Annotated in this window: 103 protein-coding genes and 1 tRNA gene (2 of these 104 running past the window's edge); 44 read left to right on the top strand and 60 right to left on the bottom strand. The window is 69.3% G+C overall.

Going from position 1 to position 114,945, the window contains the following annotated elements; translation table 11 throughout:
• A protein-coding gene (locus BM249_RS06435) for an efflux RND transporter periplasmic adaptor subunit (protein WP_091970079.1) crosses the window boundary here: on the bottom strand, positions 1-388 show its beginning. The gene continues 839 nt to the left of window position 1, outside the view; 388 of the gene's 1,227 nt are visible here — the first part of the coding sequence; it begins with the start codon at positions 386-388; its stop codon lies beyond the left edge, outside the window.
• A 346-nt stretch (positions 389-734) separates the two neighbouring features.
• The gene (locus tag BM249_RS06430; RefSeq protein ID WP_091970077.1) at positions 735-1,052 is read right to left on the bottom strand and encodes a hypothetical protein; all 318 of its coding nucleotides are present in this window, start codon (positions 1,050-1,052) and stop codon (positions 735-737) included.
• A gap of 321 nt (positions 1,053-1,373) precedes the next feature.
• Here BM249_RS06430 and BM249_RS06425 point away from each other — a divergent pair, with 321 nt between their 5' ends.
• Entirely contained in the window at positions 1,374-1,949 is a 576-nt protein-coding gene (locus BM249_RS06425) for a L,D-transpeptidase (RefSeq protein ID WP_091970075.1), read from the top strand.
• A gap of 99 nt (positions 1,950-2,048) precedes the next feature.
• Positions 2,049-2,852, top strand: coding sequence for a TSUP family transporter (locus BM249_RS06420; protein ID WP_091970073.1), 804 nt, complete (start codon positions 2,049-2,051; stop codon positions 2,850-2,852).
• Here BM249_RS06420 and BM249_RS06415 read toward each other — a convergent pair whose 3' ends face one another.
• Positions 2,853-3,899, bottom strand: a complete 1,047-nt coding sequence (locus BM249_RS06415; protein ID WP_091970071.1) for a MaoC family dehydratase — start codon at positions 3,897-3,899, stop codon at positions 2,853-2,855. It lies immediately after the preceding gene.
• A 113-nt stretch (positions 3,900-4,012) separates the two neighbouring features.
• Complete coding sequence (locus BM249_RS06410) at positions 4,013-4,315, bottom strand: YggT family protein (RefSeq protein WP_091970069.1); 303 nt, start codon at positions 4,313-4,315, stop codon at positions 4,013-4,015.
• 122 nt (positions 4,316-4,437) lie between these two features.
• On the opposite strand from BM249_RS06410, the gene BM249_RS06405 reads away from it, so the two are divergent.
• Positions 4,438-4,513: transfer RNA gene (locus tag BM249_RS06405), tRNA-Ala, on the top strand.
• A gap of 125 nt (positions 4,514-4,638) precedes the next feature.
• Here the strand turns inward: BM249_RS06405 and BM249_RS06400 are convergent.
• Complete coding sequence (locus BM249_RS06400) at positions 4,639-6,009, bottom strand: RsmB/NOP family class I SAM-dependent RNA methyltransferase (protein ID WP_091970136.1); 1,371 nt, start codon at positions 6,007-6,009, stop codon at positions 4,639-4,641.
• Positions 6,010-6,094: 85 nt separating this feature from the next.
• On the opposite strand from BM249_RS06400, the gene BM249_RS06395 reads away from it, so the two are divergent.
• A complete protein-coding gene (locus BM249_RS06395; protein ID WP_091970067.1) occupies positions 6,095-6,319 on the top strand; it encodes a DUF1674 domain-containing protein in 225 nt (74 codons plus the stop codon).
• Positions 6,320-6,325: 6 nt separating this feature from the next.
• On the opposite strand, the gene BM249_RS06390 is transcribed toward BM249_RS06395, so the two are convergent.
• Together BM249_RS06390 and bluB are read right to left on the bottom strand one after the other, a co-directional pair.
• A complete protein-coding gene (locus tag BM249_RS06390) occupies positions 6,326-6,826 on the bottom strand; it encodes a L,D-transpeptidase (protein WP_244528621.1) in 501 nt (166 codons plus the stop codon).
• Positions 6,827-7,017: 191 nt separating this feature from the next.
• The gene (gene bluB, locus BM249_RS06385; RefSeq protein WP_091970064.1) at positions 7,018-7,707 is read right to left on the bottom strand and encodes a 5,6-dimethylbenzimidazole synthase; all 690 of its coding nucleotides are present in this window, start codon (positions 7,705-7,707) and stop codon (positions 7,018-7,020) included.
• Between the two features lie 394 nt (positions 7,708-8,101).
• Here bluB and BM249_RS06380 point away from each other — a divergent pair, with 394 nt between their 5' ends.
• The gene (locus BM249_RS06380) at positions 8,102-8,476 is read left to right on the top strand and encodes a DUF2794 domain-containing protein (protein WP_091970062.1); all 375 of its coding nucleotides are present in this window, start codon (positions 8,102-8,104) and stop codon (positions 8,474-8,476) included.
• Between the two features lie 75 nt (positions 8,477-8,551).
• Here the strand turns inward: BM249_RS06380 and BM249_RS06375 are convergent, their stop codons facing one another.
• The 3 genes from BM249_RS06375 to BM249_RS06365 form a co-directional block, all read right to left on the bottom strand.
• On the bottom strand, positions 8,552-9,319 hold the full coding sequence (locus BM249_RS06375; RefSeq protein WP_091970060.1) for a Bax inhibitor-1/YccA family protein: 768 nt from the start codon (positions 9,317-9,319) through the stop codon (positions 8,552-8,554).
• Positions 9,320-9,533: 214 nt separating this feature from the next.
• Positions 9,534-12,113 carry an ABC transporter permease gene (locus BM249_RS06370; RefSeq protein WP_091970058.1) on the bottom strand — a complete coding sequence of 860 codons (2,580 nt, stop codon included), beginning with the start codon at positions 12,111-12,113 and terminating at the stop codon, positions 9,534-9,536.
• Between the two features lie 2 nt (positions 12,114-12,115).
• Entirely contained in the window at positions 12,116-12,823 is a 708-nt protein-coding gene (locus BM249_RS06365; RefSeq protein WP_091970057.1) for an ABC transporter ATP-binding protein, read from the bottom strand.
• Between the two features lie 148 nt (positions 12,824-12,971).
• Between BM249_RS06365 and BM249_RS06360 the strand changes: the two genes are divergently transcribed.
• Together BM249_RS06360 and thpR are read left to right on the top strand one after the other, a co-directional pair.
• The gene (locus BM249_RS06360; RefSeq protein WP_244528620.1) at positions 12,972-13,601 is read left to right on the top strand and encodes an arylesterase; all 630 of its coding nucleotides are present in this window, start codon (positions 12,972-12,974) and stop codon (positions 13,599-13,601) included.
• Positions 13,601-14,143 carry an RNA 2',3'-cyclic phosphodiesterase gene (gene thpR, locus BM249_RS06355; RefSeq protein ID WP_091970055.1) on the top strand — a complete coding sequence of 181 codons (543 nt, stop codon included), beginning with the start codon at positions 13,601-13,603 and terminating at the stop codon, positions 14,141-14,143. The genes BM249_RS06360 and thpR overlap by 1 nt, the downstream gene beginning before the upstream one ends.
• Before the next feature lie 46 nt (positions 14,144-14,189).
• On the opposite strand, the gene BM249_RS06350 is transcribed toward thpR, so the two are convergent.
• The 13 genes from BM249_RS06350 to mgtE form a co-directional block, all read right to left on the bottom strand.
• The gene (locus tag BM249_RS06350; RefSeq protein ID WP_091970133.1) at positions 14,190-15,503 is read right to left on the bottom strand and encodes a hemolysin family protein; all 1,314 of its coding nucleotides are present in this window, start codon (positions 15,501-15,503) and stop codon (positions 14,190-14,192) included.
• A gap of 112 nt (positions 15,504-15,615) precedes the next feature.
• On the bottom strand, positions 15,616-16,587 hold the full coding sequence (gene coaA / locus BM249_RS06345) for a type I pantothenate kinase (protein WP_091970131.1): 972 nt from the start codon (positions 16,585-16,587) through the stop codon (positions 15,616-15,618).
• Positions 16,588-16,634: 47 nt separating this feature from the next.
• On the bottom strand, positions 16,635-16,958 hold the full coding sequence (locus BM249_RS06340) for a phosphoribosyl-ATP diphosphatase (protein ID WP_091970053.1): 324 nt from the start codon (positions 16,956-16,958) through the stop codon (positions 16,635-16,637).
• Positions 16,959-17,070: 112 nt separating this feature from the next.
• Complete coding sequence (gene hisF, locus BM249_RS06335) at positions 17,071-17,847, bottom strand: imidazole glycerol phosphate synthase subunit HisF (protein WP_091970051.1); 777 nt, start codon at positions 17,845-17,847, stop codon at positions 17,071-17,073.
• A gap of 21 nt (positions 17,848-17,868) precedes the next feature.
• Entirely contained in the window at positions 17,869-18,630 is a 762-nt protein-coding gene (gene hisA / locus BM249_RS06330) for a 1-(5-phosphoribosyl)-5-[(5-phosphoribosylamino)methylideneamino]imidazole-4-carboxamide isomerase (RefSeq protein ID WP_091970050.1), read from the bottom strand.
• A gap of 43 nt (positions 18,631-18,673) precedes the next feature.
• Positions 18,674-19,336: an imidazole glycerol phosphate synthase subunit HisH gene (gene hisH, locus BM249_RS06325; RefSeq protein WP_091970048.1), complete on the bottom strand. Its 663-nt coding sequence runs from the start codon at positions 19,334-19,336 to the stop codon at positions 18,674-18,676.
• Positions 19,333-19,818, bottom strand: coding sequence for a DUF2628 domain-containing protein (locus BM249_RS06320; RefSeq protein WP_091970047.1), 486 nt, complete (start codon positions 19,816-19,818; stop codon positions 19,333-19,335). The genes hisH and BM249_RS06320 overlap by 4 nt, the downstream gene beginning before the upstream one ends.
• A gap of 28 nt (positions 19,819-19,846) precedes the next feature.
• Positions 19,847-20,434 (bottom strand): imidazoleglycerol-phosphate dehydratase HisB, encoded by a 588-nt coding sequence (gene hisB, locus BM249_RS06315; protein WP_091970045.1) that lies wholly within the window; start codon positions 20,432-20,434, stop codon positions 19,847-19,849.
• Positions 20,435-20,560: 126 nt separating this feature from the next.
• Positions 20,561-21,436: an S-methyl-5'-thioadenosine phosphorylase gene (locus tag BM249_RS06310; RefSeq protein ID WP_091970043.1), complete on the bottom strand. Its 876-nt coding sequence runs from the start codon at positions 21,434-21,436 to the stop codon at positions 20,561-20,563.
• Positions 21,437-21,536: 100 nt separating this feature from the next.
• A complete protein-coding gene (locus BM249_RS06305; RefSeq protein ID WP_091970041.1) occupies positions 21,537-22,433 on the bottom strand; it encodes a cytochrome c1 in 897 nt (298 codons plus the stop codon).
• 22 nt (positions 22,434-22,455) lie between these two features.
• Complete coding sequence (locus tag BM249_RS06300) at positions 22,456-23,742, bottom strand: cytochrome b (protein WP_091970039.1); 1,287 nt, start codon at positions 23,740-23,742, stop codon at positions 22,456-22,458.
• Positions 23,743-23,796: 54 nt separating this feature from the next.
• The gene (gene petA, locus BM249_RS06295; RefSeq protein WP_091970129.1) at positions 23,797-24,330 is read right to left on the bottom strand and encodes a ubiquinol-cytochrome c reductase iron-sulfur subunit; all 534 of its coding nucleotides are present in this window, start codon (positions 24,328-24,330) and stop codon (positions 23,797-23,799) included.
• 239 nt (positions 24,331-24,569) lie between these two features.
• Entirely contained in the window at positions 24,570-25,940 is a 1,371-nt protein-coding gene (mgtE, locus tag BM249_RS06290) for a magnesium transporter (protein WP_091970036.1), read from the bottom strand.
• 417 nt (positions 25,941-26,357) lie between these two features.
• Between mgtE and pqqA (BM249_RS06285) the strand changes: the two genes are divergently transcribed.
• The 3 genes from pqqA (BM249_RS06285) (at position 26,358) to BM249_RS06275 (ending at position 28,178) form a co-directional block, all read left to right on the top strand.
• Entirely contained in the window at positions 26,358-26,447 is a 90-nt protein-coding gene (gene pqqA / locus BM249_RS06285; protein ID WP_091970034.1) for a pyrroloquinoline quinone precursor peptide PqqA, read from the top strand.
• Between the two features lie 61 nt (positions 26,448-26,508).
• Positions 26,509-26,598, top strand: a complete 90-nt coding sequence (pqqA, locus tag BM249_RS06280) for a pyrroloquinoline quinone precursor peptide PqqA (protein WP_056092902.1) — start codon at positions 26,509-26,511, stop codon at positions 26,596-26,598.
• A 395-nt stretch (positions 26,599-26,993) separates the two neighbouring features.
• Complete coding sequence (locus BM249_RS06275; protein WP_091970030.1) at positions 26,994-28,178, top strand: FAD-dependent oxidoreductase; 1,185 nt, start codon at positions 26,994-26,996, stop codon at positions 28,176-28,178.
• A gap of 40 nt (positions 28,179-28,218) precedes the next feature.
• On the opposite strand, the gene BM249_RS06270 is transcribed toward BM249_RS06275, so the two are convergent.
• Positions 28,219-29,742, bottom strand: a complete 1,524-nt coding sequence (locus BM249_RS06270) for a glucosamine inositolphosphorylceramide transferase family protein (RefSeq protein ID WP_091970028.1) — start codon at positions 29,740-29,742, stop codon at positions 28,219-28,221.
• A 335-nt stretch (positions 29,743-30,077) separates the two neighbouring features.
• Here BM249_RS06270 and BM249_RS06265 point away from each other — a divergent pair, with 335 nt between their 5' ends.
• Both BM249_RS06265 and BM249_RS06260 read left to right on the top strand, forming a co-directional pair.
• Complete coding sequence (locus BM249_RS06265; protein ID WP_091970026.1) at positions 30,078-32,192, top strand: GumC family protein; 2,115 nt, start codon at positions 30,078-30,080, stop codon at positions 32,190-32,192.
• Positions 32,189-33,529: a VpsF family polysaccharide biosynthesis protein gene (locus BM249_RS06260; protein ID WP_244528612.1), complete on the top strand. Its 1,341-nt coding sequence runs from the start codon at positions 32,189-32,191 to the stop codon at positions 33,527-33,529. Before BM249_RS06265 ends, BM249_RS06260 begins: the two co-directional genes overlap by 4 nt.
• On the opposite strand, the gene BM249_RS06255 is transcribed toward BM249_RS06260, so the two are convergent.
• Positions 33,444-34,706 (bottom strand): glycoside hydrolase family 5 protein, encoded by a 1,263-nt coding sequence (locus BM249_RS06255; protein ID WP_425284796.1) that lies wholly within the window; start codon positions 34,704-34,706, stop codon positions 33,444-33,446. The two genes, BM249_RS06260 and BM249_RS06255, sit on opposite strands and share 86 nt — an antisense overlap.
• Positions 34,703-35,866, bottom strand: coding sequence for a DUF1972 domain-containing protein (locus BM249_RS06250; RefSeq protein ID WP_091970024.1), 1,164 nt, complete (start codon positions 35,864-35,866; stop codon positions 34,703-34,705). The genes BM249_RS06255 and BM249_RS06250 overlap by 4 nt, the downstream gene beginning before the upstream one ends.
• A gap of 156 nt (positions 35,867-36,022) precedes the next feature.
• Here BM249_RS06250 and BM249_RS06245 point away from each other — a divergent pair, with 156 nt between their 5' ends.
• Genes BM249_RS06245 through BM249_RS06235 form a run of 3 tightly spaced genes read left to right on the top strand, consistent with a single transcriptional unit; the run spans position 36,023 to position 39,759 of the window.
• Positions 36,023-37,183, top strand: a complete 1,161-nt coding sequence (locus tag BM249_RS06245; protein ID WP_091970022.1) for a glycosyltransferase — start codon at positions 36,023-36,025, stop codon at positions 37,181-37,183.
• The gene (locus tag BM249_RS06240; RefSeq protein WP_177232335.1) at positions 37,183-38,475 is read left to right on the top strand and encodes a lipopolysaccharide biosynthesis protein; all 1,293 of its coding nucleotides are present in this window, start codon (positions 37,183-37,185) and stop codon (positions 38,473-38,475) included. The genes BM249_RS06245 and BM249_RS06240 overlap by 1 nt, the downstream gene beginning before the upstream one ends.
• 60 nt (positions 38,476-38,535) lie before the next feature.
• A complete protein-coding gene (locus BM249_RS06235) occupies positions 38,536-39,759 on the top strand; it encodes a GNAT family N-acetyltransferase (RefSeq protein WP_244528611.1) in 1,224 nt (407 codons plus the stop codon).
• 114 nt (positions 39,760-39,873) lie between these two features.
• Here BM249_RS06235 and BM249_RS06230 read toward each other — a convergent pair whose 3' ends face one another.
• Complete coding sequence (locus BM249_RS06230; protein WP_091970125.1) at positions 39,874-42,468, bottom strand: histidine kinase dimerization/phosphoacceptor domain -containing protein; 2,595 nt, start codon at positions 42,466-42,468, stop codon at positions 39,874-39,876.
• 117 nt (positions 42,469-42,585) lie between these two features.
• Positions 42,586-44,796, bottom strand: coding sequence for a PAS domain-containing protein (locus tag BM249_RS06225; protein ID WP_425284800.1), 2,211 nt, complete (start codon positions 44,794-44,796; stop codon positions 42,586-42,588).
• Positions 44,797-45,427: 631 nt separating this feature from the next.
• On the opposite strand from BM249_RS06225, the gene BM249_RS06220 reads away from it, so the two are divergent.
• Positions 45,428-46,102 (top strand): L,D-transpeptidase, encoded by a 675-nt coding sequence (locus BM249_RS06220; protein ID WP_091970015.1) that lies wholly within the window; start codon positions 45,428-45,430, stop codon positions 46,100-46,102.
• Between the two features lie 81 nt (positions 46,103-46,183).
• On the opposite strand, the gene BM249_RS06215 is transcribed toward BM249_RS06220, so the two are convergent.
• The 10 genes from BM249_RS06215 to BM249_RS06175 form a co-directional block, all read right to left on the bottom strand.
• Entirely contained in the window at positions 46,184-46,669 is a 486-nt protein-coding gene (locus BM249_RS06215; RefSeq protein ID WP_244528610.1) for a YeeE/YedE family protein, read from the bottom strand.
• On the bottom strand, positions 46,666-47,079 hold the full coding sequence (locus BM249_RS06210) for a YeeE/YedE family protein (protein ID WP_091970013.1): 414 nt from the start codon (positions 47,077-47,079) through the stop codon (positions 46,666-46,668). The genes BM249_RS06215 and BM249_RS06210 overlap by 4 nt, the downstream gene beginning before the upstream one ends.
• Positions 47,080-47,179: 100 nt before the next feature.
• Positions 47,180-47,383, bottom strand: a complete 204-nt coding sequence (locus tag BM249_RS21145) for a hypothetical protein (protein WP_143103694.1) — start codon at positions 47,381-47,383, stop codon at positions 47,180-47,182.
• Positions 47,380-47,598, bottom strand: a complete 219-nt coding sequence (locus BM249_RS06205; protein WP_143103693.1) for a hypothetical protein — start codon at positions 47,596-47,598, stop codon at positions 47,380-47,382. Before BM249_RS06205 ends, BM249_RS21145 begins: the two co-directional genes overlap by 4 nt.
• 122 nt (positions 47,599-47,720) lie before the next feature.
• Positions 47,721-47,993 (bottom strand): hypothetical protein, encoded by a 273-nt coding sequence (locus BM249_RS06200; RefSeq protein ID WP_143103692.1) that lies wholly within the window; start codon positions 47,991-47,993, stop codon positions 47,721-47,723.
• A 204-nt stretch (positions 47,994-48,197) separates the two neighbouring features.
• Entirely contained in the window at positions 48,198-49,277 is a 1,080-nt protein-coding gene (locus BM249_RS06195) for a glycosyltransferase (protein ID WP_091970008.1), read from the bottom strand.
• The gene (locus tag BM249_RS06190) at positions 49,274-50,191 is read right to left on the bottom strand and encodes a galactosyltransferase-related protein (RefSeq protein ID WP_091970007.1); all 918 of its coding nucleotides are present in this window, start codon (positions 50,189-50,191) and stop codon (positions 49,274-49,276) included. Before BM249_RS06190 ends, BM249_RS06195 begins: the two co-directional genes overlap by 4 nt.
• 28 nt (positions 50,192-50,219) lie before the next feature.
• On the bottom strand, positions 50,220-51,326 hold the full coding sequence (locus BM249_RS06185) for a glycosyltransferase (protein WP_091970006.1): 1,107 nt from the start codon (positions 51,324-51,326) through the stop codon (positions 50,220-50,222).
• 16 nt (positions 51,327-51,342) lie between these two features.
• The gene (locus BM249_RS06180) at positions 51,343-52,209 is read right to left on the bottom strand and encodes a glycosyltransferase family 2 protein (RefSeq protein WP_091970005.1); all 867 of its coding nucleotides are present in this window, start codon (positions 52,207-52,209) and stop codon (positions 51,343-51,345) included.
• On the bottom strand, positions 52,199-54,253 hold the full coding sequence (locus tag BM249_RS06175; RefSeq protein ID WP_091970004.1) for an HAD-IIB family hydrolase: 2,055 nt from the start codon (positions 54,251-54,253) through the stop codon (positions 52,199-52,201). The genes BM249_RS06180 and BM249_RS06175 overlap by 11 nt, the downstream gene beginning before the upstream one ends.
• On the opposite strand from BM249_RS06175, the gene BM249_RS06170 reads away from it, so the two are divergent.
• Together BM249_RS06170 and BM249_RS06165 are read left to right on the top strand one after the other, a co-directional pair.
• Positions 54,239-55,366, top strand: coding sequence for a glycosyltransferase family 4 protein (locus BM249_RS06170; RefSeq protein ID WP_342029847.1), 1,128 nt, complete (start codon positions 54,239-54,241; stop codon positions 55,364-55,366). The two genes, BM249_RS06175 and BM249_RS06170, sit on opposite strands and share 15 nt — an antisense overlap.
• A 5-nt stretch (positions 55,367-55,371) precedes the next feature.
• Positions 55,372-56,553 (top strand): glycosyltransferase family 4 protein, encoded by a 1,182-nt coding sequence (locus BM249_RS06165; protein WP_091970123.1) that lies wholly within the window; start codon positions 55,372-55,374, stop codon positions 56,551-56,553.
• Here BM249_RS06165 and BM249_RS06160 read toward each other — a convergent pair.
• Positions 56,541-57,524 (bottom strand): glycosyltransferase family 2 protein, encoded by a 984-nt coding sequence (locus BM249_RS06160; RefSeq protein ID WP_091970003.1) that lies wholly within the window; start codon positions 57,522-57,524, stop codon positions 56,541-56,543. The genes BM249_RS06165 and BM249_RS06160 overlap by 13 nt on opposite strands.
• 147 nt (positions 57,525-57,671) lie before the next feature.
• Here BM249_RS06160 and BM249_RS06155 point away from each other — a divergent pair, with 147 nt between their 5' ends.
• Entirely contained in the window at positions 57,672-58,295 is a 624-nt protein-coding gene (locus BM249_RS06155) for a glycosyltransferase family 29 protein (RefSeq protein ID WP_091970002.1), read from the top strand.
• Between the two features lie 24 nt (positions 58,296-58,319).
• On the top strand, positions 58,320-58,991 hold the full coding sequence (locus tag BM249_RS06150) for a hypothetical protein (protein ID WP_091970001.1): 672 nt from the start codon (positions 58,320-58,322) through the stop codon (positions 58,989-58,991).
• A gap of 153 nt (positions 58,992-59,144) precedes the next feature.
• Here the strand turns inward: BM249_RS06150 and BM249_RS06145 are convergent, their stop codons facing one another.
• From BM249_RS06145 to BM249_RS06135, 3 genes are all read right to left on the bottom strand, one after another.
• Positions 59,145-59,522 carry a helix-turn-helix domain-containing protein gene (locus BM249_RS06145; RefSeq protein ID WP_177232334.1) on the bottom strand — a complete coding sequence of 126 codons (378 nt, stop codon included), beginning with the start codon at positions 59,520-59,522 and terminating at the stop codon, positions 59,145-59,147.
• Between the two features lie 893 nt (positions 59,523-60,415).
• Positions 60,416-60,904: a cyanase gene (gene cynS, locus BM249_RS06140; protein WP_091969999.1), complete on the bottom strand. Its 489-nt coding sequence runs from the start codon at positions 60,902-60,904 to the stop codon at positions 60,416-60,418.
• Positions 60,905-61,023: 119 nt separating this feature from the next.
• Positions 61,024-61,293, bottom strand: coding sequence for a hypothetical protein (locus tag BM249_RS06135; RefSeq protein ID WP_091969997.1), 270 nt, complete (start codon positions 61,291-61,293; stop codon positions 61,024-61,026).
• 646 nt (positions 61,294-61,939) lie between these two features.
• Here BM249_RS06135 and BM249_RS06130 point away from each other — a divergent pair.
• Both BM249_RS06130 and BM249_RS06125 read left to right on the top strand, forming a co-directional pair.
• Positions 61,940-64,237, top strand: coding sequence for a TonB-dependent siderophore receptor (locus BM249_RS06130; RefSeq protein ID WP_425284799.1), 2,298 nt, complete (start codon positions 61,940-61,942; stop codon positions 64,235-64,237).
• Positions 64,238-64,251: 14 nt separating this feature from the next.
• Positions 64,252-65,847: a PepSY-associated TM helix domain-containing protein gene (locus BM249_RS06125; RefSeq protein ID WP_091969993.1), complete on the top strand. Its 1,596-nt coding sequence runs from the start codon at positions 64,252-64,254 to the stop codon at positions 65,845-65,847.
• A 15-nt stretch (positions 65,848-65,862) separates the two neighbouring features.
• Here the strand turns inward: BM249_RS06125 and BM249_RS06120 are convergent, their stop codons facing one another.
• From BM249_RS06120 to BM249_RS06100, 5 genes are all read right to left on the bottom strand, one after another.
• Positions 65,863-68,262: a bifunctional diguanylate cyclase/phosphodiesterase gene (locus BM249_RS06120; RefSeq protein ID WP_091970119.1), complete on the bottom strand. Its 2,400-nt coding sequence runs from the start codon at positions 68,260-68,262 to the stop codon at positions 65,863-65,865.
• A gap of 443 nt (positions 68,263-68,705) precedes the next feature.
• Positions 68,706-69,065, bottom strand: coding sequence for a hypothetical protein (locus BM249_RS06115; RefSeq protein WP_091969991.1), 360 nt, complete (start codon positions 69,063-69,065; stop codon positions 68,706-68,708).
• A gap of 2 nt (positions 69,066-69,067) precedes the next feature.
• Positions 69,068-70,186, bottom strand: coding sequence for an NADH:flavin oxidoreductase/NADH oxidase (locus BM249_RS06110; RefSeq protein ID WP_091969989.1), 1,119 nt, complete (start codon positions 70,184-70,186; stop codon positions 69,068-69,070).
• A 133-nt stretch (positions 70,187-70,319) separates the two neighbouring features.
• Positions 70,320-72,263: an AMP-binding protein gene (locus BM249_RS06105; RefSeq protein WP_091969987.1), complete on the bottom strand. Its 1,944-nt coding sequence runs from the start codon at positions 72,261-72,263 to the stop codon at positions 70,320-70,322.
• 174 nt (positions 72,264-72,437) lie between these two features.
• On the bottom strand, positions 72,438-72,620 hold the full coding sequence (locus BM249_RS06100) for a YdcH family protein (protein ID WP_091969985.1): 183 nt from the start codon (positions 72,618-72,620) through the stop codon (positions 72,438-72,440).
• Between the two features lie 266 nt (positions 72,621-72,886).
• On the opposite strand from BM249_RS06100, the gene BM249_RS06095 reads away from it, so the two are divergent.
• The 8 genes from BM249_RS06095 (at position 72,887) to BM249_RS06060 (ending at position 80,462) form a co-directional block, all read left to right on the top strand.
• Positions 72,887-73,105 carry a YdcH family protein gene (locus tag BM249_RS06095; protein ID WP_091969983.1) on the top strand — a complete coding sequence of 73 codons (219 nt, stop codon included), beginning with the start codon at positions 72,887-72,889 and terminating at the stop codon, positions 73,103-73,105.
• 121 nt (positions 73,106-73,226) lie between these two features.
• Positions 73,227-73,724 carry a 5-(carboxyamino)imidazole ribonucleotide mutase gene (purE, locus tag BM249_RS06090; protein ID WP_091969981.1) on the top strand — a complete coding sequence of 166 codons (498 nt, stop codon included), beginning with the start codon at positions 73,227-73,229 and terminating at the stop codon, positions 73,722-73,724.
• A 2-nt stretch (positions 73,725-73,726) separates the two neighbouring features.
• On the top strand, positions 73,727-74,848 hold the full coding sequence (locus tag BM249_RS06085) for a 5-(carboxyamino)imidazole ribonucleotide synthase (RefSeq protein ID WP_244528609.1): 1,122 nt from the start codon (positions 73,727-73,729) through the stop codon (positions 74,846-74,848).
• 20 nt (positions 74,849-74,868) lie between these two features.
• The gene (locus BM249_RS06080) at positions 74,869-75,303 is read left to right on the top strand and encodes a GlcG/HbpS family heme-binding protein (protein ID WP_091969978.1); all 435 of its coding nucleotides are present in this window, start codon (positions 74,869-74,871) and stop codon (positions 75,301-75,303) included.
• An 11-nt stretch (positions 75,304-75,314) separates the two neighbouring features.
• Positions 75,315-76,916, top strand: coding sequence for a peptide ABC transporter substrate-binding protein (locus BM249_RS06075; protein WP_091969976.1), 1,602 nt, complete (start codon positions 75,315-75,317; stop codon positions 76,914-76,916).
• Complete coding sequence (locus BM249_RS06070) at positions 76,913-77,836, top strand: ABC transporter permease (protein ID WP_091969974.1); 924 nt, start codon at positions 76,913-76,915, stop codon at positions 77,834-77,836. Before BM249_RS06075 ends, BM249_RS06070 begins: the two co-directional genes overlap by 4 nt.
• Positions 77,833-78,912 (top strand): ABC transporter permease, encoded by a 1,080-nt coding sequence (locus tag BM249_RS06065; RefSeq protein ID WP_091969972.1) that lies wholly within the window; start codon positions 77,833-77,835, stop codon positions 78,910-78,912. Before BM249_RS06070 ends, BM249_RS06065 begins: the two co-directional genes overlap by 4 nt.
• Positions 78,913-78,986: 74 nt before the next feature.
• Entirely contained in the window at positions 78,987-80,462 is a 1,476-nt protein-coding gene (locus BM249_RS06060; RefSeq protein WP_091969970.1) for an MFS transporter, read from the top strand.
• A gap of 6 nt (positions 80,463-80,468) precedes the next feature.
• Here the strand turns inward: BM249_RS06060 and BM249_RS06055 are convergent, their stop codons facing one another.
• Positions 80,469-80,939 (bottom strand): nucleoside deaminase, encoded by a 471-nt coding sequence (locus BM249_RS06055; RefSeq protein WP_091969968.1) that lies wholly within the window; start codon positions 80,937-80,939, stop codon positions 80,469-80,471.
• Between the two features lie 158 nt (positions 80,940-81,097).
• Here BM249_RS06055 and BM249_RS06050 point away from each other — a divergent pair, with 158 nt between their 5' ends.
• The 3 genes from BM249_RS06050 (at position 81,098) to rsmD (ending at position 84,033) form a co-directional block, all read left to right on the top strand.
• On the top strand, positions 81,098-81,301 hold the full coding sequence (locus tag BM249_RS06050; RefSeq protein WP_091969967.1) for a CsbD family protein: 204 nt from the start codon (positions 81,098-81,100) through the stop codon (positions 81,299-81,301).
• Positions 81,302-81,454: 153 nt separating this feature from the next.
• Positions 81,455-83,479, top strand: a complete 2,025-nt coding sequence (locus tag BM249_RS06045; protein ID WP_177232333.1) for a pseudouridine synthase — start codon at positions 81,455-81,457, stop codon at positions 83,477-83,479.
• On the top strand, positions 83,476-84,033 hold the full coding sequence (rsmD, locus tag BM249_RS06040) for a 16S rRNA (guanine(966)-N(2))-methyltransferase RsmD (protein WP_091969965.1): 558 nt from the start codon (positions 83,476-83,478) through the stop codon (positions 84,031-84,033). The genes BM249_RS06045 and rsmD overlap by 4 nt, the downstream gene beginning before the upstream one ends.
• Before the next feature lies 1 nt (position 84,034).
• Here rsmD and mutL read toward each other — a convergent pair whose 3' ends face one another.
• Positions 84,035-85,996, bottom strand: a complete 1,962-nt coding sequence (mutL, locus tag BM249_RS06035; RefSeq protein ID WP_091969963.1) for a DNA mismatch repair endonuclease MutL — start codon at positions 85,994-85,996, stop codon at positions 84,035-84,037.
• 108 nt (positions 85,997-86,104) lie between these two features.
• On the opposite strand from mutL, the gene BM249_RS06030 reads away from it, so the two are divergent.
• Entirely contained in the window at positions 86,105-87,139 is a 1,035-nt protein-coding gene (locus BM249_RS06030; RefSeq protein ID WP_244528618.1) for a glycosyltransferase family 61 protein, read from the top strand.
• A 4-nt stretch (positions 87,140-87,143) separates the two neighbouring features.
• On the opposite strand, the gene BM249_RS06025 is transcribed toward BM249_RS06030, so the two are convergent.
• A complete protein-coding gene (locus BM249_RS06025; RefSeq protein ID WP_091969959.1) occupies positions 87,144-88,172 on the bottom strand; it encodes a KpsF/GutQ family sugar-phosphate isomerase in 1,029 nt (342 codons plus the stop codon).
• Positions 88,173-88,428: 256 nt separating this feature from the next.
• Here BM249_RS06025 and BM249_RS06020 point away from each other — a divergent pair, with 256 nt between their 5' ends.
• Positions 88,429-90,117 (top strand): outer membrane beta-barrel protein, encoded by a 1,689-nt coding sequence (locus BM249_RS06020; protein ID WP_244528608.1) that lies wholly within the window; start codon positions 88,429-88,431, stop codon positions 90,115-90,117.
• Positions 90,118-90,150: 33 nt separating this feature from the next.
• Here BM249_RS06020 and BM249_RS06015 read toward each other — a convergent pair whose 3' ends face one another.
• From BM249_RS06015 to BM249_RS05995, 5 genes are all read right to left on the bottom strand, one after another.
• Complete coding sequence (locus BM249_RS06015) at positions 90,151-90,753, bottom strand: AprI/Inh family metalloprotease inhibitor (RefSeq protein ID WP_091969955.1); 603 nt, start codon at positions 90,751-90,753, stop codon at positions 90,151-90,153.
• A gap of 262 nt (positions 90,754-91,015) precedes the next feature.
• Positions 91,016-92,263, bottom strand: coding sequence for a cytochrome P450 (locus BM249_RS06010; RefSeq protein WP_091969953.1), 1,248 nt, complete (start codon positions 92,261-92,263; stop codon positions 91,016-91,018).
• Positions 92,263-93,537: an NAD(P)/FAD-dependent oxidoreductase gene (locus tag BM249_RS06005; protein WP_091969951.1), complete on the bottom strand. Its 1,275-nt coding sequence runs from the start codon at positions 93,535-93,537 to the stop codon at positions 92,263-92,265. The genes BM249_RS06010 and BM249_RS06005 overlap by 1 nt, the downstream gene beginning before the upstream one ends.
• On the bottom strand, positions 93,534-93,740 hold the full coding sequence (locus tag BM249_RS06000) for a ferredoxin (RefSeq protein WP_244528617.1): 207 nt from the start codon (positions 93,738-93,740) through the stop codon (positions 93,534-93,536). The genes BM249_RS06005 and BM249_RS06000 overlap by 4 nt, the downstream gene beginning before the upstream one ends.
• A gap of 153 nt (positions 93,741-93,893) precedes the next feature.
• The gene (locus BM249_RS05995; RefSeq protein WP_177232338.1) at positions 93,894-94,376 is read right to left on the bottom strand and encodes a GNAT family N-acetyltransferase; all 483 of its coding nucleotides are present in this window, start codon (positions 94,374-94,376) and stop codon (positions 93,894-93,896) included.
• A gap of 205 nt (positions 94,377-94,581) precedes the next feature.
• Here BM249_RS05995 and BM249_RS05990 point away from each other — a divergent pair, with 205 nt between their 5' ends.
• Positions 94,582-96,720 (top strand): TonB-dependent receptor, encoded by a 2,139-nt coding sequence (locus tag BM249_RS05990; protein WP_091969947.1) that lies wholly within the window; start codon positions 94,582-94,584, stop codon positions 96,718-96,720.
• A 126-nt stretch (positions 96,721-96,846) separates the two neighbouring features.
• On the opposite strand, the gene BM249_RS05985 is transcribed toward BM249_RS05990, so the two are convergent.
• A complete protein-coding gene (locus BM249_RS05985; protein ID WP_091969944.1) occupies positions 96,847-97,251 on the bottom strand; it encodes a hypothetical protein in 405 nt (134 codons plus the stop codon).
• 197 nt (positions 97,252-97,448) lie between these two features.
• On the opposite strand from BM249_RS05985, the gene BM249_RS05980 reads away from it, so the two are divergent.
• Positions 97,449-98,624, top strand: a complete 1,176-nt coding sequence (locus tag BM249_RS05980; protein WP_091969941.1) for a vWA domain-containing protein — start codon at positions 97,449-97,451, stop codon at positions 98,622-98,624.
• On the top strand, positions 98,621-99,085 hold the full coding sequence (locus BM249_RS05975; protein ID WP_091969938.1) for a bleomycin resistance protein: 465 nt from the start codon (positions 98,621-98,623) through the stop codon (positions 99,083-99,085). The genes BM249_RS05980 and BM249_RS05975 overlap by 4 nt, the downstream gene beginning before the upstream one ends.
• Here BM249_RS05975 and BM249_RS05970 read toward each other — a convergent pair.
• Positions 99,054-99,374 carry a 2Fe-2S iron-sulfur cluster-binding protein gene (locus BM249_RS05970; protein WP_091969936.1) on the bottom strand — a complete coding sequence of 107 codons (321 nt, stop codon included), beginning with the start codon at positions 99,372-99,374 and terminating at the stop codon, positions 99,054-99,056. The genes BM249_RS05975 and BM249_RS05970 overlap by 32 nt on opposite strands.
• A 175-nt stretch (positions 99,375-99,549) precedes the next feature.
• Positions 99,550-99,861, bottom strand: a complete 312-nt coding sequence (locus BM249_RS05965) for an Hpt domain-containing protein (protein WP_091969934.1) — start codon at positions 99,859-99,861, stop codon at positions 99,550-99,552.
• A gap of 274 nt (positions 99,862-100,135) precedes the next feature.
• On the opposite strand from BM249_RS05965, the gene BM249_RS05960 reads away from it, so the two are divergent.
• Positions 100,136-108,505 (top strand): apolipoprotein A-IV repeat region-like domain-containing protein, encoded by an 8,370-nt coding sequence (locus BM249_RS05960; RefSeq protein WP_091969932.1) that lies wholly within the window; start codon positions 100,136-100,138, stop codon positions 108,503-108,505.
• A gap of 81 nt (positions 108,506-108,586) precedes the next feature.
• Here the strand turns inward: BM249_RS05960 and BM249_RS05955 are convergent, their stop codons facing one another.
• Both BM249_RS05955 and BM249_RS05950 read right to left on the bottom strand, forming a co-directional pair.
• Positions 108,587-109,027, bottom strand: a complete 441-nt coding sequence (locus tag BM249_RS05955; RefSeq protein ID WP_091969930.1) for a DUF1489 family protein — start codon at positions 109,025-109,027, stop codon at positions 108,587-108,589.
• A gap of 77 nt (positions 109,028-109,104) precedes the next feature.
• Positions 109,105-110,061 carry a hypothetical protein gene (locus tag BM249_RS05950; protein WP_091969929.1) on the bottom strand — a complete coding sequence of 319 codons (957 nt, stop codon included), beginning with the start codon at positions 110,059-110,061 and terminating at the stop codon, positions 109,105-109,107.
• A gap of 142 nt (positions 110,062-110,203) precedes the next feature.
• Here BM249_RS05950 and BM249_RS05945 point away from each other — a divergent pair, with 142 nt between their 5' ends.
• The 5 genes from BM249_RS05945 to BM249_RS05925 all read left to right on the top strand — a co-directional run.
• Positions 110,204-111,430, top strand: a complete 1,227-nt coding sequence (locus BM249_RS05945) for an MFS transporter (RefSeq protein WP_244528607.1) — start codon at positions 110,204-110,206, stop codon at positions 111,428-111,430.
• Positions 111,431-111,478: 48 nt separating this feature from the next.
• Positions 111,479-112,621 (top strand): ABC transporter permease, encoded by a 1,143-nt coding sequence (locus BM249_RS05940; RefSeq protein WP_091969925.1) that lies wholly within the window; start codon positions 111,479-111,481, stop codon positions 112,619-112,621.
• Positions 112,622-112,703: 82 nt separating this feature from the next.
• On the top strand, positions 112,704-113,465 hold the full coding sequence (locus tag BM249_RS05935) for an ABC transporter ATP-binding protein (RefSeq protein WP_425284798.1): 762 nt from the start codon (positions 112,704-112,706) through the stop codon (positions 113,463-113,465).
• Between the two features lie 62 nt (positions 113,466-113,527).
• Entirely contained in the window at positions 113,528-114,610 is a 1,083-nt protein-coding gene (locus tag BM249_RS05930; RefSeq protein WP_091969923.1) for an MlaD family protein, read from the top strand.
• A gap of 103 nt (positions 114,611-114,713) precedes the next feature.
• Positions 114,714-114,945: the start of an ABC-type transport auxiliary lipoprotein family protein gene (locus BM249_RS05925; RefSeq protein ID WP_091969921.1), read on the top strand. 353 nt of this gene lie beyond the right edge of the window; the window shows 232 of its 585 coding nt (coding positions 1-232); it begins with the start codon at positions 114,714-114,716; its stop codon lies beyond the right edge, outside the window.

Below are 114,945 nucleotides of genomic sequence, written 5' to 3'. Positions count from 1 at the left end.
GCTGTTCCAGGCGGTCGGCCTGCTGGCGGGCGAGAACCAGGGCGGCTTCCGTCTTGGCGAGCACCGCTTCCGCGCTCTGGAGCTCGACCTCGAAGGGCGCCGGATCGATCTTGTAGAGGACGTCGCCCTCCTTGACCAAGCTGCCTTGCTCGAAGGTCCGCTTGATGACGAGGCCGGAGACCCGCGAGCGAACCTCGGCGATCCGCATGGGGGCGACGCGGCCGGGCAAATCGCGCACGTACGGAATCGGCTGCTCGCGCACCGTCACGATGCTCACTTCCGGCGGCGGGGGCGGGACCGGGGCGGCGGCCTGCTGCTTCTGGTTACAGGCCGACAGGGTGACGAGGACGATGCCGGCGGCGACGGCGGTCGACCGGACCCGGAGCATGCGTGTGGAGGGGGACGTCACGATCGATTCGCTCCTGCGAAATTCGGTCGCGGCGCAGCCCGTATCGTCGGGACGGCACCACGGCATTCAAAGGTCCACGCAAGGCCGCCTCCGCATCGGGAGGGGATCGCGCAGCGAGCGTCGGGCCATAGGGAGCCAGCCCGGACGAGAGGATGCGTTCGGCATCGACGGGACGGCAGCATCGCTGCCCGGTATCGTATGATGGACGAATCTGGCGAACCGACGACAGCGCCCCGATCCGGAACCGATCTGTACCCCTGCGTGAGTTTCAGGTGGACACCACAACGTTCCGTTAAGAGATCCGGGCACGCCGCTGCGTGCTCGATCAGCCGATCGGGCGCGGCGGCCTGTCCGGCGGAGGTTCGCGGCGGGCCTCAAGCCAGTTGGTATGCCGTGGCGCGAAGGCCGCGAGCATCTGGCTGACGACACCGAACCTTGGGGTCGGCCCGGGAAGGGCCTCACGGAGGTCGTCGATCTCGTTGCCGAGGCGGGTCAGCTGAGGCGTCTCGTCGGAGAGGGACGTTGCCCCGATTCCCAGGAGGGCACGATGCTGCACCGGCGGGGGCGTGTCGAACACAGCCGTCGCCATCACGACGGGGCAAGCGACCAAGAGCAGGATCAGCAGCCGGAAGACGCGCAGCAATAGCCTGCTTCGGCCCAAGGCCGAACGTGAAGAGAGCCTGCCAATGGCCGGCGCCTGAGGGGAGACTGGACCGCTCACCCTCCGACTGTGGGGACGAATGCCCGGCTCAACAAGTTCCTGCGGCATTCTGTCATGGTTGCTTGCCGCCGAGTGCGAGAACCGAGGTAGCTGGCGTTGCCGGGATCACACAGGTTCGGGCCAACGCCCCCGGCGCGGTTGACCGTGCAGACAGCGGCGGCCAAGTCTGCACGCCCCGACCATCTGCCAGTTGGGTCTGGCGCCGTCGGGGCGCCGGCCCCGCTTCGGCTGGAGGACAAGATCATGCAGACCCGTCGCGGCTTCGCCGCATCGGCCCTGGCGGCCGCCCTCACCCTCGCGGCGGCTCCGAACGCGCGAGCCGGCAACCTGTTCGACAGCGGCCCCATCGCCGACTTCATGAACATCTTTCGCGAGCAGGCCATCCCGCGCGAGACCGTGGCCTGGAAGGGCAGTGAGAAGCCCGGCACCGTCGTGGTCTCGACTAGTCAGCGCCGGCTCTATTACGTGCTCGGTGGCGGTCAGGCCGTGCGCTACGGCGTCGGTGTCGGCCGCCAAGGCTTCTCGTGGACCGGTCAGAAGACCGTGACCATGAAGAAGGAATGGCCGGATTGGCGTCCGCCGGCTCAGATGCTGGCGCGTCGCCCCGACCTGCCGCGCTTCATGGCCGGCGGCCAGGACAATCCGCTGGGCGCCCGCGCCCTTTATCTCGGTTCCTCGCTCTACCGCATTCACGGCTCGAACGAGCCCGAGACCATGGGGGCGGCGGTCTCGTCGGGCTGCATCCGGATGACCAACAAGGATGTCGTCGATCTCTACAACCGGGTGAAGGTCGGCACGAAGGTCGTCGTCCGCAACTGATCGTTTCGCGCTTCAGGACGCTTGAAGCCCGATGCGTCCTGAAGCGCGATGTTCCGCCTGCCTCCGGTCGGCTCTTTCTGAACCATTGCCAGAGGCGTCATGATTTTCGGTCTCGATCCCAGCCTGCTCGCGGGCCTGTTCGCCGTGGCGGTCGCGGCAGGGTGTGTCGACGCCATCGCGGGCGGCGGCGGTCTCCTCACCCTGCCGACCCTGCTGCTCGCCGGCCTCGATCCCGTGAGCGCCATCGCGACGAACAAGCTGCAGGGATCGGCCGGGGCGGTCTCCTCCACCTATGCCTTCGCCCGGCGCGGCCTGATCCACTGGCCGGCGGCCTGGAAGATCGCCGTCGCGGCGGGGCTGGCATCCATTGTCGGCGCCCTGTGCGTCAGCCTGCTGCCGCGACCAGTCCTCGATGCCGGCGTGCCGATCCTGCTCATCGGAATCGCTCTCTACTTTGCCACGGCCCGTCGCATGAGCGCCGAGGACGCCACGGCGCGGATCAGTCCAGCCCTGTTCGCCCTCACCTGGGCGCCCATGGTGGGGTTCTACGACGGGGTGTTCGGGCCGGGGGCCGGGGCCTTCTACATGATCGGGTTCGTGACCCTGCTGGGCCTCGGCGTCGTGCGGGCCACCGCCCACACCAAGCTCGCCAACGCGTCGAGCAACCTCGGCAGCCTCGCCCTGTTCGCGTTCGGCGGTCACGTGGCCTGGGTGATCGGCCTGACTATGGCGGTGGGGGCGATCCTTGGCGCGCAAATCGGCGCCCGCCTCGCCATCCGCCTCGGCGCCCGCCTGATCCGGCCGCTCCTCGTCACCATTGCCTGCATCATGGCGCTTCGGTTGTTGTCCGACCCGGCGAACCCGCTGAGGCACGCCGTGGCCGGTCTCTGGGGCGCGCCCTGATCAGCGGGGCATGAACGCCCAGTAGTCGAGGTCGAGGATCACCGACGGATCGTACCCGTCGCCCTGTTTATCCGGATGGGCGCCGCAGGGCTGGTTCTTCGTCGCTACCGTGCGCAGGCGCAACAGACCGACATCGGACCGGCCTGGAAGTTCGGCCGTTTCCAGCACCTCGCTCCAGGCATAGACCGTGTCCCCAGCGAACAGCGGCGCCACGTGACGGCCGGCATTGATGCCCGCGATGGCGAAGGCGTTGGCGAGACCGTTGAAGCTGAGGGCGCGGGCGAGCGAGATCACGTGGCCGCCGTAGATCAGCCGCCGGCCGAACCGCGTGTCCTTCGTGGCGAAGGCATCGAAGTGAACCTTGGCGGTGTTCTGGAACAGGCGCGTGGCGATCTGGTGCTCGGCTTCCTCGACGGTCATGCCGTCGACGTGGTCGATCTTCTCGCCGACCACGTAGTCGGCGAAGCGGTGCGGACTGCCGGCGAGGTCGAAATCGTAAGAGCCGGTCGCGAGGGTCGGCAGCGCGGTGGCGAGGTCGGCGGGCGACACGACCTTGGCGAAGGTCGGCACGTGCTCCTGGGTGATCTTCGCTTCCGGATCACGCTTCTTCACCAGCACCCAGCGGCAATAGCTCAGCACCGTTTCGCCATTCGCGTCCGATCCCGTGGAGCGCACGTAGACAACACCCGTCTGGCGGTTCGAGCTCTCCTTCAGGCCGATGACCTCGGAGACCGTGGACAGGGTCTCACCCGGATAGACCGGCCGGCGGAACCCACCTTCGGCATAGCCGAGATTGGCCAGGGCATTGAGCGAGATGTCCGGCACGGTCTTGCCGAACACCACGTGGAAGGTGAGCAGATCGTCGAGGGGGCTCTGCGGGTAGCCGATGGACTTGGCGAAGGCGTCCGACGACTGCACGGCGAAGCGGGGGCCGTAGAGCGCGGTGTAGAGGGCGACATCGCCCGTCGTCACCGTGCGCGGCGTGGCATGGCGAATGGTCTCGCCGAGGCGGTAATCCTCGAAGAAGCGGCCGGGATTGGTCTTCATGGAAGCGGATCGTCCTGTTGGCGGATTTCGCGAGGGCGGATGCCGGTTCCGCGTCGCCCTCGACGCTGTTCGGAGGCTGCGGCGGGTCGAGACCGGCCCACCGGGATCAGGGTTCAGCGCATATAGACGGTGGTCTGCACCGGCAGAAATTCGTGGAGCAGGCGGCTCGCGAACAGGAGCAGCAGCACCAGCACGATGGGCGACAGATCGACGCCGCCGAGGTTCGGCAGAACGTTGCGGATCGGCCGCAGCACCGGCTCGGTGAGCCGGTAGAGCACTTCGCCGATCTGCGACACGATGGGATTGCGGACGTTCACGACGTTAAACGCCACCAGCCAGCTCAGGACGGCGCTGGCGATGAGCACGTAGATGAAGAGTTGGACGACGGTGTCGAAGAGCCAGAGGAAGGCGTTCATGCGGGGGATCGAGGTCCTCGTGGTCCAACGCCCCGGGCGCGGGTCACGCGCACGCAAAGCGAATGGATTTCCGGAATTGACAGGCCGGCGTGTGCGAGCCTAAAAGGCCCGCACCCCGGAACGGGGCTGTAGCTCAGATGGGAGAGCGCCGCAATCGCACTGCGGAGGTCAGCGGTTCGATCCCGCTCAGCTCCACCAGGTTTCTTTCTTGACGAAAGACTCGGTGGTTTAACGGCTTGAGCCCGCAGGGTTCGCCGGTCGGTTTTCTCGAAGAATCAGGAAATGTCGGCGACCGCCCTGGCGGTCGCCTCTTCGTGTTTGGCTCATGCGGCTCGGCGCAGGCGGCTCGCGAAGAAGCCGTCGAGGCCGCCCATCTGTCCGGGCGTCGTGCGGCCGAGGTGCGAAGGCAAGGTGCGCAGATCGCCCTGCGCGTCGATGCATTCGGAGAGTCCGCCGAGTTCGTCGACCGTTACCGGCACACGCTCGAAGCCGTCGTTACGCTTGAGGAAATCCCGCACCTGCTTCTCGCCCTCCTCCGGCTCAAGGGAGCAGGTGCAGTAGACGAGGAGGCCGCCGGATTTCACCAGGATCGCCGCCCGGTCGAACAGCCGGCGCTGGAGGGCGGCCAAGCGAAGGATGTCGTTGCCCTCCTTGGTCCAGGCCACGTCAGGGTGTCGCCGCAGGGTGCCGGTGGCCGAGCACGGCGCATCGAGCAGGACGGCATCGAACTGGCCGGGCTCCTCGACGTCGAGGGCGTTGCCGACGCGGATCTCGGCCGTGAGGCCGAGGCGCCCGAGATTCTCCCGCAGGCGCTCCAGGCGGGGCGCCGAGCGGTCGACGGCGACCACCGTCGCGCCGGCGGAGGCAAGCTGCGCCGTCTTGCCCCCCGGCGCCGCGCAGAGGTCGGCCACCCGCTGGCCGGGCGTGACGCTCAGCAGCCGCGCCGGGATCGCGGCGGCGGCGTCCTGCACCCACCAGGCACCTTCGGCATAGCCCGGAAGATCGGCCACGGCCGAACTGACCTCATGCAGGCGCACGCTTCCCGTCGGCAGGACGGTACCACCGAGGCGCTCGGCCCACTCGGCCGCCGAATTCTTGACCGTGATGTCGAGGGCCGCCCCGGCGAGATGCGCTCGTGCGATGGCCCCAGCCGTCGCCTCGCCGTAGGCGGCGCGCCAGCGTCCAGCGAGCCAGTCTGGAGTGTTGTCGGTGAGGGGATCGATCATGGCGGCGAGGATGTCGGCGCGCTCGCGCACGATCCGACGCAGGACCGCGTTGACGAGGCCCGACAGGTGCTGAAGCTGCGGATCGCCTTTGGCGATGCGGACGCCGAGATCGACGGCGGCATGGTCGGGCACGTTGAGATCGAGGATCTGTGCCGCACTCGTGGCCAGCAGGGCGACGAGGCGAGGTTGGCCCTCAGGTAGCCCCTGTGACAGCCGGGCGGCCAGAATCTGCTTCAGGAAGCCGAGGCGCCGGAACGTCGCCGTCGCGATGGCCCGGGCCAGGGCGGCATCGGCCGGGTCGAGCCCGGCATGGCGCCCGGCTTGCGCGAGGGCGTCTTCGAGGGCGAAAGCATGGGCACCGCCGAGGAGATCGGCCACCGCGCCGTGGGCGACCTGACGTGCGGCGAGGCCCGCGACGGTGCGGTCGATGACCGTCGTCGGTCCCTCCGCGTTACGGTGTGTCGCCATGAGGGCCATCTCTCCGTTAGGATCGGCCCGAACCGGGCCTTCTCGTTCCAAAGCCCTTTCACCCCTCGCCGCCGAGATGCAACCCATGCCCATCGAGGACGACACGGAAAACGCCGGACCGGACAGCCCGCCGCGGCCGCCTCTTTCGCCAGCCGCCATGCGGGCGCTGGCCGAGGCCGAAGCACGCCGGCAGGCCATCGACGCGCGGGCCGCCGAGATCGCCGCCGCCCGTGAACGTCAGGGGCGCGGCGGCCTGGAGCCGGTCCGCTACGACGATTGGGAGATCAAGGGCATCGCGGTTGATTTCTGAAGTCGATCAGCGAACCACGTAGACCGGTGTGCCGACGGAGACCCGGCTGTAGAGATCGACCACATCCTGATTGTACATGCGGATGCAGCCATACGAGGCGTAGGAGCCGATGGAGCTCGGACGGTTAGTGCCGTGGATGGCGTACTCGCCCCCCGAAAGGGTGAGGGCCGCCGAGCCCATGGGATTGTTGGGCGCGCCGCCCGCGATGATGTTGGGCAGGCGCGGATTGTCGCGCTTCACCTCGCGCGGCGGTGACCAGGCCGGTTGAACGTATTTGCCATCGATCTCGCGGGCGCCGGTCCATTGCTTGCCGGGCTTGCCCACCGCCACGGGGTAACGGATGGCCGTGCCGTCACCATTCACAAAATAGAGCTGTCGCGCCGCCGTGTGCACCACCACGGTGCCGGGGCCGACATCCTCCTGAAACGCCACTACCTCGCGGGCGGCGACGGGCGCCGTCGCGAGCCAGCAAGCCGCCGCAGCGACGGCGCATTCCCTCACACCCATCATCGTCCCGTCTCCGTCAAGCATCACGATCCTGACGACGACAATTCACGGCCAAGGTTGCCGTTCCGATTAAGTCGTATCGGTCCTTGGGGAAAACCACGTCGAACTTACCGGGAGGGTAAAGATCGAGCTTTCCCCGCGTCTTCGATTGCGAGCCTGCGTCTTCGTGGCCGCGTAACCTTGATGGCGCCTCAACGCTCGACGAGGTCCGCCGCGGCGGCGATCCGGTCCTGCCAACCGTGGCGGACGAGTTCGGGGTCGGCGTGTTCCTCCAGGGGGAAGCCGACGCATAGATAGGCGACGAGGTGCCAGGTGCGGGGCACGTCGAGGGCCGTGCTGACGGTTTCCGGCTCGATGATCGACACCCAGCCGACTCCGAGCCCATGCGCGCGGGCCGCGAGCCAGAAGGTCTGCACGGCGCCGACCACGGAGTAGCGCAGCATTTCCGGCATGGTGACGCGGCCGAGGCCGTATCCCGTCTCCGCGCCCTCGTCGCAGAACACCGCGAGGTGGACCGGTGCATCCCGCAGGCCCGAGAGCTTGAGGCGGAGGTAGGCTTCCCGTCGCTCTGCGGCGTAGCCAGCGGCGGCGGCGGCGTTGCAGCGCTCAAAACTCCGTACCACCGCCGCGCGCCGGGCGGCATCCCCCACCCGAACGAAGCGCCAGGGCTGGCTGTTGCCCACCGAGGGGCTCAGACAGGCGAGGTCGAGGCAATGGCGCAGGAGCGCGTCGTCGACGGGATCGGCCCGGAAGCGGCGCACGTCACGGCGCCACGCGAACAGGTCCGCGAGGGTCTGACGGAAGCCGGTGTCGAACTGGACCAAGACTGATCGTCCCGAAGGTGGAACCCATCGTCCCACGCGAAGCGCCACGACCCTCATAGACCCTGGCGCCGGGAGAGGCCCGAAAAAAAGGCCGCACTCTGAAAAGAGGCGGCCCTGAAGTCCTTGGGTCTCGAAACCTCTGGAGTGTCGGTTCGTGGGGGCCGGTCCCTGCCCGAGCGCTGGGGAGCGTGAGGTTCGGGCAGAAAGCCGGCCGACGAGACCGACGAGGTTCGGCAACACGTATGCCGTGTCATCGCGGCGGCGGCACGGCTTTATCGGGGCGAAATCGTGGTGGTGTGCCACCGCACGAAGCGGCACCCTCCGGGGCGCAAGTCGTGGATGTCGTACACGCAGGCGCGGCCCGCCGGTGTCCGATCCGCCCGCCGCCCTTGCGGGGCCTGGAGTGCGGGACCATCATCACAGCTTCATGACACTGCGATCAGGAGTGACGATGAGCGAGCGGACCAGCGTCGACCCAAGTCTGTCCGATCCGGTGGCCCGGATCATTCCCTTCCCCTCGGCGCCCGTCACTCCGCAGATCGCCTTCGACCGGGCTGAGTTGCGTGTCCTGTTCAACCTCTACGGACGCATGGTGGCGGCGGGAGAGTGGCGCGACTACGCCCTCGACTTCCGGCGCGACAAGGCGGTGTTCTCGATCTACCGGCGCACCTCCGAGATGCCGCTCTATCGCGTGGAGAAGGACCCCAAGCTTGCTCGCCGCCAGGGTGCCTACGCTGTCGTGGCAGCCTCCGGCCTCGTGATGAAGCGCGGACAGGATCTCGCCCGCGTGCTCGGCGTCCTCGAGCCACCCCTGCGCAGTGTCTGATCGGGTGACTTAAAATGAGAAAGGCCCCGGCGGTCACCCGCCGGGGCCTTTCTCATTCTGTGACTGCGGGGCGCCTTAGCGGCGGTCACCCAGGAGCGAGAGCAGCATCTGGAACATGTTGATGAAGTCCAGATAGAGCGTCAGGGCGCCGTTCACCGACATCTTGGCCGCACCCTCGGCATCGGCGCCGCTGTAGAGATACATTTCCTTCAGCTTCTGCGTGTCGTAGGCGGTGAGGCCCGCGAAGATGAGCACGCCGATGACCGAGATGGCGAACTGCAGGGCCGACGAGGCCATGAAGATGTTCACCAGCGAGGCGATGATGAGGCCGATGAGGCCCATCATCAGGAACGAGCCCATTCCCGACAGGCTGCGCTTGGTTGTGTAGCCGTAGAGGCTGAGGCCGCCGAAGGTCGCCGCCGTGATGAAGAACACCCGCACGACGCTGGCACCCGTGAACACGAGGAGCAGCGAGGACATGGACGCGCCCATCACCGCCGCGAAGGCGAAGAAGGTCATGCGGGCCGAGGCCGCCGACATGCGATCCATCCGCATGGAGAAGATGAAGATGAAGGCCAGCGGCGCCAGCATGATCACCCACTTGAGCGGGCTGGTGTAGAGGAGCTGGCCGAACGGCGTCAGCGCCATGCGGCCGGTCGCCGTCTGGGCAACGGCGGCCATGTTGAGGCCGAGGGCCACGAGACCCGAGATCCCGAGGCCAATGACCATGTTGTTGTAGACGCCGAGCATGAAGGCGCGCAGGCCCTGGTCGATGTCGACCTGGCTGCCGGCGTATCCCGTCGGCTGGGCGCCGACCCGGAAGGGGCTGTTGTCGAATGCCATGGGAGATTCCTTTGGAAACTCTCTCAGCGTGTGATTTGACGAACCGAGGCTCACGCACAGGACCTCTGGCATCCTGGGATGCCTCAGTCATAAATATGTTCCGTCGCCCCCGGCCGCACAAGGGGCCGGCTGAGCTTCGGATGGTGAATCTCCAGGGATCGGGGCCTGATTTTATTGGTTTAATCCGGGATTAAAACAGGCTTTGCATCTTTAATCAGAGCTGTCGCAGGTAGGAAGCCGGCTTGCGACCGAGGATGCGCCAAGTGCCCGCGAGGCCCAGACCGATGGCGAACACCACCGCCGAGGCCGCGACCAGCAGGGCGCCGGAAACATCGGGCGTGAATTCGAGCTTCATCACCCGGGTGACGATGACCCAGCCGGCCAGGGTGCCGGCCAGCACGCCGAAGATCGCCGTGGCTAGGCCCAGGGCGCCGTATTCCAGGGTATAGGCGGTCAGAAGCCGTCGCCGCGTCGCGCCGAGCACCTTCAGCACCACGGCGTCATAGAGGCGGGCGCGGTGGCCCGCCGCCAGGGCGCCGGCGAGGACGAACAGGCTCGCCACCACGGCGATGCCGCTGGCCCCCCGGATCGCCAGGACGAGCTTTCCCACCACTTCGTTGACGGCCTCCAGGGCCTCCTTGACCCGGATGCTGGTGACGGACGGATAGGCACGGGCGACGTCGCGCAGGATTACGGCCTCAGCCTTGGCATCGGGGCCGTTCGGGAGGGTCAAGGTCGCGAGGTCGGAGTGCGGCGCCCCCCGGAAGGTGCCGGGGGAGAACACCATCACGAAATTGATGCCCAGCGACCGCCACTCGACCTTGCGCAGGTTGGCGATTTTCGCCTCCAGCGTCCGCCCGAGGACGTTCACCGTCACGGTGCTGCCCACCGATAGGTTCAGGCTGCGGGCCAGTTCGGCGTCGAACGAGACGAGGGGCGTGCGCGCCTGTTCGGCGTTCCACCACGAGCCGGCGACGATCCGGGATCCTTCGGGGACATCCTCCGCGTAGGTGATGCCCCGATCGCCATCGAGGACCCAGGCGGCGTCCTCCGGGGGCTTGATCGCCGCGACGGGTACGCCGTCGAGGGCGGTGATGCGCCCGCGCATCATCGGCACGCGCTCGATCTTGGCGCCGGGTGCCTCCGTGCCGAGGAAAGCGTGGAAGCCGTCGGCCTCTGCAGCCGGGATGTCGAGGAAGAACAGGTTCGGCGCCCGGGCCGGCAGGGACCGGCTGAGGGTGTTGCGCACGTTGGCGTCGATGAGGCTGAGCGCCACGAGGAGGGTCACGCCGAGCCCCAGGGACAGCACGATGGCGGGGGTGAGCGCGCCGGGCCGGTGAAGGTTGGCCAGCGCCAGCCGGGGGGCTGCCGAGCGCGGGCGCGGCAGGCGGCGGGCGAGCGCCATGAGGCCAAGGGCGACGAGGCGCAGCAGGCCGAAGGCGATCGCGGCGGCGGCGATGAAGATGAGGGCGAGGCGCCGGTCGAAGGCCGTGGCGACGGCGAGCCCCACCAGCCCGGCGAGGGCCGCCGCCAGAATGAACCGGTAGCGCAGGCGCGTCTTCACGGAGCCCGGATCGACCACATCGCGGAACAGGCCCGAGACGGGAATGTCGTGGGCGCGTCCCAGGGGCAGGATCGCGAAGGCCAGGGCCGTCAGCAGGCCATAGGCGGCGGCGAGCGCCAGTTCGCCGGGGGCGATGGTCGGATTGAGGGGCAGCGGCAGGGCATCGTGGAACAGGGCGTCGACGGCGAAGGGCAGGCCCGCGCCGAGGGCGAGGCCGATGGTGGTCGCGAGTCCGGCGATGAGCATCACCTGGGTGAGATAGAGGGCGACCACCTGTCCGCCGGGGGCGCCGACGCTCTTGAGGGTGGCAATGGAGCCGCGCTTGCGTTCGACGAAGGCCGCCACCGCGTTGCCGACGCCGACGCCGCCGACGATGAGGGCGGTGAGGCCCACGAGGGTGAGAAACTGGGTGAAGCGCTCGATGCTTTTTGCAAAGCGCGGATCGGCATTGGAGCGAGCGCGCATCTCCCAACCAGCGTCGGGCGAGGCGGCCGCGATGGCGGCGGCGCGGCGCTCGATCTCGGCGTCGCTCGCGTCGGGCAATTGTAGACGGTAGCTCCAGCGGTTGAGGCTGCCCGGCTGAACGAGGCCAGTGGCGTCGAGGGCGGCGCGGGAGACGATGACCCGTGGGCCGAAGCCGATACCGGCGGCGATGCGGTCCGGCTCCGAAATCAAGGTCGCGCGGACCACGATGGGTGTGCCCGCCACGGTGATGCGGTCCCCGAGCTTGAGGTCGAGGCGGGTGAGCAGCACGGGATCGACCACGGCGCCATAGGCCCCGTCCGATTCCGCGAGCAGGCTCGCCAAGGGCCCGACCGGTTCGGTGACGAGGTCGCCCGTTGCCGGGTAGCCTTCCCCCACGGCCTTGAGTTCGACGAGGGCCGCGCCCTTGTCGCCGCCGGCGAGCGCCATGGCCCGCAGGGTCGTCACCACGGTGACGCGCCCCTGGGCTTCGAGCACGGCCCGCTCGTCCGGCGTCGCCTCGCGATTGATGAGGCTGTAGGTGAGGTCGCCGCCGAGGATGCGGGCGCCCTCGCGGCCGAGGCCGTCCGTCAGCGACCGGGCGATGGAGGCGACGCCCGCGATGGCCGCGACTCCTAGGGCGATGCAGGCGAGGAACACGGCAAAGCCCGCGAGGCCGCCGCGCAGCTCGCGCAGGGCGAGGCGAAAGGTCAGGGGCACCCCAAGGCGACGCGGGCGGGGCCTGAGGGCGGGAGCGGGTCCGTGCATGGTCAGGCCGCCAGGGCCGCTTCGACCCGGCCGGAGCGCAGGCTCACGGTCCGGTCGCAGAGCCGGGCGAGGCCGGGATCGTGGGTGACGAGGACGAGGGTGGCCCCCCGGTCGCGCTTAAGGGCGAAGAGCAGATCCACGATCTGCCGCCCCGTGGCCTCGTCCAGGTTGCCCGTGGGTTCGTCGGCGACGAGGATCGCCGGATCGGGCGCGATGGCCCGCGCGATGGCGACGCGCTGCTGTTCACCGCCCGACAGCTGAGCCGGATAGTGATGCAGGCGGTGGCCGAGGCCGACGGCTTCGAGTTCCGCCTTCGCCCGCGCATGCGCGTCGGGCTTGTCGGCGAGTTCGAGGGGCAGGGCCACGTTCTCCAGGGCCGTCATGGTCGGCACGAGGTGGAAGGCCTGGAACACGATCCCGATCCGCCGGCCACGAAACCGGGCCAGGGCATCCTCGTCGAGGCGGCCGAGATCGGTGCCCTCCACGGTGATCGCGCCCGCATCCGGCCGCTCCAGACCGGCCATGACCATCAATAAGGTCGACTTGCCCGATCCCGAGGGGCCGACGAGTCCGACCGCCTCGCCCGCAGCCACGTCAAGGGAGATGCCCCGCAGGACGTGAACGCGAGCCGCGCCGCGCCCGAGGCTGAGATCGACCCCGGCGAGGGAGATGGCGGGGGGAGCATGAGCGGGGTCGGCCTTGCCGGACATCGTTGGGAAACCGATCTGTGTGGAGACGGGGTATCGCTGAAGTCAGGGGCGGGGTTTTGCCGGAATGCGTCGGTGTTGGAAATCACATGGTGCCGATATGGCCCGCCGCGCCGCACGGCGCCACGGCCGCTTTGTCATGGTCGGCCTGATGGCGCTGTTTGCCGCACTCGGTCTCGCCGCCTCTCCTGCCCGGACGGCGTCGGGCGAACGACCCGTCTCGCTGGTGGCGTTCGGCGACAGCCTCACGGCCGGCTACCGGCTGCCGGCTTCCGCCGCCTTCCCGGCGGTGCTCGAACGGGCGCTGCGCGACAAGGGCCGAGCGGTCACCATCGCCAATGCGGGTGTCTCGGGCGACACCAGCACGGGCGGCCTCGACCGCCTCGACTGGTCGGTGCCGGACGGGACCGATGGGGTGATCCTCGAACTCGGCGCCAACGACATGCTGCGCGGCACCGATCCGGCCGTGACCCGCAAGGCCCTCGACACCATCATCACCCGCCTCAAGGCGCGTCACATCCCGGTGATGCTCGCCGGTATGAAGGCGGCGCCGAATCTCGGCCCGGATTACGTCGCCCGGTTCGACGCGATCTATCCGGATCTCGCGAAGGAGCATGGCCTCATCCTGTACCCGTTCTTCCTCGACGGGATCGCGGGCGACAAGGCCTACAACCTCGATGACCGGCTCCATCCCAACGTGAAGGGCGTCGAGACCATCGTGGCGGGCATCCTGCCGAGCGTCGAGACTTTCCTCGACCGTCTCCAGGCCGTGAGCCGCTGATGCCGCGCTTGTTCACCGGGATCGCCCTGCCGTCCGAAGTCGCCGAGCACCTCGCCCGGGCGCGGGGCGCCCTGGAGGGCGCCCGCTGGATCGAACCGTCCGACTATCACATCACCCTGCGTTTTCTCGGGGATGTCGACGAGACCGTGGCGGAAGCCTTGCACGAGGGGCTCGTCGCCGCACGCATCCGCCCTCCCCTGGATCTGGTCCTCGATGGCCTCGGGGTGTTCGGGAATGACAAGCCACGCTCGCTCCTGGCGACGGTCGCGGCCAATCTGGACCTGTCGGACTTACAGGCGGAGCACGAACGGATCTCCCGCGATGCCGGAGCGGAGCCCGATACGCGCCGGTTCACACCGCACGTCACCCTCGCCCGCTTCAATCGGCAGGTTCGCGCGCCTCAAGTGGCGCACTACCTCGCGGAGGCTGGGTTCTTCCCGCCCCGGCCGTTCACCGCGACGCACGTCACCCTGTTCTCGGCCCGCGCCTCCACGGGCGGCGGTCCCTACCTCGTCGAGGCTGTCTACCCGTTGGGCGGCTGATTCGAAGGGATCGCTCCTTCGGCGGGTGTCGGCCAGCGCCCGACCGTCATGCCCGCAGGGGCGTCGCCAGCACCTTGTCGACGCGGCGCCCGTCCATATCCACCACCTCGAAGCGCCAGCCATGGGTCTCGAAGGCGTCGCCCGCCGCTGGAATCCGTCCGAGTTGGAAGATCACGAAACCAGCCAGCGTCGCGAAATCCTCGGTGTCCGGATGCTCGGTGAAGGCGAGGCGTTCGAAGGCCTGCCCCGCCGGCATCATGCCGTCGATGAGGAGCGAGCCGTCCTCGCGCTCGACCACCGCCGGTTCGTCGCCGATCTCCGGAATGTCGCCCGCGATGGCTTCGAGCAGATCGGTCTGGGTGACGATGCCCTCCAGGCTCCCGTACTCGTCGACCACGATGGCCATCCGCACGGGCTGGGCCTGGAAGATCTCAAGCACGGCCAGGATCGATAGGCTCTCGTGCACGACGATGGGCTGCTGGGTCGCGGCGAGGACGTCGATGGCGTTGCCGTCGAGGACCTGATTGAGGAGGTCCTGCTTGCGCACCACACCGACGACTTCGTCCACCTGCGAGCGGCTGACCACGATCTGAGCATGGTCACATGCGCGCACGGCCTTCAGGATGGCCGCGCGGTCATCGTCGGCATCGATCCAGGCGACCTCGTGCCGAGGAGTGATGATGTCGCGGACCTTGCGTTCGCCGATGGAGAAAATGCGCTCCACGGCCTCCTGCTGCGCCTCGCGGATGAGGCCCGCTTCCTGGCTCGCCTGGATCAGAAGGTTCAATTCCGCCGTCGAATGCAGGGCGCCTTCGCCGTGACCGGCCTTGAGACCGCACAGGCGCACGACGCCGTTGCCGAGGCCGTTGAGGAACAGGATCGCCGGCCGGAACACGAAGAGGAACAGGCTGAGCGGCCGCACCACCGTGAGCGCCGTCTGCTCGCTACGCTGGAGAGCGAGGCTTTTGGGGGCGAGTTCACCGAGCACGATGTGCAGGGCGGTGATGATGACGAAGGAGATCGCCACCGCGATGGTATGGGCGGCGACGAAGCCCGCCGTGGACGGAAGCCAGGCCACGGCCGGTTCGATGAGGTGGGCGAGCGCCGGTTCACCGACCCAACCGAGCGCCAGGGACGAGATGGTGATGCCGAGCTGGGTCGCGGCCAGATGCGCGTCGAGCTGGTCGGTGGCGCGCTGGAGGGCCTTGGCGTTGGTTCGCCGGTCGGTGACGAGCTCTGCCACCCGGCTGCGCCGTACGGACACGAGAGCGAACTCGGCGGCCACGAAGAACCCGTTGGCCAGCACGAGGACGAGGACCGCAACGAGGCCGAGGCCGGTTGCCCACGCTTGATCGGAAATCGTCGTCTCCACCGCTCGGGTCGCGGCGCGAGATCTAACAGTTGTGCCTCACGGGGCCAATCGCCCCAGCCGATTCACCCGCAGCAATCTGCGGCAGGCTCGGCGGTGGACTTTACAGCCGGCGCAAGGCGACGCTCTCGATACGATGGCTCGCGCCCTTGGCGAGAATGAGGCTCGCGCGCTGGCGCGTCGGCAGGATGTTGTCGCGCAGGTTGGGCAGGTTGATCGTCGTCCAAAGGGTGTCGGCGATCTTGAGGGCTTCGGCTTCTGTCACCTCGGCGTAGCGCCGGAAGTAGGAAAGCGGATCGCGAAACGCCGTCTGGCGCAGGCGCAGGAAGCGGTTGACGTACCAGCGGTGCAGATCGTCCTCGTGGCCGTCGAGGTAGATGGAGAAGTCGAAGAAGTCGGAGACGAACGGAATCGCCGTGCCGTCGCGGGGCAGGCGCGCGGGCTGGAGCACGTTCAGACCCTCGACGATGAGAATGTCGGGGGATTCGACCACCCGTTCCTCGCCCGGCACGACGTCGTAGACGAGGTGCGAGTAGAGGGGAGCAGCGACCCGCTTCTTGCCGGCCTTGATGTCCGTGAGGAAGCGCAGGAGGGCGGCTGTGTCGTAGCTCTCCGGAAAGCCCTTTCGGTCCATGGCGTCCATGGCCTTGAGCTCGGCATTGGGCAGCAGGAACCCGTCCGTGGTGACGAGATCGACCTTCGGCGTGTTGGGCCAGCGCGCCATGAGGGCGGTCAACACCCGCGCGGTGGTGGACTTGCCCACCGCCACCGAGCCGGCCACACCGATGATGTACGGCACCTTGGCCTCACCCTCGGCCATGAGAAAGCGCTGGGTCGCCTTGAAGAGTCCCTGTGTCGCCGCGACGTAAAGGGAGAGCAGGCGCGATAGGGGCAAATAGATCGCCTCGACCTCTTCCACGGAGATCGGGTCATTGAGGGATTGCAGGCGCGTCACATCGTCCGCGGTGAGGGTCAAGGGGGTGTCGGCGCGTAGCTGCGCCCATTCCTCGCGGGTGAACAGACGGTAGGGGGAGAGCCGTTCGGGGCCGAGGCCGGTGACGGGGTCCTGCCCCACGGCGGGATCGCGCTCGGAATGCGGCGTCACGCCGAGGGCCGTCTTCGTCACGTCTGCCTCCGGGCGGCCTTCTCGGCGATGCCGCTCTGAGCCGTGCGCCGTTCGAGCTCCGCCATGACCTCGTCGAGGCCGACGCCACCGGCCCGAAGCAAAACCACGAGGTGGTAGAGCACGTCCGCCGCCTCGCTCACGAGACCGCCCCGGTCGCCTTGCACCGCTGCTATGGCGGCTTCCACGGCTTCCTCGCCAAGCTTCTTCGCCGGCTTCGCCGGACCGCCGGCCAGGAGTTTCGCGGTGTAGGATTGGTCGGCCGGGGCCTGGGCGCGCTCGGCCACGAGGGCATCCAGATCGGCGAGGGTGAAGGCGGTCATACGGTCTCGAATCCCGGGATCCCGGAGTTATCGTGCCACTCCATGAAGAAAGTTGCACTGGCGATCATGGAGGACGACTCAGCCCCGGGGTAAGGCGAGGCACCGGGTTCCGTCAGGGGTCGCGCCGCATGGAGAGGCCCGCCGCCGCCATGTGAGCCTTGGCCTCGGCCACACTGTGCTGCCCGAAATGGAAGATCGAGGCGGCGAGTACGGCGCTCGCGTGCCCGTCCCGTACCCCGGCCACGAGGTCGTCGAGGCCGCCGACGCCGCCCGACGCGATCACCGGCACGCTCACGGCATCGGCGATGGCCCGCGTCAGGGCGAGGTCGTAGCCCGAGCGCATACCGTCGCGGTCCATGGAGGTGACGAGGAGTTCGCCGGCTCCGAGAGCGGTCACCGTGCGGGCGAACGCGATGGCGTCGAGGCCCGTGGCCTTGCGTCCGCCATGGGTGAAGATCTGCCACGCCTCCGCCTCGCCGGGCGCCGAGGTCCGCTTGGCGTCGATGGCTACGACGATGCACTGGCTGCCGAATTTCTCCGCGCCCCGCGCGACGAACTCGGGATCGTTGACCGCGGCGGTGTTGATCGAGACCTTGTCGGCCCCGGCCAGGAGGAGCGTGCGGATATCCGCCACCGTGCGGATGCCGCCGCCTACGGTGAGGGGCATGAAGCAGGCTTCCGCTGTCCGGCTCACCACGTCGAGGAGCGTACCCCGGTCCTCGTGGCTCGCCGTGATGTCGAGAAAGCAGAGTTCGTCGGCACCGGCGGCGTCATAGGCCTTGGCCGCCTCGACGGGATCGCCGGCGTCGCGCAATTCGAGGAACTGGACGCCCTTGACCACGCGACCGTCCTTGACGTCGAGGCAGGGGATGATGCGGGTCTTGAGCAATGGAGTTCTCCGGCGGCGCCCTCAAGCAGCCGCGCCGCCTTTCGTCTTGCCGGCCTTGGCCTTCGCGATGGCGGCCAGGGCCTCGCGCGGGTCGATGCGGCCGTCGTAGAGGGCCCGGCCCGTGATGGCGCCGGCGAGGAGCGCGCAATCGGGCTCGAGGATGCGGTGCACGTCGTCGATGGAGGCGAGGCCCCCCGAGGCGATGACCGGGATCGTCACGGCCTTGGCGAGGCCCAGGGTCATCTCGATATTGAGCCCCTTGAGGATGCCGTCGCGGGCGATGTCGGTGTAGATGATCGCCGCCACCCCGGCATCCTCGAAGCGGCGTCCGAGCTCCTCGGCCGTCATGCTCGAGGTGGTGGCCCAGCCCTCCACGGCGACGCGGCCGTCCTTGGCGTCGATGCCCACCGCGATCTTGCCGGGATAGAGGCGCGCCGCTTCGTGGACGAAGGCCGGATCGCGCACGGCGGCAGTGCCGATGATGACGCGGCTGACGCCCTTGGCGAGCCAGGCCTCCAGGGTCTTCATCTCGCGGATGCCGCCGCCGAGCTGCACCGGGAGCTTGGTCCGGGCCAGGATCGCATCGACGGCCGCCGCGTTCATGGGAGCGCCCGCGAAGGCGCCGTCGAGGTCGACCACGTGCAGCCAGGAAAAGCCCTGCTCCTCGAACACGGCGGCCTGGGCGGCCGGATCGTCGCTGAAGACGATGGCCTGGGCCATGTCGCCCTGCACGAGGCGAACGCAGCGCCCTTCCTTGAGATCGATGGCCGGGAACAGGATCACGCGTCGGTTCGCTTTCGGGTATGCGTGGCGAAAGGCGCCCCGCTCAGGGGCGCCATTGCAGGAAGTTGGCGAGGAGGGCGAGGCCGAGGCGCTGGCTCTTCTCGGGGTGGAATTGGGTGCCGGCGATGTTGTCCCGCGCCACCATGGCGGTGACGGGACCGCCGTAATCGCTATGAGCGACGACATCGGACGCGTGCGTCGGACGGAGCGCGAAGCTGTGGACGAAATAGGCGTGTAGGCCGGTCTCGCCCGTGGGGATACCTGCGAGCAGGGCGTGCTCTCGGTTCGCCGCGAGGGTGTTCCAGCCCATATGCGGCACCTTCAGCACCGGATCGGACGGGCGGATCGGGGCGACGTCGCCGGGAATCCAGTCGAGGCCGGGCGTCGTCGCATATTCGAGGCCCCGGCTCGCGAGCAACTGCATCCCAACGCAGATGCCGAGGAACGGCCGTGTCCGGGTTTTCGCCGCGTGCGTCATGGCCTCGACCATGCCCGACACGGCATCGAGGCCTGCCCGGCAATCGGCATAGGCGCCGACCCCCGGCAGCACGACCCGATCGGCGGCCGCGACCGTCTCGGCCTCGGAGGTCAGGAGGATCCGGGTCCCGTCGAGGCCGGCCTCGCGGGCGGCGCGTTCGAACGCCTTCACCGCCGAATGGAGGTTGCCCGAGCCGTAATCGATGATCGCGACAGTCTCTTGGGTCACCGCCGACCCTCGCTGAAGGGAAACATGCCGATGGCCGGCTCGCTCGGACCGGCAGGGCCGCTGCCATAGGTGGCGTGGACGGGGCGGAGCGGTGCTGCGCCGTCGAACCAACGGGTCGCAGCCTTCATCTCGGCTTCCTCCAGGCTTCCCGCCAGCACGGCGTCGCGCACGGGACGGCCGCGGCGGGCATAGGTCCAGCGCCGCAGGGACGACGCTTCGAGGCCGATGAGCAGGAGCATCAAGAACGTGATGACGGCGCCCGCCCAAGGGGTCAGCCCGGCCAGGCGGCCGATGACGGCCGTGGCCGCCAGCAGCGTGACCACACCGAGGGCGGCGAGCCAGAGGCGGTGATACAGGAACCACAGGGGGCCGAACGCGAAAGCCGTCCAGGACAGGCCGTCCGGCACGAGCTGCGCCCGTTCGAGGCCGTGCGCTTCCCCGGCCTGGGCGTCCCGGTCGAGGTGCAGCGTATAGGTGCGCATGGCGTCTCCTCTCGTCGGACGGGCCGGATCAGAGCGAACCCTTGGTTGAGGGAACGCGGCCGCCCTCGCGCGGATCGACGGTCACCGCTTGCCGCAAGGCGCGGGCCAATCCCTTGAAGCAGCTTTCGGCGATGTGGTGGGCGTTGTCGCCGTACAGGGTTTCCACATGCAGGGTGATGCCGGCATTCATGGCGAAGGCCTGGAACCACTCGCGCACGAGTTCGGTGTCGAACTGTCCGATCTTCTCGACCCGGAAGGCCGTGCGGAACACGAGGAAGGGACGGCCCGAGATATCGACGGCGACGCGCGTCAGCGCCTCATCCATGGGCAGGTGGATATCGGCATAGCGACCGATGCCGCGCTTGTCGGCCAGAGCCTTCGCGAAGGCCTGTCCGAGGGCGATGCCGGCATCCTCCGTGGTGTGATGCTGGTCCACGTGCAGGTCGCCGGTCACGGAGACTTCGATGTCGAACAAGGCGTGGCGCGCGAGGAGTTCGAGCATATGGTCGAGGAAGCCGACGCCCGTCGCAATGGTGGCCCGACCCGTTCCGTCGAGGTTGACCGTCACTTTGACGTCGGTTTCCGCCGTACGGCGGTCGATGCTGGCGGCGCGCATGCCTAACTTCTACTCGTGTCGAACCGAAATGCCGGGATTCAAGGCGTCTTCTAGGGCCAACACCGCCCGGCTGTGAAGGGCGGCGCGCGGCGATTCACCGGAATGGCGGCCGCCCGCCAGGATGGGTCAGCCCTGGAGGACGCGCCCGGCCACGGCATCGAGCTTGGCGAGGAGCGCGGGGTCGCGGTGACTTTCGGCCGTCATGATGGCGCCGTCGAGGGCATGCTTCGATCCCACCGGGCACGCTTCGCTCTCCCGCGGGAAGTCGCGGGCGAGGCGGGCGACCAACCGCGCGGCCTTGCTCGCATTGGCGCGGGCGACGGCCACCACGGCGGCGACGTCGACGGCGTCATGGGTCGGGTGCCAGCAATCGAAATCCGTCACCATGGCGATGGTGGCGTAGGTGATCTCGGCCTCACGGGCGAGCTTGGCTTCGGGCATGTTGGTCATGCCGACGACGTCGTACCCTTGCGCCTTGTACGTGGTCGATTCGGCGAACGACGAGAATTGCGGGCCTTCCATGCACACGTAGGTGCCGCCGCGATGGACCGCGATCTCTTCCGCTTCGGCCGCCTGTGCGATGCGTGCCTGTAGGGCCGGTCCGATGGGATGGGCCAGGGAGACGTGGGCGACGCAGCCGTTGCCGAAGAACGACGAGGCCCGGCCATGGGTGCGGTCGACGAACTGATCGACGAGGACGAACAGGCCCGGATGCAGTTCGCTCCGGAACGAGCCGCAGGCAGAGAGCGAGACGAGATCCGTGACCCCGGCCCGCTTCAGAACGTCGATGTTGGCGCGGTAATTGATGCCCGAGGGCGACAGGCGGTGGCCGCGTCCGTGGCGGGCGAGGAACACGACTTTCGTGTCGCCGATCCGACCGATGCGCAGGGCGTCGGATGGCTCGCCCCAGGGCGACTGCACCGCTTCTTCGCGAACGTCCTCCAGGCCCGGGAGGTCGTAGACCCCCGATCCGCCGATCACGCCGAGCACCGCTTGCGTCATTCTCGCACCTCTAAACCAAACGCCGGCCGCCCCCGTTCGGGAACGCCGGCGCCTGTCGTTTCCATGAGGCGGGGACCCGTGTCGAGCCCCGCCACCCGGATCAGTAGGTCTTGTGCAGTTCCGGCTGGAGGCCGTGGACCTCACCACCGACCTTCGCCCAGATCCGCTTCTTGACGTAGTAGAGCAGGCCAGAGAGCACGATGAGGAACAGGATCACCCGCAGGCCGAGGGCCTTGCGTTCCATCATGTGCGGCTCCGCCGTCCAGGCCATGAACGCCGCGACGTCCTTGGCATACTGGTCGGTCGTCTCGGGCACCACCGGCGCGCCCTTGTCGTTCTTGGCGTAGGTCACCTGCTCGTCGCTCAGGGGCTTCGGCATGGCGATGAGGTGCCCGGGATAGTACTTGTTATAGTACGTGCCCGTCGGAACTTCCTTGCCGGCCGGAGGCTCCTCGTAACCCGTGAGGATCGCGTGGATGTAGTCTACGCCGTGCTCGGTGTAGCCGACGAGCGGCATGGCATCGGTGAGGAACTTCGGGAAGCCGCGCTCGAAGGTTCGGGCTTTCGCCAGCACCGAGAAGTCCGGCGGCGCCTTGCCGCCATTGGCGGCGGCAGCGGCCTTGTCGTTGGGAAACGGTGACGGGAAGGCGTCGGCGGGCCGGGCGGGCCGCTCCACCTCCTCGCCGGAATCGTTGAGTTCTTTGACCTTGTACTCGGCGGCCAGAGCCTTGACCTGGTTGACGCTGAATCCGGGGCCGCCGGGCTCCGAGAGGTTGCGGAAGCGCACGAGGCTCATGCCGTGGCAGCTCGAACAGACCTCGCGATAGACCTGGAAGCCGCGTTGCAGCTGGGCCTGATCGAAGCGGCCGAACATGCCGGCGAAGCTCCACTTCTCGCGGGGCGGCTGTGGAGCACCATGCTCCGCCTCCGCCGAGGCCGTCGTGATGCTGAGGGTAGCCGCGAGGAGGGACGCGGCGAGGAGGCGGGTGGTTTTCATGGTGCTCAACAGTCCCCTGCCCTCAACCCTTGGTCTGCGGTGCGGCCGCGGCCCCGGCCGGGATGCCGGCCCCGGAGACCTGCTTGCCCGGACCGGTGACGCTCTCGAGGATCGAGTCCGGCACGCGGTCGGGCGTCTCGAACAGGCCGACGAGGGGCATCACGACGAGGAAGTGGAGGAAGTAGTAGGCCGTGCACAGCCGCGCGGCGATGACGTAGCCCCCCTCCGGCGGCTTGGAACCGAGCCAGCCGAGCAGGACCGTGACGACGACGAACAGCCAGAAGAACTGACGGTAGATCGGGCGGTAGTTGGACGAACGCACCCGCGAGGTGTCGAGCCAGGGCGCGAAGGCCAGGATGATCACGGCGCTGAACATCAGGATCACGCCGCCGAGCTTGTCCGGCACGGCGCGCAGGATCGCGTAGAACGGCAGGAAGTACCATTCGGGCACGATATGGGCCGGGGTCACGGCGGCGTTGGCCGGGACGTAGTTGTCGGCGTGGCCGAGGTAGTTCGGCTGGTAGAAGATCCAGTAGGCGAAGAAGATGCCGAACACGACCGTGGCGAAGACGTCCTTGACGGTGGCGTAGGGCGTGAACGGCACCGCGTCCTTGCTCGATTTGATCGGTATGCCGGCGGGGTTGTTCTGGCCGGTGACGTGGAGCGCCCAGACGTGGAGCACGACGACGCCGAGGATCATGAACGGCAGGAGGTAATGCAGGGAGAAGAAGCGATTGAGGGTCGGGCTGCCAACGGAATAGCCGCCCCAGAGCAGGCTCTGGATCGTCTCGCCGACGATGGGGATCGCGCCCAGGATGCTGGTGATGACGGTGGCGCCCCAGAAGCTCATCTGGCCCCACGGCAGGGTGTAGCCGAGGAAGGCTGTGGCCATCATCAAGAGGTAGATGATCACGCCGAGGATGTAGAGGATTTCGCGCGGGGCCTTGTACGAGCCGTAATACAGGGCGCGGAACATGTGGATGTAGACGGCGACGAAGAACATCGACGCGCCGTTGGCGTGCATGTACCGCAGCAGCCAGCCGTAATTCACGTCGCGCATGATGTGCTCGACGGAGTTGAACGCGTTGGCGGCCGAGGGGTCGTAGTGCATCGCCAGCCAGATGCCGGTGACGATCTGGGACATCAGCATGGCGATGAGGATCGCGCCGAAGGTCCAGAAATAGTTGAGGTTGCGCGGCACCGGGAAGGCGACGAACGACGAGTGGACGAGCCCGACCAGCGGCAGGCGCGATTCGAACCACTTCGCCACGCGGCTCTTGGGGACATACGTATTGGCGTGTGCGCTCATGGGGCTACCCGCTCCGAAGGCTGTTTCATGGGATTCCGTCGCGAGGGTCCGGGGTCAGGCCGCGGCCTTGCCGCCCTCTTCGCCGATCCGGATCTTCGTGGCGGTCTCGAAGCCGTAGGGCGGAACGGGCAGGTTCGTCGGGGCGGGACCGCGACGGACGCGGCCCGAGGTGTCGTAGAGGGAGCCGTGGCACGGGCACGACCAGCCCTCGTACTGGCCCTGGTGCCCGATGGGCACGCAGCCGAGGTGGGTGCAGTTGCCGTAGACCACGAGCCACTGGGCATGACCGTCCTTGACGCGGGCGGCGTCGGCCTGGGGATCGATGAGATCCTTCAGGGGCACGGTCTCCGCCTCTTTGATCTCCTTCGCCGTGCGGTGACGGACGAAGATGAGCTTGCCGCGCCAGAACACGTTGACGATCTGGCCCTCCTGGATCGGCGTCAGGTCGACTTCGAGGGGCGCGCCCGCCGCGATGGTCTCCGCATCCGGCGCCATGGAGGCGACGAAGGGCCAGGCCAGGGCACCGGCCCCGACGGCGAGGCCCGCACCGGTGGCGAGGAACATGAAATCGCGCCGCGTTCCGTCCATGCCCGGGATGGTGCCGTCGGCATTCACAACCGGGTTGGCCGAGGGGGGTGCCGCGTGGTTCGCCAAGTGTCGGTCTCCGAGCCGGGGGTACGGGCGCGCCCACGCGACGCGAACGCGGCGTGGCCGGGCAGGACATTAGAGGCTTTCGAATGAAAGTCAGCCCGGCGGCAGGCAAGCACCGTCCGGCACTTTTTTGCAATGCGACCCCGCGTCACCGGAAGTTCATCCGGCCACGTTTGTCACAGAAGCGTGCCCCTGAGGATCAGCATGGCGACGGAAAAGTAGATCACCAGGCCGGTCACATCGACCAGGGTGGCGACGAACGGAGCCGAGGCCGTGGCCGGATCGAACCCGAGCCGCTGCAGCAGGAAGGGCAGCATCGAGCCCGTGAGGGAGCCGAACGTGACGATGCCCACGAGGGCCATGCCCACGGTGGCGGCGACCAGGGGCCAGTGCACACCGTAATCGTACAGGCCGGTCTTCTGCCAGACGATGATCCGGATCACCCCGATGATCCCCAGGATCGCTCCGAGGACGAGGCCGGTCGGCAACTCCCGGAACGCCACCCGCCACCAGTCGCGCAGGCGAACCTCGTGGAGCGCCAGGGCGCGGATAAGGAGCGAGGTCGCCTGGCTCCCCGAGTTGCCGCCGGAACTCATGATGAGGGGAATGAACAGGGTGAGGACGATGGCCTTTTCCAATTCGCCCTCGAAGCCCTGCATGGCGGTGGCGGTCATCATCTCGCCGAGGAACAGGGCGCAGAGCCAGCCGGCCCGCTTCCGAATCATCGTGAAGAAGCCGATATCCATGTAGGGCTCGGGCAGGGCCTCCATGCCGCCGAAGCGCTGCACGTCCTGGGTCTGCTTCTCGACCATGGCGTCGATCATGTCGTCGACGGTGACGATGCCGATGAGGTGCCCCACGGCGTCGATGACGGGGAGCGCCAGGAGATCGTATTTCGAGATGAGGCGCGCCGCCTCCTCGCGGCTCGCGGTGGGCGAGACGGCCAGGGGATGCCGCCCGGGCGCCACGGAGAGCACGTTGTCGGCCGGGTTCCCCGAGATGAGGCGGCGCAGGGGCACCGCCTTGGTCAGGGCTCGAGTGCGCGGATCGAGGACGAAGATCGAGTAGATGGTCTCGCGAGTCTTCTCGACGTGGCGGACGTGATCGAGGGTCTGGCCCACGGTCCAGTCGCTCGGCACGGCGACGAACTCCGTTGTCATGAGCGAGCCGACACTCTCCTCGCCGTAGGCGATGAGACGATCGACGGCGCCGCGTGTCTCGGCGTCGAGGCGGGCACGCAGGTCCGAGCGTCCGGGCTCCTCGATCTCGCGGAAGATGTCGGTGATGCGGTCGGCCGACATGCCCGAGAGGAAGGAGGCGACACGGTCGCGCGGCAGCATCTCGATGATGTCGGCGGCGCCGTCGAGCTCGGGTTGGTCGAGCACCTCGATGGCCCGATCGTGCGGCAGCCCCAACAGGATCGCGGCGGCGACCTCGGGCGCCTCCTCGTTCAGAGCCTCGACGATGTCGGGGGCACGCTCGTCCGAAAGCCGGGCCGCCAGGACCGAGGGATCGACATTGATTGGGAAGGGGGCGATCGTGGTCATGGGTTCAACCTCGCGCGAGGCGCGGTCGCGGGCGGCCGAGCCGGCCGCGCCCAGCCCTTCAGGGCATCGGTTCGGCCATGCATGCGACCGCGCGGGGCGCGGCCAATCGTCGGGAACTGTCGCTGGGCATTTTCGCTTGATGGAGCGCCCGCTTCGGCGGGCGGCGCGTGGGTGCGCCTCCGGCCCGCGGGCGTCAAGCCAGAGATTGAAGGCTGCGGACGTCCGTCCCGCCTTTCCGGCGATTCCGGCGAAACGGACCGATCCCCCTGGCTCCTCGGCGGAGCAGTATCCTGCCGTCTCACCCCGGCCATCGCTCCCTCGCCCTGCGATCCTATGAGAAATATAAGTGTAGCGCCCACTTGTATTGTGCCCAAGGTATCCGCATATTCAGGGGGTCGAACACGAAGGAGAAACGCTATGAAGTGGTCCGCCCCCGTCGTTCAAGAAATCTGCGTCGGCATGGAAGTCACCAGCTACGAGTCCGCCGAGATCGACACCTTTAACTAAGGTTTCGACGCCCCTCGGGGCATCGGTCTCCATCATTCAAATCTAGTCTAGGAGAAACGTCATGAAGTGGTCTGCCCCCATCGTCCAGGAAATCTGCGTCGGCATGGAAGTCACCAGCTACGAGTCCGCCGAGATCGACACCTTCAATTAAGAAGTTGTTTTCTGGAAAGGGTGCCATCCTGAGCGGACGGCACCCTTTTTAGTCTGGAATTCGGACAGCGCGAAGGCCCGGACGGCAACTCGTCCGGGCCTTCGCGCGTCCGCACGACACTCTTTTCGGACGCGGAAGAATTCGATCGGTCAACGCGCGCGAAGCGACGGGCCATCGCAGGGTATTTGGACACCGTTGACGATTCGCCGACGTGTCTTACCTCCCTACGTGAAGCGAAGCACCCGCGATGGAGTGCCTTCGGAGAGAAGGTCCCTGGTCAAGCGACGGCACGGCTTCTGCAATCTCTGTCGCAACGGGTCGACGCCGTCGCTGTGGTGTCCCATCTCGGCACTGGCATATCGGGCGTCGCAGGTAGACATCGCGTCGGAGGAAAGATGACGTCCCATCCATACGATGCCATCATCATCGGGGCTGGGCTCGCGGGAACGAGCGCGGCTCACAAGCTGGCGACGGCGGGCCATCGCGTCGCCCTCATCGACATCCATGCCGTCTATCCTCCCGACTTCCGGGCCGAGAAGCTGGGGCAGGTTCAGATGGATCAGTTCGACCGTCTCGGCCTCGGTTGGCCGGCGCGCAACGCCACCACCATGGTGAACGAGGTCTGGGTTTCGCGCTTCCAGCGTTTGGTCTCGCACTTGCCCATCCGCGAGTATGGCCTTCACTACGCGAACCTCGTCAACGCCATCCGGCAGGCGCTTCCCGCCTCCGTCGCCCTGACCCTGGGGCGCGTGAAGGACATCGAAACCGGTCCCGAACGCCAGAGCGTGACCCTCGGCGATGGGCAGCGTCTCGAAGGCCGCCTCATCGTCCTGGCCACGGGGCTGGGAGACGCCCTGCGTCGCAAGCTCGGAATCGGCAAGCAGGTCGTCGGCCCCAAGCACTCCGTTTCGTTCGGGTTCGACCTCGCGGCGCCGCCTTCGGCCTTCCCGTTCCCGTCCCTGACCCTCTACGGCGATGCCTTCCGTTCGCGGATCGCCTACGTCACGCTGTTTCCCATCGGGACGACGATGCGGGGCAACCTGTTCGTCTATCGCGATCCCTCGGATCCTTGGATCAAGTCCTTCCGGGCCTCGCCCGAGGCGATTCTGCGGGCGGAGTTGCCGGGGCTCTTACCCCATTGCCCGGATCTGACGATCCGGGGACCCGTGGAGATGCGCCCGGTGGATCTTGTCCAGGCCCAGGATTACCGCCGCGATGGCGTGGTCCTGATCGGAGACGCCTTCCTGTCGCCCTGTCCCATTCCGGGAACCGGGATCGGCAAGGTGCTGACCGATGTCGAGCGCCTGTGTGCCGTTCATCTGCCGCGCTGGCTCGAGACGCCCGGAATGGAGGCCGAGAAGCTCGGGAGCTTCTACGACGATCCGGTCAAGGTCGCGTCCGATACGCAATGCCTCCGCGCGAGCCACTACTCCCGAGCCATCGCCACCGAGATCGGACCGATCTGGGCCGCACGTCGCTGGCGCAATTACGTCGGGCGTCACGCCATTCATGCCTTGCGGGGCGTGCGCAGCCGGCTCGCGGGGCTCAATCCAACGGGCCATTCGGCGCCATCGACCTGACACCGCGCGCCCCGCGAAGGGGCGCCATGATCTTCGGGATTCAGCGAAACCGGGGCGCCCGGGCCGAGCCGTCGATGAACTCGAAGCCCGCACTGCGGTTCAGGGTGTGCAGCCGGCTTCCTTTCCAGGCCGGTCCGGCGTTCAGGATCGTCTCGACGGTCTGGGCGTAACCATCCGCGTCGAGGCGATCGATCCGGGCGAGCGCCAACGCCGCGCCATACCCTCGTCGGCAATCCTGCACGGGCCTAATCAAGGCGCCATCGCGCGCCACGATCCGGCCGGCGGGCCGGGCCGAAGCGATGTCGATGAGCACGGGATTGGCGGGATGCGGCGTCCACGGCCCCCGGAAATTCGGGGCGGACCAGAGGTGGAGGGCATCGGAGAACGATCCGAGGCCCCATTGCGCGCCGACGACGGCGGGGTCGTCCCGCACCGTGGCGAACAGCCACCACCGCCCCCCGTGCTCGACCAGGGTGGCATCGCTCGCCGTCACCCCCGAGACCAGGGTCGCTTCCTTCATCCAGCCGCCCGGGAAGGCCGTCGACCGATAGAGGTCGATGGTGCCGTTGGCGCAGCTCTCCGGAACCATCCAGACGGTGCCGTCGCGTTCGAACACGAACGGGTAGGAGAGGTGGTGCGCTTCCTCGAGCACGGGAACCGGCGTGCCCCGTGGCCCGTCCGGACCGAAGGCCACGGCGGAGATGATCGCCTTGCCGGTGGCGTGCGGATAATCCTCGACGAAGAGGACGGTGCCCCCCGCGTGATCGAGGGGGAATGGATCGGCGTAAAAGCGATGCCCGTCGTCCGGCAGGTCGCGCCATCCCCCCGCCGGGTGCGCCCGCAGGTCGACGAGATCGGCTCCGCCCTCGAGGGCGCGCCAGCCCACCCGCCAATGCGGCGCACGGTAGCACAGGTGATAGAGGCGCCGGACGATGGTCCAGGCCAGCATCCGGGCAGCGCGCTGGCCCAGAGCCGCCGCCCCGAGCCCGGGATGCGGAACGTCAATCTCCGGCTCCGATGCGCTCGCCGCGAAGGGGTGGTTCGGCCCCACTCCGCGCAAGGCCGACAGGATCAGGCTGGTCGTGCGCGCGAGGCTGTCTTCGAACGATGTCAGGGCGATGCCGCCGGCCTCGGTCCCGAAGCGGCCCCCGGCCACGATGCGCCGCCCCTCGCTGAGGGTACCGACGGGAGAGCGGCCGGCGAGCAGGACGGACAGGAGGGCGTTCTCCCCCGCGCGCCCGTCATAGGCGAGGTGCCAGATCCGCGGCCCGCCGTCCGGCGCGACGTCGCCGCAAAGGTCGAGGATGAGGTCGGGGGCGCGCACCGATGGTGACGGGAAGGCCGCGAGCGCCGCCGGCTCGACGGGGCTCCACAGGCCGTCGAGGGAGCGGCGGTTCAGCATCGCCTCCAGGCGGAACAGCAGCGCGGCGTTGTTCGGCAGGGCGCCCGGTCCCGGACGCCGGTCGATCTCCAGGGTGATTCCGCGCAGGGCGGCGATCCGCTCGGCAAGCCGGACATGCCAGCGGCGTAGGGTCTGACCGTCGAGGCGGAGTCTGAGATGCATGGCGGTTTCGCTTTGGATCGGGGTCTCGCCCGTTCGAAGCGGAGCAGGCCTCGGCGGAAGGCCGCACGGGACACTCCGTCCGGAACGGGCGGCGCTGCGGGCGCCTCGTCGGCCTACTCAACCCGACGAGGGTGAAGGAACCACCAAGACCGGAAACCGTACCGGATCGCCCCAAAATGGAAATGCGCCGGGACTTCGGCATGAACGAAGCATTATCCATGTTTCGTCGCAGCCGGAAATCGCGCGTCGCGATTGGGGATTCCTCAATCGGGTCGCGTGTTCTCATGGGCGGCGAGGCGTGGACAGTGACCAAGGTCGCGACGTTGTAGAGATCGATGGCACAGATTGACCGACACATCGCGGCGGACTGGATCGATCCCGGGGAGCGCCTGCGTTCGCCCCGGCCGCAGCCGGATACCAGTGCCGAGATCGGTGACCTGTGGCGCATCCTGCGTGCGCGTCGCGCCTGGATCATCGGCACGGCGGCGATCCTCACCGCCATCGCCGTGGCCTACGCGATGCTGGCGCCGCCGCTCTACACGGCGACGGCGCAGATCCTCATCGACCCACGCGACAAGCAGATCGTCAGCAATGACGTCAATCCCGTCGCCATGGCGCCCGATGGCGGCGTGATTCAGGTGGAAAGCCAGGCCCGGGTCATCGAATCGGATTCCGTGCTGACGCGCGCGGTCATCGCGGCCGGGCTTCTGAACGACCCGGAATTCGGCGCGCCCGGCAACGGCGTGCTCGCCCGGATCCAGCGAGCCTTCGACGGCGCAGACAGGACGGGCGACACGGCCGATGCGACGAAGGCCGAGGGCCGCGCCGTACGGGCCTTGCGGCGCAAGCTCGCCGTGAAGCGGGCCGACAAGGTCTTCGTGGTCGATGTCGTCGTCACGGCGAGCGATCCCGACAAGGCCGCGCGCATCGTCAACGCCATCGCCACGGCCTACCTACAGGACCAGTCGGATGCCCGCGCCGAAGCCGCCACCCGCGCCTCGGCGGAACTCGGCGCCCGCCTCGAAGACCTGCGTCGGCAGGTCAACCAGGCCGAGAACAAGGTCGAGCGTTTCAAGGCCGAGAAGGGCCTGATCTCGGCGAGCGGTCGGCTGATCAGCGAGCAGCAACTCGCCGAGAGCAACAACCGCATCGTCGGGGCTCGAGCCCGCACGGCGGAAGCCCGTACCCGTCTTCAACAGATCAAGGATGCGCGCGGCACGGCGTTCGGCGCCGATGCGACGCCCGAGGCAATTCAATCGCCGGTGATCGAGCGCCTGCGCGCGCAATACGCCGAACTCGTGAGCAAGGAAGCCGATCTGCGCACCCAACTCGGCGATCGACACCCCAACATCGAGGCGGTCCGAACCCAGCTTCAGGGCGTGCGCCGCCTCATCGAGGCCGAGCTGAACCGCCTCTCGAAATCCGCCGAGACGGATTTTCAGCGCGCCGAGGCCAACGAGAAGGCGTTGGCGGCGGGCCTCGAAACCCTCAAGCGTGGCACCGTAGTCTCCGGCGAAGCCTCCGTGCGCCTGCGCGAACTCGAGCGCGAGGTCGACAGCAGCCGGGCGGTCTACGCCAATTTCCTGAACCGCTCCCGCGAGATCAAGGAGCAGGTCGGGATCGACACCACGAACGCGCGGGTCATCGGCTGGGCCCGGCCGCCGCAGGATCGCAGCTGGCCCCTGCGTGTTCCGCTCATCATCGGTGGTCTCATCAGCGGCCTCGGCCTCGGCGCCGGCCTCGCTTTCGGGCGCGAGTATCTCCATCCCACCGTCCTGTCGCGCCGTCAGGTCGAGCGCCTGCTGAACGCACCCGTCCTCGTCGGACTGCCGGTATTCGGCCCCCGCACCGAGCGGTCGGCCTGCCTCGGAGCGGCCCGGCTCCTGGATCGGATGGCGAATCTCGGCCCACGGCCCCGGAGCAGCGGCCAAGGTGTCGCGGTGTTCGTCACGTCGGGGGGCACCGACGCGAAGGACCGGCGGACGATCACCCGCCTCCTCGCGGCCGTGGCGGTGACGCGCGGGGACAGGGTCCTCGTCATCGACGCCGATCTCGAAGCCGGTGTGCCGCTGCGCGATCAGGCCGGTCTCGTGGAGGTGCTCAACGGTGAGACCTCCGTGACCTTCGCGGCCCTCCGCGATGGGCAGAGCGGCGCCATGTACCTGCCGGTCGGCGATGCGATGCGCCTGAGCCGGGACGCCCTCGACCGGGCGAATATCGAGGGTGTGCTCACGGCGGCGCGGGATGCCTTCGACCTCGTGCTCATCGAGGGCGGGACATTGTCGGCCAACCTGCGCGTCGCCGAAATGGCCCTCACGGCGGACCGGATGCTGGTGGTGGTCCGCGGCGGCACGACCCGCCAGCGCGAACTCCTCGACCTCGTCGAGGCCGCCGAATCCCTCGGGCGACGCATTTCGGGGGCGGTCGTGGTGGGTGCCGGCGCCGCATGAGGATCCTCGCCGGGCCGGCCTTCGATCATGCCACGGCGGACCGGCCCCGGCGGCGGCCGCCGGTGATGCTCATTTTCCTCTCGGTGGTGATTCTCGGCGTCTCGGGCGGCCTGCTCTGGACCGTGGGCATCAACTACGACGGCTTGACCGGCGGGGCGCCGCAGAAGATCCACCCCTCGACCTATCTCGTCATCCTGCTGTTCGGCTGGGGGGCCTTGATGTCGGGAAATCCCGTCGGCTACCTTGTTCGCGCGGCCCGGATCCGCCCCGCCGCCATCCTCCTCGCGGTCGCGAGCCTGGGTTTGTTCCTGCACATCGTCCTGCGAGCCGGCCCGGGCATGGCCGGTGCCCTCGACACGTTCCTTCTGCCCGGGCTCCTCGCCGTGGTCCTGGCCGAGCGCGACGACGACACGTGGCGCTGGCTCGAACGGGCCGTGCACGCGGTGATGCTGGTCAACGCCCTCCTCGGGCTCGTCGAGTTCGCCACGGGGCATCTGTTCTTTCCATACCGCCTCGATGGCGCGGTGTTTTCCACCGACACGCGCTCGGCCGCCCTCCAGGGCCATCCCCTCGGCAACGCGACGCTGACGGCCTGCTACGTCCTGGCCCTCATCGCCGGCGGGGGAACGTTCACTCCAGCTCTCCGCGCCGGTATGATCGTCCTGCAACTCGCCGCCCTCGTCGCCTTCGGGGGGCGCTCGGCGATCGTCGTCACCCTGATCCTCGGTGGCGGTAGTGGTCTCCTCGCCCTGCACCGAACCTTGCGCACCGGCCGGGTGCCCCTGCTCGGGGCGGCCCTAGCGGTGTTCGCCTTCACGTTGGTGCCCCTGGCCATCGGCGGTCTCGCCGTCGCGGGCTTCTTCGACGCCCTGCTCGGGCGGTTCATGGCCGATGGCGGCAGCGCCAATGCCCGCGTCGAGATGTTCGACCTCGTCGCGAAGATTCCCTTGCGCGATCTCCTCGTCGGTCCCGAGATGGATCTGGTCGAGAGCCTGCGTCGGGTCAGCGGCCTCGAATGGGGTATCGAGAACCCCATCGTCCGCACCCTGATCTACCAGGGCGCGTTCATGACCCTGTTCCTCACCGTCGCGGTGACGCTGTTCATCGTCGAACTGGTGCGCCAATGCCGTGCCGGCACGGCGCTCCCGGTCATCGCCTTCGTGGTTCTGAACAACACCTTCGAGGGTTTGGGTGGCAAGACCACCCTGCTCGCCAAGTTCGTGATCCTGCTGCTCGCCCTCTACCGCCCGGTCACGGCGGCCCCTCCCCCTTCGGGAGCGACAGCCCGAGGGCGTCGAGGATCGCCGGATCGAAGCGACGACTGGCGTCGTCCATGAGGCCCATCCCGTCGAACAGGTTCCAGAACGCCCAGGCGAAGCCGTTCGCCTCGGCGGCCTCGCGTACGTCATGCACATAACGCGCCCGATCGGCGGCGCCCGCCGCGACGTAGCGGGCATCGCTGCGCAGGGCGCCGAACTCGCCCATGAGGATTCGGTGGGTCGGAATGTCGTGCCGGTTCGCCCACCCGCGCACGGCCGCGAGGTGGTGGTCGATGAAGCGGCGGTCGGGGTCCGCCGCGAAATACTCCGCGAGCTTCGCCTCCGTGACGGCGTAAGCCTCGGCCTTGGCCGATGCCGGGAGAGCGGTGTCGACGTCCATCCGCGCGCGGACCGCCGCGAGGGTCCGCGCGAGGGTTCCGGCGGAGGCCGGCCACGGCACGGCGTTGAGGGCGCGGTAGACCGGTTCGCGCATCCACGGCGCGCCCTGGTGGCTGAACAGATATGGTTCGTAGAAGTGGAACGTGAACAGCAGGGGCGCGAAGCGGGCGAGGGGTGCCGGATCGAGGGCGACGAGACCCGGCACCATGCTGCCACAGGCGCCTCCGGCAACCAGCGTCAGAGCCGCCGCTTCGCGGCGGGCGAGGCCGAGCAAGTCGTCCTGAAGGGCGGTCCATTCTGACGCGCCGCAGGCTTGGGGTGGCTCGTTCACGGGCTCGAAGGCGATCCCTCCCGTATCCATCGCCCCGAGACGCCCCGCCAGCTCGGCGATGAAGTCGCGATAAGCCGGGTAGAGGGGCGCAAGGGGACCGCCGTAGAGGTTATCCGGATTCCAATGGTGCGTGGCGCCGTTCGCCTGGACGTTGACCACCACCGCCAGGCCGGCGTCGCGGATCGCCGCGACGGCGTTCAAGAGGTCGCGGATCAGGCCGACGCGCGGCGGCCCCGACAGGCCGAGGAACGGCCCCGGATCGACGGGCAGGCGCAGGAAGTCGAAGCCGGCGCTGCGCAGGCGGGCGAGATCGTGCGTCGTCGGAACCGGTCGCTCCGGTTGGAATGGCGGCAGGCCGTAATCCGTGCGGGGCGCGGGGTACTCGCGTGTCAGGGAGAACCACGGCCAGGCGTTGATGCCCCGATGCAGGGTCAGCCCGGCCGCGACCGCCCCGCGCGCGGGCCGGACGAACGGGAGGAGGCCCGATGCCAGGACGCCGCGCCGCGTCGGCCCGCCCGGGATCACCGCGCGACGGCCGAGCCGGCCATTCCCGCCGGCGCGCCCGCATAGCCGCCCAGAGCGATGATCTCGGCTTCGTAAGCCGTGAGGATGGTGGTCCAGTCGAAGTGTTCGGCGGCGCGGGCGAGGGCTGCCCCGCCCGCGGCGCGCATGGCGATGGGGTCCGCGATGGCGGTCGCGATCCGGTCTTCGCAGGTTCGCTCATCGGCGAAATAGGTCTGCTGCGGGCCGGCCGTGCCGCGATTGAACGGATTGTCGTGGGCGATGACGGCGTTGCCGGCCCAGAGGGCTTCGACGAGGGACGGGTTGGTGCCTCCCACCGTATGACCATGCAGGTAGGCGCGGGCATGGAAGCGCAGGGAGCGGAGGGTCTCGGCGTCGAAGATGGCGCCGGGAAACATCACTTCGTCGCTGGCCGCCGCCCGCACGGCGGCATGATACGGATTGTCGGGCAGAAGCGTGCCGAGCACCACGAGCTTGAAAGTCCGCCGCTGGCGCGAGAACGCCTTCACCATGGTGAGGATGTTGTTGTCGGGCTCGATCCTGGCGATGGAGGTGAGGTAGCGGTCCGGTTCGAGGCCGAGGGCACGGATCGGCCCTTCGGGGGCTTCGGGAATCGGATCGCCGCCATAGGGAATCGTCGCGATGGCCGAACGGGACCGGCGCGTGGCGACGTGATCGGCGATGGCCGGATGGTCCGCCACGAGGCGCTGAGAGGACCAGGCGGCGATCCATTCGTTGATCCAGAACCAGGCACGGACGGGCAGAGACCATTTCGGGCGCTTCCACTCGATGCCGTCCATGTTGGTGAGGACCTTGCGGCCCGCCAAGCGCAGATACGGCAGGAAGACCGCGCCGTTGTAGCCGAGCACGAGGCAGACGCCGTCACGCCGGGCGGCATCGCGCACGCAATGCCAATCGAATTCGAGGGTCGCCTTCGGACCTCGCGAGGCGACATCGACGTGCAGGAGTTCGACGCCGTTCCAAACCGACGTCCTGATCCGCTCGGTCACGACGGTGACCTCGTTCTGACAATACACCGCCACATGCCAGCCGCGCCGAACGAGAAATAGGGCGAGCTTCTCGGCGAACGTCTCGAAACCGCCGTGCGAGGCCGGTATTCCGCGCGTTCCCAGAATGACCAGTGACGGCTTTGCCATTTGCAACTCTTTGTCTCGATTCGGCAAGCTACAGACCCCAATCGAGACTGCGCCCTGGACTCTTAAGGAAGCTGCGCAACGGCTGGGCCGGGCTCGCAACTTGCTCCTCCCGGGCCCAGGCGTCGGGATGTTGCCATTTCGGGTCAGGGAACGGTCGCTGAAATGCGTATCACGTGTGTCCATCAGGGTTACGAACTCTACGGGTCCGACCGGAGTTTCGTCGAGAGCGTCCGGATCATTCGCCGGGCCTACCCGCAGGCGCGGATCGATGTCGTGCTGCCGCGCCACGGTCCGATCGTGGCACCCCTGTCCGAACTCGGCACGCGGATCGTCGTCGAACCCCTCTGGATTCTGCGGCGCCGTGACCTCGTCCGATTGATGACCCTCGGCCTCCTGTCCCTGCCCGTCGCGATGCTGCGGGCGTGGAAGCGGCTGCGGTCGAGCGACCTCGTGTATGTCAACACCTCCGTGGTCGCCGATTACCTCCTGGCCGCGCGCCTCTGTCCGGGCCGGGCCCTCGTGCACGTCCACGAAATTCCACAGGGCGCCACCCTCACGGTGCTGCGGATGCTGATCCGGTGGAGCGGGGCCGACGTGATCTTCAATTCGCGCGCGACCGCCGCCGCCTTCGCTCTCGATGGCAAGGCGCGGACACGAATCGTCTATAACGGCATCGCCGGGCCGGCCGCTCCGGAGCCGAAGACCTATGACGGCACCCGGCCGCTGCGCCTGCTCATGCTCGGCCGCATCAGCCGCATCAAGGGCCAGGAGGTGCTGGTGGAGGCGATCCGGCGCCTCTCGGACGATATCCTGGACCGGCTCTCGGTCCGCATCGTCGGGAGCGCCTTCGAGGACGCCGCGCGGGAGGAAGCCCTGGCGGCGGCCATCGCCAAGGCCGGTCTGGCGGAGGTGATTGCCCTGTCGCCGTTCGTCGACGATCCCTCCGACCTCTACCGCTGGGCCGACGTCGTGACCGTGCCGTCGCGCCTGCCCGAATCCCTCGGGCGGGTCGCCATCGAGGCGATGTCGTACGGCCGCCCTCCCCTCGTCTCCCGTATTGGCGGATTGACCGAGATCGTCGAACCCGGGCGCACCGGCTGGATGGTGGCGCCGGACGATGCCGCCGCCCTGTCGGTGGCGCTCGAACGAATCGTTCGTGATCCGGCGGCCTGGGCCGGATTCCCGCAGGCCGCGCGCGCCCGTTACGAGGCGTTGTTTGACGAACGGGCCGCCGCGTCGGGGATCACCGAGATGATGGCCGCGCGGCTCGCCCGGTCGAACCGGGCCGCGCCCGCTCCCGCCCTCGCGTCGGTCGATTCGTGATGAACGCGCTGATCCGGTTCGTCCGCCGCTTCGTCCTGATGCTCGGGGGCGAGGTCGCCCAGAGCGCGTTCCATTTCGGCCTCAACATCGTGCTGGCCCGGACGATGAGCCCGCACGATTACGGGCGCTTCGCCATCGTCTTCCTCGTGGGCGGCCTCGCGCTCACCTATGTCCGCGCCCTCGCGGGCGTCCCGGCGGGCATCTTCATTCCGGGGCGCGCCGGGCGTCGGACCGCGCGGGGCTTCGAGGTCAGCTTCGGTTCTGCGGCGACGCTGCTATCGGGCACCATGGGTCTCGGCGTCGGCGTCACGCTCTGGGCCGCCTCCGACATCGCGCCCCTCGCCGCCGGCCTGTTCGTCGGCACATGGAGCCTGCGCAGCTACGTCCGCGGCGTTCTCCTGACCCGGCGGCTGCCCCTCGCGTCCGGCCTCGGCGACATGGTCTTCGCCCTGTCGGGCACAGCCTTCACCGCCTGGCTCATGCGCGGCGCGGAAACGGTCGATCTCGATGCGGTCCTGACCGCCCTCGCCGTCGCCAACGCCCTCGGCCTCGTCGCGTCCCTGCTCGCCCTGCGGCAGCCGGTGCGGGTCAGCTTCGGACGCGGGACACGGCGGCGCTACCGCGCCCTGTGGCCGAGCCTGTCCTGGTCCCTCGTCGGCACCACCACGGCCAATCTGCAGGGGCAGGGACAGAGCCTCCTCGTCGCCTTCCTCGCCGGGCCGGCGGCCTATGCTCCCATCGCCGCCACCTTCGTGCTGTTCGCGCCCTTGCGGCTGACGGCGTCGGCCCTCATCAATCTCGTCCAGCCGGACATCGCCGGCCACCTCGCCGCGGGCCGAATCGACGGGGCCAAGCGGGTCGCCCTGCGGTGCGTCGGCCTCATGGCGGCGAGCAGCGTCGCGTATGGCGGACTCGTCCTGGGCTTCCTGCCCTTCATCGAGAACCGGCTGTTCGCCGACCGGTTCACCGGTGCGCCGATGGCCCTGATCGCCCTCTGCGTCTGGACCATCGTCGGCGTCTCGCTCCTGCACGCTCCCCTGCGGGTGCTGCTTGAAATGCGGCAGGCGTTCCGCAAGCTCGCCACCGTCGCAGGTATCAGCGCCCTCGCGGGTGGGATCGTCGTCGTCGTCCTGCTCCTCGTGACGGCTCCGGTGTGGTCGCTCCTCGGGGTGTTGCTCTCCGAATGCGTGGTGCTCGCTTATTGCGCCGTCATCCTGAGACCCTGGCGCCGGGCCGAGACCCCGGGGGCCACGTTCCGGGCGGGCGACCGCCTGCCGCTTCCGAACCCCTGATCCGGCGCCGCCCGACGAACCCCGCGCGGCCGGTGACGGCGCGAACCCAAGGAGCCCATCGTGAGTCTTCCCCTGGAGTCAGAGATGCCGACCAAAGCCGCCGCTCCCGTTGGCCGTCCGCTCTCTGCCGCGCCTGCGTCCCAGCCGGTGCGCTACGCGGCGCGCCTCCACACCACCTTCGATACCATCGCGCCGCTCTGGCACGAATTCGAGACCGAAGGGGCGACGGCCTATCAGCGCCTCGACTGGGTCAGGAGCGTCATCGACCACCTCGGGCCGACCATGCGGGCCAGTCCCCTGTTGGTCGAAGTCACCGAGGCGCCAGGGGGCCGTGCCGTCATGCTGCTTCCCCTCGCCCTCGTCCGGGAGCGGGGATACCGGGTCGTGACCTGGCTCGATCTCGGCGTCTGCGACTACGCGGCGCCGCTCCTCGCCCCGGGCCTCGATGTGGGACCCGACGCCATGGTGTCGGTCTGGCGGGCCGTGCGGTCCGTCTTGCCCCGTGCCGACCTCATCCGGATCAGCCGCATTCCGGACAGCGTCCAGGCCCGGCCCAATCCCCTGGCGACCCTTTCGCAATGCCGCCGCATGGAGATGCAGGCCTCGGGCGTCGCCATCGAGGGCGATCCCGCCACCCTCCTCGACCGGCTCTGCCGTCCCGGACCGCGCAAGGACATGGCCAAGCTGCGTCGCCGCCTCGACCGTCAGGGCGAGGTCGCCTTCGTGAAGGCCTCAACTCCGTCCGAAGTCGATACGATTTTCGATGCCCTGGTGGAGCAACGCCGGACCCGCTTTTCCGAAATCGGCCGCTTCGATCTGCTCTCCCGGCCGGATGTCGAGGCGTTCTACCGGGCCGGCGCCCGGGCCGGCCTGACAGGCGGGCCGGCGCGCCTGTTCGGCCTGTCCGTTGGTGGCACCTGGATCGCCGCCGCCTACGGCCTCGTCCATGCCGGAACCTTCCACGGGCTCCTGCTGACCATGGCGGGCGGACCCTGGCGCAACACCTCGCCGGGCCTTCACGTCGCCGCCGAATGCCTGCGCTGGGCTCGGGCGGAAGAATTGGATTACTTCGACTTCACCGTTGGGGTGATGCCCTACAAGGAGGATTTCGGGGTTCAGACCCGCGATCTCGAAGAACTCGTGGAAGTCGCGAGCCTGCGTGGGCGCCTCGTGACCATGGCCTTGTCCGCCGCGGCCGGTGCCAAGACCTGGCTCGCCACCCATCCCGCGTGGTACGGCCGGCTTCAGAAGGCCCGCCGCTGGGTCCGCCGGCACGCGGGATGATCGACGTCGTCCGACGAACGCCGCGCGAGACCTTTGGAATGGCGGAGTTCGGTCCGTCTCAAGCGCCACGCGGGTTCGATATCCGGCGACCGCTTCGATGGAGCGGACGCCGGATCAGGCGTCGATGGTGAAGCACGCGCCCTTCTCGTTCGCCACTTCGAGGGTGGCGTTGATCTGGTCGAGCATGGCGCGCACGAGCTTCATTCCGAGGCCCGTGCCCCTCGGCTTGCGCTCGGTCCAACCGTCGGGAAGGCCCTCGCCGTCGTCGCAGACGCGGAGCCGCACCCTCCCGTCACCCCGGTCGCTGATGCTGACGGCGATATGCCCGCCCGCAGCCTCGCGGAAGGCGTACTTGAAGGCGTTGGTGACGAGTTCGGTGGCGATGAGCGAGAGCGCCACGGCCTTGCGGTAGGGCACCATCACGCCGGACTCGGCGGTGATGCCGATGGAGTGGCCGTCGCCCGCCATGCCGGACAGATCGCGGCATAGGTTCTCGATGGTCTGGCCGAGATCGACATCCTCGATGCTCTCGGCCTGATACAGGCTGTCATGCACACGCGCGACACTCATCACTCGTGCGGAGGTCTCCGCGAAGGCCTGGCGCGCTTCCGGGTCCTTGGTTTGGCGCTGCTGCATCTGCAGGAAGGCCGAGACGATCTGAAGAGAGTTTTTCACCCGGTGGTCGATCTCCCGGCTGAGCACGTCCTTCTGCTCCAGGGCGCGCTCCCGGTCGGCGAGGAGGCCGGTGAGTTCGATGATGGTGCGGCGCTGACGCAGCACGACGCCCTCGACCACTTGGGCCAGGGAGGTCGCGAAGGAGAGCTGCCACGCCGCCCACGGCTTCGAGAAGCCGCGCCGCTCCTCGACCCAGCGCTCGAACGATCGCCTCGGCAGGATCGGGGCCGATTCGTTGCCGGGCGTCACGGGCTTGCGCGGATCGCCACCCCACGACACCGTGCTCGGGACCTCGGGGCGAAACCACAGGAGTAGGTTTCGCCGCGATTCGTCGATGAAGACCGCCGCGAGGCCGCTCGCGCGATCCGCGAAGGTGGTGGCCGGCGGGTAGGCGGCGGAAAGACCGTGGGTGCTGTATCCGGCCTCGCCGGGTGGCACGGTGGCGCGCAGCCAGTCGCGCAATGCGCAGACCGCTTCGGGATCGGGCGTCAGGCCGATCACCGTCACGCCGTCCTCGGTGGCGATCGCCGCCCCCTCTGCCTCGAACAGATCGAGCATCGTGGTGTCGCCGTCCGTCAGGGCCGCCACGTAGTCGTCGGACCGTGTCAGCCGACGCACGAGCCGTCCCTCGGCGGCGAGGTGCGCCTGCTGGGCCTCCCAGAGGCGACGTCCCTCGATTTCCTGGACCCGCATGGCGAGGGCCTCGGCCATGAGGCTCGCCGTCGCGCGGGTTTCGGGCGGCACGTAGAGCGGCCGACGATGGTGGCCGATGAGCAGGCCCCACAGAACACCCCCGACGATGATGGAGGCCGACATCGAGCCGTTGACGCCGAGATTGCGCTGGTACTCGAGGTGAATCGGCGACAGCGAGCGGTGCTGCGCGAAGGTGAGATCGACGGGGGTTTCGGCCAGGGCGGCGTCGCCGAGGATCGGCACCGGCTCGGCGTCCCGGTCGGTGACGAAGCGGCTGCGGGAGCGGAGGTAGAGGGCGCGCGCCTGGGCGGGGATGTCGGACGCGGGAAAATGCAGGCCGAGGAGGGAGCGGGACCACGCCGCCGCCTTGGCCTCGGCGATGGCTTCGCCATTCCAGTCCGCGTCGAAGCGGTAGACGAGGACGCTGTCGAACCCGGTCATGGCGCGGACCTCGCGGGCCGTGGCCTCGGCGGCTTCGGCGACGGTCTGCGCCGCCCGCAGCCGTGCCACGGCCGGACCCGCATTCGATGGATGCGCCGATCCGAAATCGCCGGGGCGGTCCGGGATACCCTCGAGTTCGACGAGAACCCGACCGGCCTGCGCATGGGCGACGGCGAGGCAGGCGGGGGCGCCGTCGGGATACACACGATCCGCGATTGTCTGGTCCCCGCCCAATCTGCCCTTCGCCAGAGCCTCACGGAGACGAGACACGAACGCCAGCGGGAGGAGACGGTCGAGGGGGCAACCGAGCAGCTTGGTTGCCCTGCCGGGGAACGCCTCGGCGACGTTGGCGCTGTGGGCGAGGATCCTCAGGTCGGTCGCGTCCGCGACGAGCAGGACGGCGTCGGGCTGGATCGAGCCCGGGATATGGATCGGCTCACGCTCGCAGACGGAGACGTCCACGGGCTCCGCGCGCTCCCGGCGCTCCACGGCGGCCGCGCCCCGGCCCGCATCCCGTGGGGCAAGCGCTTCGACGGAGTCGAGGGTGATCCAGGCTTCCCGCGCCGGCGCATCCGTTCTCATGCGCAGATCGAAGCGCACCGGCCCCTCCGCCCGGTCGAGGGCGAAACGTCCGCCGGCATCGAGACGACCGCCGCGCAGGCCAGCGAGGAAGCGGCCCCGACCGCGCGGGACGTTGGCGCCCGGCACGAGATCGCGAAAGAAATCCCGGCCGACGAGCATCGCGCTCGGCTGGCCGAGCAGCGCGGCGGCGGCCGGGTTGGCCGCGCGCACAGTCCCGAGGGCGTCGACCCGAACGACCCCATGCGGCAGGCGCGCGATCTCGGCCTCCAACAGGTCGTCATACACCGAGCCGTCGTAATCCGGGCCGTCGGCGGGCATCGCGGGGTCGTCCCTTTCCGTCATGGCCCGACTTTCGAGGATACGTTTCTGTCGATCATAACACGGCGTAGGTCGAAGACCCTGCTCGCCGTTCGGCCGATCCTGGTCTCTTCGAAATCATGTCTGTGCCTTCGGCTGTCCGAGGGCGTCGCGCAAGGCGTTGGCGACCTGCTCGGCCGAATAGGGCTTGCGCACGAGGTCGAATCCATGGGTGTCGTCCTCGGCGAGCACGCCGCTGTAGCCGGTCGTCAGGATCACCGGCATCCCCGAATGGGTCGCCCGAAGCCGATGGGCGAGGGCGACGCCCCCCATGCCCGGCATCACCACGTCCGAGAACACGGCGTCGAACCGGGACGAATCCGCCTCGATCTCGGCCAGGGCGGCTTCGGCGTTGTGCGCCCACACGGTTTCGTGGCCGAGATCCTGCAGCAATTGCGTGCAGAAGCGGCCGACATCGAGATTATCCTCGACGACGAGGATGGTGAGGCGGCGGTCGCCGCCACCGCTTCGGACTTCGCGACGGATCTCCGCCGGTACCGGCGCCTCGACCTGGGGCAAGTAGAGGGTGAAGGTCGTTCCACGGCCCGGTTCACTCGTGACGTCGACATCGCCCCCCGATTGCTTGGCGAAGCCGATGACCTGACTGAGGCCGAGGCCGGTGCCCTTGCCGACTTCCTTCGTGGTGAAGAACGGTTCGAAGATTCGCGAGAGCAGGTCCGGGGCGATGCCCACGCCCTCGTCCGCGATGGCCAGGGCGGCGAAACGTCCGGAAGCTTCGGCATGACCCCGGATGCCCGGCAGGGTCGCCGCGCAGGTGAGACGCAGGGTCAGGGTGCCGGCGCCGTCCATGGCGTCGCGGGCGTTCACCACCATGTTCACCAGGGCGGTCTCGAACTGGCTCAGATCGGCCCGGACGTGGCAGGGCACGTCCGGCACCGTGGTGTCGATGCGGATGCGGGCCCCCGTCACGGCGTTCAGCATGTCGGCGACGCTCGCCAGACGCTCGCCGACATCGAACACCTCGGGCTTCAGGGCCTGTCGCCTTGCGAAGGACAGGAGCTGGCTCGTGAGCTTGGCGGCCCGGTCCACGGTGTCGCTCACCGCCGCAAGGTAGCGGCTGCGCCGCTCCGCCGGGAGGTCCGGTCGCTGCAGGAACTCAACCGACGACTTGATGACCGTCAGGAGGTTGTTGAAGTCGTGGGCGACGCCCCCCGTGAGCTGGCCCACGGCCTCCATCTTCTGCGCGTGGCGCAGGGCCTCCTCGGCGCGGCCGAGGCGTTCCTGCACCCGCAGGCGCTCGGAGATGTCCTGAGCATACTGGAAGGCGCCGATGCGGCGCCCGTCGTGATCGCGCAGGGTGGTGAACTTGAGTTCGTAGCGGGGCCGGTTCCGACTCGAATCGCCGAACTCTTCCACGAGCATGAATTCCTCGCCCGCGAGGGCTCGTCCCCATGTCGCCCGGATGGAGACGGCGACGTCGGGCCGGTGCGCGAGGAGGCCGACAATATCGTCGCCGATCCGGGGGCGGATACCGAACGCCGCCTCGAATTCCTCGATCCAGGCCCGGTTGGCGGCGAGCAGGCGGTAGTCCAGGTCCAGGGCCCCCACCATGGCGTCCGTGGTTTCGAACACGTCCGCCCAGAGCTTGCGCTGGAGCAGTGCCTGCGCGACCCGCTGCTCCAGGGTTTCGTTCAGGCGCCGCAGATCCGCCTCGGCCTGCTTGCGGTCATGCACATCCTCGACGACGCCATACCAGCGGATGATGGCACCGGCCTCGTTTCGGCGCGGCCAGGCGCGGGCGCGCATCCAGCGGTGGCCACCGACGGCCATGCGCAGGCGATAATCCACATCCACGGGCTCGCCGGCGGCGAGGGATGCCGACAGCACGGCACAGGTGCCCGGAATGTCGTCGGGATGGAGCGCATTGATCCAGCCGGTCCCGTCCGGTTCGCCGGGCGCCTGGCCGGTAAGATCGAGCCAGCGCTTCGAGTACGAGGTGATGTTGCCGTCGGGGTCGCAGGTCCAGGGCACCTGCGGGTTGAGCTCCACTGTCTGCCGGAAATGCTCCTCGCTCTCGCGGAGCGCCCGGTCGGCGAGAACCCGCGCCGTGGTCTCGTTGGTGAGGATGAAGAGGCCGGCGACGGCGCCGTCCCGGTCGAGCACCCGCGAGTAGGAAAACGAGAACCAGGTGTCGGCGGCCCCCCGATCCGTATCGAGCTTCCAGGGCAAGTCGTCGAAGCGCCGGCTCCGGCCGGCGAACGCCGCGTCGATGATCGGTTCCGCCTGCGCCCAGGCATCGGCCCAGACCACGTCGAAGCGCTCGCCCATCGCCCAGGGCAGGCGGGGTCCGAGCAGGGGGAAATAGGTATCGTTGAAGAAGAAGCTGAGTTCCGGCCCCCAGGCGAGGATCATCGATTCCGGTGAGTTGAGCACAAGGCTCAACGCCGTACGGAACTCCGGAGACCAAGTCTCGGGCGGCCCGAGGGGGTGGCGCGACCAGTCGCGCGCGCGAATCATGCGGGCGGCCTCGCCGCCGCCCGCGAGAAAGGCCAGGGCGTCGCTCATCGGATCGCTGGACGGGGAGAGCGAGACGTCCGGGACCGGGAACTCCCGGGCAGGAGTTGTCGATGAAAGCGCATGCGAGCGTTTGGCCCCGTGGTGACGGACATGCAACGCGGTGCCCTGCCGCAAACCGACGGTTCGGGCGAGTCGAATCACCCGGTTCGGCGGCGACGCTGAACTCAATATTCTGTGAACGCGGCGGACGGACACGATCCCCGATCAAGGGACAGTGTTCGGCGCGGCCTCAAAACGGTGGGTGGACGCTTCGCGCCGTGCGCGCGACGAAGGCCGCGCTTGCCAGTCGCTTCGGGTGCGGGCAGCTTGGCTCGGCGTTTCGCGCGATCGATGGCAGCCGACGCCTCCGCGCATCCGTCGTGAAAGACCCAGGATCGACATCATGGCCCTTGAGAGGATCGAGAACGGCGTGCTGCCCCGCCTGGACCGCCGCGCGTTCCTCGTCGGCTCGGCCGCCGGCCTCGGCGCCCTCGGCCTCGCCGGCTGCGTGAATACCGATGGGGCGCTGCGTGCCGAGGCGGCGAAGACCTACGGACCGATGCCGGGCGAAAAGTTTCCGATCCCGGCGACCGATATCAGCAAGCTCGATCCGAAATACTTTCGTCGGACGGTCCCGTACGTGACCAAGGAGGCGGCTGGGACGATCGTGGTCGATCCGCGCAATTTCTACGTCTACCGCGTCGAGGGTGACGGAACCGCCACGCGCTACGGCGCCAATGTCGGCCGCGACGGGTTCCTCTGGAGCGGGGACGCCTATGTCGGCCGTAAGTCCGAATGGGCGACTTGGACGCCGCCCAAGGAGATGATCAAGCGTCAGCCCGAGGCCGCGAAATACGCGCGCGGCATGCCGGGCGGCCTCGACAATCCCCTCGGTGCCCGCACGCTCCATCTCTACCAGAACGGCGCCTATACGCTCTACACCATCTACGCCAGCAGCGACCCCGACACCATCGGCAGCGGCATCACCAGCGGCTGCGTCGGCCTGCTCAGCCAGGACATGATCCACCTTTACGCCCAGACCCCGGTAAAGACGAAGGTGGTCGTTCTACCCGCTTGAGGCATCCCTGCCCGCGATCCCCGGTGGCGTTTCGGCACGCCCGGGACCCGGGATCGTCGTCGGACCATCACGGTCGAGGGTTCAGCGGAGCTGGACTCTTGCGCTCGGCACGTTTGCCCGATCCCCGCGCGGCTTCGGGGGCTCGAAGCGGCGGGCGAACCACCCATGCGCGGCCATCCCGAGCAGCATGGCGCCGACGAAGACGAACACCGGCAGGGCTCCCGTGGACAGGGCCGCCATGGCTGGGCCGGGGCAAAACCCGGAGAGGCCCCAGCCGATGCCGAATAGGGCCGCACCCGCGAGCAGCGGCCCGTCGATCCGGGCTCGCGGCGGCAGGTCAAACCCGGCGTCGAAGGCCGGGCGCGGCAGGCGACGCGCCAGGGCGTAGCCGAGGCCGGCGACGCTCACCGCCCCGCCCAGCACGAAGGCGAGGGTCGGGTCCCATGCGCCCGCGATGTCGAGAAAGCCCCGCACCCGCGCCGGATCGAGCATGCCCGACAGGGACAGACCCAGACCGAACAGCAACCCGGCGATCAGGGCCGCCGCCAACCGCCGCGCGGCGCTCATGCGAATCCCCGCACGATGGCGACGGTGAGCATTCCCGTGGTGAGAAACATCAGCACCGCCGCGAGGGAGCGCGGTGAGAGCCGGGCGAGACCGGCCACGCCATGACCGCTGGTGCAGCCCGATCCGAGACGGGTGCCGAAGCCGACGAGAAGGCCGGCGACGCCCAAGACCGGCAGCGAGGCGACGAACCGCATGTCGGGCCAAGCCCCCGCCAGGGCGGCAAAGACCGGCGGCCCGGCGATCAGACCGCCGACGAAGGCGGCGTCCGTCCACCAGCGTTCCCCCCGATCGCGGCCGAGGCCCGCGACGAGGCCGCTGATTCCGGCGATGCGCCCGTTGAGCAGCATCAGCAGGGCCACCGACAGGCCGATCAGGCCTCCGCCGATGAGCCCGGAGAGATACGTGGTCATGTCTCGAAAGCGTGCCCGACTCGTTTCACTATTGGAATTTGTCAGCGTTCGTCCTGACAGATGCTTGTTCTGACGATTTGCAGCGGTCGACCGGCGGCCGTCAACAGATGAATTTTCTGTTTTGATAAGGTTCCGAGAAGGTTTTGCCCACGATGCCGGTTTGGCCGGGGCTTCCTTGTCGGGCGCTGAAAGAGGGTCGCACACCGGTGTGTCCGGACTGCGAAGTCATGAGATCGTCGATGATCGATTTCGTCCGGCGCGACACGGTCGGGGGCGAGGTCCACGCGTCGTCGTTGTCGCTCAAGCCCCGGCCGCCTTCAGCTTCGCCACCTTGTCTTCCAATTCCTTCGCGGCCTGACCGAAGAGGTCCGAGCGTCGGCGAAGCGCCTCCTGCTTGCCCTTGGTTGCGGCGGCCTGCGCCTTGTCGTCGGCCTTGCGCATCCGCGCGCGGAACTTTGTCGCCAGCGCCTCGTAGTCCGCCGCGATCCGACCATTCGTCTTGGCGGTCTCGCGCTTCACGCGATCCTGATAGTCATCCTTGGCCATCTGTGGGATTTTCCTCGTACCCGGCGAAACCGGCGGTCTTCGTACGAAGCCCGCTCGTTCCGCATACGAGGTGTCTCACCGAATGGCATCCACCGTCAGGAGCGGGTCTCAGCCTCGAACCGGTCATAGATCGCATCGCGGCGCCGGGGCGCCGCGTAGTGAGCGCGCAACAGATTTGTCCGGTTCAGCAGATGGGCTTCGATCTTGTCACTTAAGCGTCCGACCGGTCCGACGAGGGCATCGAAGCCCAGGGTGAGACCCTGAACGATCCCCCGGACGACGGCCGCGATAGAATGGGCGATGCGGTGAAGGAACGTCATGGCGACCTGTCGCGAGGGAATTGTGCAGGCGCTCAGGTAGGGCGTCACGCCACCCAGTCCTCGCGACCGAAAGTAGCATGACGGCGAGGGAACGACGGCGATGGGATATTCGGCGGGCGACATCGGAGGCGCGTTCGAGCCGTCGTTCTCCCCATGCCGAAGCCGTGGCTTCGGTGACGGAGGCCCAGATAGCCGGCATCGCTATCGGCCACGCTGCGCCCATGGCGATGACGGAACGGGCGCGTGCAGTGCCTAGGACATCCCTCCCATCGCGCGGTGATCGGCGATGACCTCGGCGTAGAGGCGTTCGCAGCCGTCGAGCCAGACATCGTGGGTGAAGTGGCGCCGCACGCGGTCATGCGCCGTCCGACGGGGAATCGCCAGGGCCACGCCGATGGCTTCGGCGAGAGTCGCTTGGTCATCGGGCGGCGCGAAGGCACCGGCCGCGCCGATGACCTCGCGGGCGGCGCCCCGGTCGAAGCTCGCCACCGGCAGGCCGCAGGCCATGGCTTCGATGGCGACGAGTCCGAACGGCTCATCCCAGCACGGCGTGAACAGGAACACCGAGGCCCTGCCGACCTCCGCCGCGAGGGCGGGGCCGTCGAGGAGGCCGCCGTACCGGATGGCGCCGCCCAGGAGCGGTTTCACCGTGCTTTCCCAGTAGTCCGTGTCCTCCGTCGAGCCGAACAGGGTCAGACCGATTCCGGCCCGTTGCGCCGCTCGGATCGCGTGGTGCGTGCCCTTGTAGGGCGTGATTCGGCCGCACCAGACGGCACTGCCGTCGCCCTCCGGGCGATAGGGCCATTGCGCCGGATCGATGCCGTTGTGCAGCACCGATACCCCTTCGACCTCCTTGTCCGGGAACCAGGCGTGCAATTGCCCGCCCGACGTCACGGTGATCCGGTGGGCCGGCGATAGGCTGTTGTGCACGAACCACCGCAGGGCATCGTAGGGCGGCACGTGCAGGGACGTGACGGTCGGGACCTTGGCCGTGCGCTCGGGCGCGAGGGGCAGGCGGCTCAGCGAGTTGTTGTGCAGCACGTCGAACCCGCCCGCCGCGATCCGGTCGAGGGCGGCGCCGTAGCCCGCATCGAGGGCGGCGATGAGGGCCGGATTGCCGGTGTGCTCCTGGCCCGGGAACGTCTTCTCCTGATGCTCGGCCAGGACCGGATCGAGGGTGAAGCGCGGATCGCTGTCGCCGGAGGCGAACAGCACCACCTCGTGGCCGCGCGCCCGCAGTCCCTGGGCGAGGTGCCAGCTATGGGCCTCCATGCCCCCCCGGAACGGCGGCGCGATGGGTTGGCGCGCATGCGCCAGCAGGGCGATTCTCACGCGGGTTCGGCCGCCGCGAGCCGGGCGTCGAGGGCGCGGATCACCGAGGCGGTGTTGGTGTAGGGCAGATGGCTCTCGTGAGCGGTCAGGGCGAGATCGTCGGCGTCGGGCGCCCGCAGGATGCGGATCGGCTGCCCCGGCGTATCGTCGATGAGGCCGAGGCGGCGGAACGCGTAGAGCCAGTGCCCCATGGTGCGGTAGCCCCATTTCGCCTCGAAGCGCTCGGCGTTGCGGACCACGCTGTCGAGATGATGGATCGGCGGCATGTGGTGCGGATGGTACTGGTGATAGGCCCGCGCGCCCCTCACCCACGCGATGGCGACGCCCTGCTGATCCAGAGTCTTGCCGAAATCCGTGTCCTCGCCGCCATAGCCCGTATAGCCCTCGTCGAACCCGCCGGTGGCCAGGAAGGTCGCCCGCCGCATGGCGAAGTTGAGCGACCAGAAGCAACGGTAATCGGTGCAGATCTCGATGTCCCCGGCCGGCGGCCCGCGCCGATCGGAATGCTTCTCGCCCACCGCCGCGAATGCCTCCGTGGTCCAGTCGCCCCGCGTGGCCCCGCCCGGCAGGTAGAGCACCTCGCCCATGAGGAGCCCGTCGAGGGCGTCGAGGCGCTCGGCGTAATCCGCCACCAGGGTGGGGGCCGGGATGCAATCGACGTCGAGGAAGACGATCCCCTCCCCCGTGGCCTTGGAGACGGCGCGGTTGCGGGCGGCGGCCAGGGGCAGCGGATCGGAGGCCAGCGCGATCTGCCGGACGGGGAACGGCGCCTCGGGCAGCGCGTAGGGCTCCGCCTGCATGCGGGCGACGATGAGATCGACGGGTTTCTGCGTTTGGCGCATCAGGCCGAGCACCATGTTGGTCAGGTGCGCGGGCCGACCCTTCGCCAGGGTCACGACGGAAATGCCGAGCATCGAGGGAGGTCCGGAAGGGAGGGAGGGGTCAGGCGACGGCGCCGGCCCAGAGTTCGTCCGTGAGGCTCTCCAGCCAGCGGGCCGCGCGGGCGGCGGCCTCCGGGGCGTGGAGGGCGCGCAGGGTTTCGCCGTCGAGGCCCCGAGCGCGGTCGAGGAGGTTGCGCCAGCCCGCGAAGTCGCCGGGCCATTGCGGGGCCTGCACGGCAGCGCCGAGGCGGACCAGGGCTTCGGCCTTGCGCGTCTGCTCGCCGAAATAGCGCCATTCCGGCATCACCACGAGGCGGCCGCCGACCCGCGCGACCTCATGCACGGTGTTGTCGCCGGCCGAGGCGATGACGATGTCGGCGGCGGCGAGGTAGTCCGTCACTGAGCCGACCCAGCCGAGTTCGCGCAGGTTGGCGAAATCCGTCTCGTGGCCCTCGCGGTGGGTCGGCCCGAGGGTGAGCCAGAGGGCGTCGGGTACGGCGCGGGCCGCCACCGTGAGGGGCGCGTAGGGCGTGCCGCTGCCCCCGCCCCCCGTCACGGCCACGATGATCTCTTGCGCCGGGTCGAGGCCCAGCCGGGCACGGGCTTCGGCGCGGGACGGCACCGGATCGACGGTGGTGCACAGGCCGCCGCTGTAGAAGGTCTTGGCCCGCAGGTCTTCGGGGTAGTCGTCCTGCTCCAGGCGTTCATCGAAGGGCGCCAGCATGCCGACGCAGGCCTCGTAGGAGCCGATATGGCCGATGTCGGAGCGGTCGCCGTGCATGCGGATCTGCACGGCCGGAACGCTGGCGGCCCTGGCCAGCAGGGCGATCTCGGCCGAGACGTCGATCACGAACAGGCCGACGCCCCGGTCGTCGAGGTGGTCGAGGATCGTCCGCATGGTCCGGCGCATCTCGGGCACGCCCAGCGGCACGCAATGCATCACCCGAGGCGTCGGCTCGGCGAAGAGACGGGGCGTCGGCACCGCCGCGCCGATCATGTTGGGCAGCGCCACGACCTCGATGTCGCGGGAAAACCCGTCGAACAAACTCGGATCGGCGGTCAGCACCGAGACCGGGCGCGCGTGGGAAAATTCCGCCACCAGGGCGCGGGTGCGGTTGGCGTGTCCGCGTCCCTGGTGGTGGACGAAGAAGGCGATGGGCTTCGGCATCGATCTCGGGGCGTCTTCAGGAAAACAGGCAGGTGCCGGGCTGCCGGGCGGCGGCGATTTCGGCCGGCGACGGCGTCGCGAGGCGTTCGATCATCGTCCCGTCCGGGTCCCAGGCGATGAACCCGGCCTCGCGGAACTGGCCGAGCCAGTATTCCATGCACCAGCGGCCGTGGCGGGCGTGGAACCGGGCGGCGTTGCGCAGGATGGGCTCGAAATGATGAAGCGGCGGTACGTGGACGGGGTGGTGCTGGTGATAGGCGCGGGCGCCGGCGATCCAGTGTGTCGACAGGCCGGAGGCGGCGAGGCGAACGGCGAAATCCGTCTCCTCGGCGCCGTAGCCCGTGAAAGCCTCGTCCATGCCACCGATGCGGGCATAAGCCTCGGCCGGGAGTGCGAAGGACAGGCCCCAGAGTTCCATCGGGTTCAACTCCAGGCGTGAGCCCACCGTCGGGACCGGCGGACGCGCGGGATGTACCTGTCCGAGACGGTCCAGGGCAGCGTCATCGAGGTTCGGCCCCACGGCGCCCTCTGGGAGATACAGCACTTCCCCGAGCAGCAGGGCTTCGGTCTGAATCTCGGCGTAGGCCGCCACGAGGTTCGGGCCGGGGATGCAATCGACGTCGAGGAAGATCAGGCGCTCGCCCTGCGCCGCCGCGGCGGCCCGGTTGCGGGCGGCGGCCAGCGGCATCGGCTCGCCGGGGACGTGCAGGTGGCGGACGGGACAGCCGGGATCGGGCAGATCCGGTGCCACGTCCGGCTGCATCCAGGCAATTACCAGTTCGAGGGGGGCGAGGCTCTGGCGGGCGAGGCCGCGCATGAGGTTGCGCAGGTGTTCGTCCCGGCCCCGCACGAGGGTGAGGACACTGACGGCTCTACTCGGCATGGGCCGGCAACATGCGGAAATGCGCTACGCCTTCGATGATGCCGCGCGCATGCGAGGCCCGCGCGACGTAGGAATGGCCCAGCGCCGCGTGGCTCGCGAGATCGTCGGAGAAGTTGGCCACGATGATGGCCTGGCGCCGGGCCCGCAGCATCTCGACATCGTTCCCGGAATCACCGGCCACGAACACGTCACCCTCCGACAGGCCGTAGAGTGCCCGAACGTGATCGACGGCGGTACCCTTCGAGGCCGCCGGCGGCAGTACGTCGAGGTAGCGGCCGTGGCTGTGGATGATCGAGGCCGCCAGCCCCGCCGCGTCGAGGGTTGCGCGGGCTGTCTGAGCCAACGCGGCATCGCCGAAATAGCTGAGCTTGTGCGTGCGTTGCTCCAGGGGACCTTGGGGCGTGAGGCCGGGCACCCCCGACAGGACCGCCTTCACGCCCGCCCGATCCCAATCACGGGACACGACGGCCCGCCACGCCGTATCGGCGCCGTAGCTCACCCCGTTGGCATCGAGGTGGTAGATCTCGGACCCCACCGAGGTGATCATCACCTGCGGACGCGGGCTCGCTTGCTGTTCGAGGATCGCCATCGCGCTGTGGAACGAGCGGCCCGTCGCGACCCCGAAGGCGAGGCCTTCCTGCTCGCTGCGCCACAGGCGGAAGGCGCGGAGCCCGGCGTCGCAGCCGACCAGGGTGTTGTCGATATCGCAGATGAGGAGTTGGCGCGGCTCGCCCGGGTGCGGCTCGGAGGCGCACAGGGTCCGCAGCAGGGCGTGATAGCGCGCGGCGTGGCGATCCCAGTCGTAGGCCGCCGCCGCGCGGGCACCCCCGGCCACGAAGCGGGCGCGCAGCTCCGGCTCGTCGAGGATGCGCAGGCAAGCTCGGGCGATGTCGGCGGGCGCGCGGGGATCGACCAGAAGGCCGTTGCCGCATGTCTCGACGATGTCGTTGGGGCCACCGCTATCGGTGGCCACCAGGGGCAGGCCGGCGGCGGACGCCTCCAGCAGGGTCAGGCCGAAGGGCTCGTTGAGGGCCGGGTTGACGAACACGCCGCCGCGCACGCGGGCATAGGCGTAGAGGGCCGGCACATCCTCGGGGCGGTGGGTCTTGGGGTAGGCCACCCGTCCGTAGAGGTCGTAGCGGTCGATGAGATCGAGGAGTTCGCGCAGGGTCTCGGCCATGCCGCCGTCGAGGCTGTCGAGGTCGCCCCGGGTTCCTGCGACGAGCACGAGGTTGGCGCGGGCCTGAAGCGCCGGGTTCTCGCCGTAGGCGGTGACCAGGGCGGCGAGGTTCTTGCGCGCCACCGGGCGGGCCAGGGCCAGCAGGGCCGGCTTGCCGGGCTCGCGCAGGAAGCGGTCGATGCTCGCATCCACCCGTCTGCAGGGTCGCGCCGCCTGGAAGCGGGCGAGATCGCTGCCCGGCGGCAGGACCCGGATGAGGCCGGGATCATAGGACTTGTACAGCGCGTACTGGACTTCCGCCTCATCGCGCGAGGAGGCGATAACAAGGGCGGCGCGGGCGAGGGCCGTCTCCTCGGCGGCGATGCGGTGCCCGAGGGATGGGGTTTCGGGGGTCAGGGATCCGAGGGCCTTCGCCTTCACCCGCCCGAGGGAATGGGCTGTGAACGCGAACGGGATGCCGAGACGGTCCTCCACCCTGGCCGCCACGGCGGCGGCATCGGCGTAATGGGCGTGGATGACGTCGGGGCGGACCGGCTGGCCTTCGATCCAGGCTATGAGCGCCTGCGCCAGGCTCGCGACTTCGCCGTGGAGATCTTCCTTCGCCAGGTAGCCGGGCGAGGAACTCGCCAGCCGCACGATGCTCACCTTTGGGGAAACCCGTTCCTCCGGTACGGCGTAATCGGCGCCGAGCGGGCCGTTGAAGAGGCGGGTCGCCACCACGATCCGGTCGATGCCCGTGTCCTGGTCGCAGGCCCGGACGAGGTCGAGCAGGTAGCGGATATGGCCGCCCGTATCGGCGGTGAGGCCGTAGGCCACATCCTCGCCGCGAAGACATCCCTGTAGCGCGATATGAACAACGAACATCAGCGGTACGCTACCGACCGATCATGCTCGAAAAAGTCGATGATTTTGATGAATGCTCTCTCAGCACAACCTGTCATCCGAGTCGCCCAGGTTGCACCGAACATCTTTCCGACTCCTCCTCTACATCATGGGGGCACGGAGCGCATCGTCCACGATCTGAGCGTAGCCTTACAGAATGCAGGAGTTGAGGTAACGCTGTTCGCCCCTTCCGACAGTGCGACACATCTCCCGCGGGTCGGCGATTATCCCAGCCTCGCGGCCCTGGAGGCACGTGAAGGGCGCGTCGCCCCGGGGGTGCCGGCGGCCCTGGAAGCCTTGCAGATGGAGGCGCTTACCCGTCGCCTCGACGCCTTCGACATCGTGCATTGTCACGGCGAATTCGCCCATGCGACGATTCTGGGCGCGCGGCGATGCCGCAGCCTCACCACCGTGCATTGGCGGGTGGACGAGCGTGACCGCGCCCTGTTCTTCGCGGGCTTTCCCGATTTACCGGTGGCGGCGATCTCGGTCGCGCAGGAAGCGGGCATCCCCCTGGCGAACCGGGCCGGCATCGTGCACCACGGCATCGCCCGCGACCGCTACGCCCCGCGCGCCGTGCCGGGCGACCACGTCGCCTTCATCGGCCGGATGACCGACCAGAAGCGGCCGGACGTCGCCATCCGCGTCGCGCGGGCGGCGGGCCTGCCCATCCGCCTCGCCGGAACCATCGATGTCGGCAATCCCGGATATTTCGACGCTGCGGTCCGCCCGCTGCTCGGGGACGACGCCGTCTATGTCGGGCCGGTGGACGATGCGGCCAAGGGGCGGCTGCTCGGCGATGCCCGGGCGCTGCTGTTTCCCATCGATTGGCCCGAGCCGTTCGGCCTCGTGATGATCGAGGCCATGGCCTGCGGCACGCCGGTGATCGCCTGGAATCGCGGCTCCGTGCCGGAGATCGTCGAGGACGGGGTGACGGGGTTCATCGTGTCCTCGGAGGCCGAAGCCCTGGCGGCCATCGGGCGCCTGCATACCCTCGACCGCGCGACGGTGCGACGGCGCTTCGAGGCGCGCTTCACCGCCGAGCGCATGGCCGCCGACTACCTGGCGATCTACCGGCGGCTCCTGGCTCGATGAGCCGCTTGCGCACGGCCCTCCTCGCCTGGGATTATCCGCCGGCTCCGAGCGGGCTCTCCACCGCCGCCCGCGAGATCGCCGAGAGCCTCGGCGCCCTCGGCGTCGCCGTCACGGTGTTCACCCTCGACCGTACGGGAACCGAAGCATGCGGCGGCGTGACGATCCGTGGGCTCGGCCTCGCGCCGGGTTCCGCCCTGGCGCGTCTGCGCCGCTGGGGCTCGGCGGGCCACCTCGCCGCCCCCCTCGCCTTCCGGAGGGCGGTGCTGCGGGAGCATGGGCGAACGCCGTTCGACTGCCTCGAGGCCACGAACTGGTATGCCCCCGCCTCTCTCCTCGTCGGCATCGGCCTGCCCCTCGTCACCCGCAACTCCACGCCGGCCGCCTTCACGCGCGGCCCCGCTGCCTCCCCGCGCGACCGCCTCGACGGCGCAGCCGCCGACGGGCTCGAACGGTGGCAGGCCAGGGGCAGTGCCGGCTTGATTTCGAACACCGCCGCGCATGCCGACCGGATGGTCGAACTCTACGGTCTCCACTCCCCCCGGCCCCACGCCGTGATCGGCCTCAGCCTGCCGCCGGATCGCTTGGCGCGGGGCCGCTCCGCGCCCTATCCGGACGGGCCGGGCTCGGTGCGCCTGCTGTTCGTCGGCCGGGCCGAACACCGCAAGGGGTTCGATTGTTTGCTCGCTGCCGCCGCGATCCTGGCGGCCGAGGGCGAAGCCGGCACGCGCCCGCCCTTCGTGATCGACCTCGTCGGCGTAACGGAAGCGGACGTGCCGGACGCAGTGCCTGCTTCGGTTCGACGATGCCTGCGCATCCTCGGCCGCATCGACGCTCCGGCCCTCGATGCGGCCTACGCGGCGGCGCAGGTGGTTCTGGCGCCCTCGCGATACGAGAGCTTCGGCCTCGTCTATCAGGAGGCCCTCGCGTATGGCCGCCCGGTGGTGGCGTGCGCCGAGGATGCCAGCGCCCGCGCCTTCGTGGGCGAACCGGAGGCCGGTCGCCTCGCACGGGCGGCGACGGGCGCGGCCCTGGCTGAGGCCATCCGGCCCCTCCTCAGCGATCCGGCCCTGCGCCAACGTCTGCGCGCGAACGCCCTCGCGGCCAGCGGCGCCTTCGACCGGACGCGTCTCGGCGGCGAGACCCTGGCGCTCTACCGGCGCGCCATCGCGGCTCATCAGGGCCGGTAGGGGCGTAGGAGAGCGGTCTGCTCTTCCGGTCGGCCGCGACCGGGGTCCATCGTCTCGTAGCGTGTCGAACGTGCCGCGACGTGGGTGCGGGTCAACCGGTGTTCGATGGCGCCCCCGAGGGCGATGAAGCCCTGGCGCCAGTCGCCACCGAGGTCGGGCCGTTCATGGACGCGGCCCGTGAACCGGACGTGGCTGCGGTTCAGGCGGTACTGCACGTCGGGATAGACATCGGACAAGATTCCCTCGACGCGATTGCGACGGGGCAGGCCGATGGACACGGCGCCGCCCCCCTCGGCCAGGGCTGCGAGGGTGGGCAATCCCCGGCCCGTCTCCGGCGCCAACGCCTCGTCGGCATCGAGTTGCAGCATCCAGGCGTGACGGGCCAGATCCTGCAGGGCGTTGCGTTGCGCCGAGAAATCGCCGCCCAAGGGACGCGCGGCGAGCCGCACGGCCCCCTGGGGAAAACCCGCGACGTCGATGACATCCGGCGCGCGCGGGGGGCCATCGACGAGAATCGCCACGTCCGAGGTCCAGGCCGCCTGCGCCCGCAGGGCGTCGAGGACGCCGTCGAGATCCGCAGGGCGGCACGGAATTCCGAGGGAGACGGCCCGGGGTCGCAATGCCGTCAGGGCGAACAGCGCGCCGGCGGCGGCCCGCTCCGCATGGGGGTGCCGAAGCGCCTGCCCATCGGTCTCGTCCAGGGGGCGCGCGCCTCGCCCGAGGCGGGTCGCGGCACTGCGCAGAGTGTAGAGATCGAGGCCATAGGGCGCATCGGGTGAGAGCTGGAACGTCTCCCCGGCGAGTTCCCGCGCGAGGTGGTTCCAGCACGTCGCCGCGTCCGCTCCCGCCGCCAGCAGTACGCCGCAGGAGGCGCAGACGCGGGGGAAGCCGCGTCGCGAGCCATCGGGGTAGCGGATGTGCCGGCTCGTCGGCTCCAGGGTGTCCGCCTCGCAGACGAAGCAGCGTCGCATCGGCAGGTCTCCCGGCGCGCTCCGCCGCGACGCTGCGTACACTGTCGCCCCCGGCTCGGCATCCCCTAAGTGACCGCATCACAAAGCCTGCGCGGTGCTCGAGTGTCGCCGAGCTCCGCCATTCGGAAGCAATCCAACGGCGTTCGCATGACCCCCGCCCCCGAGCCGACGCTCCCCCCGGATTTCACCGCGCCGCGCCTCGCCGTCGTCGGCAATGCCCCCGAACTCGGTGATCGGAGCCGGGCCATCGATGCGGCGGCCTGCGTCGTGCGCTTCAACAACGCTCCGGGGTTCGGCGGGGCCGCCGGATCGCGGGTGAGCGTCCTCGCCCTGGTCAATCGCGGCGGGCAGGCGCGGGCCTGGGTCGAGGAGGACGGGTTCGGGGCGCGCGCCGTCGTACGGCAGGCGGGCCGCTACCTCCTGCCCTTTCCCGAACTCGCGCCCCACGAGGAGGGAGCCCACGAGCGCATCTGCTGGACCGCGCCGCTACGGACCCGACTCGGAGACCGGCCGGTCCAGGTTCTGCCGGCTGAATTGCACGCGCAGGCGCATCGCGCGCTGCGTCCCCGCCCCCCCGATACGCCGAATCCGAGCACCGGATTCCTCGTTGCCTTCGCGATCCTGGCGGCCCGCCCCCCGGCCCTGCCGCCCATCGACGTCTATGGCTTCGGCTTTGCCGGCTGGCCCGGCCATCCGTGGGAGGCCGAACGGCTCTGGTTCGCGGCGGCGCAAGCGGCCGGACGGCTGCGGCTGCATCCCCTCGATCCCTGACCCGCCCCAGCCGAGGCACGCTCGATGACCACCCTCCTCACCGTCCTGCGCAGCGGCGGCCGTTACGATGCGGTCTGGGTCGAGCGCCTCGCCGCCGGGGCCAGGCGGTTCGCTCCGGCCTTCGACCGGATCGTCTGCCTCACCGATCTCGCCCTCGATGGCCCGGGCGTCGAGGTACTGCCACTGCGGCACGGCTGGCCGGCCTGGTGGGCGAAGATGGAGGCGTTCCGGCCCGGCCTCACCGCCGGCACCACGGTGCTGTGCGACCTCGACACCGTCTTCGCCGGGGACGCGGCGGATCTCGCCGCGCCGGGTTTCGCCACCATGGAGGATTACTTCCACAAGGGCCGCGTCTCCAGCGCCTTCGTGCGCTGGGAGGGCGACGACCTCGCTTTCCTGTACGAGCGATTCGCCGCCGATCCCGAACGCTGGATGGCGCCGGGCTCCTGCGGCGCGGTGCCGAACGCCGTGCACGGCGACCAGGTGGTGATCGACCATTTCCTGCGCGCGGCGGGGCGTCCCCTCCGGTTCCTCCAGGACCTCCACCCCGGCCTGCTCGATTTCTACCATCCGCCCAAGACGGGTTACGGACCGCTCATCGTCTTCATCGGCGAAGCCAAGCCCGATACGGCGACCGACCCGGCGCGCGCGCTCTGGCTATCGGGCGCCTGCGAACCGGAACGCGCCGGGCTGTGACGATCACGGGCCGAGACGGATCGGGGATCGGAAGCGTCCAAGGACCCGCCGTCGCGCTCCATGGCGTGGACCGGCAGGACGCGTTCCTGGCGGTGACCGAACGCCGGACCTCTTATGGCTGGTGTCGTCGTAACGAACCCGCACCGTCGCCTGTTACTTGCCGGCCTCGATCTCGCAGATGACACGGGCGAGTTCGGAGAGAAGATAGCGGGCGCGGGGGTCCCTGATCTTCTCGAAGGATTCGCGGAAGATCGCGTCCGCCGTCGTCGCGGCCGAGGCGGACGGCGCCGTCCGATCCGCCGGCCCATTCTCGGGCTTCGTCTCGTAGAAATAGCTGATGTCCACGCCCATCGTCTGGGCGATCTGGTGCAGCTTGTCGGCGGCGATCCGGCTGCGACCGCTCTCGTATTTCTGCACCTGCTGGAACGTCACCCCGAGGGCGGAGCCGAGATTCGCCTGACTCAGGCCGGCCGAACGCCGCAGGGACTTGATGCGGTGGCCGATATCACCCGTCGTGGCGTCCTTGCTCACATCGGCCATCATATCTTGCCCGGTCTTACTCTTAATCTTCGACGTCACGATGCGTATCCGGTTCGACGCATCGCGTCCGATGCGTCGAACCGACTTGCCGTCTTCACGGCTTAGATTATCTCAGCCCTGAGCTCAATGCAAAGCCAAGCTAGGTGCCGATTCCATTCCTATATCACAATAAATTGTCCGATCCGATCCGTCGCATGGTGAGTATCCTTGGGCGAGCATCAGTCGAATTGTCCTACCCTATCAATGATATACCACTACGATCACTGATCGATCCCATCCGGAATGGTCACAGGCGGAATCACGGTTTCGGTCCATTCTCGTCGGTATGGCGCAGAAGATGCTCCTCGCAAGGAAACTCGCCTTACGATCAATATCGAGTATGCTACGACCGTAAAAAATCAACTAAAAAGCGAAGGCTTCCCATGGGGCTGTGTGCGTTCGTGAATCGGCTTCATTCGAGACGCCGGTTCGCATCGCGCAGTCGACCCCTGCATATTCCCGTCGTGAGAACGTTCGCGGAAGGTTCTTTGGCGCCTTCGCGGTCCATGTGGCGTCGAGACGGGCGACACGGCGTGTTCGGAGGTCTCACGAGTCGCGGCTGGCCCACTCCTCCTTGGGCCGCCGCCCGCCCCGCCGGGTGAGCGAGGCACTGATCCGGGCCAACGCCCCTCTCGCCCGTCGCATGGGTGCCCGGGCGAACGGCGGGACCTTCCGGTTGATCGCCTCGAGATGGCTGGGTTCGGCCGCCCCCATCCCCGACAGGTGAAGGACGCCGCACCTGGCGCGAACCGAATCGGTTGACCGGAAACGGTACCGGCGGCGCGCGCGACGGCCGGGTGGGACGGTTCCAGTTGGCTCCGGAGGTCCCGCCCGGCGAAGCGCCTTCAGCTTTCCTTGAACCCGTATTCCGGAACGCCGTCCTCGTTGTCATAGTACTTGTACGGCAGGAACTTGCCCGAAAGGTTCATCTTGACTCGATCGCCTTTGTTGTTCGGCTCGCGCTCCATGGTCATGTTGAAGTCGATGGCCGACATGATGCCGTCCCCGAAATCCTCCTGGATGAGTTCTTTCCATGTGGTGCCGTAGACCATCACCAACTCGTAGAAGCGGTAGATCAGCGGGTCCGTCGGCGGCATCTGCGGGATCGAGCCGCGATAGGGCGCCTCGTTGAGCATCCGTTCCTCGGCCTGCGTCAGGCCGAACAGGACGGCGGCCTTGGCGGCTTGGGCCTTGGGCAGCTTCATCTGGCCCATGCAGGCGGCGGTGATGAGGATCGGCGAAAGTCCCCCGATCTCGGCCTGGATGTGTTTCCAGGTCCAGCCCTTCTCGCGCTTGATGTCGAGGAGCTTCTCGGTGAGGTCTTCACGCTTCATACGCGTCTCCAGGGTGTCACTGTGGCGGCGTCCGGTGGAAGCACCGGGCCGGGGCCGGGGCTGCCTCAAACAAGGCTCGTGCCACCACTGCACCGGAACGCCGTGACGTTCTGACCCGTTCAGTTCGCTTCACTGACGCGCTTCACCCTCTTGTCGCGCTTGAACGCCGTGATCGCCGAGGCGCAGGCGGAGGACAGGTTCTTCATGTTGGTCCGGAAACACGCTTCGACTCCGGGGCCGCCCGGCGGATGGTCGCCGCAGAATTCGAGATAGTCCCCGGTACAGGACCGCTTCAGGGTTTCGCGCAGGCTGTCGGGATCGGCCTGCGCCGCCGCGATGGGCGCGACGACGAGGCCGAGGGTGAGAAGTGTCGAGGTCAGGCGTGACATGGTTCGGGCAATCTCCTTTGCGGGACGATTGGCACCCGACCGCGCCGGAACCATGGCGGTCCTGCCAGGCCGCTTCATCCCCATCCGTTCGATGATTCGGCGTCGCGTCGCGGTGGGGGAGAGCCGTTTGCGCCCTCGTGGATGCCGGTTCGGCAAAAGGGGCGCACGGCATCGATGCGCAATCTGATCGCGAATGAGGCATTCGTGTCGGCTTTTATCCCCCGCGCTGCTTGAAATGGCGCCCGTATGCGCAAGCCGTCGGCAGAATGGTCGTGCACCGCTCCCCTCCGATGCGTGCCGCCGTGAGCGGCGATGGGTCTGCTTCGATCCCTCGATACCGCAGCCCAGGTCACAGGTGTTCGTCGCTACGACGGGCGCCCGACGGGGCGATCACTCGATCCGTTCACCGAACGCGAACGCCCCTCGCCAGCCGCCTCGGTGGATCCCCATAGGTCATTCGCGCCGTTCAACTTGGAATAAATCCAGAACATAATGCTTGCGAGAGAATTAAAACGCCCCTGATAACGAGATGATTCCATGTCGTGTGATTAGAAATCTTCCGATCTGGAGCAAAAACTATCACATATCAGTTTGGGTGTTGGGTTCTGTGGTTAAAGCTTTTCGGGCGCTGAATTTAAATCATCCCATTCAAAGCGGACAACGCTTGGTCGTTGGCGTGTTGCTGTCGAGTGTCGCAACCGGCGGTTTGGCCGTGGCCCAAGAGGCTGCCCAGACGGTGACCCTCGACACCCTGTCGGTCGAGGGCGTCGGTCGCGGTCCAGGCGTCGCCGGAACCGAGCCGGGCGGAGCCCGTGGGGCGGTGTCGGGCTACGTCGCCACCCGCAGCGTCGTGGCGACGAAGACGGACACGCCGATCCTGGAGACGGCCCAATCCATCTCGGTCATTGGCCGTAAACAGATCGAGGACGCCAACGCGCTCACGATCAACCAAGCCCTGCGCTACACCCCGGGCGTCACAACCGAGCAGCGCGGCGGTGCCGGCTCGACCCGCCTCGAACAGTTCCTCATCCGGGGCTTTTCCGCCCCGGTCTTCCTCGACGGCATGGCGCTGATCGCGGGGCGCGACGCCAACGCCACCGTCGATCCCTATCGCCTGGAGCGCATCGACGTCATCAAGGGGCCGGCCTCGGTGCTCTACGGGCAGTCGGGACCGGGGGGCATCGTCAACCTCGTCTCGAAGGTGCCGCGCTTCGTCGAGCACGGCGAGATCTTCGTGCAGGGCGGCGGCTTCAACGAGGTGCGCGGCGGCGTCGATGTCGGCGGGCCGATCCGGTCCGAGGTGCCGGGCCTCGCGGACCAGTTCGCCTACCGCATCGTCGGGTTCGGCTGGAAGGGCGACGGCCCCGTCGACACCACGAAGGTCGAGCGCGTTCTCATCAACCCGAGCGTGACGTGGCGGCCCTCCGCCGACACCGCGCTGACGATCATCGGCAACTACCAGCGCGACCCGTTTTCGGGGTTCTACGGCGGCTTCCCGGCAGTGGGCACGGTGTTCCCGCGCAACTTCGGCAACGGCATCGTCGGTCGCCTGCCCGTCAACTTCTACGACGGCGACCGGGGTATCGAGCGCTCGGACCGCACCCAAGCCTCCATCGAGTACCTGTTCGATCACCGCGTCAATGAGAACCTCGCCTTCCACTCCGCCGGCCGCTACCTGCGCACGCAAGGCGATTATCGCAGCGTCTACAGTGCCTTCAGCCCCCTGAACGGGCCGTTCGCCTCCGGGCCCCTGCTGCCCCGCGCGGTCATCGGCAATCAGGTCGACGCCGAAGCCTTCACGATGGATTCGAACGCCGTCGCGACCTTCGACACCGGCCCCCTCGCCCACACCTTTCTTCTCGGCGTCGATCACCGCAGCTTCAGCACCCGGACCCTCGGCACGCCGTTCCCGACGGCACCGAGCTTGAATGTCCTGGCGCCGGACTACGCCATGGCCATCGCGTTCCCGGCCTTCACCACGGCGTCCCGCGTCGACGCCGAGCAGACCGGCGTCTACTTCCAGGATCAGGTGAAGCTCGACCGCCTCGTCCTGACCCTCGGCGGTCGCTACGACGTCGCCCGGCAGACCGGTCCGACCCGGAGTTTTAACTTCGCCGCCGGTACCAGCACCCTGACGCGCCAGGACGCCCCGGCCGACGCGTTCACGGGCCGGGCGAGCCTACTCTACCTGTTCGATTCGGGCGTGGCGCCGTACGTGTCCTACAGTCAGGCCTTCGAGCCCATCGTGGCTGGCCGGGTGTTCGACAGCGCCTTCGGCACCGTCGGGCGCGTGCCCGATCCGCAATCGAGCGACCAGTATGAGGCCGGCATCAAATACCAGCCCCCCGGCTCCGACCTCCTGCTCACGGCCGCCGCCTTCGACATCCGGCAATCGAACCGCACCACGGCCGATCCGGCACGCCAGGGCTTCGTGGTGCAGACCGGCCAGGTCGGAGTCCAGGGCGTGGAGTTCGAGGCGCGGGCCAACCTCTCCGAGGGCCTGACCCTGGTCGGCGGGGTCTCGTTCCTCGATGCCCGTAACGTCCGCGACGACGGCACCACCGTGAACGATCTCACGGGTCGGCCCGTCGCCCTGGAGGGCCGCAGCCCGGTGCTGGTGCCGGACAAGACCGCCTCGCTCCTCGCCACCTACCGCTTCCTCGACGGACCGATGCTCGGCCTCGAGATCGGCGGCGGCGTGCGCTACCTCGGCGCCTCCTGGGGCGACGCCGCCAACACCTTCAAGGTGCCGGACAGCGTGCTCGTCGACGCCACGGCCTCCTACGACCTGAAACACCTCGACCCGTCGCTCCAGGGCTTCTCCATGCAGGTGAACGCGACGAACCTCCTCGACCAGACCTATGTCAGCGGCTGCAACGGCTACACGAGCTGCTATTACGGCTTGCCACGGACGGTCTATGCCACCCTGCGTTACCGCTGGTAAGGGGCGCGCTGAGCATGAAGAACGGCTTTCGCCAATCCATGGCCTGGCTCCATACCTGGGCCGGCCTCGTCGTCGGCTGGGTGCTGCTGGCCGTCTTCGTCTCCGGCACGGCGAGCTACTACCGCGCCGACATCTCGCGCTGGATGCGGCCCGAACTCCAGGAGGTGCGGGCGGCCACCGATCCGGCGTCCCTGGCGCGGGCCGCCGAGATCGGCGTCGCCTATCTCGGCACGCACGCCCCGGAGGCTCGCGCCTGGTTCATCGGCCTGCCCCGGGACGAGTATCCGGTCCTCAACCTGTTCTGGCGTACCAAGCCCGGCATCCCGCCGGGCCACGCCGCCCTCGATCCGGTGACGGGCGCGCCCGTCCCGGTGAGGGACACCAAGGGCGGTGACTTCCTCTATCGGTTCCACTTCGAGCTGCACATGCAGCCGCTCTGGGGCCGCTGGATCGTCGGCCTCTGCGCAACGATCATGCTGGTGGCCCTGGTGTCGGGCATCGTCACCCACCGGCGTTTCTTCGCCGACTTCTTCACCTTCAGGCGGGACAAATCGGCCCAACGCGGCTGGCTCGACGCTCACAACGTCACGGGCGTCCTCGCCCTGCCGTTCCACCTCATGATCACCTATACGGGGCTCGTGACCCTCGCGCTCATGTACATGCCGTGGGGGGTGAGCGCGGCCTATCGCGGCGACGCCCAGACCTTCTACGCCGAGAGCGGGCAGATCACCGCGCCGCGGCCCGCCGCCGGACGGCCCGGCACCCTCGCGCCCATCGGGCCGATGGTGGCGCAGGCCGTGGCGACGGTGCCCGAGCCCCTGGAACGCCTGACGGTTCTCAACCCGCGCGATGCCAACGCGACGGTGGTGGCGGTGTTCGAGGAGCCGCGCGGCCTGTCGCACGTCCATCCGCAGGTCGCCTTCGACGGCACCACGGGAAGCGTGGTCGAGGTGCGCCAGGGGGGACTGCGACCGGCGGCCAAGACCTTCGCCACGATGGTCGGCCTGCACGAGGCGCATTTCGCCGGCACGGCCCTGCGCGCCCTGTTCTTCCTCTGCGGCCTCATGGGTTGCGCGATGGTGGCGACGGGCCTGATCCTGTGGTCGATGGCCCGCCTGCCGAAACCTGGCACCCGGCCCTTCCCCGGCCTGCGCCTGGTCCAGGCTCTGAATATCGGAACCGTGGTGGGCTTCCCCGCCGGGATCGCCGCCTATTTCCTTGCCAATCGGCTTCTGCCCGTCGCCTTGCCCTGCCGGGCCGGGGGGGAGATCGCCGCGTTCTTCGCCGTCTGGTCCCTGACCGCGCTCATCCCCCTGGTCCGGCCGCAGCGTCGGGCCTGGATCGAAGCCATGGCGGCGTTGGCATTCCTCACGCTGGCCGTGCCGATGGTCGATCTCGCGGCGACGCCGGCCCATCCCCTCCGGGGCGGGGCGGGCGAGACCACGCTGTTCCTGGGGTTCGACGGTGTTGTCCTCGCCCTCGCTGGTCTGTTCGCCTTCTGCGCCCGCAGAATCGCCCGCTACGAGGGGCCGCGCGCGAAGCGGCGGGATGCCGCCGACAGCCTTCGGGCCGCGCCCACCCGCGCCGGGCGACACCCCGCCCTGACGTGAGTCGGATCCCCGCCGTCAGGCAGCCTTGCTCGAGACCGCTGTTTGCGCCTCGGATGGATGCAGGTGAGCGGCGAAAGTCTCGATGGGAGCGGGCCGGCCCATGAGGAAGCCCTGCGCGGCGTGGCACCGTTCGCCGTGTAGGAAGCGCAACTCCCCTTCGGTCTCGACCCCTTCCGCCAGGACCTGCAAGCCGAGGCCACGGCCGAGACCGAGGACCGAACGCACGATCGCCGCGGCCTGGCTGTTGCTATCGACGGCCTGGATGAACGAACGGTCGATCTTGATCTTGTCGAACGGATAGGACCGCAGGTTCGAGAGGGACGAGTAACCCGTCCCGAAATCGTCCATGGCGAGGCGGATGCCGAGGGCCTTGAGATCCCGCAGGGTCGACGCCGCCCGCTCGGGGTCGCGGATCAGGGCCGTCTCGGTGATTTCGATCTCCAGTCGTTCGGGCGCGAGGCCCGTCTCCCGCAGGATGTCGTCGACGCTCTGGATGAAGTGCGGCGCCAGGATCTGCACCGCCGACACGTTGACGGCGATGGACAGGGGATTGGTCCAGCCGGCGGCCTCGCGGCAGGCTTGGGAGAGAACCCACGCTCCGATCGTCAGGATGGCACCGCATTCCTCCGCGATGGGAATGAAGTCGGCCGGTGAGACCGCGCCGCGCACGGGATGCTGCCAGCGCAGGAGGACTTCGAAGCCGATCAGCGCCCGGGTGGCGAGTTGGTGCTGCGGTTGATAGACCAGTCGCATCTCGCCATGGGCCACGGCCTGATGCAGATCGTGCTCCATCAGGCGCCGTTCGCGCACCAGGGCGTTCATGCTGGCCTCGAAGAAGCGATGGGTGCCCCTTCCTTCCGCCTTGACGCGATAGAGCGCGGTATCGGCGCAGTTCAGCAACTGCATCGGATCGGTGGCATCGTCCGGGTACAGGGCGATGCCGAAGCTGGCAGTGATGGCCGGCAGGCTTTCGATGCGCGCCTGCATCAGGGCCTCCTGGATTCGCTTCGCCAACTCTCCCACGGCGCCCTGGTGGTCGCAGGGCGTCAGGATCGCGAACTCGTCGCCGCTGAGACGGGCCATGAACTGGGTTTCATCGAGGAGACCGGACACCCTCCTGGCCACCGTCCGCAGCAACATGTCCCCGGCGGCGTGCCCGAAGAGGTCGTTGATCTGCTTGAACCCGTCGAGATCGAGGGAGAGCACCGCGAACGCGCGACGGGCCGCTTCGGGGTGGCGCAGGTCCTGTTCGAGGCGCCGGGCGAAGCTCGCGCGGTTGGCGAGCCCCGTGAGGGCATCGTGATGGGCGAGGAAGCGGATCTCGTTCTCGGCCATTCGCCGGGCCCGGAGGTCGCGCACGGCCACGGCGCGATGCGGCTGCCGGCCATAGGCCAGGGGACGCATCACCACCTCGACCGGGACGGTGGCGCCGGTCGCGAGGGACAGTTCCGTCTCGAAGACGATGGCCTCGACGGTGGGTTCGCCGCGCTCGGCGAGGCGCCGGGCTGCGTCCGGCAGCACCTCGACGAGGGACAGGCCGAACAATCCGGACGGGTCGCGGTCGATGAGGGCGCCGAAGCTGTCATTCGCGCCGACGATCCGCTCGCCGCGACAGATCAGGAGCCCTTCGACGGCGGCGTCGGCGAAGCTCTGGAGCGCGATCCGTTCGCGTTCGAGCTCGGCGGCCCGCCGGGCCCTGATATCGAGGACAAGGGCCGCGCCGGCGAGGAGCAGGATACTCGAACCGGCCAGGGTGACGCTTTCGGCGAGCCTGCCGGCGGGAAGGGCGTTCTCCGGTACGACGATGCGCGGATCGGCAATCAGCGTGACCGCGCCCATGGCGATGAAGTGAAGGGCGCAAATTCCGAGCAAGATGGCCAACGCACCGCCCAGCCGGCGGTCGAAGCCCGGTCCCGAAAGGGCGCAGTGCACCCCGGCTGCCGACAGCACGATGCCGGTCAGCACCGACGCCATGACCAGGAGCGGATTCCACGAGACATGTCCCGGCACTTCGTAGGCCGCCATCCCGGTGAAGTGCATGGCGGCGATTCCAACGCCGAGGATCGTCCCGCCGACGAGGGGCGCGAGCGGGATCGCGCGCGACAGGGCCGTCGTCAGACCCAGTCCCATGAGGGCGATGGCCGAGACCAGGGAAAGCGCCGTGAAAATGACGTCGTAGCCGACCGGGAGATGTGGCTCGAAGGCCAGCATCGCCAGGAAGTGCGTTGCCCACACGCCGGAGCCGCCCCCGAACGCCGCCACGGCGAGCCAGAACGCGCGCTTGCCCCGTGTGGCCTTGCGGGCGTTGTGGAGCAACTCGATGGTCGTGACCGTCGCGAGGATGCAAAGGCCCGCCGCGACCGCGACCAGCCACGGATCGTGAGATTCCCTTAGGCAACTGATCACGCGAAGCATGAAGACCAACTAAGATAAATTGTCTTTCGACCTCAGTGCTAGTCCCTGTTCATTGATGCTGTATTAAAAAAATCCAAGCTTGCGTCTCTAGAGCATGGTGTTCGACGGAGTTGGATGAGAGTTCAAGTAAAGTCGATCTTCGTCCGAGATCCGAAGTCCGCAGCTGTTGGGGCGGCGGCGCAGAGACGTCGACATTGTTCTCTCCTCCGAGGCCAAGGGTTCGGGAGAAGGATCGCCGAGGAACGCACGGACAAACGCGATCCGTCCACTAAGGCTGGCTTCCCGCCGAGGTGCGATCATGCACCGGCCCGCCTGGAACTTTCCGGGATTGTTTGCCGGCGAGGCGTATGTCTGGAGAGTTCCGATGCGGAGTCGGTGGTGGGGTCCGTCGCGATCCGTCGAGGCCCGATTTCCGGTGAGGCTCGTCGGAAGCGATGGCACCGTCAGGCCAGCTTGGCCCGTTTCCCGAACGCTACTGCGAGGCGCGTCCGCGCCCGCTCGGGAATCTCCGTCTGGGACTCGATCCGCACCATCGGCATCTCGGCGCCGATGAGACTTTTCGGGTCGAAGGCAAAGAGCAGATGGCGCAGGCCGATCTGTAGGGCTGCGACCCCGTCGGCCTGGGTGAGATCCTCGCCGAAAATCTCGATAAGCGGACCGTCGGGGTCGCCCTTCTCGATCTGGATGATGAAGTAGCCGGCGGGCTCCTCCTCGTCGTCGGCCCCCGAGATGAGCGTGATGCCGTTCTCTTCGTCGTAACGGACGCGCTGGACCGTGAAGGTGGTGAGGTCGTCGTCGTCCATGCTCAACGCTGTCCGTGCTGGGTATCGCGAAAGAGGTCTTTGTACTGACGCGGCTGTGAGCGCCAATATTGCTTCGGCGCCCGCACCCGTCCGCCGAGTTCGGCCGCCGCGTGCCAGGGCCAGCGTGGGTTGTAAAGCAGCGCGCGGGCGAGGGAGACCGCGTCGGCCTTGCCCTCCTGAAGGATCGATTCCGCGTGCGCCGGCTCGGTGATGAGGCCGACCGCGATGGTGGTGAGACCCGTCTCGGCCTTGATGCGCTCGGCGAAGGGCACCTGATAGCCGGCCGAGAGGGGAATCTGCTGCGCCGTCGAGAGCCCACCCGTCGAGACGTGGATGGCGGCCGAGCCCCGGCGCTTGAGGGCGTGGGCGAGTTCCACCGTTTCTTCGAGGGTCCAGCCGTCCTCGACCCAGTCCGTGGCCGAGACGCGCATCCACACGGGCTTGCCCGCCGGCACGGCGTCGCGCACGGCCTCGAAGCATTCGAGGGGAAACCGCATGCGGTTGGCCAGATCCCCGCCATACTGGTCGGTGCGACGGTTGGAGAGGGGCGACAGGAATTGGTGCAGGAGGTAGCCGTGCGCCCCGTGGAGCTCGAAGCCGTCGATGCCCAGGCGAAGCGCCCGGCGGGCCGTGGCGACGAACCCATCGCGGATGCGCTTCAGGCCCTCCGCGTCGAGGGCGTGGGGCGGCACCTCGTCGGCGCCGTGGGCCACGGCCGAGGGGGCTTCCGTGCGCCAGCCATCGGGGGCGTCGGGGGCGATCTGTGCGCCGCCGTCCCAGGGGGCGCGGCTCGACGCCTTCCGGCCGGCATGGTTGATCTGGACCGCGATGGGGATCGGCGCATGCGCCCGCACCGCGTCGAGGACGCGGCCCAGCGCCAGTTCCGTCGCGTCGGAATAGAGCCCGAGGTCGAGGGGCGAGATCCGCGCTTCGGGCGAGACCGCCGTCGCCTCCAGGGTCAGCAGGCCAGCGCCCGATTGCGCCATCTGGGCGAGGTGCATGAGGTGCCAGTCGCTCGCCTCCCCGGCCCGCGCCGAATACTGACACATGGGGGCGACGATGATGCGGTTCTCGAGCTCCAGGGCATCGAGGCGCAGGGGCTCGAATAGGCGGACGGTCATGCGTGGCTCTCCCGGGCGATTGTCGTCGTTCTGGCCGAACCGGTGCCCCCCGGCTAGGGCCTCCCGCACCGGGGCGGCACGGGCGACCAACGCAGTCGCCCGTGCCGATGATCCCCGGATCACAGGACCCGCGCTAGGAGGCGAGGCCGCGTGCCCTGAGGCTCGTGCCGATCTCGTCGAGGGTGGCGGCGTCGTCGATGGTCGGCGGGGTCGTCCAGGGCTGGCCGTCGGCGATGCGCTTCATGGTGCCGCGCAGGATCTTGCCCGAGCGGGTCTTCGGCAGGCGCGCCACCGTCAGGGCGAGCTTGAAGGAAGCCACCGGGCCGATCTGCTCGCGCACCCGGGCCACCAGCTCGGCTTCGATCGCGCCGGGTTCGCGAACGACTCCCGCTTTCAGCACGACGAACCCGCAGGGCTGCTCGCCCTTCAGGGCGTCGTGAATGCCGATGACGGCGCATTCGGCCACATCGGGGTGACTGGCCAGAACCGCCTCCATGCCGCCCGTGGACAAGCGGTGCCCGGCGACGTTGATGATGTCGTCCGTGCGCCCGAGGACGGTGACGTAGCCGTCCGCATCGACCACGCCCGCGTCGGAGGTGTCATACCAGCCAGGATAGGTGGACAGATAGCTCGCACGGAAGCGCTCGTCCGAGCCCCACAGGGTCGGCAGGCAACCGGGCGGCAGGGGCAGCTTCAGGGCGATGGTCCCCATGGTGCCGGCGAGGACGGGCTTGCCCGCCTCGTCGAGGATCGCGAGGTCGTAGCCCGGCATCGGCACGCAGGCGCTGCCGTGCTTGACCGGCAGCAGGTCGATCCCCAGGGGGTTGCCCGCGATGGCCCAGCCCGTCTCCGTCTGCCACCAATGGTCGATGACGGGGCGGTTCAGGGCACGCTCGGCCCAGGCCACGGAATCGGGGTCGGCCCGCTCCCCGGCCAGGAACAGGCTGCGGAAGGCCGAGAGATCGTAATCCCCCACCCGCTCGGCCCGGGGATCCTCCTTCTTGATCGCCCGAAGCGCCGTGGGCGCCGTGAACAGGCACACGGCGCCGTACTCCGAAGCCACCCGCCACAGGGCGCCGGCATCGGGCGTACCCACGGGTTTGCCCTCGTACAGGACCGTGGCGCAGCCGTGCAGGAGCGGCCCGTAGACGATGTAGGAATGGCCCACGACCCAGCCGATGTCGGAGGCGCAGAAGTAGGTCTCGCCCGGCGCGACGCCGTAGAGGTTCGGCATCGTCCAGGCGAGCGCCACGCAATAGCCGCCGGTGTCGCGCACCACGCCCTTCGGCGTGCCCGTCGTCCCCGAGGTGTAGAGGATGTAGAGCGGGTCCGTCGCCGCCACGGGCGTACAGGCGGCCCGGCGCCCGGCGGCCTTGGCCGCCGCCACCGCCTCGGCCCAATCCCGGTCGCGCCCCTCGACGAGGGTGGCCGGCCCCTGCGGGCGTTGCAGGATGAGGCAGGCATCCGGTTTGTGTGGGGATGCCGCGATGGCCGCGTCGAGGAGCGGCTTGTAGGCGACGACGCGGTTCGGCTCCAGGCCGCAGGAGGCGGAAAGAACCACTTTCGGGGTGGCATCGGCGATGCGCACCGCCAGTTCGTTGGCGGCGAAACCACCGAACACCACGGAATGGACGGCGCCGAGCCGGGCGCAGGCGAGCATGCCGAACAGCGCCTCGGGCACCATGGGCATCGACAGCACCACCCGGTCGCCCTTCCCCACCCCGAGGTCGGCGAGGATGCCCGCGAGGGTTTCCACCTCGTCGAGGAGGGCCGCGTAGCTGATCGTGCGCTTGGTGCCGGTGACGGGCGAATCGTACAGGATCGCGGCCTGCTCGCCCCGGCCTGCGGCGACGTGGCGATCCACGGCGTTGTGGCAGGCGTTCAGGGTCGCGTCCGGAAACCACCGTCCCGCGATTCCGGCCGTTGCGTCGAAGGCGCGGACGGGTGGTCTCGCCCAGTCGAGGGCGGCGGCGGCGGCGAGCCAGAACGTTTCGGGATCGGCGAGGGACGCCGCATGGATCGTGGGGTAAGGGGCCTTGTCGCTGTGTGTAGCCTGCGCGGGCGCTTGGGGGGGCATCGTTCCTCCGGCTTATCCGACCGGTCGTGAGCGCCGGTTTGGCCGGAAGCTTATCCGCTTTCCCCGTCGCGCCGAAAGCGTTCCTCGAAACACCCTGCCCCAAACGAGAACCGCCGCCCTGAAATTCAGGAGCGGCGGCGAACGCTGAAGAGAAACTAAAGATGGGCCAAGACGTCAGTGGACCGAGTCGGTGTCCTTGCGGAGGCGGTTCATTTCGTCTTTTAGGAGAAGCTTCTTTCTCTTGAGTTCTGCGATGCGCAGATCGTTCGCCGAGGGTCGGGTCGTGGCATCGTGGATCTCCCGCTCGAGGGCTTCGTGCTTCCGGGCGAGCTGGGTGAGGTGCGTCTGCAGTGACATGAGTGTCTCCTCCTGTCTCGTTTCGACGAGGGGGAGATTGGCACACGCTGAGCCGGCTGTCGAAGGCTATCGGCGGTCAAGCTTGAGAAAATTTCAATGCCGTCGGACGATAGGTTAAAGTTTCTTCACATGCGTGTCAGGGGAGATCGATACGCTCCAAGGGACCGTCCGAAGACCTTCCATGTGCATGCCGGCCTCGGGGTTCTTGCCGGGGCGCAGGCGGTGCCGCATGGTCCGCAACGGGTGTTCCGGGGTTCAGAATTGCGATGGCGAGTGCGTTGAACGACGACGAACCGGGGGTGTCCAGCGAGGAGCTGGAGCGGTTGAAGCAGGAGCATCGTGACCTCGACGGGGCCATCGATGCCCTGGAGTTGAGCGTGGCCGGCGATCAGCTTCAGATCCAGCGCCTGAAGCGGCGCAAGCTCGCCCTGCGCGACCGGATCTCGTACATCGAGGATCAGATCACGCCCGATATCATCGCCTGAGCGCGGCCGTCGCCCATGGAGGCGGTCGCCCTTGCGGTGGCCGGGCCGCTTTTGTATTCGGCGAGACCGGGCGTCGCGAGCCCTTCGGCCTGTTTTCGACCGCGATAGGGATGTGACGACGATGGCGGGTGCCACCCCGGTCGCGATCATCATGGGCAGCCAGTCCGACTGGGCGACCATGCGCCATGCCGCCGAAACCCTCGATGCCCTCGGGATCGCCCACGACGACCGAATCGTCTCGGCCCATCGGACGCCCGACCGTCTCGTGGCCTTCGCCAAGGGCGCCAAGGCGGAGGGGTTCCAGGTGGTCATCGCCGGGGCCGGCGGGGCCGCGCACCTGCCCGGCATGACGGCCGCCATGACTTCCCTTCCCGTGCTGGGCGTCCCGGTGGAATCGAAGGCCCTGTCCGGCCAGGACAGCTTGCTCTCCATCGTACAGATGCCGGCCGGCATTCCCGTGGGCACCCTCGCCATCGGCCGCGCCGGGGCCGTCAACGCGGCGCTCCTCGCCGCCGCCATCCTGGCGCTCACCGATTCGGCCCTTGCCGAGCGCCTCGAAGCCTGGCGCGCCGCGCAGACCGCGAGCGTCGCCGAACGTCCGCAGAACGATCTTTCTTGACGGTGTCTTCCATCTTGACCTCCTCGACTCCCCTTCGGCCCGGCTCCACCCTCGGCATCGTCGGCGGCGGCCAGCTCGGCCGCATGATCGCCCTCGCGGCGGCGAATTACGGCCTCAAGGTCCACGTCTTCGCCCCCGAGGCCGACAGCCCGGCCTTCGACGTCAGCGCCGCGCGAACGATCGCGGCCTACGACGACGTGGCGGCGCTCACGCGGTTCGCCGCGAGCGTCGACGTGGTGACGTATGAGTTCGAGAACATTCCGGCCGCCGCCGCGGAGGCCCTGGCCGCCAAGGCGCCCCTGCATCCGAACGCTTCGGCCCTCGCCACCACGCAGGACCGGCTGACGGAGAAGACCTTCATCACCGGGCTCGGCATCGAAACGGCGCCGTTCCGCGCCGTCGACACGGCGGAGGATCTGACGCGGGCGCTGGCCGAGATCGGCCGCCCGGCGGTGCTGAAGACCCGGCGCTTCGGCTATGACGGCAAGGGCCAGCGCATGATCCGCGCCGAGGGCGACCTCGACGCCGCCGCCATCTTGGCCGAATTCGGCGGTGCGCCGTGCATCCTCGAAGGGTTCGTGCCGTTCGAAGCGGAAGTGTCGGTGGTCGCCGCGCGCGGGATCGATGGCTCGTTCGCCGCCTACGAGCCCTGCGCCAACGAGCACCGGAACCACATCCTGGCGGTGACCCGCGTCCCCGCCCCGGGCCTCGCCCCGCAGACCGAGGCCGCCGCCCTCGGCATGGCCCGGCGCATCGCCGAAGCCCTCGACTATGTCGGGGTTCTCGCCGTCGAGATGTTCCTCGTGCCGCAGGCCGATGGACCGGCCCGGGTGGTGGTCAACGAGATCGCCCCACGGGTCCACAATTCCGGCCACTGGACCATCGAGGGCGCCGTGACCTCGCAATTCGCCCAGCATGTCCGGGCCGTCTCGGGTTGGCCGCTCGGCGGCACCGCCCGCACCGGCGGTCTCGCGGTGACCATGCACAACCTCATCGGCGCCGAGGCAGACGATTGGTCGCGTCTCCTCGCCGAGGGCGGCGCGCACCTGCACCTCTACGGCAAGGGCGAGGCCCGCCCGGGCCGCAAGATGGGCCACGTCACCCGCCTCCTGCCCAACGTCTGACCCCGCATTCGCGAGCGCCCATGTCCAGCCTCACCCTCACCGCCGCTCAGACCGTCGTGGCCAAGGCCCTCGAGGTCGCGCGGACGCACGCCATGAAGCCCCTCGTGGTGGTGGTGTTCGATGCCCGAGGCGCCCTCAAGGCGCTCGCCGCCGAGGACGGCACGTCGCTGCGCCGGGCCGAGATCGCCATGGGCAAGGCCAACGGGGCTCTCGCCCTGGGTATCGGCTCGCGGGCCATCGCCAAGCGCGCCGAGGAGCAGCCGACCTTCGTGGCCGCCATCAGCCATCTCGTCGGCGCACCCGCCCTGGTGCCGGTGCCGGGCGGCGTGCTGATCCGCGACGGCGACACCGTGCTCGGCGCCGTGGGCATCTCGGGCGACACCTCGGACAACGACGAACTCTGCGCCGTCGCCGGCATCGAGGCGGCGGGGTTCACCGCGCAGACCGGCGTCTGAGAGGCGCCCCGATGACCGCGCCGGACCCGCACCGGCGCCATTGTCTCATCGGCCTCGCCGCCGCCGGCCTGGTCCGCCCGGCCCTGGCCGCGCCCGCCGATCTCTACCGTCGCGGCAACGATGCCGATCCGGGCACCCTCGATCCCCACCGGGCCTCGACGGTGGCCGAAGCGCGCATCCTCCGCGATCTCTACGAGGGATTGCTCACCGACGACAACGAAGGCCGCGTCATCCCGGGGGTGGCCGAGGTCTGGACGGTCTCCGAGGACGGTCTGACCTACACCTTCACCCTGCGGGCGACGGCGCGGTGGTCGAATGGCGATCCCGTGGTGGCGGACGATTTCGTGTTCGCCCTGTCGCGTCTCCTCGATCCGGCCACCGGGGCGAAATACGCCGAAATGCTCTACCCCGTGCGAGGGGCGCGGGCGGTCAATCGCGGCGAGGCGGCTCCTGACACCCTCGCGGTTACGGCGTCCTCGCCCCGCACCCTCGTCATCGTCCTGACGCAGCCGACGCCGTATTTTCTCGAACTTCTCACCCACTTCGTCGCCCTGCCGGTCCATCCCGCGACGGTGCGGCGTTGGGGTGACGCCTTCACGCGGTCGGAGAACCTCGTCTCCAACGGAGCGTATCGACTTCGGGACACGGTTCCGAACGACCGCATCGTCCTCGATCGCAATCCCCACTTCCACGCAGCCGCGAGCGTTGCGATCCCGCGCGTGGCCTTCCTGCCGACCCCCGACCTCGCCACCGCCGTGCGCCGCTACGCCGGCGGCGAAATCGATTCCCTCGCCGATCTGCCCGGCGACCAGATGGCCTTCCTGAGGCAGCGGTTCGGCGATCAGGTCGTGCTCGGCCCGGCCCTCGGCCTCTATGCGTTGGTCTTCGACCTCCGCCGCCCCCCCTTCGACGATGTGCGGGTGCGCCGCGCCCTGTCCCTCGTCATCGACCGGGAATTCCTGGCCGAGCGCCTGTGGGGCGGGACCATGCAGCCGGCCTATTCCTTGTGCCCGCCGGGGCTCGACAATTACCGGGCTCCGCCCGAACTCGAAGGCCGCCATGCCCTGCCCATCGACCGCGAGGACGAGGCCCGCGCGCTCCTGGCGGCGGCGGGCTACGGGCCGGGGGGAAAGTCCCTTACCGTCGGCTACCGCTTCAACACCGGCGACAACAACCGCAACACGGCGGTGGCCATCGCCGAGATGTGGCGCGGCCTCGGCGTCGCGACCCGTTTCACCTACACCGATGCGAAGACCCATTTCGCCTATCTCCGCGATGGCCGCCCCTTCGACGTGGCGCGCCTGTCCTGGGTGGCAGATTACGCCGACCCCCAGAACTTCCTGTTCCTATTGCAGGGCGAAAACGACACCCTGAACCCCGGCCATTATGCCAACTCCGCCTACGATGCCCTGATGCGGAACGCCGCCGCCGAGTCCGACCTCGCCCACCGGGCCGACCTGCTGTTCCGGGCCGAGACCCTGGCGCTCGCGGACCTGCCCTGGATTCCGATCCTGCACACCCGCTCGAAAGCCCTGGTGAGCCCGCGCCTCGAAGGGTATCGCCCCAACCTCCGCAATGTCGCGCCCACCCGCTTCCTGAAGTTGCGGGCGTGATCGGCTTCATCCTGCGTCGGCTGCTCCAGGCGCTCCCGACCCTGCTGGCCGTCGTCACGGTGAGCTTCTTCCTCATCCGCCTCGCGCCGGGCGGCCCGTTCGATCTGGAGCGGCCGCTCTCCCCCGCCGCCCTGGCGCAGCTGCGCCGGACCTACGGCCTCGATCAGCCCCTTGGGCTGCAATACGTCCACTACCTTGCCGCCTTGGCGCGGGGGGATTTCGGGCCGTCCTTCTCGTTTCGCGACCTAGGGGTGGCCGAACTCATCGCCCGGGGCCTGTCCGTTTCCGTGACCCTCGGGGGACTCGCGCTCATCCTCGCCATGGGCCTTGGAATTGGCCTCGGGATGGGGGCGGCCCTGAAACCCGGCGGCGTCCTCGACCGGGCGGTGGGCTTCGGGGCCGGCCTCGGCCTCGCCGTGCCGACCTTCGTGGTCGCCCCCCTCCTCCAGATCGTCTTCGGCCTTGGCCTGAGCTGGCTCCCCCTCGGCGGCTGGGAGGGCGGTGCTCCGTCCCACCTCGTCCTGCCGGTTCTGACCCTCGCCCTGCCCCAGGCGGCCATCCTGGCGCGGCTGACGCGGGCCTCCTTACGCGAGACGTTTCACCTGCCGCACATCCGCACCCAGCGTGCCATGGGCCTGCCCGGCCACCGCATCACCCGCCACGCCCTGCGCGCCGCCCTGCTGCCGGTGGTGGCGATTCTCGGCTCGACGGCGGCCGCCCTCCTCACCGGCTCCGTCGTGGTCGAGACCCTGTTCGGTCTGCCCGGCCTCGGCCGGAGCTTCGTCGATGCCGCCCTGAACCGCGACTACACCCTGGTGATGGGCACGGTAATTCTCGTCGCGGTGTTCGTCGTCATCCTCAACCTCGTGGCCGACGTGCTCTGCGCCTTCCTCGATCCGCGCCTGCGGCTCGGCCGATGAGGCGGCTCGGGCGCCGTCTTGCCCGCGATCGGTCCGCCCTGGTCGCGTTCGGCGTCCTCGCGATGATCGGGCTCGCCTGCTGGGTCGGCCCGTTGTTCACCGGCCACGCCCCCGAGCGCATCTATCCCGACCTCGTCGCGGTCCCGCCGGGCCTCGCGCCGCATCCCCGGCCCGAGACCGTGGCGCCCGCCCTGGAGGGGCTCGCCTTTCGCATGCGGGCGACGGCGACGGAGATCGCCGCGCGGGATGGGCAGGTGCGCTTCGTCCTCGCGGCGCCGAGCCCCATCGACCCCCGGGTGCTCACCTACCTCCCCCGCTCCGACCTGTTCGGCCCGGCCACGATCCTGGCGCGGGAGGCGGACGGGCGTCGCCTCGTGGTGACGGCCCCGATCCTGGCCCGAACCTTTTTCCTCGGCACCGATGGTCTCGGTCGGGATCTCCTCACCCGCACCCTGGTGGCCGGGCGAGTGTCCCTCGTCATCGGCCTCGTCGCCACGGCGGTCGCCCTCGCCATCGGTCTCACCTATGGGGCGGTGGCGGGCTATGTCGGAGGCCGGGTCGACGCCATGATGATGCGCGTCGTCGATGGGCTCTACGCCCTGCCGTTCATGTTCTTCGTCATCATGCTGCTGGTTTTCTTCGACGCCGGCCTCGGTCTCATCCTCGTCGCCATCGGCGCCGTGGAATGGCTCGATATGGCCCGGATGGTCCGCACCCAGACCCTCTCCCTGCGGCGGCGCGACTTCGTCCGGGCCGCCGAGGCCCTTGGCCTGTCATCCGCCACGATCCTGCGGCGCCACATCGTACCCAACACCCTCGGGCCGGTGGCCGTCGCCGCGACCCTGCTGGTGCCGCGGGTGATCCTCCTCGAAAGTTTCCTGTCGTTCCTCGGGCTGGGCGTGCAGGAGCCGGACACGAGTTGGGGCGCCCTCATCGCCGAGGGTGCTCGGTCCCTCGAAGCCGCGCCGTGGATGCTCGGCCTTCCCGCCGCCGCCCTGGTGGCAACGCTGCTCGCCCTCAACGTATTCGGCGATGCCCTCGGCCGCGCCCTCGACCCCCGGGGCGACCCGCGCTGAAAGCTTGGCGGAACCGTTGGCGAGGCCGGTGGATTGCCAGAGCGTTGTCGATTCGTGCGCGTGAAGGAAATCCCATGGCGACCGAGGCAGGGACCGTGGCCGGCTCCCCCCCTGAACGCGTGCCCATGGGCACCGTCATCGACACAGACATCGCCGCCCGCCTCGACCGTCTGCCCTGGGGCCGGTTCCACGTTCTCGTCATCGTGGCGCTCGGCATCACCTGGGTCCTCGACGGCCTCGAAGTGACCCTCGCCGGCTCCCTCGTGGGGGCCCTGCGCGAAGCACCCATGAGCTTCACGGAGTTCGACGTCGGGCTGGCGGCGAGTTCCTACCTCGTCGGCGCCGTCACTGGGGCTTTGGGCTTCGGCTGGCTCACGGACCGAATCGGGCGCAAGAAGCTGTTCTTCATCACCCTGGCGCTCTACCTCGCGGCCACCGCCGCCACGGGCCTGTCCTGGGACATCTACAGCTTCTGCCTCTTCCGTTTCCTCACGGGCGCCGGCATCGGCGGCGAGTACACCGCCATCAACTCGACGATCCAGGAACTGGTGCCGGCCCGCGTACGCGGCTGGACCGACCTCGTCATCAATGGCTCGTTCTGGATCGGCGCGGCTCTGGGCTCCTTCCTGTCCATCGCGGTGCTGCGTCCGGGCATGATCGATCCGGCCTGGGGCTGGCGCATCGCCTTCTTCGTCGGCGGCGGCATCGGCCTCGTGATTCTCCTCCTCAGGACCTGGATTCCCGAGAGCCCGCGCTGGCTCGCCACCCATGGCTATGTGGCGGAGGCCGACCGGGTCGTCACCGGCATCGAGAAGCGCTTCACCGACGAAGGGCTCACCTTGCCGCCCGTCGATCCGAACAAGCGCATGAAGCTGAAGGTCCGCAGCCACACCCCTTTGGGCGAGGTGTTCGGCACCATGCTGGGCGGCCATCGCCGTCAGACCCTCGTCGGCCTCGCCCTGATGGTGGCGCAGGCGTTCTTCTACAACGCCCTGTTCTTCACCTACGCCCTGGTGCTCCAGCGCTTCTACGGCGTGCCGGGCGATCATGTCGGGTGGTATCTGCTGCCCTTCGCGCTCGGTTCCTTCCTCGGCCCCTTGCTGCTCGGCCGCCTGTTCGACACCATCGGCCGCCGCCCGATGATCGCGTTCACGTACGGTATCTCGGCGGTGCTGCTCACCGTGACCGGTTACCTGTTCAAGATCGAGGTGTTCGGTCCCATCGGCCAGACGGCCGCCTGGATGGTGGTGTTCTTCTTCGCCTCCGCCGCCGCGAGTGCGGCCTATCTCACCGTGGCGGAAACCTTCCCCCTCGAGATCCGAGCGCTCGCCATTGCGGTGTTCTACGCCCTCGGCACCGGGATCGGCGGTGTCTCGGGGCCGCTCCTGTTCGGTGCCCTGGTGGAGACCGGATCGCGCGACAACGTCCTCATCGGCTACGCCATTGGCGCGGCCCTGATGGCCTTCGCCGCCATTGTGGGCGGCCTCTGGGGCACGGCCGCCGAGGGCAGGTCCCTGGAAGACGTGTCGAAACCCCTCGCGGCGGCATGAGAGTCGTCACGCGTCCCGTCGTTCCCGGAAGAAGTCGCGCAGGAGGGCCGCCGCCTCGTCCTCGCGAAAGCCGCCATAGACCTCCGGGGCATGGTGACAGGTCGGTTGGTTGAACACACGCGGGCCGTGTTCGACCCCGCCGCCCTTGGCGTCGTAGGCGCCGAAATACAGGCGGCGGATGCGGGCGAAGGAAATTGCCCCCGCGCACATGGGGCACGGTTCCAGGGTGACGTAGAGGTCGCATCCCGTCAGGCGCTCGTCGCCGAGGATGCGGCAGGCTTCCCGGATCGCCAGGATCTCGGCGTGCGCCGTGGGGTCCTTCAGGCCGCGGGGCCGGTTGTGGGCGGTGGCGAGGATGCGGCCGTCCCGAACCACCACGGCGCCCACGGGCACCTCGCCTGCCATGCCCGCCCGCCGGGCGGCCGCGAAGGCTGCACTCAAGGGATCGAAGACGGGAAACGGCGGGCGCGCGGACATGTCGGCCGTCCTACCCGGATCGCCGAGCGGGGGACAATCGGCGTTCACCAACCCGAGAGGTCACGATTTCTCGGAATAGAACGGGGAACCCCGGTGCAGGCGTGACCGTTTGGTTTGCAACGCGGCTGACACCGCTAATTTAAATCAAGGATGCGATCATGAGCAGCACCGCCGACAAGATCAAGGGTCTCGCCAACGAGGCCGTGGGCAACATCAAGCAGGGCATCGGCAACGTCACCGACAATGACAAGCTGAAGGCCGAAGGCAAGGCCCAGGAGCTCAAGGGCGAAGCCCAGAAGACGGTGGGTGATGCCAAGGACGGCATTAAGAACGCCGCCGATACGGTGAAGAGCAAGCTCTAAGCATCAGATCGACCGACCGGTGTCCCGTCCTTGACGGGCGCCAGGGTCCGATGAAGGGGCAGCCGCGAGGCTGCCCCTCTGCGTTCGTCGTGATCCCGGGGCTCGAACGCGCTCTCTCTCGCAACGGGGCGTCCGCTCTGTTATGGGGCAGGCATGAGCGACAACACCGAAGACAAGACGGGCGGGTCCGACGACGCGCCCGTGGCCCCCTCCGTATCGAAGCCCGGCGATGGATCCACCGCTTGGGCGCCTCCCACCGACGCGGGCGTGCCCGGCCCCTCGGAGGAGGAGCGGCCGAAGGTCCGCAAGACCGCGATGCCCTCCACGCGCGGCGGCGACACGCCGTTGCGACGCAAGCCCGTCGCCAAGCCGGCGCCCGTGCCGGCCGAATCGAGCGAGGACGGCGCCTCCGCGCATGAGGGCGAGCGCATCGCCAAGGCCATCGCCCGCGCCGGCATCGCCTCGCGCCGCGACGTCGAGGCGATGATCGAGCAGGGCCGGGTGACCCTCAACGGCAAGATCCTGACCTCTCCGGCCATCAACGTGACGGGCGAGGACCGGATCACCGTCGACGGCGAGCCCCTGCCGGAGCGCGAGCGCACCCGCCTGTGGATCTACCACAAGCCGCGCGGCCTCGTGACCACGGCCCGCGACCCCGAGGGGCGCCAGACGGTGTTCGAGGCCCTGCCCGAAGATCTGCCGCGTGTCGTCGCCATCGGTCGCCTCGACATCAACACCGAGGGCCTGCTTCTGCTGACCAATGACGGTGGCCTCGCCAAGGTCATCGCCCATCCCGATACTGGCTGGCTGCGCCGCTACCGGGTGCGGGCGCATGGCGACACCACCCAGGCCGAGCTCGACAAGCTGCGCAAGGGTGTGACCATCGACGGGATGGATTACGGTCCCGTCGAGGCGACCCTCGACCGGTCGTCCGGCGACAACCTCTGGCTGACGCTCGGCCTGCGCGAGGGCAAGAACCGCGAGGTCAAGCGCATCCTCGAACACCTCGGCCTCGCGGTGAACCGTCTGATCCGCCTGTCGTTCGGGCCGTTCCAGCTCGGCGACCTCGAAGCCGGGCTCGCCGAGGAAATCCGCACCAAGGTGCTGAAGGAACAGCTCGGCCCCAGCCTGTCGGAACAGGCGGGCGTCGATTTCGAGAGCCCCGTGCGCGAGCCTATCGCGCCCTTCGGTTCGCCGAAACAGCAGGCGAAGCAGCCCGCCCGCAGCGCGTCGGCGGCCCAGCGCCGTGAATTCGACGGGGGCGAGGCGCGGCCCCCGCGTGGGGCCGGTCGCGATCCGTCGCGGGGCGGTGACCGTCCCGTGTTCAAGCCGGCGGCCCCGGCCCGCGTGCCGACGGGCGGAAACAGCGCCGGCCCCCGTCGCTCCGTCTGGCGGGCCGACGAGGCCGCGCCGCAGGAAGATGGCCCGCGCCGGGTGAAGATTCCCCGCCGGGGCGCCGATCCGAAGGCGGAGCGCGAGGCCGCCGCCGCGCGTGGCCGTGAGCGGGTCGGCTCCATCGGCACTGGCGACCGCCGCGTGCTGGTCGAGCGCCTGAAGGCGAGTCCGCAAGAGCCGGCCGCCGAGCCGCATCGCCGGGACAGCGCCCAGCGCCGCGAGGGCGGAGAGGGCGCGGGACGTCCGGTTCGGACGCTGCGTCAGGCCGATGCCCAGGCCGCCCGCCGCAGCGAGGCCGCTGAGCGCCCGCAACGCCGATTCGATAACGATTCCCGGCCTTCCCGCCGGGACGACGCCCCCCGGGGCCAGGGCGCACCGCGCCCGTTCTCCCGGCTGGACGGCGCCGAGCGGCGCGGGGACGAGCGGCCCCGCAGCTTCAAGCCCCGCGACGGAGGCGGCTTCGGCGACCGAGCCGAGCGGCCGTTCTCCAATCGCGGCGGCAAGCTTGGCGGTTTCCGCCAGGGCAACGAACGCGAGGGTGGGCCCGAGCGCTCCGGGGCCGATCGCGGCGGTTTCAAGCCCGGCGGCAAGCCGGGTGGGTTCGGCAGGCCCGGCGGGGCCGGAAAGCCCGGCGGGTTCAAGGCCGGCGGGTTCAAGGCCGGCGGCAAACCGGGCGGTAAGCCGGGCGGATTTGGCGGTCGTGGCGGTGCGGGCGGCAAGCCCGGTGGCGGATTCGGCAAGCCCGGCGGGGCGGGTCGTCCGCCGCGCGGTGGTGGCCGGTGAGGATCGTCGGCGGCGACCAGCGCGGCCGCCGCCTCGCCACACCGAAGACCGATGCCATCCGACCGACCTCGGACCGCCTGCGCGAGGCCCTCTTCAACGTCCTCACTCATGCCTACGACGACGCCATCGTGGGCGCGCGGGTGCTCGACCTGTTCGCCGGCACGGGAGCGTTGAGCTTCGAGGCCCTGTCGCGCGGCGCGGCCTACGCGCTTCTGGTCGATGAGGGCGCCGAGGCGCGCGGCCTGATCCGTGAGAATATCGAGGCGTTCGGGGCCGAGGGGCGTACCCGCCTGTTCCGCCGCGACGCCACCCGCCTCGGCCCCGTGGGCACGAGCGGCACCTTCGGCCTCGTCTTCTGCGATCCGCCCTACGGGCGCGACCTCGCCCCCCCGGCCCTGGCCTCGGCGGCGACGGGCGGGTGGCTCCTGCCGGGCGCCCTGGTAATCGTCGAGGAAACCGCCAGTGTCGTCGTCACGCTGCCACCGGGCTTCACGGCCCTGGAACGCCGCATCTACGGCGATACGGCGGTGGTGTTCGCCCGCTTCGCGGGTTAATTCAGCGCCGCCCGAACAGGCGCTCGATATCGCCGAGCTTGAGCGCCACGAAGGTCGGACGACCGTGGTTGCAAGTGCCCGACAGGGGCGTCGCTTCCATTTCCCGCAGGAGCGCGTTCATCTCCTCCGGCCGCAGGCGGCGGCCGGCGCGGATCGAGCCATGGCAACTCATCCGCGACAGGATGGCGTCGAGGCGCCGGCTCAAGGGGCCGCCGCTCGCGGAATCGGCGTCGAGGCTCCCCTCCTCGAGGCCGCTGCCCGCGAGGGCATCGAGGATGTCGATGACGAGGGAGCGGGTCGAGGTTCCGGCGAGCGCCGTGGGAACCTCTCGCACCAGGACCGCGCCGGTGCCGAAGGCTTCCAGTGTCAGGCCGAGGCGGGCGAGGTCGGGGGCCGCTTCGAGGAGGCGGGCGGCGTCGTCGGGCGCCATTTCGACCACGTCGGGAATCAGCAAGCCCTGCCGGGCGATGCCACCCGCCGCGCGCTCACGCTTGAGGCGCTCGTAGACGAGGCGTTCGTGCGCCGCGTGCTGATCCACCAGCACGAGGCCGTCCCGGGTCTGGGCGACGATGTAGGTTTCATGCAGTTGCGCGCGGGCCGCCCCAAGGGGGTGGTCGAAGCTTTCCCCTTCGGAATGCGCAGGTTCGGTGTCCTGCCGTAGGTCGGCACTGGGCGGGGCGAAATCGTGGGTGAAGGCCGCCTGCGCGGTCTCGTCGAAGCCGGAACGATAGGGCGTCGCCTCACGGGCGAAGGGCAAGCGGCCCGGCGCCCCGAACGAGGGCAGGCCGCGCGGCAGGGGCGGCGCCGTCGCGGGCCGCGCCCCCCAGCCGGTATGGGCCTGGAGCGGCCGGTCGCTCGGCGCGATATCGGCGGGAGGCAGAACCTCGCCCCGCAACGCCTCCAGGGTCCGGGCCGCCGTCGTCGTCGCCGTGCGGGCGCCCGACCGGCGCAGGGCCTCGTGGATCGCGCTGACGATGAGGCCGCGCACCAGGGCCGCGTCGCGGAATCGTACTTCGGTCTTGGCCGGATGGACGTTGACGTCGACGAAAGCCGGATCGCAGGTGATCGACAGGGCCAGCACGGGGTGGCGGTCCGAACTCATGGTGTCGGCGTAGGCGCCTCGTACGGCGCCCAGCAGCAGGCGGTCGCGCACGGGCCGTCCGTTGACGGTGAAGTGAATCTGGTTGGCCGTGCCCCTGTGATAGCTCGGCAGGCCGACATGCCCCGACACGGCAAAGCCTTCGCGCGCCATTTCGAGGGGTACGGCATTGGCGCCGAAATCCGGCCCCAGCACCGCCGTCAGGCGCCGCAGCAGGGCGGCCGGTCCCGCCTCGCTCTCGCCGGGAAACACCAGGGGACTGCCCCCGTCCGAGCGCAGGACGAGGCGGATGCCGGGTTCCGCCACGGCGAGGCGCCGCAGGCCCTCGGCGATGGCCGCCGTCTCGGCTCGGTCGGATTTGAGGAACTTCAGTCGGGCCGGGGTCGCGGAGAACAGGTCCGCGACCTCGATGCGGGTCCCACGCGGGCTCGGGGCCGGGCGCACCTCGCCCCGGATCCCCGCATTCACCGTGAGGCTGTGGCCGGTCTCGCCCGTGGCGGTGCGGCTCGTGAGGGTGAGGCGCGCGACGGCACCGATGGACGGCAGGGCTTCGCCGCGAAACCCGAGGGTGTCGATGCGGGTGAGATCACCGGTGGGCAGCTTCGAGGTGGCGTGGCGTTCCACCGCGAGGGCCATGTCCTCCGGCCCCATGCCGGCGCCGTCGTCGATGACGCGGATGAGGCGCCGGCCGCCGCCCTCGATGGTGACCTCGATGCTGCGGGCGCCGGCATCGATGGCGTTCTCCACCAACTCCTTCACGGCCGAGGCCGGGCGTTCCACCACCTCGCCGGCCGCGATGCGATCGACGAGGATCGGGTCGAGGCGGCGGACGGGGCCGGGGGTGCGGGATGGCACTGAAGACATGGGAAGAATATACGATCCCGCTCACAGGGCCGGAAGGCGCGCGACGGCCGGTCCCGGCGCTATCCCGTCCGTCCTGAAGCCCGAACATCGGGGAACGCCGTGACCGAGATGCTGGAGCGCTGCCGCGCGGTGTGGGGGCGGACGGACCGCATCGCCGCCCGGCCCGCCCTGCACCACGTCACCGACGCGGTCTACCGGCCCGGCTCCGCCTGGAACCTCGCGGACGCGGATGGCGCGCTCCTCGACGGAACGGCCGGAACCGATGCGAGTCCGGAGGCCACGGCCGAGGCGGTCCCGCATCTCCATCTCGGGGCGCTGGCCGCCCATTACGGGCACTTCCTCGTCGGTACCCTCGGCCGCCTGTGGCCCCTCCTCGATTGGTCCGGGCCGCCGCCGCGCCTGTTCTGCCACGCGACGGAGGACCCCGTCGCCCTGCCCTTCCTCGCGCCCATCCTCGGCCGCTTCGGCCTGACGCCGGGCGACGTGGTGCGGTTCGACCGGCCGACCCGCATCCCCCACCTCGTCCTGCCGGCGCCGAGCCTGAAGGAGCAGGAATACACCCATGCGGTCCATGCCGATCTGGTGCGGGCCATCGGGGCGCCGTTCTGGGAAGGCGTCGTCGTCGACGGCGAGCCGCGCCCCGCCTACCTTTCGAAAACGCGCCTCGCCTCCGGAATCTCGCGCCTGCGCAACGAAGCGGCGCTCGAAGCGGCCCTCGCCCGGCGCGGCGTCGATATCGTCTACCCGGAGACCCTGTCGCTGCCCGCCCTCGTGCGCCTGTTCTCGGAGCGCCGCGTGGTGATGGGCACCACCGGTTCGGCTTTCCACACGGCGCCCTTCGCGGCCCCCGGCCGGCGCATCCTCGGCCTGAATTGGGCGCGGCACCTCAACGCCAACTTCCCGCTTCTCGACGGCCTCAACGACAGCCAGGGCCGCTACTACCATCCCGTCGGCAGCGAGAGCGGCCCGGATGCGGGCTTCCATTTCGGCTGGGTCGTGCCCGACCCCGAAGGGGTCGCGGACGAACTCGTCGATCGGGCCTTGAACTTCGACACCCTCGATGCCCGCGATGCCGCGCGGGCGGCGATCCGGCGACGGCGACCGCTCGGGGCGCGGATCGCGCGCTGGTTCGGGGGCTCCTGAAGCCTCAGGCCACGCCCGAACGTAGGAGATCGTGATAGTGGACGAGGCCGACGGGCCGGTCGCCCTCGATCACCACCAGGGTGGTGATCTTCATGGATTCCTGGATTTCGAGGGCTTTGGCGAGCAGCGTTTCCGGCACCACCGTGCGGGGCGTGCCGCTCATCAGGGCCTCGACGGCGAGGCTGTCGAGATCGCTGCGGAACACGTTGCGGCGCAGGTCTCCGTCCGTGACGATGCCGGCGAGGCGCCCGTCCGGCTCCACCACCAGCACGGAGCCGAAGCCCTTGGCGTCGATCTCGCGGATCGCCGCCCGCATGGGCGTGCCGCGCGGCACCACGGGCATGCGCTCGCCCGTGTGCATCACCTCGCGCACCTGGCGCAACGAAGCCCCGAGGCGGCCGCCCGGATGATAGATGCCGAATTCCCGGGCCGAGAAGCCGCGGGCTTCCAGGAGCGCCACCGCGAGGGCGTCGCCCAGGGCCAATTGCATGGCCGTCGAGGTGGTGGGGGCGAGGCCGTTGGGGCACGCCTCGCGGGCTTTGGGGAGGGTGAGGCAGACATCGGCCTCGCGCCCGAGGGTCGAGGCGGGATTGGCCGTGATGGCGATGAGGCCGACGCGGTAGCGGCGGGCATAGCCGATGATGTCGGCGAGTTCCGTGGTCTCCCCCGACCACGACAGGGCCACCACCACGTCCTCGGGCTGGACCATGCCGAGGTCGCCGTGGCTCGCCTCCGCCGGATGGACGTAGAGGGCTGGCGTTCCCGTCGAGGCGAAGGTCGCGGCGATCTTGCGGCCGATATGACCGGATTTACCCATGCCGGTGAGGATCGCCCGGCCCCGGGCCTGGCTCAACCGCGCCACCGCCGCCGTGAACGCCTCCCCGAGGCCGTTGCCGATCGCCGCCATGAGGCAGTCGAGGCCGTCGCGCTCGGTGCCGATGGTGCGCAGGGCCGATGCAATGGCCGGCGTCGTCTCGGGACGCGCGTCATGGGACGCCAGCGCCCTGTTGGGGGCCGTGTTCGCTGGGGCCATCCGGCTTACGTCTCCTCATCGATCGCGGTCGCGTCCGCTGTCGCGCCTATGGCGCGCGAATGTGGTCGCAAGGGGGCTTCGCGGGGGGCGTCGGACTCGGCCCCAATCGCCGTTGACGCGGCATTAACCCTATCGGTTGTAGCGCTCTTAACCACGATCCGCCCGGTCTCGACCAGGCGGATGCCCCCAAAGCCGGGGTATCTCCCGCGTCGGGGATACCGGGTGTCGTCTCGGAGGACGGTGGTCCGTGATACGTGTGCGGCCGACAAATGCGTGGCGAAACCGGAGCCTGCGCGGCCTCGCCCTCTCGGCCGCGACCCTCCTCGCTGGCACCGGCGGCCTCGGCGCCCAGGCCCTGCGCACGAACACCGATCCGAGCTTCGGGTCCACCGCCCAAACCGATCCGACACCGGACGCCACCGACGCGGCCCCGTCGAGCCAGACGCAGCAGGCGCCCGACACTGGGACGGGCACGCCCGTGACTGGCGACAGCCCCGAGGGCGACGGCGGCCTGATTCGCCCCGCCCGTCGATCCGCGAGGACGACGCCCGTCTCGGGCGCTCCGAACAACCGGACCCTCGGTGCGCTCCTGCGTGCCCGCGCGGCCCCCGCGCGCCGGATCGGGTCGGCCACGACTCAGGTCACGCGACAGATCACGCAGACCTCCCCCACCGACAGTCGGCTCACGCCTGTGATCCGCTCGCCCGTGGTCGGTGTTCCCCTGCCGTCGATCCTGCCGCCGGTGGGGATCCAGACGTCGAGCTTCCTGCTCGGCGGCGCCCTCAGTCCCACGCTCTCCGTCGATCCGGCCTATGCCCCCCTGGGGATCAAGGTCGGCAGCTTCACCATCCTGCCGGGCTTTCAGCAGAGCATCGGCTACGACACCAACCCGGAGCAGATCACGCGCCTCGCGGCGAAGCCCTCCGTCGCCCTGCGCTCGGAAGCCGATCTCGCGTTCCGGAGCGACTGGTCCACGAGCGCCCTCAGCGGCGAGTTGCGCGGCTCCTATCTCGAATATCCCGACAATCCGGCGGCGAGCCGGCCGAACGGCGCCGGCGCAACCCGCCTGCGGATCGACGCCACCCGCGACACCCGGATCGACGTCGAAGGCCGCTTTCTCATCGACACGCAGCGCACGGGCAGCCCCGACCTCAACGCTGGCGCGACGACCCGCCCCCTGATCACGAGCTACGGCACCACCGTGGGGGCGACCCAGGTGTTCAATCGCCTCCAACTCTCCTTGCGTGGACTGGTCGATCGCTCCGAATTCGATGATGCCCGCCTCGGCAACGGCACGATCCTCCGGCAGAGCGACCGCAACCTGAACCAGTACGGCCTGCAACTGCGGGCCGGCTACGAGATGTCGCCGACCCTGACGCCGTTCGTCGATGTCCTCGCGGATACCCGCGTGTACGACCTGCGCGTGGATTCCACCGGTACGCGACGGGATTCGGATGGCCTGACCGTCTCGGTCGGCAGTTCCATCGCCCTGACCCGCTTCCTCGCGGGGGAACTCTCCGGCGGATTGCAGCACCGGACCTACAACGACCCTACCCTGCGCGACCTCACCGCCCCGGTGATGAACGCGGCCCTGATCTGGACGGTGAGCCCCCTCACCTCCGTCCGCCTGAACGCCACGGCGGGAATCGTCGAGACGGCGATCGCGGGGTCGAGCGGCGTGCGCACCCAGGCCGTCACCCTGGAAGTGCAGCACGACCTCCTGCGCAACCTGTCGCTCATCGGCGGGATCACGTACGTGGCGAGCGACTACGACCGGGTGAACATCTCGGAGCGCGGCTTCTCGGGAACGGCCCGCCTCGATTACCGGTTCAACCGCTGGCTGACCCTGCGCGGCTCCTACGTCTACCAGCAGGTGAACAGCACCGTCGCCACGGCGAGCTTTCACGCCAACACCTGGCTGCTCGGCCTGCGGGTGAACCCGTAGAGACGCCCTCCCGCCGGCGCGGGAGGGGCCGGATCAGCGCACCATCGCGAGGGAGGCGCCGGATTTCGAGAGCGCGCCGTCCAGCGCGCCGCCGCCCTGGCGCAGGCGGGCCGCGACGGTGCCGCCGGGCTGGTAGAGGTAGACCTCGCCATCGCGATAGTCCCACGCCGTCACCTTGGCGAGATCCTTGTTCGCGCAACCGGCCGCGCTGGCCTTGTAGAGGTCGAGGGCCGGGGCGCTCGACAGCGACACCTTGCAGCTCGCGCCCGTGGCGTCCTTGGCGGTCCAGCCTCCGACCACGGAGGAGCGGCCCGACGCGACCACCACGGGGGGCGGTGCCGGCGGCGGCGCGGCGGCCACGCTCGGCTCGGGGGGCGCGGCGACGGGCGCGGCCGGAGCCACCGCGACGTCGGCCCCGACCGGCGGCTCGATGGGGGCCGCGGAGGCCCCGGGCGGCGGTGCGAGGGGGGCCGTGGTGATGGGGGCGGCGGGCATGGCCGGGATCGTAGTGTCGAGGGCGGCTTGCGGACCGGGGCCACGGACGCGGGCCGGCCGCTCGAGGCGCGAGGACGCGCAGGCGCCCAAAGTGGCGGTGAGCGCCACGACGGCGACGGTCGACAGGAGCGGACGCGGCATCTTGAGGCAAATCCCGAACAGATCGGAGTCGCGGACACGACTTCCGGTAGCGGGTTGCCTCACCGCCAAATGCGATGGCCGCAAGGCGGCTCACGGCGGGGCCTGGGGATTCCCGTCATGGCCGCCGCATTTGCGCTCCGGTGTGGCGCGAACGCCTCATGCGAATGCCGCTCGATTGCCTCGTCATCGTGGAGCTCGGCATCCCTCGGGCGATGTGCGAACCTGCCCACCCGGCGACCGCTTTCCTCGATCCGATGCCGTGTCAGGCCGGGCGTATGCCGTCGATGGACAGGCGCAGGTGCTTTGGACCGCGCAGGGCCGAGCCGGGCCGGTAGGGCGGCGGATCGGCCGCGAGGCGCGGGTTGTTCAGGCGCCGCGCCAGGGCCGTCAGCGCCGCCTCGGCCTCGAATCGCGCCAGGGGCGCGCCGACGCAATAATGCAGGCCGCCGCCGAACCCGAGATGACGGGTACCGGTCCGATCGGGGTCGAAGCGGTCGGGCTCGGCAAACTCCGCCGGATCGCGGTTGCCCGAGGCGAGGAGCAGGATCACGTCCGAGTCCTTCGGAATCGTGGTCTCGGCGATGGCGATGTCCGTGAGCGCCCGGCGGGTGCGGAATTGGACCGGCGGATCGTAGCGCTGCACCTCCTCGATCAGACGCGGGGCGCGGGTGGGGTCGTCGCGCAGGCGCGCGAACTCGTCCGGATGGCGCAGGAGCGCCAGCATGGCGTTGGTGATGAGGTTCACCGTCGTCTCGTGGCCCGCCACCAACATGAGCACTGAGGTGGCGATGAGATCGTAATCCCCGATCTTCGGCACGTCCGGTCCACCGCCGACGGCGAGACCCGACAGCATGTCGTCCTTCGGATCCCGGCGCTTCTCCTTGATGAGGCCGCTCATGTAGTCCGAGATGGTCTCGAAGGTGCGGCTGTTCTCGGCCCGCGCCTCTTCGTCGGCCATGGTGTCGGGCTCCAACGCCGTGGCGAGTTGCGTCGCCCAGCCGTGGAACTTCGGCTCGTCCTGCGTGGGCACGCCGAGCAATTCGCAGATGATCGTCACGGGTAGCGGGTAGGCGAGGTCGTCGACGACATCGAAGTTGCCCGATCCGGCGTGTTTCGTCAGAATCTCGTCCACGAGGGTGTGTGAGCGCGCGCGCAGGGCCTGGACGCGTTTCTGGGTGAATTCGTGCATCACGGCCTTGCGCAAGGTGTCGTGATCCGGCGGGTCGCGGAAGATGAAGGGCCGATGCGCGTCGGTGATGCGGTCGCGGATCGGCTTCACGATCCAGTCGGAGACGGGGTTGCCGGTCTTCGGCCGGTCGGCCGGCGGCAAGGTCTCGGAGCTGATGCGCGGATCGTGCAGCAGGCTCGTGATCGCCGCGTGGGTCGAAGCCACGTAAGTGCCGTCGGATTGACGGGACACGGGGGTCTCGCGCAGGCGCGCGAAGAGGGGATAGGGGTCGGCCCGGTTGGCCTCGTCCTTCACCTGCTCGAACAAGGTCGCGTCGCTCATCACTCGTCCCCTCGCGGCAATCCGGACGCCATCGGTGTCAGCGGCCCCTCATCCACCCCACCGCCGGGGGGCGGGAACGGCGCCCGGGACGCCACCATCTCCGCGTAAGCCGGCAACCAACGCACGGAGTCGAAGGAGACGGCCGCGATACAGCGGCCCTCCCGGCCGTACACGACGAGGAAGCGCCCGGTTTTCGGGTCGCCCTGCGCGATGACGATGCTGTCCGCCCCGTCGGTCAGCCCAACGGATTTGATGGTGACGCCGCCCTGAGACGACCAGAAGGTCGGAACCTCGGCGTAGGACCCCGCCCCTTGCCCGATCAACAGGCGCGCCGCGTGCGCCCCCTGCGTCACGGCGTGGCCCCAATGCTCCAGGGCGACGCGGCGGTCGTCGTAGAGGGGATGGGGAAAGCGGGCGATGTCTCCGGCTGCCGCGATGGTCCGGTCAGGCTGTCCCGCGTCGTCGAGGGCGTAGCCGTCGGCGTCGCAATCGACGCCGCCCTCGTCGAAAGCGAGGCCGGAGCCGGCGAGCCACTCGGTGTTGCGAATGGCGCCCAGCGCCACCACGACGCAGTCGGTCTCGATGGTGCGCCCGTCTTCGAGGCGCGCCCGAACCACCCGTCCGGTCCCATCGTCTTCCAGGGCCTCGACCTTGGCGTCGAAGATCAGATCCACGCCCCGGGCTTCGTGCAGGGCGCCGACGACGGCGCCGAGATAGATCCCGAGCACGCCTGCCAGCACGGCCGGGCCGGTCTCCACGAGGGTCACCGGCAGATCGAGGTCACGGCAGGCCGCCGCCACTTCGCAGCCGATGAAGCCGCCGCCGATGACGAGGACGCGGGCGGGCTTGCCCGCAAGGGCCATCCGCAGGGCCGCCGAATCGTCGCGGCTGCGCAGGGTATGGACCCCCGCGAACTTCGCCTGTTCGGCGTCGAGCCAGGGGCGCGGCCGGGCTCCCGTGGCGATGAGCAGGCGATCATAGATAACCTGCCGGCCGTCCCGCAGGGTGACGGTCCGCTTCGCGCGGTCGAGGGCGGTCGCGGCCGAACCGAGCAGCCATTCGGCCTCAAGGGGCACGAGGTTGGGCAGAGCCGTCGCCGCTGCGTCGACGGAGCCGGTCAGAACCTGTTTCGATAGGGGCGGCCGGTCGTAGGGGCGATGCGGCTCGTCGCCGATGAGCGTGAGGCGGCCCGCATAGCCCGCCGTGCGGGCGGCTTCGGCCCCGCGCAGGCCCGCCAGGGAGGCGCCGACGACGACGAGGTGCTCGCAGGTCACGGACGGTCGCTCCCCGTATCCTCGACGAGGATCGCCTGCACCGGGCAGGCGACACGGGCGCGCTCGATGGCGTCGCGGGCCGCCGCCGTTGGCGCCGGGTCGTAATGGAGCGCCTCGGCGCCATGCAGGACGAAATGCTCCGGTGCCGCGTAGCAGCATTGGGCATAAGCCTGACAACGGTTGAGATCGACGGTGACGCGCAAGCCCTCGGCGGGGATCAAGCCCCCGGCGGGGACTGATCGCTCGGCGGCGCGCAGGGAATCGGGGCTCGGCGAAGGGCCGGGAACAGCGAAGTTCGGATCGGGCATGGAGGCGCAATGCCCGTCGCGCATCGGCGGTTCCGCACCGCCCGCGCGTCAAAGGGCGCGGAACATCACCAAGGCGTCCACGGTCCCGTGCACCGGATGACGAAAGGCGCCGGGCAGACGCCCGACAACGGCAAAGCCGAGGTGCTCCCACAGGGCGACGGCGCGGGTGTTCGTCGCGACCACGAAGTTGAATTGCATCGCGGCGAATCCCGCCCCCCGCGCGGTGTCGAGGGCATGGCGCCCCATGGCCCGCGCGATCCCGCGTCCACTGGCCGCCGGATGGGTCATGAACCCGGCATTGGCGACATGGCTGCCGCCCCCGGCCTGGTTCGCCTTCAGCAGATAGGTACCGCGTACCCCGTCTTCCGTGGCTGCGACGAAGACGCGATGCCCGGGCGAGAACCAATAGGCCAGCATATCCGCGCGGGAGCCGTCGCGCGGCAGGGCGTAGGTTTCCCCCGCGCGGATCGTTGGTTCGAGAATCGCCCAGACGGCGTCGTGATCGTCGGACGCGGCGGGGCGGATCGTCAGGCTCATGCGATGATTCCGGGCAACGAGGCGGCCGTGACTATACCGCCTGAGGGCCGACCGGTCTGGTGCAAGGTCGCCGATGCGGCTCGATGCTCTGATGCACCGGCGCAACAGTGTCGCAGCCGAACACCGCCCTTCCGAACTCCGCGCTTGTAACGTTATCGCGTTCAGGTGATGAAACATTATAACATTTTTGCGAGGCGTGATGCGGGTTGTTCGTGCGAAGGGTTGGCTGGCCGGAACCGTACTGACGGGCGTCGGGCTGGCGGCACCCGGTGCGTTGGCACAGCAGGCCGCCGTCGCCCTCTCGGAACTCAGCGTCACCTCCCCCAGCCCCATCGTGCCCCTGAATGGCAGCGGCACGGCGAGCAGCCTGCCCACCGGAGTCCTTCCGGTCGCCATCAACACCTTCTCGCCCGTCACCGTGGTGACGGCGGACCAGATTGCCCGCGACCAGCCGCGTACCCTCGGGGATGCCCTCGCGGACCGGCCCGGTCTCTCGGCCTCGACCTATGCGCCGGGTGCCGCGAGCCGGCCGATCATCCGGGGTCTCGACAACAACCGGGTTCGCATCCAGGAAAACGGCGTTGGCATCCAGGACGTCTCGGAGCTCGGCGAGGATCACGGCGTCCCCGTCAATCCCCTGGTCGCCAACCGCATCGAGGTGATCCGGGGACCGGCCTCCCTGCGCTTCGGGTCCCAGGCCATCGGCGGCGTGGTGAGCGTCGACAACAACCGGGTGCCGACCTTCATCCCCGAACGCGGGATCTCCGGTTCGGCGACGACGGGCTATTCCACCGTCGATAACGGTCGCCTCGGCGCCGTCGCGGTGGATGCGGGCGCCGGCAACGTCGCGGTCCACGCCGATGGGTTCAAGACGGCGGCCGACAGCTACGGAACACCGCTCGGCATCCAGCGCAATTCGGCCAACGAATCCCAGGGCGGCGCCGTCGGCATGTCGTTCATCGGGGACCGCGGCTTCGTCGGCCTATCCTACAGCCATTACGACGCGCTCTATCAGATCCCGGGCGGCGAGGCGGTCGAAAGCCGAACCCGCCTCGATCCGCGCCAGGATCGTCTCCTTGCCCGGGGCGAGTTCCGCCCCCTCGACGGTCCCATCGCGGCGATCCGTTTCTGGGTCGGCGGCTCGGTCTATCGTCACGACGAGACCGGGATCGGCGAGGATGGCCGCGACGGCATCCAGGCGACATTCAAGAACCGAGAAGCGGAGGCTCGCGTCGAGTTCCAGCACGTTCCGGTCTTCACTGCCCTTGGCACCCTCACGGGCGCCCTCGGCGTTCAGGCCGGACGCCGGACCCTCGGCACCGCCGGTGAGGCGGGCGGCCTCCTCGCGCCGACGGATTCCCGCAGCAACGCCGTCTATCTGTTCGAGGAGTTGAATGTCGGCAACGGGCTGCGGCTCCAGGGCGCCGGTCGCATCGAGGGAGATCGCTCGACGGGCACCGCGACCCTGTTTCCCGGCGATTTCGTGCCGGTGGATGGCGAGGACCCGTTGTCCTACGGTCGTCGCCGCCGGTTCGCGCCCAAAAGTATCAGCTTCGGCGCCCTCCAGGACCTGCCCTACGGCTTCGTCGCCAGCCTGAACGGCAGCTTCGTCGAGCGGGCGCCGACCGCCTTCGAACTCTATTCGCGCGGTTCCCACGACGCGACGGGCACCTTCGAGATCGGCAGCGCCGACCTGAAGAAGGAGCGCGCCCGCACCATCGAGGCCAGCATCCGCCGCGCCGAGGGGCCGTTCCGCCTCGACGCCACCGGCTACGTCACCCGCTACACGGGCTTCATCTACAAGCGTGACACCGGCCTGCGCTGCGGCGACGATTTCGCCTCGTGCGGCAGCGACGACGAATTGCAGCAGATCGTGTACGCGCAGCGCAACGCCACGTTCTACGGCGCCGAGATCGGCGCGCAGCTCGACCTCCTGCCCGTGGGCAACGGTTGGGCCGGCCTCGACGCGCAGTACGATTTCGTCCGCGCTCAGTTCGATGACGGCTCCTATGTCCCGCGCATCCCGCCCCACCGGGTCGGCGGCGGTGTGTTCGTGCGGGCCGACGGATGGTTCGCCCGGGTGAACCTGCTCCATGCCTTCGCCCACACGGAGATCGCGCCCCTCGAGACGGTGACGCCGGGCTTCGACGACCTGCGCGCCGAGGTGAGCTACACCAAGCCCCTCGATCCCGTGCTCTATGGCGCGACCGAAGTGACCCTCGGCCTCCAGGGCCGCAACCTCCTCGACGACCAGATCCGCAACTCGGCCTCGTTCAAGAAGGACGAGATCCTGCTGCCAGGCCGCAACGTGCGCCTGTTCCTGACGGCGCGATTCTGAACGCGGTCATGGGTTCGAAGGGACGAGCCCTTCGCGGGTCCGGGGCAGAGCCCCGGGAAGATGCCGGGCTCCATCCGGCCCCCGGCGACGGGCTTGCCCGTCGGAAGCCCGTTTCGCGCGTGATCGTCAGAGAAGCTGTCCCTGATCTTCCTCCGTCGCGAACCTGGGCTCGGGCGGAGGAGGCGGCGTCTTGGTCTCGTCGGCGTAGCCGCAGCGGTAGACGATCTCGTCGGGCGCGCCGAGGCCGGTGTTGAGGGGGATCGTCACCGTGTCGTCGGCGAAGCGCCACTTGCGGGTTCCGCGATCCCAGTAGAGCCAAACCGTCGTCGGTTGGCCCTGCACGGCGAACACCGCCGCCTTCTTCGACACCGCCTGTACCGTCCGGGGCGCATACAGGCCCTTGCGGCGATAGGCTTCGCGCAGGGCCGCCCCCTGGCGGTCCACGAAGGTGTTGCGCACAACCTGGATCGTCGCACCGGGCTCGGCGAGGAACCGCTTGAAATCGGCGAGGGAGTTCAAGACGAGTGCCATGGCGGTCACCCCCGTTGGAGCCGTCGAACGTCGCCCCGGCACCGTGCCCGAACGTCTTGCCCGATGCGGCCGGACGACTGGCAACCGTCGGTCGCTGCCGCCGATCCGTCCCACCGGGGATATCAACAGAAATCGGTTGCGGCGCCCAGTCGCTTCCGTCCCTTGACCGCGGCCGCGCCGTACCGCGTTGTCCCGGCATGCTGCTCCAGTTCTTCACCGCCCTGCGCGAGGCCAAGGTCCCCGTCACCTTGCGGGAGTTCCTCACCCTCCTCGAAGCCCTCGACCGCGATCTCGCGGAGAAGCGGGTCGAGGAGTTCTATCTCCTGGCGCGCACCGCCCTGGTGAAGGACGAGCGCCACCTCGATCGGTTCGACCGGGTGTTCGGCACCGTCTTCAAGGGCCTGGAGACCGTGGGCGACGTCACCGAACCTTCGGCGATGCCGGAAGAGTGGCTGCGCAAGCTCGCGGAAAAATACCTCACCGACGCGGAGAAGGCCGAACTGAAGGCGCTCGGCTGGGACAAGCTGTTCGAGACCCTGAAACAGCGGCTCGCCGAACAGAAGGAGCGCCACCAGGGCGGCTCGAAATGGATCGGCACTGGGGGTACCTCACCGTTCGGCGCCTACGGCTACAACCCCGAAGGCATCCGGATCGGCCAGGACGGCAACCGCAACTTCCGCGCCGTGAAGGTGTGGGACAAGCGCGCGTTTCGCGACCTCGACGACGGCGTCGAACTCGGGACCCGCAACATGCGGGTGGCCCTGCGTCGCCTGCGCCGCTTCGCCCGCACGGGGGCGGCGAACGAGCTCGATCTCGACGGAACCATCCGAGAGACCGCTGCCAGAGGCTACCTCGACGTGAAACTGCGGCCCGAGCGGCGCAACGCCGTCAAGGTGCTGCTGTTCCTCGACGTCGGCGGCTCCATGGACTTCCATATCGGGCTCGCCGAGGAATTGTTCTCGGCGGCCCGGGCCGAGTTCAAGCATGTGGAGCATTTCTACTTCCACAATTGCCCGTATGAGGCAGTCTGGAGGGACAATCGCCGCCGCCACGACGAGACCGTACCGCTCCTCGAAGTCCTGCGGACCTACCCGTCGGATTATCGGATCGTGATCGTCGGCGATGCCTCCATGAGCCCTTACGAGATCGCGGTGCCGGGTGGCTCCGTCGAGCACTGGAACGAAGAAACCGGCGAGGTCTGGCTCGGTCGCCTCCTGGAGCGGTTTCCGAAGGCGGTGTGGCTCAATCCGGTCCCGGCCGAGCATTGGGTCTATACCCAATCCATCACGATGATCCGCCGGATCGTCGGGGGGCGGATGTATCCCCTAACCCTGGAGGGAATCGACGCCGCCATGCGCGAATTGGTGCGATGACGGGCGACCGCCTTCCGGCCGGTGGGTTCGCTGCCCTCGTGCCGGAACTCGACGTGTTGGATCTCGACCGCAGCCTCGCGTTCTGGTGCCGCGGCCTCGGCTTCACCGTGGCCTACGCGCGATCGGAGGCGGGGTTCGCCTATCTGGAGCGTCAGGGCGCGCAGGTGATGCTCAACCGGGTCAACGGCAACTGGTCCGTCGGGCCCCTGGAGCCGCCCCTGGGACGGGGCCTCAACCTACAGATTGCCGTCGCCCCCCTCGCCCCGGTGCTGGTGAGCCTCGCGGCTCTGGATTGGCCGTTGTTTCGAGGCGTCCACGAGGCTTGGTATCGGGTGGGCGCGCGCGAGGTCGGGCTCCGGCAGGCGCTGGTGCAGGATCCCGACGGTTATCTCGTGCGCGTCTGCGAATCCCTCGGGACGCGCGGCGGCCTCAACCCTGGCGTGCCGGGGTCGTCACCGTGAGACCATCGAGTTCGGGCGTGATGCGGATCTGACAGCACAGACGCGACGTCGCCCGCACGTCGGAGGCGAAATCGAGCATGTCCTGCTCCATGTCCTGGGCCGGACCGACCACGGCGGCCCATTCGCCGTCGACATAGACGTGGCAGGTGGCGCAGGCGCAGGCGCCGCCGCATTCCGCATCGACACCGGGGACGTTGTTGCGGATCGCCGCTTCCATCACGGTCGATCCCACGACGCCCTCCACGGTCCGGGCCTTACCGGCATGGTCGACGAAGGTGATCTTGGGCATCGAGGGGGCTCCGGGCTCGTCCGACACGACGATGGCTGGTTGTGCGGCGTGCGGTCTGCCTTGAAGGGGCAGGCCCCGGAAAGCAAGGGTTGGCCGTCGCGCGCACGACATTCCTGCGCTTACGCCGGAACGGCCAGGCCGTTCCCCACCTGCCCCTGCGGCGGGTGCGCGCTCGTCACGTGGGCGGAATTGCACGCAAGACTTCGGCCACGGCCTCCGCGAGGGGCGTGGGATCGGGCGCGCGGCCGGCCCGCAGGTCGGTTTCCAGGTTTGCGCTCGCCGCCGCGACGGCGCCCGCCCCGACCCCGAGGGCCGAGCCCTTCAAGGTATGAGCGAGGTCGGCCCGGTCGCGCGCCGGTTGGGCCGAATCGGTGATGCCCGCCAGGAGTGTCCGGCACTGGCGGGCGAAGAGGTCGAGGATCTCGCGGGTCAGGTCCGGATCCCCGCCGGTCTGCGCGGAGAGATGGTTGTGGTCGATGGGGGCCAAAGGCGCTCTTTACGTTCGCGAGGGACGGATGGGCCTATCCACAGCCGGGGGGCCGTCCCCGGTTTGCGTTTAAGCGTTGGAGGCCCATGGATAAACCAGATGGATGGGATGCGGGCCCCGGGCTTGGTAACCATTCCGTTAAGGTTTTGTCAGCGGAGCCACGGTTCGGGTATCGGGGCCGGGGGCCGATGGCTAAGGTTCGTTGGTGAATTGGTAAACGTTTCCCCTGCCCGGGCGCGGCCGGTTTTTGCAGGGGAGGACATCGAGGGGTTGCATGGCCACGGAAAAGAAGCTCAAGGACCCGGCCGAGGCCGCCTTGTCGGCCATCGAGCAGGCCCTCAATCTGGACATGCTGACGCCCGAGACCTCCGAGGCTCGGGTAGAGCCGCGCCTGCCCGACGTCGGCGACGGCGACGCGCTCCTCGACCCGAGCGGTCGCACCCTGCCACCCCGCCTCGAAGAACCCCTAGCTTCCGATCTGCCGCCCCCGGATCGTGCCCGTCCGCGTCGCGAGGGGGGGCTGCTCCCGCCCGACCGCTCGCTCATCGCCAACGACGACCGCCAGAACATCGGTATCCTGCAGCAGACCCTCCGGGTGCGGCCGTCACCCGCTCCGTACATCGTCGCCGGCATCGCCTCGTCCGTGTGGTTCGCGGGTCTGATCGCCCTGGCCTGGAGCCAGTCGGGCGGTGATCTGAAAGCCTACGCGCAGGGTCTCACGGCGCTTCAGGCGGCGGTGGCGGCCACCGCCTTCGTCGGCCCCGCCGTGCTGTTCTCCATCATGGCGATGCTCGCCGTGCGCGCCCAGGAGATGCGCCTCGTCGCCCGCGCCGTCGGCGAGGTCGCCATTCGCCTCGCCGAGCCGGAGAATTTCTCCACCGACGCGGTCCTCACCATGTCGCAGACCGTGCGCCGCGAAGTCGCCGCCGTGGGCGACGGCGTCGAGCGGGCGCTCGCCCGCGCGGGCGAACTCGAGACCCTGGTGCGCGGCGAGATCGCGACCCTCGAGCGGGCCTATTCGGAGAACGAGATCCGCATCCGCTCCCTCGTCGACGAACTCGTCGCCCAGCGCGAATCCATCGTCGCCAACGCCGAACGCGTGCGCGGCGCCATCGCGGGCTCGCACCTGAACCTGACGCAGGAACTCGATGGCGCCGCAGAGCGCATCGTCGCGGCGGTGACCGGTGCGGGCGAGCGCGTGACCGGCGCCCTCGACGCCCGTGGCGAGGCCATCACCTCGGCCCTCGGCGACCGCAGCGATGCCATCACGGCGGCCCTGTCGGTTGCCGGTGACCGCGTCGTCGGTCTCATGACGGATCGCGGCGACGACCTCGTCCAGCGCCTCGCCGCCACCAGCGACGGCGTTCGCGGCAGCCTCACGGAAGTCGGCAATACCCTGACCCAGACCCTGGAGAACCGGGCCGAGGAAGTGACCCGCGCCTTCGAGCGCACGGGCGGCCTCCTCACGGCGACCCTCGCCACCAATGCCGGCGACGTCGCCCGCACCCTGGCGCAGACCGGTGCCGAAGTCATCGAGACCCTGAACCGCGAGGGCAGCGAAGTCCGCAAGAGCTTCGAGGATTCGGCGCGCGGCCTCGAAACCGCGTTCCTGGCCCGCGGCGGTGAACTCACCGCCCAGTTCTCCAGCACGGGCGGCGACATCACCGCCCGCTTCGCAGAGACCGGCGATGCCCTGCGGGCGCATTTCGCCGCCACGGGCGCATCCCTGACCCGCGACCTCGCCACCGTCGGCGGCGGCGTCTCCGACGCCATCGTGGCGCGGGGCCACGAGGCCGAGGAGCGCTTGGCCCAGGCGGCCAGCAGCGTGATCGAGACGTTCGGCGCCCGCGCCGATGCCCTGCGCGACGGCCTGATGCGGTCCGTCGAAGAGGCAGCCAGCCTCGTCGAGCGCAACGGCGGTGCCCTCGCGGAGCGCATCGACAACGTGACCGGCCGTCTGCACGAGACTCTGACGGTACAGGGCGGCGGCATCGCGGATCTCATCGAGACCCGTGGCCGGGATGCCCAGGCCGGCTTCGCCCTCACGGCGAGCGGTCTCATCGAGACCCTCGATTCCCGCGTCGAAGCCGTGCGCGACGGCCTCACCCGCTCCGTCGAGAGCATCGCCCAAAGCATCGACACCCGTGGTGGCGCCCTCGCCGAGCGGATCGAGACCGTGGCGGGACGCCTGCACGAGACCGTGGCCGTCCAGGCCGCCGGCCTCGACAACTCCCTGGCGGTGGCCGGCGAGCGCGTCGGCAACCTCATCGAGGAGCGCGCCCGCGAGGCGACCACGCGGGTCGAGCGCCTCATGGCCGATCTCGGCCAGACCCTGGAGGCCCGCACGGGCGAGACCGTGTTGGCGATCCAGACCGCCACCGCGACGGCGGATGGCCACCTCGGCACACGGACCACGGAAACGACGGAATCCCTGCGCCGCAGCGCCGAAGAGATCACCGTCGCCCTCGGGGCTTTCGCCACCGAGGTTGCCCAGTCCCTGCGCCGCTCGGCCGCCGGCGCCACGGGTGAACTCGAAGCCCGCACCGTCGAGGCCGTCGAGATCTTCGAGAAGCGCCTCGCCACCAACGCGAGCGAACTCTCCGGTCGGACCGAGGAGGCCGCCGCTCTCCTGCGTCAGCTCGCGGAGGGGGCCGGCGCCAATGTCGCCGGACGCACCGAGGACGCCATCGCGGCCCTGCGCCGGTCCCTCGACGAGATCAACGTCGAACTCGCCGTTCGGGCCAGCGAGGCGGCGAGCGTCATCAACCGCGCGGCCGAGGGCATCGGCAGCAGCCTCGATGCCCGGGTGCGGGATGTGGAGACCTCCTTCGGCAACCACGGCCGGACGCTCGGCGACCTCATCACCGCCCATACCCACGACGCCCATGCGCAACTCGCCATGGCCGGACGCGACATCGCCCTGGCCATCACAGCGCAGAGCGCCCGGGTTGGCGACGCCCTCGCGGCGTCGAGTGAGCGCTTCAATGAGACCGCCCGCACCCAGACGGGCGCCATCGAGACGGTCATCACCGATCGCCTCGCCGTCCTGCAGGAAACCATCGCGCGGGGCGACATCATCGCTGAGCGCATCACCCGCGACACCACCACCCTCACGCAGACCGTGGGCGGCCAGATCGAGGAGATGGACCGTATCGTCTCCGTTCGGGGCCAAGCCGTGGCCGACGCCATCGCGGCCCGCAGCCGCGAGGCCCGGGACGTGGTCGAGACCCAGCTCGGCGCCCTCGAGGAACGCGGCCTGAAGCGCACGGCCGAGATCGGCGAGACCCTCTTCAACCTCGTGGGCGAGATCGACGGCCGCCTCGGTGCCCAGGCCACGGCTCTCAACGAGGCCTTGATCCAGCGTACGGACGCGATGGACCGGATCATGAACCAGGGCGGGCGTGACCTCGTCCAGGCCCTCGACGCCCGCATCGATAGCATGGGCCAGGACATCGCGGCGCGTACCCTCAGCCTCGCCGAATCCCTGACCGCCCGCGCCGCCGAGATCACCGACCGCCTCGACGCTCAGACCGACGACCTCGCCCGGCGCCTCGAAGCCGGCGCCGGTCGCTTCGACGCCGGCGTCATCGCCCGCCTGGAGGCCATCGGGGCCACCCTGGACGAGCGCAGCCGCCTCATCGACGAAACCTTCGCCGTCCGGGCCCTCGAGACCGTGCGCACCCTCGAGGACCGCACCCGCGCGGTCGACGCGGATCTCTCCGCCCGCGCCAGCGAACTCGTGGAGATGATCGTCGAACGCACGGGGGTGGCCGAGGCGTCTCTGTCGCAACAGACCGAAAGCCTCCGCGCGGCATTCTCCGAGCGGACCGATCACCTCGCCCGCCTCGTCGACGAGCGCACCGCGGCCCTCGGATCGGAACTCGACGAGAAGGGCCAGGCCATGCTGGTCGCCCTCGGGGGCCGGATCACCGACCTCGGACGCCTCCTCGATTCGGGCAGCAACGCCCTCGGCACCCTCCTCGACGCACGGGGCGAGAGCATCCTCGATCGCCTGCGCACGGTGGTGACGGAAGCCGAGCGCGTCCTCGGCGACGGGGAAGGTCGCCTCGGCCACGCCCTCGACGGCCGGGTTCAGAACATGGGCTCGCTCCTCGATGAGGGCGTGCGCACGGTCCATCAGCTCCTCGACGATCGCACGGGTGAAATTCGCGCCCTCCTGGACACCCACGCCAAGACCCTCGGCACGAGCTTCGAGGATCGCATCAATCCGCTCCAGGACAGTCTCGATCAACGCGGACGCCGCCTCGTGGAGACCATCGAGGCGAGCCTCGGCAGCGCCGCCGGTGCCGTCGATGCCCGGACGCGTGCGATCGCGACGCTCTTCGACGAGCGGATCGGTCAGCTCGACGAGGTGATCGAGCAGCGCGGCGCGGGCCTCGTGAAGGCGGTGGAAACCCGCACCCAGGACCTCGCCACCACCTTCGACACCCGCCTCGGCCAGCTCGACACCCTGGTGAACCAGGACGAATCCGGCCTCGTCGCCGCCCTGGAGCAGCGCATCAAGGCCCTCGACGGCCTGTTCGACGGCCGCATCGGTCAGCTCGACGAACTCGTGGAGCGCCGCAGCGGCGGCTTCGCCGAGGCCGTGGATGAACGCACCCACACCCTCACGGCCCTGTTCGACCGGCATCTCGGCGCCATCGGGGAGGTCGTGGACGGACGCGCGACGGAGGTCGCCGAGGCCATCGATGCCCGCACCAAGACCCTCGCCACCCTGTTCGACGAGCGTCTGACCACCTTCAAGGATGCCGTGGATGGCCGGGCCGCCCTGTCGGCCCATACCCTGGACGAGCGGACCCGGACCCTGGCGAACCTGTTCGACGAGCACCTCGGCCGTTTCGCGAATCTCACGGACGAGCGCGGTCGCGAGATCGGGCAGAGCCTCGACGCGCGCGCCCGTGTCCTGGCGAGCCTGTTCGAGGAAAATCTCGGTACGTTGGCGAGCCTGACGGATGAGCATGCCCGACAGGTCGGGCAGACCCTGGATGAGCGTGGCCGGACCCTGGCGGGCCTGCTCGACGAACATCTCGGCAGCCTGTCGAGCCTGACGGACGAGCGTGGTCGGCAGATCGGACGGACCCTCGAGGAGCGTGCACGGACGCTGACGACCCTGTTCGAGGAGCATCTCGGCACGCTGTCGCGCCTCACGGACGAGCGCGGCCGACAGATCGGGCAGACCCTCGACGCCCGGACGCAAACCCTGGCCACCCTGTTGCAGGAGCGCATCGGCGAGATCGACGCCCTGGTGACACGGGATGCCGGCGGAATCGCGAACGCCATCGGCGAGCGCATCCAGTCCCTCGGGACCCTGTTCCAAGACCGCCTCGCCGAGCTCGATACCCTCGTGCAGCAGCGCAGCGGCACCTTCGCGGAGACCGTGGACGGCCGGACCCTCAGCCTCGCGGCCATGTTCGACCATCGCATCGACCTCCTCGGCCAGATCGTCGATGGGCGAGGGGCACAGGTGAACGACGCCATCGATGCCCGCACCCACGCCTTGACCACCCTGTTCGACGAACGCCTCGGCAAACTCGACGACCTCGTCGAGGGACGTGGCGCCCGTCTCGCGGCGGCCGTGGACGATCGCACGCAGGGCCTGCGCGCCCTGTTCGACGAGATGCTGACGGCCCTCGACGGCCTCGTCGACAGCCGGGCGGAAGCGCTCACGGATCGGGTCGATGCCCGGACGCACGCCCTCGTCGCCCTGTTCGACGAGCGTCTCGGCCACCTCGACGAACTCGTCGACGGGCGCGGCGCCCGTCTCGCGGACAGCGTGGACGAGCGGACGAAGGGGCTGCGCACCCTGTTCGACGAGATGCTGACGGCCCTCGACGGCCTCGTCGACAGCCGGGCCGACGCCCTCACGGACCGGGTCGACGCCCGTACCAAGGCCTTGGTCGCCCTCTTCGACGAACGTCTGCGCGCACTCGACGGCTTCGTCGGCGACGGCGAGGGCTCGATCACGCGCCGCGTCGAGGAGCGCACCCGTATCCTCGCCCAGCTCTTCGACGACGGTCTGGCGCGCCTCGATGGTCTCGTGGGAACCCGTTCGGACGCCCTCGGCCAGCATGTCGATGCCAAAACGCAGGCCCTCACGACGGTGTTCGAGGAGCGTCTCGGCGCCCTCGATGCCCTGATCTCCGGCCGCGCCGCCGATCTCGCCCGCACCATCGACTCCCAGGGCACCGCCCTCACCCGTGCCGTCGAGACCAGCAGCGAGAGCTTCACCGACCGCATCAACGCGCGCATGAAGGTGTTCGCCTCCCTGGTGGCCGCGCGCGGCGACGATCTCGCCGCCGCCCTCGACGACCGCCAGGATGCCTATGCGGCCCTCGTGGACGCGCGCTCAGCCGCCATGCTGAAGGCGTTCGACGAGCGCGTCGAACGTCACGCGGCGCTCGCCGAGGCCCACACCACGGCCCTGGCCACCACCCTCGACCAGCGGAACGAGGCCGTGGCGGCGATCATCGAGGCTCGCGGTCAGTCGGTGGCGCAGCATCTCGCCAAGAGCGCGGAGATCTTCGTCCAGGCCGTCGAACGGCAGGGCGGCACCCTCGTCGAGACCCTCGACGCGCGTGGGGCGACCATGATCGAAGCCCTCGCGGCACGGTCGGATCAGCTGCGGACCGTCGTGGACGGTCCCGTCGCTGGCCTCGTCGACGCGCTCACGGAGAGCGGTCAGGCGATCGAGCGGGCGCTGACCACGGCCGGCGAGCCCCTGGTCGAGTCCCTTCGCCAGCGCACGGCCGAACTCGAGGCCCGTTCGAAGGCCGCGGCGGACGCTCTGCTGGTCACGATCGACGGCGGCGCCTCGCGGGCCATCGCGAGCCTGACCGAGGCCAACGAAGCCCTGAACCATGATCTCGCCGCCGTGCTCCAGCGCGTCGAAGGGGCCCAGGTCGCCCTCGGCGAGTTGGTGACCGGCGCGGGCAGCACCCTCGATGCCGTCGAGACCGGCCTCGCGGCCCGTGTCGAGCAGTTCCAGGAGGTCCTCGAGTCCATTGCCGGGGAAACCGAGCGTGCGGGTCGCGGCGTCGCCGAGCAGGTCGGTGAGCTCAAGACCGTCGCGGAGGGGGCCTTGAAGGAAGCGGCCGAACTCGCCGCGTCCCTCGATACGCGCAGCCAGACCCTGAACGATCTCGGCCGGACCCATGCCGAGACCCTCACGGGGGCCGCCGATTCGCTGCAAACGGCCGAGGAGCGCTTGTCCAGCGCGATCGCGGCCCGTGGAACCACCCTCGAGGGTGTCCTCGCCCGGATCGCCGAACGCTCGGGGTCCCTCGAGGCCGAGACCGCGCGTTTCGATGCCCTCATTGCCGAGACCCTGCAGAGGGCCGAGGCGCGCGCCCGGGCCATCGGCGCGGAGTTGACCGAAACCGCCCAGGGAACCAGCGCTCGCGTGACGGAGGCGTTCGAGGGCCTGCGCTCGGGGGCCGATGCCGAGGGCGAGCGGACGGCCGAGGGCGTGCGCGCCGCCATCGACGCCGCGTCGCGGGAGATGACGGCGGTGTTCGAGGCCGCTTCGGGCCGGTTCGGCGACTCCGTGGCCGGCCTTCGCGAGATGGCGAACGAGATCAAGCGCGAACTCGACGCCACCCGTGCCGAGATTCAGCGCGGCCTCCGCGATCTGCCACGGGAGACCCAGGACGCCACGGGCGAAATGCGCCGCGTCGTCTCGGATCAAATCAAGGCGCTGAGTGAGTTGACCACCCTCGTCGCCCGCACCGACCGGGCCGTCGACATCGCCCGGCCGGCCGCGACGGTTCCGGCTCCTGTCGCGACCGCTCCGGTCGTAGCCGAATCGGCCCAGCCTCACGTCGCTCCGGCTCCCGCCCCGGTCGCTCCGACGGAATCGCAGGCGCCTGCCGTCCAGGCGCCCGTGTCTCGGGTTCCGGCCGTACAGGCCCCCGCCCCGGCCGTGTCGAAGCCCAGCCAGGGCATGAGCATCATCCCCGCCGCCGTGGGGCGCGCGACCCCCGGCCCGAAGGGGACGGACCGGAGCTGGCTGTCGGACCTGCTCAGCCGCGCCTCCCTCGACGACGATGGCGACGAGGCCGTGGCCAATCCGAACCTGCCGGCGACGATTCCGGCTCCGTCGAACGCCAAGGCGCCCGCCGCTCCCGCGACGTCCGGCAAGGCCGAGCCCGCCAAAGCCAAGGCTTCGACTGACGCCGTGTCCAAGGCCAAGGCTTCGACGGACGCGAAGGCCAATGCCTCCGCCGTGCCCGGACCCGCCACCGAGGCGGCTCGTGGCGACAAGGCCGTGGTCGAGCGTGGGAGAACGGCCCTCGAGATCATCTCGGCCGACATCGCCCGGATGATCGATCATCGCACCGCCGTCGACCTGTGGGAGCGGTATCGCCGGGGTGAGCCGAACCTGTTCGACGAAAGCCTCTACACGGCGCAGGGTCGTCAGACCTTCGCGGAAGTGCGTCGCCGCTACGCCGCCGACGCGGATTTCCGGCGCACGGTGGACCGCTACGTCGCCGAGTTCGAGCGCCTGATGGAGGATGTTTCGCGCAACGACCCCGATGCGAAGCGGACCGACGCCTACCTCACCTCGGAGACGGGCAAGGTCTACACGATGCTGGCCCATGCCAGCGGTCGCTTCGAGGGCGCCTGAGCGGTCGCCGTCACGCCCGTCCCGTACCGGGGCGGGGGTGACGGTGGCAGGCACTGCCCTTCGACAGGTGTTCGGTTCGATTCAGATGAGGCCGAGACCGGCGAGTTCGCGGCGGAGGGCTTCGGGCATCTCCGCGAGATCGCCCGCTACGGTATCGCCGAGGTCGGCGGGAGCATCCTCGGGCTTGAGATAGCGCCAGCCCTGGAACGGGCGGCAGGGGCGCGGCGACACCGGCACCACCACGGGATCGAGGACGAGGCGGCAGCGGCCGATGCCGTCCTCCCCCACCGTCGGAACGATGGCCCTGACGGCCTGACGGCACGCGAGGGTGCCCTTGATGACCCAGTAGATCGATCCACCGCCCACGATCTCGGCGGCGCGGGTCGGCACCATCCGGGTCACGTGCGCGGGCGCCGGATCACGTCCCTGAGCCACGGCCTCGGCGCCGGTCCGGGCGATGCGGGCTTCGAGGTCCGCGATGGACGCGGGTCCTACGCACAGTTTCAGCAGATGGAGCGACATGTTCGCTCTCTAATCGGTTCCGGTGCGGGGCGAACCGGGTTTCACCCCGGAAAACCGGTGTCCGCGACGCCGCACCCTTACGAGAACAGGGCGCGCTTCTCTTCTTCCGTGAGACTGTCGATATCCGCGAAGGCGGTGGCGATGTCGGATTCCACAGCCGCCTCGGACTGTTCCATGGCGTCGGTCGGCGCGGAATCCGGGACGGCGTCGGCCTCTTCAGTCGCTTCGGCGGTCTGCATCTCGGCGGTGGCCTCCGGCGCCGCGAGGGCAAGGGCAGCCGTCGGAGCGGCCGAAGCCTCCGGTTGGGCGGCGGTGGCCTTCTCGGCCACGCTCGCGGTCGCCACGGGCCCGTCTTCGATGAAGCGATCGACATCGCTTTGGCTCAGGTCGATCGGGGCCGCCGTCGTCGTGGCATCGGGCGCGGGCGGCACGGTGTCGAGGGCGTCACCCCAGATCGCCATCATGGAGCCGACACGCTCCTCGAGGTAGCGCAAAGTATGGATGATCCGCGCCGTGCGCTGAGCCGTGAGGTCCTGGAACGAGCAGGCCGTGTAGATCTGCGTGGCGCGCTGATCCAGCGTGTCGCACATGGCGGCGTCGGAGCCCGTCTCCCGCAGGGTCCAGGCCGTCTCCTGCACGTCCTCGGCCGCGCTCAGGATATCGGAGGTCGCCCGCTCCGTCGAACGCACGATGGCATCGAGGGCGAGGGACGCGCCGCCGAGGCGGCTGCTCTCGTGCTCCGGGGTGCCGAGGGCGGCGATCTCCGCCTTGGTGCGGGCGATGGCATTGGCCATGTCCATCAGGTCGCCGCGCATGCGACCGACCTGTCCACCGATCTGGCTTTCGTCGCGACCCTGCGTCACGACGGATTCGAGGCGGGCGATGGCGCCGAGAACGCTTTGCGTGTCCGCTCCCCGATTGCGACGGGCGAATTCCGTGAGGAACCAGCGGCCCCGATCGCTCTCGGACATCGCCATCTCGATGCGATCGTATTCCGAAACGTCGGCGGACGTCAGCAGGTTGGAACGCGACATGAAGGTTCGAGTCCTCGGGGTGCCGCGGCTTGGCTGAATCGACCGGTGCCGCAGGCGTCTCCCGACAATTGACACGATGGTTTTAACACGGGCTTTACGAGTCCGATTTTCATCCCCGCATTTCCTGGCAGCCCCGGTTCCCGTGACTCCACCCCCCGCCCCGTCCCACGAGCCGAACCCGCTCCGGCTCGCGAGCCTCTATGCGGTCGTCTTCGTCGAGATCGGCATCGCCCTGCCGTTCATGCCGGTCTGGCTCAGCGGACGCGGCCTCGATGCCGGGATCATCGGCGCCCTCCTGGCGCTTCCCATCGCGGTCAAGATCGTCGCCACGGCCCCCCTGGTCGGCCTCATCGACCGGGGCTTCGGCGCCCGCGCGCTCCTCGTCGTCGGGAGCCTCGCCCTCGCCGCCACCTATGCCCTGATGCCGGCGGGGGCGGCCCTCGGCTGGCCGGTCCTCGCCCTCCTCATCGCCCTGAACGCCGCCGCCGGGGCGCCCCTGGTGCCGACCATCGACTACCTGACCCTCGCCGCCGTGCGCCGCAGCGCCCGGCTGGATTACGCCCGCATCCGCATGGCGGGCTCCATCGCGTTCCTGGCCGCCAGCCTCACCGGCGGGGCGGTCCTGGGCTGGCTCGGCGAGGCCCTGGCGGTGCCGGCCCTGACGACGGCCCTGGCCCTCGTCGCCGCCCTCGTGGCGTACGGCGTTCGCCTCGACCTGCCCGGCCCCGCCGCCGTGCGTGGGACGGCGGCCCACATCCCGTTGCCGACGATCCTGTGGTTCACCATCGCGGCCGGGGCGGCGATTCAGGCGAGCCACGCCGCCCTCTATGCCTTCGCCAGCATTCATTGGAGCCGCCACGGCTTTCCCGCACCCTGGATCGGCGCCCTGTGGGCCATCGGGGTGCTCGCCGAGATCGGCCTGTTCGCCGGCATCGGCCTCTGCCCCGCCCACTGGCGCACGCCGTTCCGCCTGCTCGGCCTCGGGGCCGGGGCGGGCGCCGTCCGGGCCGTCGGCATGGCGCTCTACGGCGATACCTTGCCGGCGGTCGTCGTGCTGCAGACGCTGCACGGCTTCAGTTTCGGCGCGACGCAACTCGGCGCCATGGCGGCGGTGTCGCGCTTCGCGCCCGAGGGCGCACGGGGGCGGGCCCAGGGCACGCTCAGTGCCTGCAACGCCCTCGCTTCCGCCTGCGCCACCCTGGCGTGCGGCGTCGCCTATGGTCGAGGCGGCGGTCCCCTCACCTTCGGCCTCATGGCGCCCCTGGCGGTGATCGGCCTGTGCTTCACGGCACGCGCCGCGCAGCTCGCCCGGAGGGCGCGCCTTCATGGCGCCGCCTTTGGCCGCCAGCAGCCGGACACGGTTGCGTAACCTTACCCTGTGAAGACAGGGGAAGCGCCTGGAACGGAGTCGCGTGTCGTGTCGACCGCCGAAACCCTGCCGAACCCCGACGTCGCCGCCGCCTCCGCCCTCTCCGGTGGGCGCATCGCCCTGCGCGGACGCTGGACCGTCGACCAGGGCAACGCCGTCGAGGCCGCCGCCGCCGGATTGCGCCGCGATGCCGCGAGCGGCGCCCTCATCGTCGATCTGACGGGGGTGGCGCGCCTCGACACCCTCGGCGCCTGGGTGCTGGAGCGGACCCGCGCCGAGATCGAGGCCGCCGGTGGCCGCCTCGCCTATGCGGGCGCCAGCCCCGAGCATCGAATCCTCCTGAAAGAGGTGAGGCTGCCCACGGCCGAACCCGGCCCTGCCCCGCGCGGCCGGCTCGCGGGCTTCCTGCACGATCTCGGCGTCCGTGTCGTCGGAGCCGGCCAGGATCTCCTCGCCGGTCTCGCCTTCTTCGGCGAGGTGGTGACGGCCTGCCTGCGGGTCGCGGCCCGGCCCGGGACCTTTCGCGGCACCGCCTTCGTCAACCAGCTCGATCAGGTGGCCTTCCGGGGCGTGCCGATCATCGTCCTGATCTCGTTCCTCGTCGGCGGCATCGTCGCGCAGCAGGGCATCTTCCAGCTCCAGCGCTTCGGAGCGCAGAGCTTCGTCGTGAACCTCATCGGGCTCCTCATCCTGCGCGAACTCGGCGTGCTCCTCACCTCGATCATGGTGGCGGGCCGCTCCGGTTCGGCCTTCACGGCCGAGATCGGATCGATGCGGATGCGCGAAGAGGTCGATGCCCTGCGGGTGATGGGCCTCGACCCCATCGAGATCCTCATCGTCCCGCGCATCCTCGCCCTCGTGGTCGGGCTGCCGATCCTCGCCTTCCTGGCCTCCCTCGCGGCCTTGGCGGGCGGCGGCCTCACGGCGGCGCTCTATGGCGGCATGACAACGGAGGCGTTCCTGGCCCGGCTCCAGGTGGCGGTGTCGTTCCACCATGTCGCCGTCGGCCTGATCAAGGCGCCGTTCATGGCGCTCATCATCGGCATCATCGCGACCATCGAGGGCTTCGCCGTGGAAGGCTCGGCGGAATCGCTGGGGCGCCACGTCACGGCCTCAGTCGTGAAGTCAATCTTCATGGTCATCGTGCTCGATGGACTCTTCGCCATCTTCTTCGCGGCAATCGATTTCTGATCCCGTGCTGACCGAACCCGCCCAGGCCGAGCGGCCGACTCGTGAACACACGTCTGGCCCCGCGCCGGAGGCGATCATTCGCGTGCGCGACCTCGTCGTCGGCTTCGGCTCGAAGATCGTGATGAAGGGGCTCGATCTCGACATCCGCCGGGGCGAAATCCTCGGCTTCGTCGGGCCGTCGGGCCAGGGCAAATCGGTGCTCACCCGCACCATCCTGGGCCTCGTGCCGAAGCGCTCGGGGCAGATCACCGTGTTCGGCGAGGATGTCGACGGCCTCACCCCGACGCGGCGGCGGCAGATCGAGCAGCGTTGGGGCGTGCTGTTCCAGCAGGGGGCGTTGTTCTCGGCGCTCACCGTCAAGCAGAACATCCAGATGCCCATGCGCGAGCACCTGAACCTGTCGGAGCGCCTCCTCGACGAGTTCGCCCGCCTCAAGATCGAGATGGTGGGCCTGAAGCCCGACGCCGCCGACAAGCTGCCCTCCGAACTCTCGGGCGGCATGATCAAGCGCGCGGCCCTCGCTCGCTCGCTGGCCCTCGACCCCGAGATCTTGTTCCTCGACGAGCCGACCTCGGGCCTCGACCCCATCGGGGCCGGCGAGTTCGACGACCTCGTGGCGACTCTGAAGCAGACCCTCGGGCTCACCGTGTTCATGGTCACCCACGACATGGACAGCCTCTACACCGCCTGTGACCGCATCGCGGCGCTCGGCGACGGCCAGATCATCGCGCAGGGGACGATCTCCGAGATGCTGGAGAACGACCATCCCTGGCTGCGGTCCTATTTCCACGGCAAGCGCGGTCGCGCCGTCGTCGCCAGCGGCGCACGCCATGCGGCCGCTTAATCCCCTTCACCGTGTGGTCGCGCACAGCGCGTCGGCCGCTAAGCCGGGCATGCGCTGATCCGATGGAGACTCGTGCGAACTACGCCCTCATCGGAGCCTTCACGCTCGCCGTCCTCGTCGCGGCCTTCGGCTTCGTGTTCTGGCTGCAGGGCGGCTCGCGCAGCCAGGTCCGCCAGCCCGTGCGCATCGTGTTCTCGGGCAGTGTCGGCGGCCTCGCCAAGGGCTCGACGGTGGCGTTCAACGGCATCAAGGTCGGTGAGGTCACGGATGTGCGCCTGCTGCCGCAGGACCCGCGCCGCGTCGTCGCCCTGGTCGAGGTCGAGCGCACCACGCCCCTTCGCGCCGATACCCGCGCCCGTCTGGATTCCGCGATGCTGACGGGCGTGTCCACCATTTCCCTGTCGGGCGGCAATGCCGATGCGCCGCCCCTCCCCGCCGGAACCGGCGACCAGATGCCGACGATCTTCGCCGATTCGTCGGACATCCAGGACATGATGGCGGCGGCGAAGCAAATCGCCCAGCGGGCCGACGACGTGCTGCAGCGCCTCGACAAGGTGGTGGCCGGCAACGAGGGAGCCATCACGCGGACCCTCGCCAACGTCGAAGCCTTTTCGAAGACCCTGGCGGATGCCGGCCCGGCGGTGAGCGGCCTTGTGAAGGCCATCGACGGGCAGAAGCTCAACCGGGTGATCGACAATGCCGACCGCTTCTCGGCGGCTTTGGCGGCCGGCAGCCCCGACATCGAGGCGGCGCTCAAGGACGCGCGCGCCATGATGGCGAAGCTCAACGCATCGGCGGAACGGGTCGATGCCGTGCTGAAGGGCGCCGAGGGGTTCCTCGGCTCGGCCTCGGGCGCGGCCGGCACCAGCACCTTCACGGAGGTGCGGGAGGCCGCCATCTCCGTGCGCGACGCCGGCAAGGCGTTCCGGACCCTGTCGGAGAATCTCGACAAGCGGACCTCGAACATCGCCTCGAGCTTCAACCGCTTGAGCGGGACCGGTCGCCGCGAGGTCGAGGCCCTGTCCACGGACGGGCAGCGCACCCTGAACACCCTCAACCGGACGGTGAAGAACCTCGAGCGCGATCCGAGCCAGGTGATCTTCGGCAGCAAACCGTCGTTGCCGGAATACAACGGTGGCCGCTGATCGTCACCGCGTCGGGATGAGCGTGTTCGAGCGCACGGCACGAACCGAGCTTTGCCGTAGTTTACCCGGCGCAGCCCTCGGCGCTGCGAAGTCCGGATTGCGTATGACCTACAACACAACGGCGCTTGCCCTCGGCGCGAGCCTCATGGCCGTCGCCCTCGGCGGTTGCGGCGGCGCGACGCCCCTGACCTTCGACCTCGCCGCGCTTCCGCCGACGGGACGCGCGAGCGCGGCGGCGCGGTCCTTCACCGTGGCGGAGCCGGTGGGTATCCAGCCCTTCGAGGCGGACCGAATCATCGTTCGCGAGCCCGGCGGAGCCCTGTCCTTCCTCGGCG

It is taken from the genome of Methylobacterium gossipiicola, from assembly GCF_900113485.1.
Lineage (GTDB): Bacteria > Pseudomonadota > Alphaproteobacteria > Rhizobiales > Beijerinckiaceae > Methylobacterium > Methylobacterium gossipiicola.
The sequence above is the reverse complement of the archived record's forward strand: the minus strand, read 5'-3'. Positions and strand labels throughout refer to the sequence as shown.

Coding starts and splice junctions, on each gene's coding strand:
- BM249_RS06125 (WP_091969993.1), top strand. CDS start 64,252: ATGAAGAACGGCTTTCGCCAATCCATGGCCTGGCTCCATACCTGGGCC.
- mgtE (WP_091970036.1), bottom strand. CDS start 25,940: ATGACCACGATCGCCCCCTTCCCAATCAATGTCGATCCCTCGGTCCTG.
- BM249_RS06105 (WP_091969987.1), bottom strand. CDS start 72,263: ATGCCCCCCCAAGCGCCCGCGCAGGCTACACACAGCGACAAGGCCCCT.
- hisB (WP_091970045.1), bottom strand. CDS start 20,434: ATGCGCGCCGCCAGCATCGACCGCCGTACGGCGGAAACCGACGTCAAA.
- BM249_RS06060 (WP_091969970.1), top strand. CDS start 78,987: ATGGCGACCGAGGCAGGGACCGTGGCCGGCTCCCCCCCTGAACGCGTG.
- BM249_RS06110 (WP_091969989.1), bottom strand. CDS start 70,186: ATGACCGTCCGCCTATTCGAGCCCCTGCGCCTCGATGCCCTGGAGCTC.
- BM249_RS06160 (WP_091970003.1), bottom strand. CDS start 57,524: ATGCGACGCTGCTTCGTCTGCGAGGCGGACACCCTGGAGCCGACGAGC.
- BM249_RS05960 (WP_091969932.1), top strand. CDS start 100,136: ATGGCCACGGAAAAGAAGCTCAAGGACCCGGCCGAGGCCGCCTTGTCG.
- BM249_RS06400 (WP_091970136.1), bottom strand. CDS start 6,009: ATGGCGACACACCGTAACGCGGAGGGACCGACGACGGTCATCGACCGC.
- purE (WP_091969981.1), top strand. CDS start 73,227: ATGGCGGGTGCCACCCCGGTCGCGATCATCATGGGCAGCCAGTCCGAC.
- BM249_RS06045 (WP_177232333.1), top strand. CDS start 81,455: ATGAGCGACAACACCGAAGACAAGACGGGCGGGTCCGACGACGCGCCC.
- thpR (WP_091970055.1), top strand. CDS start 13,601: ATGCCGCGCTTGTTCACCGGGATCGCCCTGCCGTCCGAAGTCGCCGAG.
- cynS (WP_091969999.1), bottom strand. CDS start 60,904: ATGAAGCGTGAAGACCTCACCGAGAAGCTCCTCGACATCAAGCGCGAG.
- BM249_RS06270 (WP_091970028.1), bottom strand. CDS start 29,742: ATGCATCTCAGACTCCGCCTCGACGGTCAGACCCTACGCCGCTGGCAT.
- BM249_RS06390 (WP_244528621.1), bottom strand. CDS start 6,826: ATGGGTGTGAGGGAATGCGCCGTCGCTGCGGCGGCTTGCTGGCTCGCG.
- BM249_RS05975 (WP_091969938.1), top strand. CDS start 98,621: ATGACGGGCGACCGCCTTCCGGCCGGTGGGTTCGCTGCCCTCGTGCCG.
- BM249_RS06170 (WP_342029847.1), top strand. CDS start 54,239: ATGAACAACGAACATCAGCGGTACGCTACCGACCGATCATGCTCGAAA.
- BM249_RS06135 (WP_091969997.1), bottom strand. CDS start 61,293: ATGTCACGCCTGACCTCGACACTTCTCACCCTCGGCCTCGTCGTCGCG.
- BM249_RS06220 (WP_091970015.1), top strand. CDS start 45,428: ATGGCCCTTGAGAGGATCGAGAACGGCGTGCTGCCCCGCCTGGACCGC.
- BM249_RS05930 (WP_091969923.1), top strand. CDS start 113,528: ATGGAGACTCGTGCGAACTACGCCCTCATCGGAGCCTTCACGCTCGCC.
- BM249_RS06180 (WP_091970005.1), bottom strand. CDS start 52,209: ATGCCGAGTAGAGCCGTCAGTGTCCTCACCCTCGTGCGGGGCCGGGAC.
- BM249_RS06055 (WP_091969968.1), bottom strand. CDS start 80,939: ATGTCCGCGCGCCCGCCGTTTCCCGTCTTCGATCCCTTGAGTGCAGCC.
- pqqA (WP_091970034.1), top strand. CDS start 26,358: ATGAAGTGGTCCGCCCCCGTCGTTCAAGAAATCTGCGTCGGCATGGAA.
- BM249_RS06215 (WP_244528610.1), bottom strand. CDS start 46,669: ATGAGCGCCGCGCGGCGGTTGGCGGCGGCCCTGATCGCCGGGTTGCTG.
- BM249_RS06095 (WP_091969983.1), top strand. CDS start 72,887: ATGGCGAGTGCGTTGAACGACGACGAACCGGGGGTGTCCAGCGAGGAG.
- BM249_RS06025 (WP_091969959.1), bottom strand. CDS start 88,172: ATGGCCCCAGCGAACACGGCCCCCAACAGGGCGCTGGCGTCCCATGAC.
- BM249_RS06410 (WP_091970069.1), bottom strand. CDS start 4,315: ATGAACGCCTTCCTCTGGCTCTTCGACACCGTCGTCCAACTCTTCATC.
- BM249_RS06265 (WP_091970026.1), top strand. CDS start 30,078: ATGGCACAGATTGACCGACACATCGCGGCGGACTGGATCGATCCCGGG.
- BM249_RS06320 (WP_091970047.1), bottom strand. CDS start 19,818: ATGCGCACCTATACGCTGCACCTCGACCGGGACGCCCAGGCCGGGGAA.
- BM249_RS06230 (WP_091970125.1), bottom strand. CDS start 42,468: ATGCCCGCCGACGGCCCGGATTACGACGGCTCGGTGTATGACGACCTG.
- BM249_RS06050 (WP_091969967.1), top strand. CDS start 81,098: ATGAGCAGCACCGCCGACAAGATCAAGGGTCTCGCCAACGAGGCCGTG.
- BM249_RS06190 (WP_091970007.1), bottom strand. CDS start 50,191: ATGCTCGGCATTTCCGTCGTGACCCTGGCGAAGGGTCGGCCCGCGCAC.
- BM249_RS06380 (WP_091970062.1), top strand. CDS start 8,102: ATGAGCGAGCGGACCAGCGTCGACCCAAGTCTGTCCGATCCGGTGGCC.
- BM249_RS06370 (WP_091970058.1), bottom strand. CDS start 12,113: ATGCACGGACCCGCTCCCGCCCTCAGGCCCCGCCCGCGTCGCCTTGGG.
- BM249_RS06210 (WP_091970013.1), bottom strand. CDS start 47,079: ATGACCACGTATCTCTCCGGGCTCATCGGCGGAGGCCTGATCGGCCTG.
- BM249_RS06015 (WP_091969955.1), bottom strand. CDS start 90,753: ATGCCGCGTCCGCTCCTGTCGACCGTCGCCGTCGTGGCGCTCACCGCC.
- BM249_RS06100 (WP_091969985.1), bottom strand. CDS start 72,620: ATGTCACTGCAGACGCACCTCACCCAGCTCGCCCGGAAGCACGAAGCC.
- BM249_RS06075 (WP_091969976.1), top strand. CDS start 75,315: ATGACCGCGCCGGACCCGCACCGGCGCCATTGTCTCATCGGCCTCGCC.
- BM249_RS06225 (WP_425284800.1), bottom strand. CDS start 44,796: ATGGGCGAGCGCTTCGACGTGGTCTGGGCCGATGCCTGGGCGCAGGCG.
- pqqA (WP_056092902.1), top strand. CDS start 26,509: ATGAAGTGGTCTGCCCCCATCGTCCAGGAAATCTGCGTCGGCATGGAA.
- mutL (WP_091969963.1), bottom strand. CDS start 85,996: ATGTCTTCAGTGCCATCCCGCACCCCCGGCCCCGTCCGCCGCCTCGAC.
- BM249_RS05955 (WP_091969930.1), bottom strand. CDS start 109,027: ATGTCGCTCCATCTGCTGAAACTGTGCGTAGGACCCGCGTCCATCGCG.
- BM249_RS06360 (WP_244528620.1), top strand. CDS start 12,972: ATGGCGCTGTTTGCCGCACTCGGTCTCGCCGCCTCTCCTGCCCGGACG.
- BM249_RS06080 (WP_091969978.1), top strand. CDS start 74,869: ATGTCCAGCCTCACCCTCACCGCCGCTCAGACCGTCGTGGCCAAGGCC.
- BM249_RS06395 (WP_091970067.1), top strand. CDS start 6,095: ATGCCCATCGAGGACGACACGGAAAACGCCGGACCGGACAGCCCGCCG.
- BM249_RS06375 (WP_091970060.1), bottom strand. CDS start 9,319: ATGGCATTCGACAACAGCCCCTTCCGGGTCGGCGCCCAGCCGACGGGA.
- BM249_RS06155 (WP_091970002.1), top strand. CDS start 57,672: ATGACCCCCGCCCCCGAGCCGACGCTCCCCCCGGATTTCACCGCGCCG.
- BM249_RS06340 (WP_091970053.1), bottom strand. CDS start 16,958: ATGACCGCCTTCACCCTCGCCGATCTGGATGCCCTCGTGGCCGAGCGC.
- BM249_RS06275 (WP_091970030.1), top strand. CDS start 26,994: ATGACGTCCCATCCATACGATGCCATCATCATCGGGGCTGGGCTCGCG.
- BM249_RS06240 (WP_177232335.1), top strand. CDS start 37,183: ATGAACGCGCTGATCCGGTTCGTCCGCCGCTTCGTCCTGATGCTCGGG.
- BM249_RS06310 (WP_091970043.1), bottom strand. CDS start 21,436: ATGACGCAAGCGGTGCTCGGCGTGATCGGCGGATCGGGGGTCTACGAC.
- BM249_RS06175 (WP_091970004.1), bottom strand. CDS start 54,253: ATGTTCGTTGTTCATATCGCGCTACAGGGATGTCTTCGCGGCGAGGAT.
- BM249_RS05980 (WP_091969941.1), top strand. CDS start 97,449: ATGCTGCTCCAGTTCTTCACCGCCCTGCGCGAGGCCAAGGTCCCCGTC.
- BM249_RS06305 (WP_091970041.1), bottom strand. CDS start 22,433: ATGAAAACCACCCGCCTCCTCGCCGCGTCCCTCCTCGCGGCTACCCTC.
- BM249_RS06150 (WP_091970001.1), top strand. CDS start 58,320: ATGACCACCCTCCTCACCGTCCTGCGCAGCGGCGGCCGTTACGATGCG.
- BM249_RS05985 (WP_091969944.1), bottom strand. CDS start 97,251: ATGGCACTCGTCTTGAACTCCCTCGCCGATTTCAAGCGGTTCCTCGCC.
- BM249_RS06065 (WP_091969972.1), top strand. CDS start 77,833: ATGAGGCGGCTCGGGCGCCGTCTTGCCCGCGATCGGTCCGCCCTGGTC.
- petA (WP_091970129.1), bottom strand. CDS start 24,330: ATGGACGGAACGCGGCGCGATTTCATGTTCCTCGCCACCGGTGCGGGC.
- BM249_RS06030 (WP_244528618.1), top strand. CDS start 86,105: ATGCTGGAGCGCTGCCGCGCGGTGTGGGGGCGGACGGACCGCATCGCC.
- BM249_RS06260 (WP_244528612.1), top strand. CDS start 32,189: ATGAGGATCCTCGCCGGGCCGGCCTTCGATCATGCCACGGCGGACCGG.
- BM249_RS06120 (WP_091970119.1), bottom strand. CDS start 68,262: ATGCTTCGCGTGATCAGTTGCCTAAGGGAATCTCACGATCCGTGGCTG.
- BM249_RS06365 (WP_091970057.1), bottom strand. CDS start 12,823: ATGTCCGGCAAGGCCGACCCCGCTCATGCTCCCCCCGCCATCTCCCTC.
- BM249_RS06245 (WP_091970022.1), top strand. CDS start 36,023: ATGCGTATCACGTGTGTCCATCAGGGTTACGAACTCTACGGGTCCGAC.
- BM249_RS05950 (WP_091969929.1), bottom strand. CDS start 110,061: ATGTCGCGTTCCAACCTGCTGACGTCCGCCGACGTTTCGGAATACGAT.
- BM249_RS06415 (WP_091970071.1), bottom strand. CDS start 3,899: ATGAAGACCAATCCCGGCCGCTTCTTCGAGGATTACCGCCTCGGCGAG.
- BM249_RS06300 (WP_091970039.1), bottom strand. CDS start 23,742: ATGAGCGCACACGCCAATACGTATGTCCCCAAGAGCCGCGTGGCGAAG.
- BM249_RS05990 (WP_091969947.1), top strand. CDS start 94,582: ATGCGGGTTGTTCGTGCGAAGGGTTGGCTGGCCGGAACCGTACTGACG.
- BM249_RS06420 (WP_091970073.1), top strand. CDS start 2,049: ATGATTTTCGGTCTCGATCCCAGCCTGCTCGCGGGCCTGTTCGCCGTG.
- BM249_RS06010 (WP_091969953.1), bottom strand. CDS start 92,263: ATGAGCGACGCGACCTTGTTCGAGCAGGTGAAGGACGAGGCCAACCGG.
- BM249_RS05970 (WP_091969936.1), bottom strand. CDS start 99,374: ATGCCCAAGATCACCTTCGTCGACCATGCCGGTAAGGCCCGGACCGTG.
- BM249_RS06185 (WP_091970006.1), bottom strand. CDS start 51,326: ATGCCGAAGCCCATCGCCTTCTTCGTCCACCACCAGGGACGCGGACAC.
- BM249_RS06115 (WP_091969991.1), bottom strand. CDS start 69,065: ATGGACGACGACGACCTCACCACCTTCACGGTCCAGCGCGTCCGTTAC.
- bluB (WP_091970064.1), bottom strand. CDS start 7,707: ATGAGGGTCGTGGCGCTTCGCGTGGGACGATGGGTTCCACCTTCGGGA.
- BM249_RS06425 (WP_091970075.1), top strand. CDS start 1,374: ATGCAGACCCGTCGCGGCTTCGCCGCATCGGCCCTGGCGGCCGCCCTC.